Source organism: Citrobacter sp. wls716, from assembly GCF_005280975.1.
Taxonomy (GTDB): domain Bacteria; phylum Pseudomonadota; class Gammaproteobacteria; order Enterobacterales; family Enterobacteriaceae; genus Citrobacter; species Citrobacter youngae.
Genome location: NZ_SZWX01000031.1, coordinates 115001 through 230038 on the forward strand (window position 1 = coordinate 115001; position 115038 = coordinate 230038).

Here is a 115038-nt window from a genome sequence, read left to right on the forward strand (position 1 = left end):
TGGCCATTGAAGAAGGCGAGATATTTGTCATCATGGGATTATCCGGTTCGGGTAAATCCACAATGGTACGCCTTCTCAATCGCCTGATTGAACCCACCCGCGGGCAGGTATTGATTGACGGCGTAGACATCGCCCGGATATCCGATGCCGAGCTTCGCGAGGTGCGCAGAAAAAAGATTGCGATGGTGTTCCAGTCCTTTGCCCTGATGCCGCACATGACGGTGCTGGACAATACGGCATTCGGTATGGAATTAGCTGGTGTTGGTGCGGATGAACGTCGTGAAAAAGCGTTAGATGCGCTACGTCAGGTTGGTCTGGAGAATTATGCTCACGGCTACCCGGATGAACTTTCCGGGGGGATGCGCCAGCGTGTGGGCCTCGCCCGTGCATTAGCCATTAATCCTGACATCTTATTAATGGATGAGGCCTTCTCAGCCCTCGATCCCTTAATTCGTACCGAAATGCAGGATGAACTGGTAAAACTACAGGCGAAGCATCAGCGCACCGTGGTCTTTATTTCGCACGACCTCGACGAAGCCATGCGTATTGGCGACAGAATTGCCATTATGCAAAACGGTGAAGTGGTGCAGGTCGGCACGCCGGATGAAATCCTGAATAATCCGGCCAATGATTATGTACGCACCTTCTTCCGCGGCGTTGATATTAGCCAGGTCTTCAGTGCGAAAGATATTTCACGCCGTAGCCCCGAAGGTTTAATTCGTAAAACACCTGGGGTGGGTCCACGTTCGGCGCTGCAATTATTGCAGGACAAAGATCGTGAATATGGTTACGTGATCGAACGCGGTAATAAATTCGTTGGCGTTGTTTCAATCGACTCCTTAAAAACAGCGTTAAGTCAGGCGCAAGGTATTGAAGCGGCATTGATCGATGAGCCGTTAGCCGTAGATGCACAAACTCCTCTCAGCGAGTTACTTTCTCATGTCGGCCAGGCCCCGTGCGCGGTGCCGGTTGTTGATGAGGAACAGCAGTATGTGGGCGTCATTTCAAAACGCATGCTGTTACAGGCTTTAGATCGTGAGGGGGTAAACAATGGCTGATCAAACTAATCCGTGGGATACCACATCTGCGGCCGATAGCGCCGCGCAATCTGCTGATGCCTGGGGGACGCCCGCAGGCACGCCTACCGACGGTGGTAGCGCAGACTGGCTGACCAGCGCCCCCGCGCCGGCACCAGAGCATTTCAATATTATGGATCCGTTCCATAAAACGCTGATCCCGCTGGATAGCTGGGTCACCGAAGGGATTGATTGGGTGGTCACCCATTTCCGTCCGGTCTTCCAGGGCATTCGTGTCCCAGTGGATTACATTCTCAACGGCTTTCAACAACTGCTGTTGGGTATGCCTGCGCCGGTCGCCATCATCATTTTTGCGCTTATCGCGTGGCAAATTTCTGGCGTCGGAATGGGCGTCGCCACGCTGATTTCACTGATTGCTATCGGTGCTATCGGTGCCTGGTCGCAAGCCATGATCACCCTGGCGCTGGTACTGACCGCGCTGCTGTTCTGCGTGGTGATTGGCCTGCCAATGGGGATCTGGCTGGCGCGCAGCCCGCGTGCGGCGAAGATTGTTCGGCCACTGCTGGATGCGATGCAAACCACACCTGCGTTCGTCTATCTGGTGCCGATTGTCATGTTGTTCGGTATTGGTAACGTCCCGGGCGTAGTGGTGACGATTATCTTCGCCCTGCCGCCAATCGTACGTCTGACTATTCTGGGGATTAACCAGGTGCCAGCCGATCTGATTGAAGCCTCGCGCTCGTTTGGTGCCAGCCCGCGTCAGATGCTGTTTAAAGTGCAACTCCCGCTGGCAATGCCCACCATTATGGCCGGGGTTAACCAGACGCTGATGCTGGCGCTCTCAATGGTCGTCATCGCGTCGATGATTGCCGTGGGCGGGCTGGGTCAGATGGTTCTGCGCGGTATCGGTCGTCTGGATATGGGGCTTGCCACCGTCGGCGGAGTTGGGATTGTGATCCTCGCCATCATTCTGGATCGCCTGACGCAGGCCGTCGGTCGCGACTCACGTAGCCGTGGCAACCGCCGCTGGTACACCACCGGTCCTGTTGGGCTTATCACTCGCCCTTTCACGAAGTAATTCACCCGTTGCCCGGTAGCGCATTGCTTACCGGGCCGACAATTCATTAACTTGCGCAAAATCGTTCAAGTTGCATCGCGGCGGCAAACGAATGTATCCCCTGGAGCGTACAAGTAGTACGTGACTGGGGTGCATGAATGCAGCCAACAAAGAAGCGGCTTGAAGGATGAAGTGCAATAAGGAACAACGATGCGACAGAAAATCATTATTGCCACAGCGTTTGCCACCCTTGTCTCCACCAGCACTTTCGCTGCCGACCTGCCGGGCAAAGGCATCACTGTACAGCCAATCCAGAGCACCATCTCTGAAGAATCCTTCCAGACGCAGTTAGTCGCCCGTGCGCTGGAGAAACTGGGTTACACCGTTAACAAAACCAGCGAAGTTGACTACAACGTCGGCTATACCTCTATTGCCTCTGGCGATGCGACGTTTACCGCCGTGAACTGGCAGCCGCTGCATGATGATATGTACGCCGCAGCGGGCGGAGACAAAAAGTTTTATCGCGAGGGGGTATTTGTTACGGGTGCCGCACAGGGTTATCTGATCGATAAGAAAACCGCTGAGCAGTACAAAATCACCAATATTGCCCAGCTAAAAGATCCGAAGATCGCCAAAATCTTTGATACTAACGGCGATGGTAAAGCTGACATGATGGGCTGCTCACCGGGCTGGGGCTGCGAAGCGGTTATTAACCACCAGAACAAAGCCTTCGATCTGGAAAAAACAGTCGAGGTCAGCCACGGTAACTATGCGGCGATGATGGCCGATACCATTACCCGCTTTAAAGAAGGCAAACCGATCCTGTACTACACCTGGACACCATACTGGGTGAGCGACGTGATGAAACCGGGCAAAGATGTCGTCTGGCTGCAGGTGCCGTTCTCTTCCCTGCCTGGCGAACAGAAAGATATTGATACCAAGCTGCCAAACGGCGCCAACTACGGCTTCCCGGTGAACACGATGCATATCGTCGCCAATAAAGCCTGGGCGGAGAAAAACCCAGCTGCAGCGAAACTGTTTGCCATCATGAAGCTGCCGCTGGCGGATATCAACGCACAGAACGCAATGATGCATGATGGGAAAGCCTCAGAAGCTGACGTTCAGGGCCACGTTGACGGCTGGATCAAAGCCCACCAGCAGCAGTTCGACGGCTGGGTGAAAGAAGCGCTGGCTGCGCAGAAATAACCCCCCGTAGGCCTGATAGGCATAGCGCTATCAGGCCCGGTAACCACACCAATGCCGGATGGTGGCGTGATGCGCCTTATCCGGCCTACACGCCCCTCCCTCACCGCACAATCCATCACCCAACAAATCAGCAACATTTAATCACTTCCGTTATGATTGTTTTCTGCACCCCATTATTCAGTTGAAAACAATGACCAAACCCACTCACGGGCTTAGCCCGGCACTGATTGTTTTAATGTCTGTGGCGACCGGCCTCGCCGTTGCCAGTAACTATTACGCCCAACCGCTGCTCGACACCATTGCGAGAAACTTTTCGCTGTCGGCCAGTACTGCGGGCTTTATCGTCACTGCAGCCCAGCTTGGCTACGCTGCAGGGCTCCTGTTTCTGGTACCGCTTGGAGATATGTTTGAACGCCGGATGCTGATTGTCTCGATGACGTTGCTCGCCGCAGGCGGCATGCTGATTACTGCCAGCAGTCAGTCGCTGGGGATGCTGATCCTCGGTACTGCGCTAACCGGGTTGTTCTCAGTTGTGGCACAGATCCTGGTTCCGCTGGCGGCGACGCTCGCCACGCCAGACAAGCGCGGTAAGGTTGTCGGCACGATTATGAGCGGCCTGTTGCTGGGGATTTTGCTGGCGCGAACGGTTGCAGGATTGCTGGCGAATCTCGGCGGCTGGCGCACCGTGTTTTGGGTGGCCTCAGTATTGATGGCGTTGATGGCGATTGCCCTGTGGCGTGGTTTGCCAAAGATGAAATCAGAGACCCATCTTAACTACCCGCAGCTATTGGGCTCCGTGTTTAGCCTGTTTATCCACGATAAATTACTCCGCACCCGCGCGATGCTGGGCTGCCTGACCTTTGCCAACTTCAGTATCCTCTGGACATCGATGGCATTTTTACTCGCCGCACCGCCGTTTAACTATTCAGAGGGGATGATTGGTCTGTTCGGTCTGGCCGGGGCCGCCGGTGCGTTAGGCGCTCGTCCGGCGGGCGGTTTTGCCGATAAAGGTAAATCACACCTCACGACTACCGCAGGCCTGCTGCTACTGTTGCTCTCCTGGCTGGCTATCTGGTTCGGACATACTTCAGTGCCGATGCTGATTATCGGTATCCTGGTACTGGATCTGACCGTTCAGGGGGTACATATCACCAACCAGACCGTTATCTATCGCATTCACCCGGACGCACGTAATCGCCTGACTGCCGGGTACATGACCAGCTATTTCATTGGTGGTGCGGCAGGTTCGCTGATTTCAGCTTCAGCCTGGCAGCATGCCGGCTGGGCTGGCGTTTGTCTGGCAGGTGTGACTGTTGCCGTACTCAACCTGCTGGTCTGGTGGCGAGGTTTTCACCGCCAGGAAGCCGTAAATTAGGCGTATAACGTCTGTTTATCTTTGATTGGGCTCCTCAGGGTGTTAAGGAGCCCATCAGTCTGCTAAGGTTATAACGCATTGAGCCAGGTTATTTTAATTTCGGTAATGAAGCCTATAATCCTATGGAAAGCCCTGTTCCCCAGTCTGAATCCCGTTCTGCAACGTTAACTGAAGGATTCAAAGACAGCCTACCGATAGTTATCAGTTATATTCCGGTCGCATTTGCATTTGGTATGAATGCGACTCGCCTGGGCTTTACTCCCGTTGAAAGCGTTTTTTTCTCCTGCATCATTTACGCCGGCGCCAGCCAGTTTGTCATCACAACCATGCTCGCCGCAGGCAGCTCACTGTGGGTCGCGGCTCTGACCGTCATGGCGATGGATGTTCGCCACGTTTTGTACGGCCCTTCTCTGCGTAGCCGTATCGCCCGACAGCTAAGCAAACCTAAAAGCGCGCTATGGGCCTTTGGCCTCACCGACGAAGTCTTTGCCGCGGCAACGGCGAAGCTGGTGCGGGATAACCGGCGCTGGAGTGAAAACTGGATGATTGGCATCGCGCTATGCTCTTGGGCTTCCTGGGTGCTTGGCACGGTGATCGGCGCATTTTCCGGCACTGGCTTACTGAAGGGGTTCCCGGCGGTAGAAGCGGCGCTGGGGTTTATGCTCCCGGCACTGTTTATGAGTTTTCTGCTGGCCTCTTTCCAGCGTAAGCAAACGCTATGCGTCACGGCGGCATTAGCCGGTGCGCTGGCTGGCGTGACGCTGTTCTCTATCCCGGCGGCCATCCTGGCGGGCATAGCCTGTGGATGCCTGACCGCGCTCATTCAGTCGTTCTGGCAGGGAGGTCCTGATGAGTTATGAGGTTCTGCTGCTCGGCCTGCTGGTCGGCTGCGTCAATTACTGTTTTCGCTATTTACCACTGCGTCTGCGAATGGGGAATGTGCGCCCGACAAAACGCGGAGCCACTGGAATATTACTCGACACCATCGGTATTGCATCAATTTGCGCCCTGCTGGTGGTGTCTACTGCGCCAGAAGTGATGCACGACGCCCGTCGTTTTGTGCCTACGCTGGTGGGGTTTGTGGTACTGGGTGCAAGCTTCTATAAGACCCGCAGCATCATCATTCCGACCTTACTGAGTGCCCTGGGCTATGGATTAGCCTGGAAAATGTTGTTTGTCTTATAGATTAAAATAATCATTTTAAATAAATAATACATTTACTTTATTTGTCACTGTCGTTACTATATCGGCTGAAATTAATGAGGTTATACCCAAATGGATAGTTCGTTTACGCCCATTGAACAAATGCTAAAATTTCGCGCCAGCCGCTACGAAGAGTTCCCTTATCAGGAAGTGCTTCTGACTCGTCTTTGCATGCATATGCAGGGCAAGCTGCTGGAAAACCGCAATAAGATGCTGAAAGCTCAAGGGATTAACGAGACGTTGTTTATGGCGTTGATTACGCTGGAGTCTCAGGAAAACCACAGTATTCAGCCTTCTGAACTGAGTTGCGCACTTGGCTCGTCACGGACTAACGCCACCCGTATCGCGGATGAGTTAGAAAAGCGTGGCTGGATCGAGCGCCGCGAAAGCGATAACGATCGCCGCTGTCTGCATCTGCAATTGACCGAAAAAGGCCATGCTTTTTTGCAGGAGGTATTACCGCCTCAGCATAACTGCCTTCATCAGCTTTGGTCATCTCTCAGCACCACCGAAAAAGATCAACTTGAGCATATCACCCGTAAACTTCTGACCCGTCTTGATCAGATGGAGCAGGATGGCGCGGTGTTAGAAGCGCTGCGCTAACGCGCTGACTCGCTCAGAAATCCAGATTTATAAATGAAAAACCGACAGGCCAGCACGCATACTGCTGGCCTGTCTGATAAACAGGTCGGCTCAGCCGATGTGAAAAAAATAAGATCGTGGAGAACAACATGAGCGCAAATGCGGAGACTCAAACCCCGCAGCAACCGGTCAAGAAGAATGGCAAACGTAAAAGTATGCTACTCCTGCTGACCTTGCTCTTTATTATCATTGCCGTGGCATATGGGATTTATTGGTTTTTAGTACTGCGTCATATCGAAGAGACAGACGATGCGTACGTGGCAGGGAACCAGGTTCAAATTATGGCGCAGGTATCAGGCAGCGTGACGAAAGTCTGGGCTGATAACACTGACTTTGTAAAACAGGGCGATGTGCTGGTCACTCTCGACCAGACAGATGCCAAACAGGCATTTGAAAAAGCCAAAACTGCGCTGGCCTCCAGCGTGCGCCAGACGCACCAGTTGATGATCAACAGCAAGCAACTGCAGGCCAGCATTGAAGTGCAGAGAACTGCACTGGCCCAGGCACAAAGCGACTTTAATCGCCGTGTCCCGCTGGGTAATGCCAACCTGATTGGCCGCGAAGAACTGCAACATGCCCGCGATGCCGTCGCCAGCGCTCAGGCTCAGCTTGATGTCGCAATCCAACAATATAATGCGAACCAGGCAATGATTCTGGGTAGCAAGCTGGAAGATCAACCTGCTGTACAACAGGCTGCCACCGAAGTGCGTAATGCCTGGCTGGCACTGGAACGTACCAAAATTGTTAGCCCGATGACCGGCTATGTTTCCCGTCGTGCCGTGCAGCCTGGCGCGCAAATTAGCCCGACTACGCCACTGATGGCGGTTGTTCCGGCCACTAACCTGTGGGTGGATGCCAACTTCAAAGAAACACAGCTGGCGCACATGCGTATTGGCCAACCGGCGACCGTTATCAGTGATATTTACGGCGATGACGTGAAATACACCGGGAAAGTCGTCGGCCTGGATATGGGTACGGGCAGCGCGTTCTCCCTGCTGCCGGCGCAAAACGCGACCGGTAACTGGATCAAAGTCGTCCAGCGTTTGCCGGTACGTATCGAACTGGATGCGCAGCAGCTGGCACAACATCCACTGCGTATTGGTTTGTCAACACTGGTTACGGTAGATACCGCTAATCGTGACGGGCAGATCCTGGCAAGCCAGGTCCGCACCACGCCAGTATCAGAAAGTAATGCACGTGAAATCAACCTTGATCCGGTCAATAAGATGATCGAAGAGATCGTGCAGGCCAACGCGGGCTAATTTAAAGGTGCGTGTGATGCAACAGCAAAAACCGCTTGAAGGCGCGCAGCTCGTCATTATGACGATTGCGCTGTCCCTGGCGACATTCATGCAGGTGCTGGACTCCACCATTGCTAACGTGGCGATCCCCACTATCGCCGGGAACCTCGGCTCTTCGCTGAGCCAGGGAACCTGGGTGATCACCTCATTCGGGGTGGCGAACGCTATCTCAATTCCGATCACCGGCTGGCTGGCCAAACGCGTTGGCGAAGTCAGACTATTCATGTGGTCAACTATCGCCTTCGTCATTGCGTCGTGGGCATGCGGGATGTCCACCAGCCTGAACATGCTGATTTTCTTCCGCGTCATTCAGGGTATTGTCGCTGGTCCATTGATTCCGCTGTCACAAAGCCTGTTATTGAATAACTATCCACCCGCCAAGCGTTCCATCGCCCTCGCGCTATGGTCGATGACGGTGATTGTTGCCCCGATATGTGGTCCTATTCTGGGGGGCTATATCAGCGACAACTATCACTGGGGCTGGATATTTTTTATCAACGTGCCAATCGGTGCTGTAGTGGTATTAATGACGCTGCAAACTTTGCGAGGTCGGGAAACCAAAACCGAGCAGCGGCGTATCGACGCCATTGGTCTGGCTTTGCTGGTCATTGGTATCGGCAGTTTGCAGATTATGCTCGACCGCGGCAAAGAATTGGACTGGTTCGCCTCGCAGGAAATTATTATCCTGACGGTTGTCGCCGTGGTGGCAATCAGCTTCCTCATCGTCTGGGAGCTTACCGATGAGCACCCCATTGTCGATCTCTCGCTGTTTAAGTCGCGCAACTTTACCATCGGCTGTCTGTGTATCAGTCTGGCCTATATGCTCTACTTCGGCGCAATCGTCCTGTTACCGCAGTTATTGCAGGAGGTGTACGGATATACGGCAACCTGGGCAGGTCTGGCGTCTGCGCCGGTTGGGGTGATTCCGGTGATCCTGTCGCCGATTATCGGCCGTTTCGCACACAAGCTGGATATGCGTCGGCTGGTCACGTTCAGCTTCATCATGTATGCCGTCTGTTTCTACTGGCGTGCGTGGACATTCGAACCCGGTATGGATTTTGGCGCATCGGCCTGGCCGCAGTTTATTCAGGGGTTCGCGGTAGCCTGCTTCTTTATGCCACTGACCACCATCACGCTATCGGGGTTACCGCCTGAACGAATGGCGGCAGCATCGAGCCTGTCTAACTTTACGCGAACGCTGGCGGGTTCTATTGGCACATCGATCACCACAACGATGTGGACTAGCCGTGAGTCGCTGCACCATGCGCAACTGACGGAGTCAGTAAACCCTTATAATCCTAATGCGCAGGCCATGTATAACCAGCTGCAGGGATTAGGGATGACCAAAGAACAGGCATCCGGCTGGCTGGCGCAGCAAATCACCAACCAGGGGCTGATTATTTCTGCTAACGAAATCTTCTGGATGTCTGCAGGGATTTTCCTCGTGCTACTCGGCCTGGTATGGTTTGCCAAACCGCCATTCGGTGCAGGCAGCGGCGGCGGCGGCGCGCACTAATAGCGATTTGTCGGTACTGAGAATCAAAACCCAATATAGATATTGAATCTATATTGGGTTCAATTCATTGACTCATTCAATATAAATTAATGCTAAACCAGAGCAGTTTTTGATATTTTTCGTTGTCTCTTAGTAAGAGAATCGCCTTAGTGATAAACCAATCAATAAGGCGATGTCAATGGACAACATTAATGCTTTAGCACAAAAACATATAGATATACTGGTAAGCGCTGCAATGAGCCCAGACGATAAAACATTGCACAAAGAAGCAACTAAACTACATGGCGTAGTCGAGTGTCTGAAGTACATTTTTACTTTTGGAATTAAGGACTCAGGGGAGAAGCGTCTTAAGTCAGTCATCAATAGTCTCGCGAGCTCTTTGGCTTCAGAGGGTATGTCCCCGCGAAAAACACTGAACAGTATTATTGATAACCCCGATATTTCTATTAGATTCACTATTGATAAGTCAGAAAAATCGCTACAAGGTGAATATGAATTATGTATAAGTAAGGACACGGATGGAGCATACTCACTGAATATTAGTGAAGAAAACGTATCTGAACCATTAGAGTTACAATTAAGTGAAGCGCAGTTCATATCAGGGGCCAGATATCTTAGTACCATATATTTTCTGGATAAAAACAATCTATCAGAAGCCCAACAAAAATATATTGATACTGGATGTCTCGATCTATCAGGGGAAGATTTAAGCGAACTTGATATGAGCGATTTAGATTTGAGTAATGCTGACCTTTCCGAGGCAAATCTAAGTAGAACAAGTATAGCAACTGAACAACTACTTGATACTAGTTTAATACGTGACAATTTTAGCGAAGATAGTCAGCCTGAAGCAGCAGCAAGGTTGAATGAGATAATGTTGTTGGGAAAAAATATCTTCAGTAAAAATAATAAATTATTCGAATCCATTAAGAATATGGCTAAACCAGAGTGTCAACAATTGTTTAGTAAAACATTGATTGAAAAAAAAGATTCAGACATGATGGTTTCATATTCAATCGCAGGAAACATTATTGCTAATGAATCAATATTGCATTATACCATGCAGAAATTTTCAGAAGCAGGAATGGGTAACTTAAAGCAAGTTATCGACAAATTTTCAAAACTCTTTTTTGAACAACCTGCTGTATATAAAGATATCATTCCTGCCGAATCAAGCCTTAGGAAAATAACAACTCTAGATAAATGGAATGAAGCCGTACAATCCGGTTACTTTGATGCAGATAAAATGGCACTACTTTCGAGAGGACTCAGTACGACCACAGAGTACAAGGATTTCATCAAGGATCTAAAAAATGATCTGGAATCCTTTAACATCACTAGCCAAGAGAGTTATTGTAAAATACTGGACAAAGGTGAGATTATGATGGGGAAATATGACTATTGTACCAATGTCAGTGTAATAACCCCAGAAATCTTAGAAGACGTAGAAATCTTTGGACAATATACTTCTTTTTATAGAGAGTTTGGTAAATTAATTGATGTTATTTTTAATAAAATATAAAGGTAAAACTCAATAGCGCTTGCAACTACATTCTGACGATGTCATTTAAAGGTGCGATGGCCACGCGTATTGATAAAAAAAAGCCAGTTCATCTGAACTGGCTTTTTTTTATACCGGCTGGAGCCTATTATTTGTAGACCAGATGAGAAGCGTGAGCTTCACCATCCAGCATGACAACTAAATATGCAGTTCCTGCAGCTTGTCTTTTGGCAGCGCCAGCTCCTCATTGCTGTTAACGCGGACATCACGTTCCAGAATATGACGTGCAATGTCCTGCGCTTCGCTGAGGGAGTGCATCTGATACGTACCGCACTGGTAGACGTTCAGTTCCGGGATCTGATTCTGATCCTGCACTTTCAACACATCTGCCATTGCCGCTTTCCAGGCATCAGCTACGCGTTGTTCGTCCGGCGTTCCAATCAGGCTCATGTAGAAGCCTGTACGGCAACCCATTGGCGAAATATCGATAATCTCGACACCGTTGCCATTCAGGTGGTTACGCATAAAACCAGCAAACAGGTGTTCCAGCGTATGAATACCTTTCTCAGGCATCACTTCTTTGTTCGGAATGCAAAAACGCAGATCAAACACGGTGATTGCGTCGCCATGCGGGGTATTCATCGTTTTTGCAACCCGGACCGCGGGAGCTTCCATCCGGGTGTGATCGACAGTAAAACTATCTAACAACGGCATTTAGCCACCTCCGATAAATTTTTTTAAAATATTCTGAACTCTTTGTTCCGGGGCGAGTCTGAGTATATGAAAGACGCGCATTTGTTATCATCATCCCTGTTTTCAGAGATGAAATTTTGGCCACTCCCGAGTGGCCTTTTTCTTTTGTATCAGGCGTGCTTTTCCAGCCACACACCAAACGGCTCAGTATCTGCCGCTTCAATCTCCTGCTGACGACGCTTCGAAGCCTCGGTTTCAGCAATAAATTCAGCTTCCTGCAATATTTCCAACGGCTCTTCGCGCAACAGGTTACGGTACGCTTCACCCAACGCTTTACCCGTGCCACCGATACCAGTATCAATCATAGACCGCAGGATCCGCGCTGAGAATGTCAGCTCAGGATTATCAAAGCAGGCAACCAGTTCGTCACATACTTTTTGATATTCCTCTCCTCCGTGAATGCCGTCCAGCGTTTGTGCCACACGTTTCAGATCACGGAACAGATCTTTACCCACTTTAGGCAACGGGAACTGAGCCGTTTCACAACCAATACCTAACGTCAGGCCTGGCTTGCGCCCTTCCAGAATAACGCGATTCCAGTTAGTACGCGTACACAGCAGCTCGTCGCTACTCATTTCCGGGGCATCAGCCAGAACGCACCAAACCATGAACAAATCGAGGAAGCGCACCTGTTGTTCATCTACGCCGATTGGCGAGAAGGGGTTGATGTCGAGCGAACGCACTTCGATATACTCAATGCCGCCGCGTAGAAGCGCATCAGACGGCGTTTCACCGCTGCGAGTCACGCGTTTCGGACGAATTGGCGCATACAGTTCATTTTCGATCTGCAAAACGTTGCTGTTGATTTGCAGGCGCTTACCGTCTTTCTCCAGACCGATCGCCGCGTACTCCTCTGAAGGCGTTTTAATCGCGCGCTTCAATCCTGCCACATACTCATGCAAATCGTTAAACGTAATTCCGAGATTGCTTTGCGACTTATTGGTATAACCCAGGTCACTCAGACGCAGCGACGTGGCATAAGGCAGGTAATACATACCACTATCGGTTTTTTCAAACGGCAGCGTTGTCGGTTTTCCTTGCAGGAAGGAGGAACAAATGGCCGGAGAGGCGCCAAACAGATACGGGATCACCCAACCAAAACGGTAGTAGTTGCGAATCAGACGGAAATACCCTGCTGACACTTTTTCTTTAGCGTCTTCATCGCCATCTGTTACGCCACATTTCGCCTGCCAGAAAGCCATCGGCAGCGAGAAGTTGTAGTGTACGCCGGAGATAGTCTGCATCAACGCGCCGTAACGGTTTTTGAGGCCTTCACGGTAAAGGGTTTTCAGACGACCGATATTCGACGTACCGTACTGCGCCAGCTCGATATCCTGACCTTCGGCAATATAGCAAGGCATGCTCAACGGCCACATACGCTCATCGCCAAGATTCCTGGCAGTATAGCGATGCAGATCGCGCATGAACGTGAGCATTTTGTGAATGTCATCGCCCGGTGGAGTAATAAACTCCAGCAGTGTTTCGGCAAAGTCAGTGGTTATCCATTTATGCGTTAGCGCTGAGCCTAACACTTCAGGATGGCCTGTCGTTGCCAATGAACCATCAGCATTAACACGCAGCGTTTCGCGCTCGAGCCCGCGTTGAATCCCCTCTAACGCATGAGGATGTTTTTCCAGCCAGGCCAGCGCCTGTGATACGTCCGGGATCAAATTGACCTCCCGCCTGTCAAAATCGTTTTAATTAGCATAATGGTATTGGTCAACCTGCAGGTTATTCCACAACACAATTAGTGCCACCACATAATGCCTTGCGTCGTAACCGCCGCGACCACAACATAGCGCAGCGCTTTGCCAAGACATAAAAAAAAGAGAACTGGGCCCCACGAGATGCGCATCCATCCCGCTAACAAGCACAGTAAATCACCCACAACCGGCATCCAGCTTAATAATAGTGTGACAGCGCCATAGCGCCTCAGCCAGCCAGTGGCTTTTTCTTGCCAGCGCGATGTTTTACGCAACGGAAAGAAACGCCCAAGGATAACGTTAGTTAACCCTCCAAGGCTATTACCCATTGTTGCTGTTAAAACTAAGACCCAGGGATGACTCGCTCCAGAAACCAGTAAGGCAACTAAAACAACTTCAGAATTTCCAGGTAATAGCGTGGCGCTGAGAAAGCTGCTGGCAAACAGCGAGAGGAGCGACAGTCCATCACTCACAATAACCGGACATCCACGGCGTCCATTCCTGCGGCACGCGCCGCCTGAAGTCCAAAATCGGCATCTTCAAACACGACGCAACGCGCCGGTTCAACGCCCATACGTTCAGCACAGAGCAAAAACGTATCAGGAGCCGGTTTGTGGCGTTGTACGTGATCGGCCGCCACCACGGCATCAAAATAACGACGCAGCCCAAGGTGAGTAAGCAGCGCTTCTGCAATCGCGCTTTCACTCCCCGTTCCTACCGCCATAGGCCGACGACCATGCCAGGCTTTCACGACGTCAACCAACGGCAGAGGCCGGACGCTATCCAGCAACATGCTTCTCACCTTGTCGGTTTTTTCACGCGCTAAGGCATGGGGGTCGAGATCGGCATGATTCAATTCAATTACCGACTGGGCAATACGCCACGTTGGGGAGCCGTTGAGGGCGACCATGGCTTGTTCATCAAAACGCAGCCCATAATGTCCCAATACCTCATGCCACGCCTTACGGTGCGTTGGCTCAGTATCCAGGATGGTGCCATCCATATCAAAAATCAAACCCGCATAACGTTCGTACATCGTCTTCTCACAAGCCGAATGACCAGACGTTATTTTATCGTAATTGATTGATTTTGTCGCTGACAGCGAATGAAGGGGTGTTCAGAGAGTATGTGGAAATGATTCAGAGGGGGGAGATGGTGCATCCGGGAGGATTCGAACCTCCGACCGCTCGGTTCGTAGCCGAGTACTCTATCCAGCTGAGCTACGGATGCATCGGGAATTGCTGATTACTACTGATACTGCGAAGAAGATGGTGCATCCGGGAGGATTCGAACCTCCGACCGCTCGGTTCGTAGCCGAGTACTCTATCCAGCTGAGCTACGGATGCATCGGGAATTGCTGTTTACTACTGATACTGCGAAGAAGATGGTGCATCCGGGAGGATTCGAACCTCCGACCGCTCGGTTCGTAGCCGAGTACTCTATCCAGCTGAGCTACGGATGCATCGGGAATTGCTGTTTACTACTGATACTGCGAAGAAGATGGTGCATCCGGGAGGATTCGAACCTCCGACCGCTCGGTTCGTAGCCGAGTACTCTATCCAGCTGAGCTACGGATGCATCAGGAAAACTTACTTACTGCAGATTTGATATCGCTGCTAAAGTGATATCGATTTCCGTAACAACGCTAATGCGTTATTGCAGAGAAGATGGTGCATCCGGGAGGATTCGAACCTCCGACCGCTCGGTTCGTAGCCGAGTACTCTATCCAGCTGAGCTACGGATGCAAATGGCGGTGAGGCGGGGATTCGAACCCCGGATGCAGCTTTTGACCGCATACTCCCTTAGCAGGGGAGCGCCTTCAGCCTCTCGGCCACCTCACCAACACGCCTCTTGCGAGTGCTTCGAAGAACTTGTTTCTGCTCATCGTCGCTGCGTGGCGCACATATTACTTTCTGGGACTTATAAGTCAAACAATTTTTCCAGAGCTTTTATCGTTTGCACATTTCACGCGCAATTAGTCTGCAAAAACGGCAAAAAGAGTGTTTTATCAACAGATAAATTGGCAATTTCCTGAAGCAGTGAACAAACGGAAACTTCGTAGGGAAAGGCATTACGCCCAGTGGAATCGAAAAAATGGGGAGGACGAAGAAGAACAGAGAAGAAAAAGGGTAACTCGATCAGGTTGCGCCTCACCAGACAGGTGAGACGCGAAAACCTTAGTAACTGGACTGCTGGGATTTTTCAGCCTGGATACGCTGGTAGATCTCTTCCCGATGGACAGAAACTTCTTTCGGGGCGTTGACGCCAATGCGCACCTGGTTGCCCTTCACCCCTAAAACTGTCACGGTGACCTCATCGCCTATCATGAGGGTCTCACCAACTCGACGAGTCAGAATCAGCATTCTTTGCTCCTTGAAAGATTAAAAGAGTCGGGTCTCTCTGTATCCCGGCATTATCCATCATATAACGCCAAAAAGTAAGCGATGACAAACACCTAAGTGTAAGCAGTCACGGCATCACATTCTGTTAAACCTAAGTTTAGCCGATATACACAACTTCAACCTGACTTTATCGTTGTCGATAGCGTTGACGCAAACGCTGCGGATTGAAGTCCGCAGCGTCGGCTTACGCTTATAATTTTTACAGTTTTGCGCTAACCCAGCCTTTCACACTGGCTAACGCTGCCGGCAGAGCCGCAGCATCCGTACCACCGGCTTGCGCCATGTCCGGACGACCACCACCCTTGCCGCCTACCTGCTGAGCGACCATCCCAATCAGTTCCCCTGCTTTCACGCGGTCTGTCACATCCTTAGACACGCCCGCAATCAGAGAAACCTTACCTTCAGCAACTGTTGCCAGTACGACAACAGTAGAACCCAGCTGATTTTTCAGATCATCAACCATGGTACGCAGCATTTTCGGTTCAACGTCCGCAAGCTCGCTGACCAACAGCTTCACGCCATTGATATCAACGGCTTTGCTGGAAAGGTTCGCACTTTCCTGCGCTGCGGCCTGTTCCTTCAATTGCTGCAATTCTTTTTCGAGCTGACGCGTACGTTCCAGTACGGAACGAACTTTGTCACCGATATTCTGGCTATCGCCTTTCAGCAACTGCGCAATATCGCTTAAGCGATCGCTTTCAGCATGCACGGTATTAAGAGCGCCTTCACCGGTCACGGCTTCGATACGACGAACGCCCGCAGCAGTACCAGACTCGGAGATAATACGGAACAGACCGATATCGCCCGTACGGCTGGCGTGAGTACCACCACACAGTTCGGTAGAGAAATCACCCATACTCAGTACACGCACGTGGTCATCGTATTTCTCACCAAACAGCGCCATTGCACCTTTGGCTTTCGCCGCCTCAAGATCCATGATGTTCGTTTCAATCGGCAGGTTGCGACGAATTTGCGCATTCACCAGATCTTCAACGGCACGGATTTCAGCAGGCTTCATCGCTTCGGTATGAGAGAAGTCGAAGCGCAGAATTTTATCGTTAACCAGCGAACCTTTCTGTGCCACGTGCGTGCCCAGAACCTGGCGCAGCGCCGCGTGCATCAGATGCGTTGCGGAGTGGTTCAGGCGAATACGCGCACGACGCGCTTCATCCACATCTGCCTGTACGGCATCGCCAACTTTCAGAGAGCCCGCAGACAGTTTGCCGATGTGACCAATCGCCTGACCATATTTCTGCGTGTCGCTAACGGCAAACGCGAAGCCCGCACCTTTCAGTTCGCCTTTATCGCCAACCTGACCACCAGATTCCGCATAGAACGGTGTCTGGTCAAGAACGACAACGGCATCCTGACCTGCGTTAATGGCGTCTACCGCTTTACCATCAACAAACAGCGCGGTGACTTTGCCGTTCAGTTCCAGGTGCTCGTAGCCTTTAAATTCAGAAGCACCATCAACGCGAATCATCGCATTGTAGTCTGCGCCAAAGCCGCTGGCTTCACGTGCGCGACGGCGCTGTTCTTCCATTGCGGCTTCAAAGCCGGCTTCATCAACCTTAATGTTACGCTCGCGGCAAACGTCTGCCGTCAGGTCAACCGGGAAACCGTAGGTGTCATACAGACGGAATGCGGTTTCGCCGTCCAGCGTATCGCCGGACAGTTTTGCCAGTTCTTCATCCAGCAGCGCCAGGCCACGCTCCAGCGTACGCGCAAACTGCTCTTCTTCGGTTTTCAGAACCTGCTCAACCATAGACTGTTGACGCTTCAGCTCTTCGCCCGCGGAACCCATTACATCTACCAGCGGACCAACCAGCTTGTAGAAGAAGGTGTCCTTCGCGCCCAGCATGTTGCCATGACGAACTGCGCGACGAATGATACGGCGCAGCACATAGCCACGGTTTTCATTAGACGGAACAACGCCATCGGCAATCAGGAACGCACAGGAACGGATATGGTCGGCGATAACGCGCAGTGATTTATTGCTCAGATCGGTCGCGCCGGTGACTTTCGCCACGGACTCAATCAGTGAACGGAACAGGTCAATTTCATAGTTGGAGTTAACGTGTTGCAGCACGGCCGCAATACGCTCCAGACCCATACCGGTATCCACGGACGGTTTCGGCAGCGGTTCCATGGTGCCGTCAGCCTGACGGTTGAACTGCATAAAGACGATGTTCCAGATCTCAATGTAGCGATCGCCATCTTCTTCCGCGCTTCCCGGAGGGCCACCCCAAATATGGTCGCCGTGGTCGTAGAAAATTTCGGTGCACGGACCGCAAGGACCGGTATCACCCATCTGCCAGAAGTTGTCGGAAGCATAAGCCGCGCCTTTGTTATCACCGATACGGATGATACGTTCGCGCGGAATACCGACTTCTTTTTCCCAGATTTCATAGGCTTCATCGTCAGTTTCATAGACGGTGACCCACAGACGCTCTTTTGGCAGGGCAAACCAGTTTTCACCGGTCAACAGTTCCCATGCGTATTGAATGGCGTCGTGTTTGAAGTAATCGCCGAAGCTGAAGTTGCCCAGCATTTCGAAAAAGGTATGGTGACGTGCAGTGTAACCGACGTTTTCCAGGTCGTTGTGCTTACCGCCCGCACGTACGCAACGCTGCGAGGTGGTTGCGCGGGAATAATTACGCTTGTCGAGGCCAAGGAAAACATCCTTGAACTGGTTCATCCCGGCGTTGGTAAACAACAAAGTAGGGTCATTGTTCGGTACCAGGGAGCTGCTGGCAACTACCTGATGTCCTTTACTATGGAAAAAATCGAGAAACGCCTGACGGATCTCAGCGGTGCTCTTGCTCATAATTATCCTGAAGAAATCAAGCTAACGAAATGTCATTACCAGCATCGGCACGTAAACTGCGCCTCTGGCAATCGAAAAGTGGGAATAAGATAAGTTTTCTTTACTGGGAAGTAAAATCCCGTATGCGCTCAATCGTCAAAATTTCGCCATATTGCCTGAATATCTTCCATCAGATAGCCGCGATAGAGCAAAAAACGCTGGACCTTTACCTTATCTGAAAATTCCACAGGTAAAGGTTCACCGTACTTCCGGACGGCCTGCTCGCGCGCAAGCACTGCCCAGTCAATTTCACACTCGCGCATAGCACGCTCAATGGACTCACGCGCGATCCCTTTCTGATTTAATTCCTGACGCACGCGGGCAGGTCCGTAGCCCTTACGACTGCGGCTGGCGATAAACTGCTGAACGAAGCGGTCATCATCCAGATAGCGACTTTCAATACACCAGGCGATGACCTTGTCGTAATCCTCCGGCGTAGCATCAATGTCTTCCGGTCCATTTTTTCCCATCACCGGAGCGGCCAGCTTACGCCGCAGTTCCTGCTCACTGTGGTCGCGCATCGCAAGTATTCGCACGGCGCGGTCAAGAAGTCGGGAATAAGCGGAACGGCGGGAAGTTGCGTCTGTCATAGTGAGCCTTCAGAAATGGAAAAGGGCTGCATGATATGCAGCCCTTTACTATATACGATTCAAAACATGCGATTCAAAACAGGTTATCAGAAATCTTCGTTCGTTTCTTTTACGTCTTCACCGCTGTCATCAACAGAGAAATCAGGCGTTGAATCCTGGTTATTGAGCAGTAACTCACGTAATTTCTTCTCAATTTCTTTCGCAGTTGCCGGGTTTTCTTTCAGCCAGTTGGTCGCATTCGCTTTACCCTGACCGATTTTCTCACCGTTGTAGCTGTACCATGCACCGGCTTTTTCAATCAGCTTCTCTTTCACGCCCAGGTCAACCAGTTCGCCGTAGAAGTTGATACCTTCACCGTAAAGAATCTGGAATTCGGCCTGTTTAAACGGTGCTGCAATTTTATTTTTCACAACCTTAACGCGGGTTTCGCTGCCAACTACGTTGTCACCTTCTTTCACCGCACCAATACGACGGATATCCAGACGAACAGACGCATAGAATTTCAGGGCGTTACCACCGGTGGTGGTTTCCGGGTTACCGAACATAACGCCAATCTTCATACGGATCTGGTTGATGAAAATCAGCAGCGTGTTGGACTGCTTCAGGTTACCGGCCAGTTTACGCATTGCCTGGCTCATCATACGTGCCGCAAGGCCCATATGAGAGTCACCGATCTCACCTTCGATTTCAGCCTTCGGCGTCAATGCGGCAACGGAGTCGACCACGATAACGTCAACCGCGCCGGAACGCGCCAGCGCATCACAGATTTCCAGCGCTTGCTCACCGGTATCCGGCTGAGAACACAGCAGGTTATCGATATCAACGCCAAGCTTACGGGCATAAACAGGGTCCAGCGCGTGTTCCGCATCGATGAACGCACAGGTTTTACCTTCGCGCTGTGCGGCGGCAATAACCTGCAGTGTCAGCGTTGTTTTACCGGAGGATTCAGGCCCGTAGATTTCGACGATACGGCCCATTGGCAAACCGCCCGCGCCCAATGCGATATCCAGAGAAAGCGAACCGGTGGAGATGGTTTCCACGTCCATGGAACGGTCTTCACCGAGGCGCATGATGGAGCCTTTACCGAATTGCTTTTCGATCTGACCCAGCGCTGCCGCCAACGCTTTCTGTTTGTTTTCGTCGATAGCCATTAATTACTCCTGTCATGCCACTTTCGGGTTAAACCGCGAAACGTGATAGATAATGTTCTGTTGAGGCAATTATACTGTATGCTCATACAGTATCAAGTGTTTTGTAGAAATTGTTGCCACAGGGTTTGTAACGCGTAGACAGTCGCCTGTCGACGTACCGCATCGCGATCGCCGATAAAGCATTCCCGGCGGGTAATCCCCTCGCCGCTTGCGCTGGCAAAGGCAAACCATACCGTCCCCACGGGCTTGTCTTCACTACCGCCATCGGGTCCTGCGATACCGCTAATCGAGACGGCGAAGTCTGCACGGGCGGCTTTTAGCGCGCCAATCGCCATTTCAACGACCACCGGTTCACTCACCGCGCCATGCTGGGTCAGCGTCTCTTCGCGCACGCCAATCATCTGCGCTTTGGCTTCATTGCTGTAGGTCACAAACCCGCGTTCAAACCAGGCGGAGCTTCCGGCAATATCCGTAATCGCTTTGGCTACCCAGCCGCCGGTACAGGATTCCGCCGTCGTCACTGTTGCCCCGCGCGCTTTCAGCGCCAGGCCAACCTGCTCGCTTAACTGCATCAGTTCACTGTCGGTCATTTCAGCCTCTGTCAGTTAAAAAATATGCCGGACAAGATAGCACTTTCATAACCAATATGGGGATGGGGAGAACGTTTTACGAGGAGGATTCCAAAAATTGCTCCGTTGCACAAATAAGATCTGCCGGATGGGGATGTCAGGGCATCTTCTCCGGCCTACAAGAGATATCCTCCGGTAGGCCGGGGGAGCGATTACTGCACGCGCGCCAGCGCCACCGCCTGACCCAATTGCCACACGGCCATCGCGTAGTGGGTACTGTGGTTGTAGCGGGTGATGGTGTAGAAGTTCGGCAACCCATACCAGTACTGGTAGCCGGTACCGATATCCAGGCGCAGCAGGCTGGCCTGCTGATGATTCCCCAACGACTGCTGCGGCGTCAGGCCCGCGGCGGCAAGCTGAGAAATGCTGTACTGGGTTTTAAAGCCATTAGCCAGCCCAGGCGCCTGACCATTTGCCGGAACCGCGACCGTATCGCCTTTCACCCAGCCGTGACCTTTGAAATAGTTCGCCACGCTACCGATGGCATCAACCGGATCCCACAGGTTAATGTGCCCATCGCCATTGAAATCAACGGCATATTGTTTATAGGAAGACGGCATAAATTGGCCGTAGCCCATTGCCCCCGCGAAAGAACCTTTCAAATCGAGCGGATCGTCGCTTTCATCTCGCGCCATCAGCAGGAAGGTTTCCAGTTCACCAGAGAAGTATTCCGCACGACGAGGATAGTTAAACGACAGCGTCGCCAGCGCATCCAGAATCCGCGTTTTACCCATCACGCGGCCCCAGCGAGTTTCTACGCCAATAATACCAACGATAATTTCCGGCGGTACGCCGTATACCTGCCACGCGCGGTTCAGCGCATCTTCGTATTGATTCCAGAACGCCACGCCGTTTTGCACGTTATCCGGCGTGATGAACTGTTTACGATACCGCAGCCATGCGCCGTTAGGTCCGGCTGGCGGTTGCGTCGTCGGCGCCTGGCGGTCCATCAAACGCAATACCGAGTCCAGACGCTTGGCCTGCGACAGGATCTCCTGCAATTGCTGGCGGTCAAAGCCGTGCTTGTTCACCATTTTCTCGATGAACTGCTGTGCATTCGGATTATTGGCGAAGTCGCCGCTTGTTTGCATGACGTTGTGCTGCGGCTCAAGCAGGAAGCCGCCGGATGGCGTACCCGTAGTCGTTTGAGTCTCTGAAGGTTTGGGTTTGCTGCTACAGGCAGCAAGCAGTACGAAAAGGGGGAGTAACGCTACATAACGACGCTTGAACATGAGACATCCATTAAACAAATTCAGCCTGGGGGAAGTATGGTAAAGCATCCTCCGTCATACAAGGAAGCGGTAGTCGCTCTCCTTCACAGAATTTACATCCCCTTTCATCTCTGAGCCGCACATTTGCGAGCACTCACGCAATAACTTTCAAATTAAAATATTTTCCTTTCATTTTGAGATCAAAATAACACTTTTAAATCTTTCGATCTGATTAAAATTGGTTACCGTTTGGCAAGGTAACTAAAATCCCTACAGGAGAGAATAATGATCGACACCATCACACTCGGTGCGGAGTGGTTTATCGGGCTGTTCCAGAAAGGCGGAGAGGTCTTTACCGGCATGGTGACCGGTATTCTTCCACTGCTGATTAGCCTGCTGGTCATCATGAATGCGCTGATTAACTTTATTGGCCAGCAGCGTATTGAACGTTTTGCCCAGCGCTGCGCCGGAAACCCATTGTCCCGCTACCTGCTGCTGCCGTGCATCGGCACATTCGTTTTTTGTAACCCCATGACGCTGAGCCTGGGCCGTTTTATGCCAGAGAGATATAAGCCCAGCTATTACGCAGCAGCGTCCTATAGCTGCCACTCAATGAACGGCTTGTTCCCACACATTAACCCCGGAGAGTTGTTTGTCTATCTGGGGATTGCCAGCGGCTTGACGACGCTGGGCCTCCCGCTCGGCCCGCTCGCGGTGAGCTATTTGCTGGTCGGTCTGGTGACCAACTTCTTCCGTGGCTGGGTGACCGATTTCACCACCGCCATCTTTGAGAAAAAAATGGGCATTCAACTTGAGCAGAAAGTGCATCTGGCGGGAGCAACATCATGACGCGTATTCGTATTGAAAAAGGCACCGGTGGTTGGGGTGGTCCGCTTGAACTGGAAGCAACGCCCGGGAAGAAAATTGTCTATATCACTGCCGGAACGCGCCCGGCGATTGTCGACAAGCTGGCGAACCTGACCGGCTGGCAGGCCGTTGATGGCTTCAAAGAAGGTGAACCACCAGAGAATGAAATCGGTGTAGCGATCATCGACTGCGGCGGCACACTGCGCTGCGGGATCTATCCAAAACGTCGTATCCCGACGGTGAATATTCACGCGACCGGGAAATCCGGCCCTCTGGCACAATACATTATTGAAGATATCTATGTCTCTGGCGTGAAAGAAGAAAATATCACCGTTGTCGGTGAAGCATCCGCTACGCCAACGCCCGCAAGCAGCAGCATGGGACGCGATTACGACACCAGCAAGAAAATTACCGAGCAAAGTGATGGTCTGTTGGCAAAAGTGGGGATGGGCATGGGTTCAGCCGTTGCAGTGCTGTTCCAGTCTGGGCGCGACACCATCGATACCGTCCTGAAAACTATTTTGCCATTTATGGCGTTCGTCTCGGCACTGATCGGCATCATTATGGCTTCCGGTTTGGGTGACTGGATAGCCCATGGACTCGCACCGTTAGCCAGCCATCCGCTGGGGCTGGTGACCCTGGCGCTGATTTGTTCTTTCCCGCTGCTGTCGCCTTTCCTCGGCCCCGGTGCGGTTATCGCCCAGGTTATCGGCGTTTTGATCGGCGTACAGATTGGTTTGGGGAATATTCCCCCTCATCTGGCGCTACCTGCCCTGTTCGCCATTAACGCTCAGGCTGCATGCGACTTTATTCCTGTCGGGCTGTCGCTGGCCGAAGCGCGTCAGGACACGGTTCGCGTCGGCGTGCCATCCGTTCTGGTGAGTCGTTTTCTCACCGGCGCGCCTACCGTTCTCATCGCCTGGTTTGTTTCCGGCTTTATTTACCAATAAGAGGCACTCAAAAATGACCGTGATTTATCAGACCACCATCACCCGTATCGGCCAGAGCGCCCCGGATGCACTCAGCGACCAGATGTTGATTACCTTTCGTGAAGGCGCGCCAGCGGATATCGAGGAGTTTTGCTTCATTCATTGCCACGGCGAGCTGAACGGTTCGTTGCAAGCCGGGATCCAGTTTGAACTGGGCCAGCATCACTACCCGGTCACCGCCGTTGGCAGCGTAGCGGAACAAAATTTACGTGAACTGGGGCATATCACCCTGCGTTTTGACGGACTGAGCGAAGCGGAATTCCCCGGCACCGTACACGTTGCAGGCCCCGTACCGGACGGTATCGCGCCGGGCTGTATTTTGAAGTTTGTTGCTTAAGATTGAAGGAGATAAAGATGAATCAGGTTGCCGTTGTCATTGGTGGAGGCCAGACCCTTGGGGCATTCCTTTGCCGTGGGCTTGCGACAGAAGGATACCGCGTCGCGGTGGTGGATATTCAAAGCGATAAAGCCGCCAACGTGGCGCAAGAAATTAACGCCGAGTTTGGCGATGGCACCGCCTACGGTTTTGGCGCAGATGCCACCAGCGAGCAGAGCGTGCTGGCGCTGTCGCGCGGAGTGGACGAAATATTCGGTCGCGTCGATCTGCTGGTTTACAGCGCCGGTATCGCTAAAGCCGCATTTATTAGCGATTTTCAGCTTGGGGATTTCGACCGCTCGCTGCAGGTGAATCTGGTCGGCTACTTCCTCTGCGCACGTGAGTTCTCACGCCTGATGATCCGCGATGGCGTTCAGGGGCGCATTATCCAGATCAACTCCAAATCAGGGAAAGTGGGCAGTAAACACAACTCTGGCTATAGCGCGGCAAAATTTGGCGGCGTGGGCTTAACCCAGTCGCTGGCGCTGGATCTGGCGGAATACGGGATCACCGTGCATTCATTGATGCTCGGCAATCTGCTGAAATCACCGATGTTCCAGTCGTTACTACCGCAATATGCGACCAAGCTTGGCCTTAAGCCAGACGAAGTTGAGCAGTACTACATTGATAAGGTTCCGCTCAAACGCGGCTGCGATTATCAGGACGTGCTGAACATGCTGCTGTTTTACGCCAGTCCAAAAGCCTCTTACTGCACCGGGCAGTCCATCAACGTGACCGGCGGTCAGGTGATGTTTTAATGTTGAATTGCCGGATGGCGGCTACGCTTATCCGGCAAAATCAAAGGAGTACATTATGGTTTCCGCACTGATTACCGTCGCCGCTATCGCCTGGTGCCTGCAACTGGCGCTCGGTGGCTGGCAAATATCCCGCTTTAATCGGGCTTTCGATAAGCTCTGCCAACGGGGTCGGGTTGGCGTGGGGCGCTCCGGCGGACGTTTTAAACCCCGCGTGGTGATCGCCATTGCGTTAGATGAGCAGCAGCGGGTTACCGATACGTTATTTATGAAAGGTCTTACGGTATTCGCCAGACCCGGCAAAATTGCCACAATAATGGGCAAACATCTTGATGAATTACAGCCTGATGTGATCTTTCCCCATGATCCGCTATCGCAGAATGCACTATCATTAGCGCTTAAACTGAAACATGGGTAATTTCGTTGTGAATGCTAATAGCTTGCGAAATTATCATTTTGCAACCTATAGTCAGGGTAATCACGCCTATGAAACCTCGTCAGCGTCAGGCTGCCATACTGGAGCACCTGCAAAAGCAGGGAAAATGCTCGGTTGAAGAACTGGCCCACTACTTTGACACCACCGGCACGACCATTCGCAAAGACCTGGTCATTCTGGAAAATGCCGGCACCGTCATTCGTACCTATGGCGGCGTGGTATTAAATAAAGACGAATCCGACCCGCCAATCGATCACAAAACGCTAATCAACACGCATAAAAAAGAGCGGATTGCCGAAGCCGCCGTCCGTTTTATTCACGATGGCGACTCGATTATTCTGGATGCGGGCAGCACCGTACTGCAGATGGTGCCGATGCTCACGCGCTTTAGCAACATCACCGTTATGACCAACAGCCTGCACATTGTTAACGCCCTTTCGGAGCTGGACAACGAGCAAACCATCCTGATGCCCGGCGGGACCTTTCGCAAAAAATCTGCGTCATTTCACGGTCAGCTGGCAGAAAACGCCTTTGAGCAGTTCAGCTTTGATAAACTCTTCATGGGCACCGACGGCATTGACCTCAATGCCGGCGTGACCACTTTTAATGAGGTGTTTAGCGTCAGCAAAGCGATGTGCAATGCCGCTCGCGAAGTGATTCTGATGGCTGACTCGTCAAAATTTGGGCGCAAAAGCCCTAATGTTGTATGCAGTCTGGAAAGCGTCGACAAGCTGATTACCGATGCGGGTATCGACCCTGCATTTCGTCAGGCGCTGGAAGCAAAAGGGATTGAAGTGATCATAACCGGAGAAACCAATGAGTGATGCACTACTGAACGCGGGCCGTCAGACGTTAATGCTGGAACTACAGGAAGCCAGCCGTTTGCCTGAGCGACTGGGCGATGATTTTGTCCGCGCTGCCAATACTATCATCCACTGTGAAGGCAAAGTCATTGTCTCCGGTATTGGTAAATCAGGTCATATTGGCAAAAAAATTGCGGCGACCCTCGCCAGTACCGGCACGCCTGCCTTTTTTGTGCATCCGGCGGAAGCGCTGCACGGTGACTTAGGGATGATCGAAAGCCGTGATGTCATGCTGTTTATCTCCTACTCCGGCGGTGCGAAAGAGCTGGATCTCATCATTCCGCGCCTGGAAGACAAATCCGTCGCCCTGCTGGCAATGACCGGAAAACCGACCTCACCGTTGGGCCTGGCCGCCAAAGCCGTGCTGGATATTTCCGTTGAGCGCGAAGCCTGTCCGATGCGCCTGGCACCGACGTCCAGTACCGTAAATACGTTGATGATGGGCGACGCGCTGGCAATCGCCGTAATGCAGGCGCGCGGCTTTAACGAGGAAGATTTTGCCCGCTCGCACCCGGCAGGTGCGCTGGGTGCTCGTCTGTTAAATAAAGTGCATCATCTGATGCGCCGCGACGATGCCATCCCGCAGGTGACGCTTACCACCAGCGTCATGGACGCGATGCTGGAACTCAGCCGCACGGGTCTTGGCCTGGTCGCGGTCTGCGACGACCAGTCACTGGTGAAAGGGGTCTTTACCGACGGCGACCTGCGCCGCTGGCTGGTTGGCGGCGGAGCGCTCACCACTCAGGTTAGCGAAGCAATGACCCACAATGGCATTACGCTGCAGGCGCAGAGCCGTGCGATTGACGCCAAAGAGATCCTGATGAAGCGCAAAATCACTGCCGCACCGGTGGTAGATGAAAACGGTAAACTCACCGGTGCTATCAACCTGCAGGATTTCTATCAGGCCGGTATTATCTAATCCTTCAGCCCCAGACGCTTCGCCAGCCGGTGCAGGTTGGCGACGTCTGTTTCCAGCGCCCGCGCACTTGCCGCCCAACTATGGTTATTTTGCGCCAGTGCCCGGCGGATCATCTCCCGCTGGAACGACTCTGTTGCTTCACGCAGGTTGTGATGCTGTGGGATCTCCGCAACAACTTCCGCCGCCTGCGGAACCGGGCCTTCATCATGCAGGGCAAAATGCTGCGCCTCCAGTACCACTTCATCCCCTGCCCTGGTCGCCCTTGCCAGAACCACCGCCCGGTGAATGGCATGTTCCAGCTCGCGCACATTTCCAGGCCAACCATAATTCAGCAGATGGCTACGTGCGCCGGGACTTAACACCACGCGGGAAAGTCCCAGCCGCAGTCGGCATTGCTCGCAAAAATAGCCGGCCAGCAGCACCACGTCTTCACCGCGTTCACGAAGAGGCGGTACAGAAAGGGGAAAGACGCTCAGACGGTGGAACAAATCCGCACGGAAATTCCCGGCCAACACCTCTTCGCGTAAATCACGGTTCGTCGCCGCCAGTACGCGCACATCCACGCGCAAGCTGCGATCGTCACCCACGCGCTGAATATCGCCGTACTGCAATACGCGCAGCAGCTTAGCCTGTAGCGCCAGCGAGAGTTCACCTATCTCGTCGAGAAATAGCGTCCCATTGTCGGCCATTTCAAACTTACCGCTACGATTGCTGATAGCCCCGGTAAACGCGCCTTTTACGTGACCAAACAGTTCGCTTTCCGCTACGCTTTCCGGCAACGCCGCGCAGTTCAGATACACCAGTGGATTCACCGCACGCGGCGAACCTTCATGGATAGCTTTAGCCACCAGCTCCTTCCCGGTCCCTGTTTCGCCGCTAATCAGCACGTTGAGATCGGACCCCGCCACAATCTCAATCTCTTTTTTCAACTGCATCATATTGGGCGACAGGCCAATCATCTGGGTTTCCGTCACCTGCTCAAAGTTGGTTGACGAACCTGGCAGCATATTCTGGCTTTCCAGCTGTTCAATCAGCAACGCATTGCTCAATGCGCCAGCCGCCAGCGCGGCAATCAGCCTAAGCTCCTCATCGCTGAAAACATCGAACTGATCGGGCTCCATGCCATCCAGCGTTAACGCGCCAATCAAATTTTGACCGGCGAACAACGGCAGCCCAATACAGGCATGCACCTTCAGACTCTCCTGCCCCGGAATCAGACCATCATACGGGTCGGGCAAATCGCTGTCGGCAGGAAAACGTACCACGTCCCCGGCGCGGGCAATCGCCTCCAGACGCGGATGCCCTTCCAGCGTAAAGCGTCTGCCGAGAACATCCTGCGCCAGCCCATCGATCGCCAGCGGAATAAACTGTCGCGACTCGTAGCGCAGCAGTGCCGACGCGTCGCACTCCAGCACCTGACGCAAGGTGGTTATCAGGCGTTGAAAACGGTCCTGATGCCCAATACCGCTTTGTAATTCAATGGCGATGCCCGCCAGCACGTCTACGGAAAAGCTCATGGCTACCTCATTGTCATTTTGACAATTCATATTGTCATATTGACAATAAAACATATAGTCATTTTGACTACCACCTTATAGGTGGAAAAACAACTAATCCTTTAAAATCAAATAAATAAAAAGTTGGCACGCAACCTGCAATTAACAAAACATCTTTTTTGAAAAACGCTGAATTAATTGAGGTTGCTATGTCTATTCTGGTTAAAAATAACATTCATTGGGTTGGCCAACGTGACTGGGAAGTGCGTGATTTCCACGGAACTGAATACAAAACGCTGCGCGGCAGCAGCTACAACAGCTATCTCATCCGTGAAGAAAAAAATGTCCTGATTGATACAGTAGACCACAAGTTTAGCCGTGAATTCGTGCAGAACCTGCGCAGTGAAATTGACCTCGCGGATATCGACTACATCATCATTAACCACGCTGAAGAAGACCATGCCGGGGCGCTGACCGAGCTGATGTCCTGCATCCCGGACACGCCGATTTACTGCACCGCCAACGCCATTGACTCTATCAACGGGCACCACCATCACCCGGAATGGAACTTTAACGTAGTGAAAACCGGTGATTCGCTGGACATTGGTAACGGCAAGCAGCTGATCTTCGTTGAAACGCCGATGCTGCACTGGCCGGACAGTATGATGACCTACATGACCGGCGATGCGGTGCTGTTCAGTAACGACGCCTTCGGTCAGCACTACTGTGACGAACGCCTGTTTAACGACGAAGTTGACCAGACCGAGCTGTTCGAACAGTGCCAGCGCTACTATGCCAACATCCTGACGCCGTTCAGCCGTCTGGTGACGCCGAAAATTACTGAGATCCTCGGCTTCAACCTGCCGGTCGATATGATTGCCACTTCCCACGGCGTGGTATGGCGCGACAACCCAACACAAATCGTTGAGCTGTACCTGAAATGGGCGGCGGATTATCAGGAAGACCGCATCACCATTTTCTACGACACTATGTCCAACAACACCCGCATGATGGCGGACGCGATTGCCCAGGGCATCAACGAAGTTGACCCGAATGTAGCGGTGAAAATCTTTAACGTCGCCCGTAGCGACAAAAACGAAGTTCTGACCAACGTCTTCCGCTCTAAAGGCGTGCTGGTCGGGACTTCCACAATGAACAACGTGATGATGCCGAAAATCGCCGGTCTGGTGGAAGAGATGACCGGCCTGCGTTTTCGTAACAAGCGTGCCAGCGCCTTTGGTTCACACGGCTGGAGCGGCGGTGCGGTAGACCGTTTGTCCACGCGTTTGCAGGATGCGGGCTTTGAAATGTCCCTGAGCCTGAAGGCCAAATGGCGTCCTGACCTCGATGCGCTGGAACTGTGCCGCCAGCACGGCCGTGAAATCGCGCGTCAGTGGGCGCTGGCTCCATTGCCGGAAACAACCGTGAAAGCCGTCGCCCAGGAAGAAGCCTGTGCCTGTGCCGCTGCGGCTGCCGCCGATCTTGGTCCCAGCATGCAGTGCAGCGTGTGCCAGTGGATTTACGATCCAGCAAAAGGTGAACCGCTGCAGGACGTTGCACCGGGTACGCCGTGGAGCGACGTGCCGGATAACTTCCTGTGCCCGGAATGTTCATTAGGTAAAGACGTCTTTGACGTACTGGCAACGGAGGCAAAATGAGCCACGGAATTGTCATCATTGGTTCGGGCTTTGCCGCCCGCCAGTTAGTCAAAAATATCCGTAAACAGGATGCGGCTGTTCCGCTGACCCTGATTGCCGCGGACAGCATGGATGAGTACAACAAGCCCGATCTCAGCCACGTTATCAGTCAGTCACAGCGTGCAGACGACCTCACCCGCCAGTCGGCGGGGGAGTTTGCCGAACAGTTTAATTTGCGCCTGTTCCCACATACCTGGGTAACCGACATCAACGCCGATGCCCACGTAGTGAAAAGTCAGGACAAGCAGTGGCAGTACGAAAAACTGGTGCTGGCAACGGGGGCTTCAGCCTTTGTACCTCCGGTTAGCGGGCGTGAGTTAATGCTTACATTGAACAGCCAACAAGAGTACCGCGCCTGTGAAACGCAGCTGCGTGACGCCCGGCGGGTACTGATTGTTGGCGGTGGCCTGATTGGTAGCGAACTGGCGATGGATTTTTGTCGTGCCGGTAAAGCGGTGACGCTTATCGACAACGCCGCCAGCATTCTGGCCTCGCTGATGCCGCCGGAAGTCAGCAGTCGCTTACAGCATCGTCTGACCGATATGGGTGTCCATCTGCTGCTGAAATCACAGCTTCAGAGTCTGGAGAAAACCAGTACCGGTATTCGCGCCACGCTCGATCGTAGCCGCAACGTCGAAGTCGATGCGGTGATTGCCGCCACCGGCCTGCGCCCGGAAACCGCACTGGCGCGTCGCGCCGGATTGAACATCAATCGTGGCGTCTGCGTCGACAGCTACCTGCAGACCAGCCACCCGGACATTTATGCCCTCGGCGACTGTGCGGAAATTAACGGTCAGGTCCTGCCGTTCCTGCAGCCGATTCAGCTGAGCGCCATGTATCTGGCGAAAAACCTGCTCGGCGGCAATGCGCCATTGAAGCTGCCAGCGATGCTGGTAAAAGTCAAAACGCCGGAGTTGCCATTGCATCTGGCAGGGGAAACCCAGCGCCGCGATCTGAACTGGCATATTGCCGCCGAAGCGCAAGGGATGGTCGCCAGAGGGATGAACGACGAAGGTCAATTGTGTGCCTTCGTCGTCAGTGAAGACCGGATGAAAGAGGCCTTTGCGCTGCTGAAAACGCTGCCCGTGTAAGTCCAGAGTACCGTTGCTTGATTTATTAACCTCACGCACACGGATGTGCGTTGCCACTTGTCGGTATGCCCCGGCATGTTTTTCTTGCCCCGCCAGTCCCGTAATGCCAGTCAGTTAAGCATTATTGAGAACATGTAATTCCGGCTCAGGGTTCCGTTCACCTCAGCAATGTCATTTCTCTGAGGCCCGGAAACCCGTGAACGTGTAAGGGAGGCTCACCGCCGCCTCCCTTACATCCCAGGCTCCCGGCGGGAAAATCGTCGCTGCGCGATTCATTCGTCTTATGCCGTCTGCCTGTCGGGTCGGGGCCGAGCCTGCGTCCCTGCAGGCCATCCCCTCTGCCCGCATCCCTGCGGGCAGACCCGGTCAGCCGTCAACGCCTCATCGATTTTCAGCCGGACCAGGGTCATCGCTTCAACGCTCTGACTTCCAGCTCAATATGTTTTGCTGTTTAAACAAAAAACGCAGATGGTCAGGTGTGGGCTGGTCCGGCTAAAAATTGCCGACGTGTTTTCGTAAGGCCGGGAGAGCCAGCATGGATGCTGGCTCAGGGCGCGTTTTGCAGGGACGCTACCTCGCGCCCGACCCGGTAGCCTGAAGGAATAAGCGGAGGGAACCACGAAGTGGCAATTTTCCCGCCGGGAGCCGGGATTGTTAAGGGTACGGCGATAGTACCCTTAACACGTTCACGGGGACTATCATTTCAGATATGTGAAAAATTTAAGGTGAACGTAGCAATGCGACGGAGGCAACAGATTCATTACCTCCGGTTCGTTAACTGATAAGCATTACGCCAGTCTCGGGGCTTTTTTATTTTTGCGTCAACACCCGCGCCGCAGCAATCACGCCCTGCCCCAATGACAATCCGCCGTCGCCCGCCGGTAAACGCTGTGGGAACAGTAAGGTAAAATCACGCAGATAAAACGCCAGCCGGGATGACAATAAGCGGTTATGCATCACGCCGCCGCTGAAGACTAACGTTTTAATTCCGCGCGTTTCGGCCTGCTCACGCATCAGTGTGGCAAACCCACGCGCCAGCGCGTCGTGAAATGCCCACGCTCTTTCAGCAGGGGCGGTCTGCCAGGCCAGCCATTGCTGCCAAAAAGCCGCTAAGTCCAGATGATTGCCATTAAGCGGCACCGTAACAGGGTGATCAACGCCTGCACACTGCGATGCCAGCGCCTCCAGCGCGCAGGCAGCCTCACCTTCATAACTCAACGATTCCGGCGCACAATGCAACGCGGCGGCAACCGCATCAAACAAGCGCCCGCACGACGATGCCAGTGGGGCATTGATTCCCCGCTCGATGGCGCGCGCCAGTACGTTCCAGTTTTGCCGTTGCAACGCCGATGTTTCCGGGTAACCCTGCCAGTCAGGAACAAAACGCAGGCACTGCGCGAGCAAATTGCGCCATGGCTGTTTTGCCGCTAAATCGCCGCCCGCCAGCGCTACCGCCGGTAAGCCGCCAAGGCGTTCGCATTCACGGTAGTTGACCCGCAGACATTCGCCGCCCCACAGCTCGCCATTTTCCCCCATGCCGATGCCATCCAGCGTCAGGGCAATCACATCGCCGCCGTCGAGCGGCCAGCCGTGCTCGGCCAGGCATGCCGCAGCATGCGCATGATGATGCAGCACCGTTTCGGTTGGCAGATTCATCTCGCTGGCCCACTGGCTGGAAACATAGCCAGGGTGCGCATCATGCACGATACGCTGCGGCGTAAAGTCATAAATGTTCTGGATCAGACGTAACGCATCACGCCACTGCTGCTGAATGCCGTCATCACTGAGATCGCCTAAATGCTGGCTGATAACCGCCTGTTCGCCGCGCACCAGGCAGAAAGTATTTTTCAGATCCGCGCCTAAGCACAACATCGGCGGCACGTCACGAAACCCCGGCGGCAGCGCGACCGCATCCGGCACGTAACCCCGGGAACGACGCAGTATTTCCCCACTGTCACGCACCACGGAGTCATCCATGCGCTGCATAATTTCACGGTTATGCAGCAGAAAACCATCAGCAATCTCACTTAAATCTTCCAGCGCCTGCGCATTGGTAATAGCAGGTGGCCTGCCGCTAAGATTGCCGGAGGTCATCACCAGAGGACAATTCATCTCTTGTAAAAGTAAATGCTGCAACGGATTCGCTGGCAGCATAACGCCTACTTCCGTTAACCCTGGCGCAATGCCCTCGCTCAATGCAGCGACATAGCGTTTCTGCATCAGCACGATTGGCGCGGCAGGGGTAGTCAGCAAACGACGAGCAGGTTCGGGCAGTCCGTCATCACCTGGCAGCATTACCGCCAGCGGTTTCGCCGGACGGTGTTTACGCAACCTGAGCAGCGCAACGGCGTCATCATTTCGCGCATCGCACACCAGATGAAACCCACCAATGCCTTTAACCGCCACAATACCGCCTGCTTTCAGCCGCGATACCGCTGCCTGCAGCGCCTCTTCTTTCTCCGCCCGCTCATCCGTGCTGAACCACTCAAGATGAGGGCCGCACGCCGGACAGGCAACGGGCTGGGCATGGAAGCGACGATCATACGGGTCACGATACTCTTTGTCGCATTGCGCACAGAGTGGGAACGACGCCATCACGGTGAATGGGCGGTCATAGGGCATGGCGCGGATAATGGTAAAACGCGGACCACAGTGGGTGCAGTTGATAAAGGGGTATCGGTAGCGACGTTCGCCGGGGGTGTTCATTTCAACAAGGCATTCGGGACAGGTCGCGGCATCCGGAACTATTTGCGTATTCATCGTACCGCCAGCACTTTGACGAATCGAGAAATCGGCAGGCTGCTGCGTCCAGGCGAATGCTTCGCTCTCAACGCTGTCAATGCGCGCCAGCGGTGGGCAGTGTTGATGTAACTGCGCAATAAATTCCGCCGGATCTTCCTGTAAGCGCACAACCACACCGTCACCGTCGTTACACACATCGCCATGCAGTTGTAACCGCTGCGCCAGTTGCCAGACGTAGGGGCGAAATCCGACGCCCTGTACTTTGCCGCGAATACGCAGCTGTACGCCGGAGTGGTTGTTTATTGTCATGATGAATTCCCGCGGTATTGTATCCCTGAAATATCCATTTGCCGGATGGCGGTTTCGCCTTATCCGGCATGTATTTTACGCGGATTTTCAGATATCAGAACAGCAAAGATGCGGTGGAATCCAGCGCCGCGCGACGGCGTTTTTCCGCGCTCAGTTGCTCAAGCTTGTTGCGATCCACATAAATCAGCGCGTGAGTCGGGCAGACTTCCATACAGGCAGGACCGGCCTCACGGTGGTGGCACAGGTCGCACTTATTGGCTTCGGCTTTTTCTGCACGGACGTTCAGACCCGCGCCGCTGTTACGCACAACCGGACGCACGACCACTTCCATTGCGCCGTAAGGACAAGCCACAACGCAAGTTTTACAGCCAATGCAGCGTTCCTGCATTACGTGAACAAAACCTTTATCACGGCTGATCGCACCGTTCGGGCAGACGTTAGCGCACGGCGCGTCTTCACACTGGCGGCACAGCGTCGCCGTGGAGACATTAACGCCTTTGATGACGTGAATGCGGGGTAAAAAAGTTTCAGGGGTCAGCGATGCGCAGTCCTGGTTATCCTGATGGGATACCACGCAGGCCACTTCACAGGTACGGCAACCAATGCATTTATTGGCGTCTGCAATGATGAAACGGTTCATCAATTTCTCCAGCAATGACAGAATATCTGCCGAAGCATTCACAAATCGTGCCAGATTTTAATTTACTGTTATTAAAGGATTTTTATTATAATGAATACAAGGATGGCGTGTCATCGTCACTAGTGACGATGACAAATGACAGCCGTCAGCGCTAAGCGGGCGGCGCAACAGAGTCGCGCTGGATGAGTTCACCGGTGAAAGTCTTTGGCGGCGTAAACGCCCCGTCACCCAACATAAAGATCAGGCGCCCAATCGTTTCCTGAATCATTTCTGTTACCGGAATTTTTACGCTGGAAAGCGCCGGAATAGTGTATGGCGCGAGGGTGATATCATCGAAGCCAATCACCGACACCTGTAAAGGCACCCGCACACCATGGGCGTGTAACTGCTTCATCGCGCCGATCGCCATATCGTCATTGCTGGCCACCAGCGCGGTAAAATTGACCTTACGTGAAAGCAACGCATCAACGCCCGCAGCACCGCAGGCTGGCGTCCACTTTCCCTTAACAATCAAGTCATTATTAAGCGCAATACCATGATGTGCCAGCGCGTCTTTATAACCTGAAAGTCGCTCCACGCCGGTTGGAGAATCCATCGAGCCGGTAATAAAACCAATCTCTTTATGCCCGGCGGCAATGAGCTGAGTGACGGCGTTAAAGCTGGTCTGCTTTTGATCGCACCATACGCTGTGGCTGGTGTTTTTCCGCAGGCGTCGGTTAAGCACCATAATCGGCTGGCTGTGGGCATCGATGATATCGTCTATCTCATCCACGCTGAGAAAACGCGGATAAATCATAATCGCGTCACAGCGCAGGTCGAGCAGGTACTGGATCGCCTGACGCTCTTCCTCAGCGCTGTGCTTACCGTCAGCCAGTAACAGCTGGCGTCCTTTATCTTCCGCCATCCGCGCGGTATGAAACAGCAGCTCGCTGAAATAGACGCCGTGATAAAGGGTATTTGTTACCACCAGACCCAGCGTCTGCGTGGTTTTCGCCGCCAGACTGCGCGCCAGCAAGTTTGGGCGGTAACCACTCTCTTCAATGGCCTGAAACACGCGGTCTTTGGTCTCCTGGCTGACATAACCGTTTCCGGAAAGCACCCGGGAAACTGTCGCTTTCGACACGCCGGCACGCTTCGCCACCTCGAGCATCGTGGTCATATTACTCATCCCTATTCTCTCAATGTGACGCAGTGTACTGCACCGTTTCGCCGCTGTCCTTGCTGCTACATCGCAGACGCCAACATCCAGTGATAAACATCACAATTACAATAAATTATTAAAATTAAATCTTGCTCAATATAAATAAATTAAACATTCTTTTGTGGAACCGGTTTCCTATCTGCGTTTCATAACCCAGAAAAACGACCCAACGTAAACGGATAAAACATAACGTACCCTACTGATAAAACAGGATTAAATCCGATGTCCAAGAATTATGCAGCGCTGGCGCGCTCCGTTGTGACGGCTCTGGGAGGCGTTGACAACATCACAGCAGTGACCCACTGTATGACCCGTTTGCGTTTCGTTATCAAAGATGACTCGCAGGTCGACAGCGCGACGCTGAAGACGCTTTCTGGCGTACTTGGCGTGGTGCGTAGCGATAACCAGTGTCAGGTGATCATCGGCAATACCGTTTCGCAGGCGTATCGCGAAGTGGTCAGCCTGTTGCCTTTCAACATGCAGCCTGCTGAGCCGCAAACCAAACCCCGACTGACGCTGAAGCGGATTGGCGCGGGGCTCCTCGACGCGCTGATCGGCACCATGTCGCCGTTGATCCCGGCAATTATCGGCGGATCAATGCTCAAGCTGCTGGCAATGATCCTCGAAATGACCGGCGTGCTGGAGAAAGGATCATCCACGCTCACTATTCTGACCGTGATCGGCGACGGCGCATTTTTCTTCCTGCCGCTGATGGTCGCCGCGTCGGCCGCTATCAAATTCAAAACCAACATGTCGCTGGCAATCGCCATCGCAGGTGTACTGGTGCATCCCAGCTTTATCGACCTGATGGCGAAGGCTGCGCAGGGTGAGCACGTTGAGTTTGCCCTGATCCCGGTGACGGCGGTGAAATATACCTACACGGTGATCCCGGCGCTGGTGATGACCTGGTGCCTGTCATACATCGAACGTTGGGTCGATCGCATCACTCCGGCAGTCACCAAAAACTTCCTGAAACCAATGCTGATCGTGCTGATCGCCGCGCCGCTCGCCATCGTCATCATTGGCCCGATCGGCATCTGGATCGGTAGCGCAATTTCAGCGCTGGTGTATACCATTCACGGCTATCTCGGTTGGCTGTCAGTGGCCATTATGGGCGCATTGTGGCCGCTGCTGGTGATGACCGGTATGCATCGCGTTTTCACGCCAACCATTATTCAGACCATTGCCGAAACCGGAAAAGAAGGCATGGTGATGCCGTCGGAAATCGGCGCCAACTTGTCGTTAGGCGGTTCATCGCTGGCAGTGGCATGGAAAACCAAAAACCCGGAACTGCGTCAGACGGCGTTAGCGGCAGCCGCCCGAACCCGCGCTGTATGGCGTGGCGATCCGCCTGAAACGACCACTGATTGCGAGTCTTATCAGCGGTTTTATCTGCGGTGCCGTTGCCGGCATGGCCGGGCTGGCGAGTCACTCCATGGCGGCTCCAGGTCTGTTCACCAGCGTCCAGTTTTTCGATCCGGCCAACCCGATGACTATCGTCTGGGTGTTTGGCGTGATGGCGCTGGCGGTGGTGCTTTCCTTTGTATTAACACTGATTCTCGGCTTTGAAGATATTCCTGTCGAAGATGCCGCCGCGCAGGCCAGAAAAAATCAGGCCGCACAACCGGGCAATATCAATGGAGCCAGCATTTGACTGGTATGAACTGAGGTTAATTATGTCTGTTTTTCCGCAAGGATTTTTATGGGGCGGCGCACTGGCCGCCAACCAGTCTGAAGGGGCGTACCGGGAAGGTGGCAAAGGGCTGACGACCGTCGATATGATCCCTCACGGCACAAGTCGCATGCCCGTCAAACTGGGACAGGAAAAGCGCTTTACGTTGCGGGATGACGAATTTTATCCCAGCCATCAGGCGATCGACTTTTATCATCGCTATAAAGAAGATATCGCGCTGATGGCGGAAATGGGTTTTACGGTATTTCGTACTTCCATTGCCTGGAGCCGTCTCTACCCTAAGGGCGATGAGCTGACGCCGAATGAAGAGGGTATCGCATTTTACCGGGCGGTGTTTGTCGAGTGTAAAAAATACGGTATTGAGCCGCTGGTCACGCTGTGTCATTTCGATGTGCCAATGCATCTGGTCACCGAGTACGGTTCATGGCGTAGCCGTAAAATGGTGGAGTTCTTTACCCGCTACGCCCGGACTTGCTTTGAGGCCTTTGACGGACTGGTGAAGTACTGGCTGACGTTCAACGAAATCAACATTATGCTGCACAGCCCTTTTTCAGGTGCCGGACTGGTGTTTGAAGAAGGCGAAAATCAGGATCAGGTGAAATACCAGTCCGCCCACCACGAACTGATAGCCAGCGCCCTGGCGACGAAAATTGCCCATGAAGTTAATCCGCACAACCAGGTTGGCTGCATGCTGGCGGGCGGTAATTTTTATCCTTATTCCTGTAAACCAGAAGATGTGTGGACCGCGCTGGAAAAAGACCGCGAAAACCTGTTTTTCATTGATGTACAGGCGCGCGGGGCTTATCCCGCTTACTCCGCCCGCGTGTTTCGCGAAAAAGGCGTGGTGATTGAAAAAGCCCCGGAAGATGACGAGATTCTGAAAAACACCGTCGATTTCGTCTCGTTCAGCTATTACGCATCGCGCTGCGCCTCGGCGGAAATGAACACCGGCAATACCAGTGCCGCCAACGTGGTGAAATCGCTACGTAATCCGTATATTGCGGCCAGCGAATGGGGCTGGGGCATCGATCCGCTCGGTCTGCGCATTACCATGAATATGATGTATGACCGCTACCAGAAACCGCTATTTCTGGTGGAGAACGGGCTGGGGGCGAAGGATGAAATTGATGCTAACGGCGAGATCAATGACGACTATCGCATCAGCTATTTACGCGAACATATTCGCGCCATGGCAGACGCGATTGAAGATGGCGTGCCGCTGATGGGTTACACCACCTGGGGCTGTATTGACCTGGTTTCTGCCTCAACCGGTGAGATGAGCAAACGCTACGGTTTTGTGTATGTGGACCGCGATGATGCGGGCAACGGCACGCTGGCGCGCACCCGTAAGAAATCATTCTGGTGGTACAAAAAAGTAATCGCCAGCAACGGTGCCGATCTGGCATAACAGATCTGTCGGAGGGGGTTACAGCCTTCCGGCAGAATTACATATTTTCATTTCATTTATTACATTACAGATGTGGAATCGTCCTTCCAGTTTCAGGTTTGCCCTCATCCTTTTTTACTGGCATTTTATTCAGTAGTTTTTAATCCTGGCCGTTCACCACAAGGAAACGTGCATGTCTGATAAAAATGGCACAACAGCAGTGGCTATCACTAAACCCGTACGTCGATTGAAAGTTGGCTATGTCAGAAAACGCCATGAAGATCCCAAAACGGGTTACACGCGACGAATCAGTCGGCACGCCTCACTCACGCTGAACGGCGACTGGCTGGAACAAGCAGGGTTTCCTACCGGTACGGCAGTGAGTGTGCCAGTGATGCAGGGGAAATTAATTATAGAGCAGGCCATTGAGTAACGAGGAAGGCGGGAAACAGGCCGGATGTCACTCACATCCGGCACTGATACGGTTTACTCTTCTGGCGCTTCCAGCTCGGAGAATCCACCGTGTCCTTCCCAACCGGCTAATCGCTGATAGACGGTATCAACAGCATCTTTGATCGGTTGTGTCATCGGGTAGTAAAAACCGACAATATCCGGCTGAATGCCAAGGAAAATCACCTCGCCAACGTCATCTTTCAGCTGATCTATCAGGTAGTTCAGCGGCATGTTGTGGGTGGTCATCATGAACATCTCGGCAATGTCATCAGGATCGATAATACGGATTTCACCGGGGTTCAGCCCCATATCGGTGGCATCAACAATCAACAAACGTTGCGGACGCAGTTCACGGATGGCGACAATATCGTTCTCCGGCGCGCTACCGCCGTCGATGACAACCCAGTTGCCTTGAGGATTTGCAGCACACATTTCAGCCAGCAGCGGGCCCGCGCCGTCATCGCCCATCATGCTGTTACCCACACATAATAAAACGTCAGTCACGGTGTCTCCTCACCATCAGATAGATGGCGCTTTCCTGGTGTATGTCGTGCAGCATGCTAAGCATCAGCTTGCTCCACTCCTGCTGCTGCGGGGTCTGTACGGCACGCGCATCATCGAACGCGCGTGCCAGCATTTGCACATGGTTGAAATCGATAACGATCTCGCCGTATTTCGGCACACCTTCCATTTTCCGGCGGGCTTCGCTTCCCTCAGCAAGGGTAGCAATCCATGCCAGATAGTCATCCCATGGACAAGTTAACGCCGCTTCCAGGCAATCGATGATCCCAAGGTGGTGACCAATCGCCAGGCTGTAATAGACAACCTGCTGCGCCTCGGCGGGCGTCGCATCGTTCTCATCAATAAACTTACGGCTCAGTTGACTGAACACCACCGTTTCACTCATCGGATACGCGCCTCTTCGACAACATGGTTAAGATGCGTGACGATCTCGGTCAGACGCGGATCGTTTTCCGCCTCCAGCCAGCGCGCCACCTGATGCTCGCCCTGCCCTAACTGCGTCATATAGTCATCAGCAATCTGGCGACCATAGCGGTATCCCGCCAGACGGCGAGCCTCGCGATCCACCTTCACGCGCAGCGGCTGAACCATATCCGGATGCAGAATTTCAGCAGGTTGTTCGTCCAGTTCGCCCGGCGCACGTGCATGAATTTTCTGTTCCAACAGGCCTAGCGCCATCGCAAAACCATACAGCGTGGCTGCAGGCGTTGGCGGGCAGCCAGGGATATACACATCCACCGGTACGATTTTGTCGGTGCCGCCCCATACGCAGTATAAGTCGTGGAAAATACCGCCGCTGTTACCGCAAGCACCGTAAGAGATACAAATTTTCGGGTCTGGCGCAGACTGCCAGGCGCGCAGCGCCGGAGAGCGCATGGCACGGGTTACCGCGCCGGTAAACAGCAGGATATCCGCATGGCGCGGGGACGGTACCACTTTGATGCCAAAACGTTCGGCGTCAAACAGCGGAGAAAGCGTGGCGAAGATTTCGATTTCGCAACCGTTGCAGCCGCCGCAGTCCACACGGTAAACGTACGCTGAACGCTTGATGCTTTTTAGCAGCGACGCTTTCATGCTGGCAATGGATTCATCCACCGTCATCGGTACCGGAATACCGTTGGCGTCACGTGGGCCTAATAAATTGCTCATCAGCTGGCCTCTTTCATATGGCGAGTCAGTTCAATACGGTCAGACGGCACCAGGCATTTCTGGCGCTTACAGTCCGGGCAGGTCTCAAAGCTTTCACGGTGGTTTTCCGCGCGGCTATCACCGTTGTGCTTAAGCAGCGCAATGGCGTAATCAATCTCTTTTTGTACCGCAAACGGACGGTTACATACGCGGCAATTACACAGCGCAAAGCGGGACTGCTGCAGGAAATCCTCTTTCTTCCACACCGCCAGCTCATACTCCTGCGACAGCTTGATTGCCGCCGTCGGGCAAACTTCTTCGCAGCGGGCGCAGAAGATGCAGCGACCGAGATTGAACTGCCACGCCAGCTCATTGGTGGCCAGATCGGTTTCTACCGTCAACGCGTTCGACGGGCACGCATTCACACAGGCCGCGCAGCCAATACACTGCTGCGGATTATGTTCCGGTTTGCCACGGAAGTTTTTATCGACCGCAATCGGCTCCAGCGGATACGACGACGTCGGCGCCCCGGTTTTGATGACTTTTTTGATAAAGGTAAACATGGCGATTCCTTATTTCAGCGGCGAGTTTTTACGCTCGATGCTGTAGCGCTCAAGTTCTTTGTACGGCACGACTTTGCTCTTCTTCTTACGTACATCGACCACGGTCATACGGTCAGTACAGGAGTAGCAAGGATCGAGGCTACCGATAATCAGCGGCGCATCGGAAACGGTATTACCACGCAGCATGTAGCGCAGCGTCGGCCAGTTGGCGTAGGTTGCTGCACGGCAGCGCCAGCGATACAGTTTCTGGTTGTCGCCGGTCATGCTCCAGTGAATGTCATCTCCGCGCGGCGCTTCAGCAAAGCCCAGTGCGAAACGGTGAGGAATATAGGTAAAGCCTTCCACCATCAGCGGGCCGCCCGGCAGGTTATCCAGACCAAAGTCGATCATATTCAGTGCGGTGTAGACTTCATTTATACGAACTTTCAGACGAGAAATAACGTCGCAGCCCTGCTCGCTGTGAACTTCCATCGGCAACAGACCATAGCCGACAAACGGGTGATCGGCGCGGGTGTCGCGCGCGTGACCGCTGGCGCGAACCATCGGGCCGACGTTACTGAAGTCACGGGCAATTTCCGGATCCAGACGACCAATACCGACGGTACGCTGTTCCATGTTCGGCGTGCTGAGCAGCATATCGACCAGTTCCTGCACGTCACGACGCATCTGCTGCGCCAGTTGACGGGTCTGGATCATATCTTCTTTCAGCAGATCACGACGGATACCGCCGATCAGGTTCAGACCGTAAGTTTTACGTGCCCCGGTGAGGATCTCCGCCATCTTCATCGACGTTTCACGCACGCGGAAGAACTGCATAAAGCCGGAGTCAAAACCGGTGAAGTGACAGGCCAGGCCGAGGTTCAGCAGGTGCGAGTGCAGACGCTCAACTTCCAGTAGAATGGCACGGATCATCTGCGCACGTTCCGGCACCACAATGCCCATCGCATTCTCAACGGAGGTGGTATAGGCGGTGCTATGCGCAAAGCCGCAGATACCACACACGCGATCTGACAGGAACGTCACTTCGTTGTAACCCATACGGGTTTCCGCCAGTTTCTCCATGCCGCGGTGGACATAGAACAGACGGTAGTCGGCATCAATAATGTTCTCGCCGTCCACGAACAGGCGGAAGTGACCGGGTTCATCGGAGGTGACGTGCAACGGGCCAATCGGCACCACGTTATTTTTCTTGTCGCCCAGTTCGTTGATGAACTCGTAGGTTTCAGCATCGGTAGTCGGCGCCGGGCGCTGACGATAATCCATGCTGTCTTTACGCAGCGGATAGAGTTCGTCCGGCCAGTCATCGGGCAGTACCAGACGACGCTCATCCGGCAAACCAACCGGGATCAAACCGTACATATCGCGCACTTCGCGCTCGCCCCAGACCGCAGCCGGAACGCGCGGTGTGACGGACGGGAACTCCAGCTTATTGGCATCGACTTCAACGCGGACGGTTATCCAGCATTTGGTGCCCTGCTCCATCGACATCACATAATAAACAGCGTAATGGCCGCACAGCTGGCGTTCGTCGTTACCAAACAACACGGACAACCAGCCGCCCTGTTTGTAGTACAGGAACTCCACCACTTCCGGCAGGTAGTTCACCTTGACGGTGATCGTCAGCTGATCTTTGGTCTGCCAGGCTTCATCCAGCACCACACCCGGGAAGGCCTGGTGCAGCGCAGCGAGATAGTGTTGACCTAATTTTTCTTCAGACATGCTCAAACTCTCTTAAATCACGCCACCAGCAAGGAGACGAACGCTAAAAACGCAAACCCAAAACCGGCCCAGGTCACGCGTGAAGTGGCGCAAAAACGCAGACGCGCCATGCTGTTTTCGAACAGGGCGATGACCAGCACGCCGAGGACCAGTTTGACGACGGCAATCACCAGCGCCAGCAGCAGCCCCCCCGCGGTGAAGGTTTCCATCTGTCCCCACGGCAGGAACACACCAACGAACATTTGCAGAACGACCAGTTGCTTGAGGCTAATGCCCCATTTCAGCACGGCAAAACCGCTGCCGCTGTATTCAGTCAATGGACCTTCCTGCAGCTCTTGCTCTGCTTCTGCCAGATCGAACGGCAGTTTGCCCATTTCGATAAAGGTGGCGAAAGCACAGGCGCACAGCGCCAGAATCAGCGGGATGCTATACGCGGCAGGCCAGTGATAAACGGTATCGGCAATGTTGCTGATGTGGGTCGAACCGGCAACCTGCGCCGCCACCCACAGCCCCAGCAGCAGGATAGGTTCAACCAGCACGCCGAGCATCGCTTCACGGCTGGCACCAATGGCGGTAAACGGGCTACCAGTATCCAGTCCCGCGATAGAGAAGAAGAAACGGGCAATGGCGAACAGGTAAATTAAGGTGATCAGATCGCCCAGTTGTGGCAGCGGCGAGCCAACGGTCACTACCGGCAACGCAGTGGCGATAGTCAGCATCACGCCCACCATCACAAACGGCGTCAGGCGGAAAACCCAGCTGGAATCCGCAGGCGCAATGCTCTGACGACCCAGCAGTTTGATAATGTCGCGGTACTCCTGCAAAACGCCCGGACCGCGGCGATTGTGCAAACGCGCACGCGCCACGCGGGTAACACCGGACAGCAGCGGCGCAACGGCAAACAGCACCAGCGCCTGAATTAACGGATATAAAACACTCATTCTCAGGCTCCTCGTGAAACCACAATCACCACCAGTACCGCCAGCTCAATCAGCGCCAGGCGACGGAACAGCACCGGCGCAGCCGCATTCTGCCAGCCCGGAACCAGTGATACCGGATTCAGCCATTTACGCAGTTTGAGTACCGGGGCAAAGGCTTCTTTGACCGGCATGGCAAAACCGTGCGCGGTAATGACCATTGACTGCTCGTGATCGTAACCACAGACCCATGCCGCACCGCGTGAACGCGACGGCAGACGGTTGCCTTTAAAAATTGCCATGATGATGAACGGCAGCAGCGGACATGCGATCAGCAGCAGCGTGATCATTGGCTGAGAAACGGTGGTGTTCGCAGTTTCCAGCGGCAGCGGAACGGCAGAGGAGATCATCGGCAGCAGCCACGGCGCAGCCACGCCGCCAATCACGCAACAGATAGCCAGCGCAACGACGCTCACGCTCATCAGGATTGGCGCGCAGCAGGCGTTTTCAGCTTCCTTCGTGCGCGGTGCGCCAAGGAAAGTAACGCCATAGACTTTCGCCATACACATCACCGCCAGCGCGCCGGTAATCGCCAGTCCTACCGCCAGCAACGGTCCTAAAAAACGGCCGACAAACGCGCCACTGTTACCCAGCTTGAAGAAGGATTGGTAGATAACCCATTCGCCGGCAAAACCGTTCAGCGGCGGCAGCGCGGCCATCGCCATCAGGCCAACCAGCATCGCCAGAGAGATAACCGGCATACGTTTACCGATCCCGCCCAGTTTTTCGATATCACGATGACCGGTACGGAACCAGATGCTGCCTGCGCCCAGAAACAGAACGCTTTTGAACAGGCTGTGGTTTACCAGGTGGTACAGACCGCCGGTCAAACCCAGCGCAATCAGCGCCGGTTGATTCAGGGAAATCCCGGTCACGCCAGCGCCCAGCCCCAGCAGAATAATGCCGATGTTTTCCAGCGTGTGGTACGCCAGCAGACGCTGGATGTTGTGCTCCATCAGCGCATACAGACCGCCGACAAACGCGGTGATCATCCCCAGCACCAGCAGCGTAACGCCCCACCACAGCGGCGCGTTACCGCCCAGCAGCGACAGCGACAGAATACCCAGCAGACCCACCTTCATGACGACGGTAGAGAACAGTGCCGCAGCCGGTGCGCTGGCATTGGCGTGAGCCTGTGGCACCCAACCATGCAGAGGAATAATTCCGGCCAGCAGGCCAAAACCCGCCACGCCCAGCAGCCAGATGTCGGCGCCGAGCGGCAGCTCCTGGGTACGCAGATCAAGCAGACGCAGCTCCAGGGTGCCGTAGCGTTGCCACACCAGATAACACGCAAGCGCCAGCAGCAGCGTACCAATACGTCCCAGCGCAAACCACAGCTTGCCTTCTTTACTGCATCCAGTCAGGAACACGGCACACAGCGCCATGATTTCCGCCATCACCACCAGCGTACCGAGGTTGCTGGCAACCACCGCACATACCGCCGCGGCCATCAGCAGATTGACCAGCAGGCCGTTAGCTAAAACCAGCGGATGACGATGCCAGTCAATGTTGTACAGGCTGACAAACAGACCGCACAGACCCAACGTAATCAGCCAGATAGCGTTCAGCGGCGTCATTTGCAGACTGTGACCAATAAACGGCATCACGCCGCTGACCGCCAGCCCATTAATCAGTACGCTAAAACCCGCAGCCGCCGTATACAGGCTGCCCACCGCACCGCCAACCCCGGCAATCCAGCCACTCAACGATTTATGAAATGAAAACAGAAATGCCAGAACCGCCGCCGCTGTAAACCAGGCCACGCCGCTGTTAATTAGTGAAATTGCGCTCATTTTGCATCCCCACTCTGAGCCTGCTGAAACAAGGTGAGATCGCCGAAATCGGTGTTGAAAGTCAGCTCACGCTTACGTTTGCTGGCGCGGGCGATATCCATGTTGCTCACCAGGTGCAGGGCTTTGGTTGGGCACATGCGCACGCAGGCCGGACCTTGCTCGTCAAAACTGCACAGATCGCATTTCACCGCGATGGCACGAACGCCTGGAACCCAGTCCAACAGCGAACTCACGCGCGCAGGCGCTGGCGGAGCCGGAGGCGCTTTTGGCGTATTGGCGTTCGCCGGGATGTGCAGCGGACGGCTGCCGGAAAACTCAATCGCGCCGAACGGACAGGCAATCCCGCACAATTTGCAGCTGACGCACAGGCTTTCATTCAGCTGTACGGCGCCATCGACACGGTTAATCGCATTAACCGGGCAAACGGTGGCACAAGGCGCATCTTCACACTGGTGGCAAAGCTGCGGCGCGGATTCTTTTTCATTTAACATCACTTTCAGGCGCGGCATTGACTGCAGGCCATGCTGGCGATGTGTCTCTGAGCAGGCGGCCTCACAGGTGTGGCAGCCAATGCAAAGAGTGGAGTCAGCAATTACAAAACGATTCACCAGGCATTCCTCAGGTGATAGTCATTTTTGACGAAAACATGTCTGCAAAATGTCATTTCGACATTTTTCGACATGCCCATTCCCTAAAACATCGTGACGCAGTATGTAAACCGCATCATGACAAAGTGGACGGCCCCCGAGGCTTAAGCCGGGCTATGTCCCTCAACCAGCTGGCTTAAATTCACCGGCATATTGTTCTCAACCGCGGTGTACAAGCTGTCGTAGACGCTGGCGATTTTTTCGAGATAGTGCTCCAGCACCTGCTCGCGATCGCGGTTGCTGATACGCTCATCGACTTTACCGTCGAGGGTCAACTCTGCTTGTGCAATCAGTTGCTTATCATCACCGTCTTTCGTTTCGACGTAGTACTCGATGGTGTGGCTATTGAAGCCGTCCGCCAGCGTGACGTAGATAGTGAAGTGTTCAAAAAGGACAAAGCACAAATCCTTGTCCGGCGCGCAGCTCATCGCATGATGCAAACGCGCTTTTGACAGGGTGATCCCCTGAACCAGCGAGTTGCAGTAAATACGCCACTGGTCCTGTAGGCGACGATGCCGTTCAGCGATGTAATCGGCTTTTTCGCTTATTTCCCAAATAGTCATGTCAGGTTACCCGTTTAGCAGAGATGAACAGCCTTAAGCACATTTCATGCCAAAATTAAATTACTTAATTTTCATATAGATAAAAAATCAAAGGCGGGTGACGACATGTCATTTCGTCATCGTCGTCATTGTCACGAATGAAAAAATTCAACCTGGCATGCTTATTGCTTTTGATACGGCAACTTCACAGGAGGCGGTATGCACGAAATAACCCTCTGCCAACGGGCACTGGAATTGATTGAACAACAGGCCACGCAACACGGTGCTCAGCGAGTAACTGGGGTCTGGCTCAAAATTGGCGCATTTTCTTGCGTAGAAACCAGCGCTCTCTCCTTTTGTTTTGATCTGGTATGCCGCGGGACCCTTGCAGAAGGTTGTAAACTCCACCTCGAAGAACAAGAAGCCGAATGTTGGTGCGAATCTTGTCAGCAATACGTCACGTTACTGACGCAACGCGTGCGCCGATGTCCGCAATGCAACAGCGATATGCTGAGAATTGTGGCTGATGACGGCTTACAGATTCGACGTATTGAAATAGATCAGACTCCAGCGCCGGATGGCGACGCCTAAGCGTCTTATCCAGCCTACACAAAGAGCTCGTTTGTAGGCCGGATAAGGCAAAGCCGCCATCCGGCAACAGATATACCGCAAGTAAAAAGATCAGGAGTGAGCGATGTGTACGACATGTGGTTGCGCTGAAGGCAACCTATATATAGAGGGTGATGAACATAATCCCCACTCGGCGTTTCGCAGCGCGCCATTTGCCCCGGCGGCTCGTCCGGCGCTGAATATTACCGGTGTGAAAACCTCAAATTTCACACCGAGCCAGACTGAAGAAGGTGATTTGCACTACGGTCACGGTGAAGCAGGCACCCACGCGCCAGGCATGAGCCAGCGCCGCATGCTGGAAGTGGAAATTGACGTACTGGATAAAAACAACCGCCTGGCCGAGCGCAACCGTGCCCGCTTTGCGGCCCGTCAGCATCTGGTACTGAACCTTGTTTCAAGCCCGGGTTCCGGTAAAACCACGCTGCTGACCGAAACGCTAATGAAGCTCAAAGACAGCGTGCCATGTGCCGTCATTGAAGGCGACCAGCAAACGGTGAACGATGCTGCCCGTATTCGCGCCACCGGCACGCCCGCCATCCAGGTCAACACCGGTAAAGGTTGCCACCTCGACGCCCAAATGATTGCCGATGCCGCGCCGCGTTTGCCGCTTGACGATAACGGTATTTTGTTCATTGAAAACGTCGGCAACCTGGTGTGCCCGGCCAGTTTCGACCTCGGCGAACGTCATAAAGTCGCCGTGCTTTCCGTCACCGAAGGTGAAGACAAACCGCTGAAATATCCGCATATGTTTGCCGCCGCATCGCTGATGCTGCTCAACAAAGTGGATCTGCTGCCGTACCTCAATTTTGACGTAGATAAGTGCATCGCCAGCGCCCGGGAAGTGAATCCGGAAATTGAGATCATCCTGATTTCCGCCACCAGCGGCGAAGGGATGGATCAATGGCTGTCATGGCTGGAGAATCAGCGATGTGCATAGGTGTTCCGGGTCAAATCCGCACCATTGATGGCAACCAAGCTAAGGTCGACGTTTGCGGTATTCAGCGCGACGTCGACCTGACGCTGGTCGGTAGCTGTGATGAAAAGGGTGAGCCACGCCTGGGCCAGTGGGTACTGGTTCACGTCGGTTTCGCCATGAGCATCATTAATGAAGCAGAAGCGCGCGACACGCTCGACGCGCTACAAAACATGTTTGACGTTGAGCCGGATGTCGGCGCGTTGCTGTATGGCGAGGAAAAATAATGCGTTTTGTTGACGAATACCGCGCACCAGAACAGGTGATGCAGTTGATAGAGCACCTGTGTGAACGTGCTGCACTCCTCCCCTACACTGCTGAACGCCCGCTACGCATCATGGAAGTTTGTGGGGGTCATACCCACGCAATCTTCAAGTTCGGTCTCGACCAGTTACTGCCTGAAAACGTCGAGTTTATTCACGGTCCAGGCTGCCCGGTGTGCGTTCTGCCGATGGGCAGAATTGACAGCTGTGTCGAAATCGCCAGCCACCCGGAAGTGATTTTCTGCACCTTTGGCGACGCGATGCGCGTCCCGGGTAAACAAGGTTCTCTGCTACAAGCCAAAGCGCGCGGCGCGGATGTCCGTATCGTCTATTCCCCAATGGATGCGCTGAAGCTGGCCGAGGAAAACCCAACGCGCAAAGTGGTGTTCTTTGGCCTGGGTTTTGAAACCACCATGCCGACAACCGCCATCACTCTGCAGCAGGCCAAACAGCGCGATGTGCAGAACTTTTACTTTTTCTGCCAGCACATCACCTTGATCCCAACGCTGCGCAGCCTGCTGGAACAACCGGACAACGGCATTGATGCCTTTTTAGCGCCGGGTCACGTCAGCATGGTGATTGGCACTGACGCCTATAATTTTATTGCCTCAGATTTCCATCGTCCGTTAGTGGTCGCTGGCTTCGAACCGCTCGATCTCCTGCAGGGCGTGGTGATGTTGATTGAGCAGAAAATTGCCGCGCACAGCCAGGTAGAAAACCAGTATCGTCGCGTGGTACCGGATGCCGGTAACGCGTTAGCCCAACAGGCTATCGCCGACGTGTTCAGCGTGAATGGCGACAGCGAATGGCGCGGTCTGGGCGTCATTGAATCATCAGGCGTTCACCTGACGCCTGACTATCAGCGCTTTGACGCCGAAGCGCATTTCCAGCCAGCGCCGCAGCAGGTGTATGACGATCCGCGCGCGCGTTGCGGAGAGGTATTGACCGGCAGATGCAAACCGCATCAGTGCCCGCTATTTGGCAAAACCTGTAACCCGGAGACCGCATTTGGCGCCCTGATGGTCTCCTCCGAAGGCGCATGTGCCGCCTGGTATCAGTATCGTCAGCAGGAGTGTGAAGCATGAACAGCGTACAACTCGCCCACGGTAGCGGCGGCCAGGCTATGCAGCAGTTAATCAACAGTCTGTTTATGGAGGCATTTGCGAATCCGTGGCTGGCGGAACAGGAAGATCAGGCACGTCTGGAACTGGCGCAACTGGTCGCTGAAGGCGATCGTCTGGCGTTTTCAACCGACAGCTACGTTATCGACCCACTGTTCTTCCCCGGCGGCAACATTGGCAAGCTGGCAATCTGCGGTACGGCTAACGATGTCGCGGTCAGCGGCGCGATACCGCGCTACCTCTCCTGCGGTTTTATCCTCGAAGAGGGGCTGCCAATGGACACGCTGAAAACCGTCGTGAACAGCATGGCAGCAACCGCCCGTGAAGCGGGTATTGCTATCGTAACCGGCGATACCAAAGTTGTGCAGCGCGGCGCGGCGGACAAACTTTTTATCAACACCGCCGGAATGGGCGCGATCCCCGCCAACATTCACTGGGGCGCACAGACCCTGAGCGTGGGTGATGTGCTGCTGGTCAGCGGTACGCTTGGCGATCACGGCGCAACTATCCTTAACCTACGCGAACAATTGGGTCTGGATGGCGAACTGGTCAGCGACTGTGCGGTATTGACGCCGCTTATCCAGACGCTGCGTGATATTCCTGGCGTGAAGGCGCTGCGTGACGCGACCCGTGGCGGCGTGAATGCAGTAACGCATGAATTTGCCGCATCATGCGGGTTTGGCATTGAGCTGTCTGAAGCGGCCCTGCCCGTGAAACCCGCGGTGCGTGGCGTTTGCGAACTGCTGGGTCTGGATGCGCTCAATTTTGCTAACGAAGGTAAGCTGGTGATTGCCGTTGAACGTCAGGCTGCTGAAGCCGTGCTCGCCGCACTCCACGCCCATCCTTTAGGACGCGATGCCGCGCTGATTGGTGAAGTGGTAGAACGCAAAGGTGTGCGTCTGGCCGGACTGTACGGCGTGAAACGGACCCTCGATTTACCACACGCCGAACCTTTACCTCGTATATGTTAGCAGCCAGTTGGCAGCATACTGTAGGCCGGATAAGACGCATTTGCGTCGACATCCGGCATTAACGCTGCATTATCGCCTGATGGCGCTTTGCTTATCAGGCCTACGGATTGCGTGACCAGCGAGTTCGCGGTCAGATATCCGGCAATGATTTACGACTTATACCTATAATTCATTTACCGTTTTCGCACCGTTCTGCGGTGCTTTTCCTGGAAAAGCAATATGTCGTATACACCGATGAGTGACCTCGGACAGCAAGGCCTGTTCGATATTACTCGTACATTATTACAGCAGCCCGATCTCCCGTCTCTCAGCGAGGCGCTTTCGCAGCTGGTCAAGCGTTCAGCGCTGGCCGACTGCGCGGCTATTGTGTTATGGCAGGCACAAACGCAGCGTGCGCGTTATTTTGCGACGCGTGAAAATGGTAAACCCATCGATTATGAAGATGAAACGGTACTGGCCCATGGCCCGGTACGCCGTATTTTGTCTCGCCCCGATGCGCTGCACTGCAACTATCATGAGTTTACGGAAACCTGGCCACAGTTGGCTTCAGGTGGACTGTATTCTGAATTTGGCCACTACTGCCTGCTGCCGCTGGCGGCGGATGGACGCATCTTTGGCGGCTGTGAATTCATCCGCAACGAAGATCGTCCGTGGAGTGAAAAAGAGTACAACCGGCTGCAGACCTTTACCCAGATAGTCGGCGTCGTTGCGGAACAAATTCAGAGCAGAGTCAGCAACAACGTCGATTACGATTTGCTGTGTCGCGAACGTGACAACTTTCGTATCCTCGTCGCCATCACCAATGCGGTGCTCTCCCGCCTGGACATTGACGAGCTGGTCAGCGAAGTCGCCAAAGAGATCCATCACTACTTCGACATTGATGCCATCAGCATCGTGTTACGCAGCGATCGCAAAAACAAGCTCAGCATTTATTCCACCCACTATCTGGATGAACATCATCCGGCGCACGAACAAAGTGAAGTGGATGAAGCAGGTACGCTTTCTGAACGCGTTTTCAAAAGCAAAGAGATGCTGCTGATTAATCTGAGCGAACGCGATACGCTCGCCCCTTACGAACGGATGCTGTTCGAAACCTGGGGCAACCAGCTACAGACTCTGTGCCTGCTGCCGCTGATGTCCGGCAACACGATGCTTGGCGTGCTCAAACTGGCGCAGTGTGAAGAAAAAGTTTTCACCACCGCCAACCTGAAACTGTTGCGCCAGATTGCCGAACGCGTAGCCATTGCGGTAGATAACGCGCTTGCCTATCAGGAGATACATCGCCTGAAAGAACGTCTGGTCGATGAAAACCTGGCGCTGACCGAGCAACTGAACAATGTGGACAGTGAGTTCGGCGAAATTATCGGTCGCAGCGAAGCCATGTACAGCGTACTCAAACAGGTCGAAATGGTGGCGCAGAGCGACAGCACCGTATTGATTCTGGGTGAGACAGGTACGGGTAAAGAGCTGATCGCCAGAGCGATTCATAATCTGAGTGGGCGTAACGCCCGCCGGATGGTGAAGATGAACTGCGCGGCAATGCCTGCCGGATTACTGGAAAGCGACCTGTTTGGTCACGAACGCGGCGCGTTTACCGGGGCCAGCACACAGCGAATTGGGCGTTTTGAACTGGCGGATAAAAGCTCGCTGTTCCTCGATGAAGTAGGTGACATGCCGCTGGAGCTACAGCCTAAGCTGCTGCGCGTACTGCAAGAGCAGGAATTTGAACGCCTGGGCAGCAACAAGCTGATCCAAACCGACGTTCGGTTGATCGCCGCCACTAACCGCGATCTGAAAAAGATGGTTGCCGATCGGGAATTCCGTAACGATCTGTATTACCGGCTGAACGTTTTCCCAATCCATTTACCTCCGCTGCGCGAGCGCCCGGAAGATATCCCACTGCTGGTGAAAGCCTTTACCTTTAAAATTGCTCGCCGGATGGGACGCAATATCGACAGTATTCCTGCCGAAGCGCTTCGTACCTTGAGCAGCATGGAGTGGCCGGGTAACGTGCGCGAACTGGAAAACGTGGTGGAGCGCGCGGTTCTGCTTACCCGAGGCAACGTGCTACAGCTGTCCCTGCCGGATATTGCCGCGTTGACGCCGTCCGCACCGCCGGTAGCCACCGAAGTTGCGCAGGATGGCGAGGACGAATACCAGTTGATCATGCGCGTCCTGAAAGAGACCAACGGCGTGGTTGCCGGTCCTAAAGGTGCTGCGCAGCGATTGGGGCTAAAACGAACCACGTTGTTGTCGCGTATGAAGCGATTAGGTATTGATAAGGATGCGCTGGTTTAGCCATTGTGGCTATACTGGGTGATAACTCAACGAAAGGAGGCAGTATGGCGGTATCAGCACGTAATCAATTAACCGGTTCAGTCAGTGCAGTTGCCACTGGTGCAGTGAATGATGAAGTTGAACTGACGCTGGCTGGCGGCGCAAAACTGGTCGCGATTGTGACCCATAGCAGCCAGCAGGCACTGGGTCTGGCGAAAGGAAAAGAAGCCATTGCGCTGATTAAAGCGCCGTGGGTGACGCTGGCGACTGAAGACTGTGGCCTGAAATTCTCTGCCCGTAACCAATTTGCCGGTAGCGTTTCACAGGTAACCGAAGGCGCCGTTAACGCCACCGTACACATCAAAACTGATGCCGGTTTTGACATTGTCGCGGTCGTGACGAACGAAAGTCAGCAAGAGATGAAACTGAGCCAGGGAAGCCGGGTCATCGCGCTGATCAAAGCCTCGGCCATTCTTATTGCCACCAAAGCGTAACCGCCATCCGGTACCCGATAGTTAAATTGCCCGATGGCGCTACGCTTATCGGGCCTACGCGACAGGTGAGCCTGCGCTTGCTAGCCGGATAAGGCATCGCCGCCATCCGGCACAAAATAACCAGATTACTTCTTGCGCTGATATTTCTCAGGTAATTCCTGGACGGGACGCTTGTCATCAATCAGATGGCGAACGGTCAGAATCGGGTGACGCCAGAGCATTCTCGGCCCGGCCCAACGCATAATTTGCTTCATCTCTTCGCGTTTAGCAGGTTGATAGCAGTGTACCGGACACTGTTTGCAGGCCGGTTTTTCCTCGCCAAACACGCACTTGTCCAGGCGCTTTTGCGCATAAGCAAACAACGCATCGTAATGCCCCTGTTCATCTGAAGCTTCCGGACACTGGCTTTCGTACAGCGATATCATCTTTTGGATCGTCATTTTTTCACGAGCAATACGTTTGCCGGACATGATGCCTCCATAATTAAGTTGCATAAATAATACACCTTAAAAATACGCAGCACTATTACCTGAAGGTGATACATCCTTACCCTACGCAAATAAGAATTATTTTCATTTATTTATGCCATGTGCTATATAACATAGCAAAGGCTATATTCGATGATTAATTAACCACTTTGTTGTGAGGGATACTATGCCGCATCTGCCTCGTCTGAAGTCAGTTCTCCTTGCCAGCCTGTTGACGGCACTTACGCTGTCGCCTGCCTGGGCGAAAGAAAAGTTCAAGGTCATCACGACGTTTACGATCATTGCTGATATGGCAAGCAATGTGGCAGGCGATGCGGCAGACGTCAGTTCAATCACCAAACCCGGGGCAGAGATTCACGAATACCAGCCCACGCCAGGCGACATTAAGCGGGCGCAGGGCGCGCAGTTAATTCTCTCTAATGGTCTCAATCTGGAACTCTGGTTTACCCGCTTCTACCAACATCTGTCCGGCGTACCGGAAGTGATGGTCTCAAACGGCGTAAAACCGATGGGCATCAGCGAAGGGCCATACAATGGAAAACCCAATCCGCATGCCTGGATGTCAGCAGACAACGCACTGATTTACGTGGATAACATTCGCGATGCGTTAATGAAATATGACCCGGAAAACGCAGCGACCTACCAGAAGAATGCCGATCGCTATAAAGCAGAAATTCAGCAAACGCTCGCGCCGCTCCAGGCCGAACTTGCCAAAATTCCTGCCGATAAACGCTGGCTGGTCACTAGCGAAGGGGCGTTCTCCTATCTGGCGCGCGATAACGACCTGAAAGAACTGTACTTATGGCCGATCAACGCCGATCAACAAGGTACGCCGAAGCAGGTACGCAAGGTGATCGATACCTTACGTGCGCATCAGATCCCCACGGTATTTAGCGAAAGTACCGTGTCCGACAAACCCGCGCGTCAGGTAGCCCGGGAGTCTGGCGCACATTACGGCGGCGTGCTGTACGTCGATTCACTCAGCGCTGCCGACGGCCCGGTCCCGACCTATCTGGATCTACTGCGCGTCACCACACAAACCATTGTTAACGGCATCAATAACGGCCTTGGGAGTCAACCATGAGTCAATCTGCGATTACCGTGAATCAGGTTACGGTGACGTATCGCAACGGCCACACTGCACTGCGGGATGCCACGTTTCAGGTTCCGGGCGGCTCGATTGCCGCACTGGTTGGTGTCAACGGTTCCGGGAAATCAACACTGTTTAAGGCGTTGATGGGGTTTGTCCGGCTGGCACAGGGGGAAATCTCTATCCTGCAACAGCCGGTCAACAAGGCGCTAAAACAGAATCTGATTGCTTATGTGCCCCAGTCTGAAGAGGTGGACTGGTCATTTCCGGTACTGGTGGAAGATGTGGTCATGATGGGACGTTTTGGCCATATGGGCTGGCTGCGTCGGCCAAAGGCGCACGATCACGCCTGCGTGGATGCTGCACTGGCGCGGGTTGATATGCTGGAATATCGCCATCGCCAGATTGGTGAACTGTCCGGTGGGCAGAAAAAGCGTGTTTTTCTGGCAAGGGCAATCGCACAGGACGGACAGGTTATTTTACTGGATGAACCCTTCACCGGCGTGGATGTAAAAACCGAAGCCCGGATCATCGACCTGCTGCGCGAATTGCGTGATGAGGGCCGAACCATGCTGGTCTCCACCCATAACCTGGGCTCGGTCACCGAGTTTTGTGATTACACGGTAATGATTAAAGGCACCGTGCTGGCAAGCGGCCCAACTGACACCACCTTTACCACCGAGAACCTTGAACAGGCATTTAGCGGCGTTCTGCGTCACGTCGCATTGAGTGGGGGTGAGCAGCATGTGATTACCGATGATGAGCGCCCGTTTATTTCGCGCCGCGCGGCACGCGAGGGGGAATAGTCATGAACTGGCTGACAGAACCCTTTGGTTACCAGTACATGCTCAACGCCATGTGGGTTTCGGCGATGGTCGGCGGCCTGTGCGCGTTCCTCTCATGCTACCTGATGCTCAAAGGCTGGTCGCTTATTGGCGATGCGCTATCGCATTCCATCGTTCCCGGTGTTGCCGGGGCATATATGTTAGGGCTTCCCTTCGCGCTGGGGGCATTTCTTTCCGGGGGACTGGCTGCGGGCAGTATGCTGTTTCTTAATCAGCGTTCGCGCCTGAAGGAAGATGCGATTATCGGACTGATTTTTTCGTCTTTTTTCGGTATCGGGCTGTTTATGGTGTCGCTCAATCCGATGTCGGTGAACATCCAGACCATTATTCTCGGTAACGTGCTGGCGATTGCGCCGGAAGATATTTTGCAACTGGCGATCATCGGCGTCATCTCACTGACTATCCTGCTGCTGAAGTGGAAAGACCTGATGGTGGTCTTTTTCGATGAAAACCATGCACGCTCTATTGGTCTGAATCCGGGGCGTTTAAAACTGCTGTTTTTTACCCTGCTCTCCGTTTCCACCGTTGCTGCACTGCAAACCGTCGGCGCTTTTCTGGTGATTTGCCTGGTGGTCACACCCGGCGCCACAGCCTGGCTGTTGACCGATCGTTTTCCTCGTCTGCTGACGATCGCTGTGGCTATCGGTAGCCTGACCAGCTTTTCTGGCGCCTGGCTGAGCTACTGGCTGGACGGCGCAACCGGCGGAATTATCGTCGTACTGCAAACGCTGCTGTTCCTGCTGGCGTTTGTCTTCGCCCCCAAACACGGTCTGCTGGCGAATCGCCGCCGCGCCCGGCAGGTGAACAAGGAGTCCTCATGTTCTTAACCACATTACTGGAACCCTTTCAGTTCAGCTTTATGGTCAACGCGCTGACCATCTCCGTTATCGTCGCCGTCCCCTGCGCGCTGCTGTCGGTATTTTTGGTGTTGAAAGGTTGGGCGCTGATGGGGGATGCCATGAGCCATGCGGTCTTTCCGGGGATTGTACTGGCCTGGATTGCGGGTATTCCGCTGGCGATTGGCGCTTTTGTCGCCGGATTGTTCTGCGCGGTCGCCACCGGGTATCTTGACGATAATAGCCGTATCAAGCGCGATACCCTGATGGGGATCGTCTTTTCCGGTATGTTTGGCGCCGGACTGGTGCTGTATGTGTCAATCCAGTCTGAAATTCATCTGGACCATATTTTGTTCGGTGACATGCTGGGCGTTTCGCTGGGCGACATTGCGCAGACTGCGGTTATCGCTTTGGGGATAGCGCTTATCATCGGGCTTAAATGGAAAGATCTGCTACTGCATGCGTTCGATCCGCACCAGGCAAAGGTCAGCGGTCTTAACACCACACTGCTGCATTATGGTCTGCTGTGTATGATAGCCCTGACTATCGTCGCGACGCTAAAGTCGGTAGGTATTATTTTGTCGATCTCCTTGCTGATTGCCCCCGGTGCGATTGCGATTTTAATGACGCGCAGGTTCGCCCAGGCATTATTACTGGCTACCGCCATATCGGTTGCAACGTCATTTCTGGGTGTATACCTGTCATTTTTCATCGACAGTGCCCCCGCGCCGACCATAGTCGTTTTATTTTCCCTGCTGTTTGTCATCACCTTTATTTATTCAACGCTGCGCGATCGGCGTTTAGAGAATCAACTTCAGCTGCATGATGTATAAATAATGCTTCATGATATGTCAGCTAATGATGCTTATGCCTCTAAAACCTCGTTTCCGCATCCTGACGGGTATTATCGATATTCAATAAGATAAAAAAGAGCAACCACGAAATGAATGAGTAATTTGATACAAACTTCACCAGCCACACTTCAATGGTACATTGGGGTGTGGTGTAAATAGACCCGTTTTAGTTCCAGGCATTTTTTGAGATCCCGGCCAGATAATAGTGCTGTCGGTATTCCTCCGGTGTCATATTGTTCAGTGATTCATGCGGGCGTTCACAGTTATATTCAGATAACCATTTCTCCGTGATTTCCCGCACTTCATTCAGCATTCTGAACAGATAAAAATCGGGTATTTCTGTACGGTATGTTCGGTTAAAGCGCTCAATAAAAGCGTTCTGTGTCGGCTTACCCGGCTGGATAAACTCCAGTTTTACTGCATGTTTCTCTGTCCATTCAGCCAGTGCCAGTGAGATAAATTCCGGACCATTATCCATGCGTAACGTGACCGGATAGCCGCGATTTGCCGCGATCCTGTCGAGCACACGGACCACGCGCAGAGCTGGCTGATTCAGTTCGATTTCAATCGACAACGCCTCACGGTTAAAGTCATCAACGACATTGAACGTGCGAAAACGACGGCCACAGACCTGGGTATCAGGCATAAAGTCGATAGACCAGTTCTGGTTCAGACTCCGGCAGGCCTGACGGAGAAGCTTTAATTCGTGGAGTTTAAAACGTGCAGCAAACGAGAGAAGTTGTGGAAAGTTACCAATTTTAAACTGAACAAGTTTACCAGTCGGGGACTCGCGTAACGGTAGGAAAAAGACTTCATCCCGGTGGCACCACATGAGAGACGTAAACCACGATTTTCGCCCACGTCAGCTTCATCTTTGCCACCAGGCTTCATCATTTTTACCGCTTTAAACGAAAGTGGCTTTTCCTCTTGTTTTACTACCATAAAGACTCCGTTATCATGCACCTTATGCAGTCATGAATTCCTACTGTTAACTGTAGGATTTCATGATATTCGATGAGACAACGTGAAACCTAATGATAACCATAAAATTCACTAACTCATTAAAAATTAAGAAATATGGACATCACACTCCAATGAGTACAATAGAAAATCTAGACTCTCACACCCCCATGATGCAGCAGTATCTCAAGCTGAAGGCTCAGCACCCGGAGATCCTGCTGTTTTACCGCATGGGCGACTTTTACGAACTGTTTTATGACGACGCGAAACGTGCGTCGCAGCTGCTCGATATCTCGCTGACCAAACGTGGCGCATCGGCAGGCGAGCCCATCCCGATGGCGGGCATTCCCCACCATGCGGTGGAAAACTACCTCGCTAAGCTGGTCAATCAGGGGGAATCTGTCGCTATTTGCGAGCAGATTGGCGATCCAGCAACCAGCAAAGGGCCGGTTGAACGCAAAGTGGTACGCATCGTCACACCGGGCACCATCAGCGATGAAGCACTTTTACAGGAACGTCAGGACAACCTGCTGGCCGCCGTCTGGCAGGACAGTAAAGGCTTTGGCTACGCCACACTGGACATCAGCTCCGGGCGTTTTCGCGTCAGTGAACCCGCAGACCGTGAGACGATGGCTGCGGAACTACAGCGCACCAATCCTGCCGAATTGCTGTATGCCGAGGATTTCGCAGAAACGTCGCTGATCGAAGGCCGTCGCGGCCTGCGTCGTCGTCCGCTGTGGGAGTTTGAAATTGATACCGCCCGCCAGCAGTTAAACCTGCAGTTTGGCACACGGGATCTGATCGGCTTTGGTGTGGAAAACGCGCCGCGTGGATTATGCGCTGCCGGCTGCCTGCTGCAATATGTAAAAGATACCCAGCGCACCTCACTGCCACATATTCGCTCCATCACCATGGAACGCCAGCAGGACAGCATCATTATGGATGCCGCCACGCGCCGCAATCTGGAAATTACCCAGAACCTGGCCGGTGGCGTAGAAAACACGCTGGCATCGGTGCTCGATTGCACCGTGACGCCAATGGGTAGCCGTATGCTCAAACGCTGGCTGCATATGCCAGTCCGCGATACGCAGATACTGATCGAGCGCCAGCAGACCATCGGCGCGCTGCAGGATTCCACCAGCGAATTGCAACCCGTACTACGTCAGGTGGGCGATCTGGAACGTATTCTGGCACGTCTGGCACTGCGTACCGCGCGCCCACGCGATCTGGCGCGGATGCGTCACGCCTTCCAGCAATTACCGGAACTGCGCGCTCAACTGGAAAACGTAAACAGCGCTCCCGTACAGATGCTGCGCGAGAAAATGGGCGAGTTCACGGAACTGCGTGAACTGCTGGAGCGTGCCGTGGTTGATGCCCCGCCAGTGCTGGTACGCGACGGTGGCGTTATCGCACCGGGCTATAACGAAGAGCTGGACGAATGGCGAGCGCTGGCTGATGGCGCAACCGATTATCTGGACAGACTGGAGATCCGCGAGCGCGAGCGCACCGGCCTGGACACATTGAAAGTTGGATTTAACGCCGTCCACGGTTACTACATTCAGATCAGTCGTGGACAAAGTCATCTGGCACCGATTAACTACGTACGCCGTCAGACGCTGAAAAATGCCGAGCGCTACATTATTCCTGAGCTGAAAGAGTACGAAGACAAAGTTCTGACCTCAAAAGGCAAAGCGCTGGCACTGGAAAAACAGCTGTATGACGAGCTGTTCGACATGCTGTTGCCGCATCTGGCTGATTTACAGCAGAGCGCCAGCGCACTGGCAGAGCTTGACGTGCTGGTCAACCTGGCCGAACGCGCTTATACCCTGAACTACACCTGCCCGACATTCAGCGATAAGCCCGGTATCCGTATTGCAGAGGGTCGTCATCCGGTGGTGGAACAGGTGCTGAGTGAACCGTTTATCGCCAACCCACTTAACCTTTCCCCGCAGCGGCGGATGCTGATTATCACCGGGCCAAATATGGGCGGTAAAAGCACCTATATGCGCCAGACCGCGCTGATTGCGTTGCTGGCCTACATCGGTAGCTATGTGCCGGCACAAAAGGTAGAAATAGGTCCAATCGACCGTATCTTTACCCGTGTGGGCGCAGCGGATGACCTCGCATCCGGTCGTTCAACCTTCATGGTAGAAATGACCGAAACGGCCAATATTCTGCATAACGCCACTGAGAACAGCCTGGTGCTGATGGATGAGATTGGGCGCGGGACCTCAACCTATGACGGTTTATCTCTGGCCTGGGCTTGTGCTGAAAATCTGGCGAATAAAATCAAAGCACTCACGCTGTTTGCTACCCACTACTTCGAACTGACTCAGTTACCGGAAAAAATGGAAGGCGTAGCGAACGTACATCTGGATGCGTTAGAGCATGGCGATACCATCGCCTTTATGCACAGCGTACAGGATGGCGCGGCGAGTAAGAGCTATGGTCTGGCGGTCGCGGCACTGGCTGGCGTTCCGAAAGAGGTTATCAAACGCGCACGGCAAAAACTGCGCGAGCTGGAAAGCATCACGCCAAACGCCGCGGCAACGCAGGTTGATGGGACGCAGATGTCACTGCTCAGTGCACCGGAAGAGACATCACCTGCCGTTGAAGCACTGGAGAATATTGACCCGGATTCGCTGACGCCGCGCCAGGCGCTGGAGTGGATCTATCGGTTGAAGAGTCTGGTGTAATACTCGTGGTGCCGGATGACGGCTCCGTCTCATCCGGCCTACGGCCTGATTTGTAGGCCCGATAAGCACAGCGCCATCGGGCAAATTTACCGGGCGGGGCTTCGCCTCGCCTGCATTTTTGATTAGCGCTTATCTTCCGCCAACAGCGGGGGGATACTTGGCACCATCGGTGCTTCATCAATATCCTTCTGCGTCATGCGAAACGCCTGCGGGTAGTGCTCACGGCTGGTGCGACGTAGCGGTTCAGTATTACGCCAGGTGTACAGACAATGCTGGCACTGATATACCGTCCAGACGCCTTTTACCGGCGAATTCGCCATCACTTCAATATGTTCATCGGCACAACGTGGACAAATCATCTGCAACTCCTTATTTACGGTTAGCCAGCATGGCGGTCAGCTTTTCAGCCCAGGCTTTCGTTTCCGGTAAATCACATACCGGCTGGCTGTAGTGCCCACGGTTATCCGGCGCGACCGGTGTGGTGGCATCAATAATTAACTTGTCGGTAATCCCCGCCGGACTGGAACCCGGATCAAGCTCCAGCACCGACATATTCGGCAATTGCACCAGATCCCCCGCCGGGTTAACCTTCGACGACAGCGCCCACATCACCTGCGGTAAGTTGAACGGATCAACATCCTCATCAACCATAATCACCATTTTCACGTAACCCAGACCGTGCGGCGTGGTCATCGCCCGCAACCCTACCGCACGGGCAAAGCCGCCGTAACGTTTTTTGGTGGAGATAATCGCCAGCAAACCGTGGGTGTACATGGCGTTCACCGCCTGCACTTCCGGGAATTCTGCCTTCAACTGTTGATACAGCGGTACGCAGGTTGCTGGCCCCATCAGATAGTCGATTTCCGTCCACGGCATCCCGAGATACAGCGATTCAAAAATAGGTTTACTGCGATAAGAGACTTTATCAATGCGCACCACAGTCATGTTGCGCCCGCCAGAGTAGTGCCCGGTAAATTCACCAAATGGCCCTTCTATTTCACGCTTGCGGCTTTCAATGACCCCTTCGAGGATCACTTCTGAACCCCACGGTACGTCAAAACCGGTGAGCGGTGCGGTGGCGATCGGGTACGGGCTTTCTCGTAGCGCCCCCGCCATTTCGTATTCAGATTGATCGTACTTCAGCGGCGTTGCCCCCATCAGAGTGATGATCGGATCGTTGCCAAGGGTGATCGCAATCGGTAGATCCTCGCCGCGCTCTTCAGCCTTATGCAGGTGCAGCGCAATATCGTGCATCGGCACCGGTTGCAGGCCCAGCTTACGCTTGCCTTTTACTTCCATACGGTAAATACCGACGTTCTGCTTGCCGAAATTGTCGACATCCAGCGGATCGCGCGAAACCACGCAGGCTTTATCAAGGTAGAAACCACCGTCGCCATCGTTCAGACGAAACAGCGGCAGAATATCAAACAGGTTGATATCGTCACCGTCGACGCTGTTTTCCGCCCACGCCGGGTTGGCACGACGCTCCGGCGTAACCGGAAATTTATCCCAGCGGCGAATGAATTCATCGATCTGTTTTTTCACCGGCGTATTCGGTGGTAAACCCAGCGAGATTGCATGGTTCTGCCAGGAGCCGATAGTGTTCATTGCCACACGGGCATCGGTAAATCCACGAATGTTGTCAAACCACAGCGCAGGCGCCCCGTCGCCAATACGTCCGGTGGCATTGGCAGCCGCTGCTAAATCCGGTTCGGCGTTCACTTCTTCACTGATTTTCAGCAATTGTCCCTGGTCGTCCAGCGCCTGCAAAAAGCTACGCAAATCATCAAATGCCATTACTCATTCTCCTGTAAAAAATTCTGCGCCTGCCGTAACCCCTGCCAGCGACGGGCGTTTGGGTGTTCCAGACCAAACTGATCGAGAACGCGAGCGACAATGTGCTGCGTAATGTCATCGACCGTTTGCGGATGGTTATAAAACGCGGGCATCGGCGGAACCATTGCGGCGCCCATACGGGAAAGTGCGAGCATATTTTCCAGATGAATGGTGCTCAGCGGCATTTCACGCGGAACCAGCACCAGCTTGCGCCCTTCTTTCAGCACCACATCAGCGGCGCGCCCCACCAGGCCTTCCGCGTAGCCTGCGCGAATACCGGCCAGCGTTTTCATGCTGCAGGGGATAATGATCATGCCGTCGGTCCGAAACGAGCCAGAGGAAATACTCGCTGCCTGGTCCGCCGGATGGTGGCAATAGTCCGCCAGCGCAGACACATCGTTAACGCTGTACGGCGTTTCGAGCTCAATCGTCGTTTTAGCCCACTTCGATAACACCAGGTGCGTTTCCACTTCCGGCATTTGCCGCAGCGCTTGTAGTAGCGCCACACCAAGCGGCGCTCCCGTTGCCCCGGTCATTCCTACGATGAGTCTCATTCAACCTCTCAACATTGTTCGTGTACGAACATTTTGCATAACATACTCCCACAACCGACTCCGGGCAAGGACACCTGGCACAGATAGCTAAAGTCGCGCTTATTAAAAAATCACGCGTTACCCGCTATGATAGAGACCGATCGTTTGCCCGGAGTTCCCATGGAGTTACGAAATACCGCGTTTCACTTACTACGTCAGCTTTTTCAAAAGCATACGGCTCGCTGGCAGCATGCATTACCGGAACTGACCAAACCTCAGTACGCAGTGATGCGGGCCATCGCTGAACAGCCCGGCATTGAGCAGGTTACCCTGACCGAGGCTGCAGTCTGTACCAAGGCGACGCTTGCGGAAATGCTGAGCCGGATGGAAAAACGCAATCTGGTCAGGCGTGAGCACGACCCGGCGGATAAGCGTCGACGGTTTGTTTATTTGACCGCGCAAGGAGAAGCGTTACTGGCCAGCGCAACCCCGTTGGGAGATAGCGTGGATGATGAGTTTCTGGGCCGACTTAGCGGGGAAGAGCGCGAACAGTTTACGCAGTTGGTGCGTAAGATGATGAACTGATTTGCCGGATGGCGACGTAAACGTCTTATCCGGCCCACAAAGCCCTGCTCTCCGTAGAGCCTGATAAACGCAGTGCCATCAGGCAACAAACAAAGAAAAAGGCCAGCCTCACCGAGACTGGCCTTTCTTGATAGAACTTGTGCTTACTCGCGGAACAGCGCTTCGATATTCAGCCCCTGTGTCTGCAGGATTTCACGCAGACGACGCAGGCCTTCAACCTGAATCTGACGAACACGTTCACGGGTCAGGCCAATTTCACGGCCCACATCTTCCAGTGTCGCAGCTTCGTACCCCAGCAGACCAAAACGACGTGCCAGCACCTCACGCTGTTTGGCGTTCAGTTCGAACAGCCATTTGACGATGCTCTGTTTCATATCATCGTCTTGCGTGGTGTCTTCCGGACCGTTTTCCTTTTCGTCGGCCAGAATATCCAGCAACGCTTTTTCGGAATCGCCACCCAGCGGGGTGTCTACCGAAGTAATGCGCTCGTTGAGTCGGAGCATACGGCTGACGTCATCAACCGGTTTATCCAGTTGTTCCGCAATCTCTTCTGCGCTCGGTTCGTGGTCCAGTTTATGCGACAACTCACGCGCGGTACGCAGATAGACATTCAGCTCTTTTACAATGTGAATCGGCAGTCGGATCGTACGGGTTTGATTCATAATCGCCCGTTCGATCGTCTGGCGGATCCACCAGGTTGCGTATGTTGAGAAGCGGAACCCGCGCTCAGGGTCAAACTTCTCGACGGCACGGATAAGCCCCAGATTGCCCTCTTCAATCAGGTCCAGCAATGCCAGACCACGATTGCCATAACGACGAGCAATTTTCACCACCAGACGCAGGTTACTTTCAATCATGCGGCGGCGAGAAGCGACATCTCCACGCAGTGCGCGACGCGCAAAATAAACTTCTTCTTCGGCTGTTAACAGTGGCGAATAACCAATCTCACCAAGGTAAAGCTGAGTCGCGTCCAACACACGCTGTGTGGCCCCCTGCGATAACAGCTCTTCTTCAGCCAGGTCGTTATCACTGGGTTCCTCTTCACTCAAGGCTTTCTCATCAAAAGCCTCTACTCCGTTCTCATCAAATTCCGCATCTTCATTTAAATCATGAACTTTCAGCGTATTCTGACTCATAAGGTGGCTCCTACCCGTGATCCCTAACGGAACTAGCACGTGAAAGCCTGGTTCCGCCGAATTATCGCTGCGGTAAATAGCGCAGCGGGTTTACGGATTTCCCCTTGTAACGAATTTCAAAATGCAAGCGTGTAGAACTGGTTCCGGTGCTACCCATGGTAGCTATCTTCTGCCCCGCCTTGATTTCTTGTTGTTCCCGGACCAGCATTGTATCGTTATGGGCGTAGGCACTCAGGTAATCATCGTTGTGTTTGATGATAATAAGATTACCGTAACCACGCAGCGCATTACCGGCATACACGACGCGTCCATCTGCGGTCGCGACAATAGCCTGTCCTTTGCTGCCTGCAATGTCGATCCCTTTATTGCCACCTTCGGTAGCTGCGAAGTTTTCGATCACTTTGCCGTCAGTCGGCCAGCGCCAGGTAGAAATCGGCGAACTGGTAGAAGTTGAGCTTGCAGTCGATTCGGTTGCACTAACTGCCGGAGCCGTTACAGGCGCTGTGACGACGGTCCCAGCAGGCTTGTTGTTCGGCAACATTTTGTTAGCACTTTGTTCACCTGAATCCTCAGAATACGTAATTGTTGGTTTCGAAGCAACAGCAACGGTGGAATTTTGTGCAGGGTTGGTCACAACTCCTTGCTGTGCTGCATCCGCCTGGGTGATGGCATTACCACCGGTAATCGGTGCACCCGACGCGTTGCCCACTTGCAGAGTTTGTCCGACATTCAGGCCATACGGGGCCGGAACGTTATTGCGTTGTGCGAGGTCACGGAAATCGTTCCCGGTAATCCAGGCAATATAGAAAAGCGTATCGCCTTTCTTAACAGTATAGGTACTGCCACCCGTATAGCTACCTTTCGGAATATTCCCATACTGACGATTGTACACAATCCGCCCGTTTTCCATCTGGACAGGCTGTTCTGCAACCGGCTGAACCTGTGTTGGCTGAGTCGCCGGGCGTTGCACCGGTTGGATCTGTGGCGTTTGTTGTACTGTCGCCGTTGATCCCATTTTTGGTGGAGGCGTGATCAGCATGCCGGAGCTGGTGTTAGATGATGCATTGCCGCCAACAGAGCTGACCGGCGCTGGTGGATTCGAGGTGTTTGAACAACCTGCCAGCCATAACGAAACCAGTGACAATGCCGCCATGCGGCGAACGGTAAATTTGTGGCTTCCCGCGCTCATTTATCCCCCAGGAAAATTTGGTTAATACCCAGTGACGTAATCACCGTGCAAGGCATCGGACTGGACACTGGAAAACGTGACCACGATACGCTTACTAATTCCAGAATATCCAGGAAAACTCCAGGTATTCAGCAGCGTTAGCTACGCCAGCTCCCCTTTGACTAAGGGAACAAAGCGTACGGCCTCCACGGTGTCGATAATAAATTCGCCTCCCCGACGACGCACCCGTTTCAAAAACTGGTGCTCATCGCCCACGGGCAAGACGAGAATGCCGCCTTCATCCAACTGCATCATCAATGCCGTTGGGATCTCCGGCGGTGCTGCCGTCACAATGATAGCGTCAAACGGAGCTCGCGCCTGCCAGCCTTGCCATCCATCACCATGACGGGTCGAAACATTATGTAAATCAAGCTGTTTCAGGCGACGACGCGCCTGCCATTGCAAACCTTTAATGCGCTCAACAGAGCACACGTGATGCACCAGATGAGCCAGGATCGCCGTCTGGTAGCCAGAGCCGGTACCAATTTCCAGCACCCGAGACTGCGGTGTTAGCTCCAGCAGCTCGGTCATGCGAGCCACCATATAGGGCTGTGAGATGGTCTGCCCCTGGCCAATCGGCAGGGCGATATTATCCCAGGCCTTATGTTCAAACGCCTCATCAACGAACTTTTCACGCGGCACGGCGGCGAGCGCATCCAGGACATGCTCATCTCTGATGCCCTGCGCACGTAATTGTTCAAGAAGAGTGTGTACGCGTCTGCTTACCATTGCGTGTCGGCTCCCACGCTGTCTAACCAGTCAGAAACCACCTCATGCGCGCCATATGCGGTTAAATCGACATGCAGCGGCGTGATGGAAACATAACCTTCATCAACGGCAGCAAAATCCGTATCCGGACCGGCATCGCATTTTTCGCCCGGTGGTCCGATCCAGTACAGCGTATTGCCGCGGGGGTCCTGCTGTGGAATCACCTGATCCGCCGGATGGCGGCTGCCGCAGCGGGTAACGCGAATACCTTTGATCTGATCCAGCGGTAAATCCGGCACGTTGATATTCAGAATGCGACCGGTGCGCAGCGGTTCGCGGCTTAACGCGCGTAAAATTCGGCAGGTTACTGCGGCAGCAGTATCGTAGTGTTTATGCCCATCGAGTGAGACCGCCAGCGCAGGGAATCCCAGATGACGACCTTCCATCGCCGCCGCCACGGTACCGGAATAGATAACATCATCACCCAGATTAGGACCCGCGTTAATACCAGAAACGACAATGTCCGGACGCGGACGCATTAATGCGTTCACGCCCAGATAGACGCAGTCGGTGGGTGTCCCCATTTGTACAGCGATATCGCCATTATCATAGGTAAACGTGCGAAGTGAAGACTCCAGCGTCAGCGAGTTAGACGCGCCACTGCGGTTACGATCCGGGGCAACCACCTGTACGTCAGCAAACTCACGCAGCGCTTTCGCCAGCGTTTGTATACCGGGCGCGTGGACCCCATCATCGTTACTCAGCAATATACGCATAATCACCCATTGTGTTAATAAGTTCCCTTACAACACTGGTGGCGAAGCTACCTGCCGGTAGCCAGAAGCGCAACTCAACGGTTACGTCATCCCACCAGTTCCAGCTTAATTGTTGTGGATACAGCAACATAGCGCGACGCGACGCGTCGACTTTCTCGCGCAATAACAGAGACTGCAGCGCGGTTTCGTCAGCAATAGCGGCTTCTTCAAACGCCAGCGCATCGCGTTGAGTTCCCCACTCACCGCTGCCCGGCAATGCCGCTGTTATCATCAATTCTTTCTCATCGACGCGACGCTGTAATTCAGTTTGTTCTTCCTGTGTGGCGACAAACCAGCTTCCGCGTCCCGACAATTGTAGCGCATCGCCGTCAACAACTTGATTAAAGTCTGTTTTTTTCAGGCGTTCACTGACTATCTGATTAAACAACGCGCTACGGGCCGCCGACAACCAAAAACTGCGTTTATTGCGATCGCGCACCGGCGCATCGCTTTGCGCCCAGCGCAGCGCCCCTTGCAGGTTGCTGCCGCCGATACCAAAACGCTGAGCGCCGAAATAGTTCGGTACGCCGCGCTCGCTAATCGCCTGTAAACGCGCTTCAACATCATCACGCTCGCTCACTTCACGCAACACCAGCGTAAACGCGTTGCCTTTCAGCGCCCCTAAACGCAGCTTACGCTTGTGGCGCGCGTACTCCAGCACTTTACAGCCTTCAAGCTCAAATTTGCTTAAATCAGGCATCGCATTGCCCGGCACACGCGCACACAGCCACTGTTCCGTGACCGCATGCTTGTCTTTCTGGCCAGCAAAGCTCACTTCGCGGGCATGAATTTTCAGGAATTTCGCCAGCGCGTCAGCCACAAAACGGGTGTTACAACCGTTTTTCAGGATACGCACCAAAATGTGCTCGCCTTCGCCATCGGGTTCGAAGCCTAAATCTTCGACGACGACAAAGTCTTCCGGATTCGCTTTCAGAACGCCATGGCCTTGTGGTTTGCCATGGAGATACGTCAGATCTTCAAACGCAGTCATTTCGTTGCCTTAATGAGTAACGCCACCGCTTCACAGGCAATCCCTTCCCCACGCCCGGTAAAACCGAGTTTTTCCGTGGTGGTCGCTTTCACGTTAACATCATCCATATGGCAGCCGAGGTCTTCGGCAATAAACACACGCATTTGTGGAATGTGCGGCAGCATCTTCGGCGCCTGGGCAATAATCGTCACATCCACATTACCAAGCGTATAGCCTTTGGCCTGAATACGCCGCCAGGCTTCACGCAATAATTCACGACTATCTGCACCTTTAAAGGCCGGGTCGGTATCAGGGAAGAGTTTACCGATATCCCCCAGCGCAGCCGCGCCCAGCAGAGCATCGGTTAGCGCGTGTAACGCTACATCACCATCAGAATGCGCCAGCAAACCTTTTTCATACGGAATGCGCACACCACCAATGATAATTGGGCCAACGCCGCCAAAAGCGTGTACGTCGAAACCGTGTCCAATTCGCATTATGTCTTCTCCTGGTATACACAACATCCTGCAAGCTGCCTCGTTGCAGCGTGAAGGATGAGGTGTCTAGATAGTTCGGGTCAGATAAAATTCCGCCAGCGCCAGATCTTCCGGGCGAGTGACTTTAATGTTGTCAGCGCGTCCTTCGACCAGCAGCGGATGAAAGCCGCAATATTCCAGTGCCGAAGCCTCATCGGTAATGGTTGCGCCTTCGTTGAGCGCTCGCGTCAGGCAGTCGTGCAACAGCTCGCGTGGGAAAAACTGCGGCGTCAACGCGTGCCATAAATCGGTGCGTTCGACCGTATGAGCAATCTCGGTCTTACCAGGCTCGGCACGTTTCATTGTGTCGCGTACGGGAGCCGCCAGGATACCGCCGATACGGCTGGCTTCACTTATTGCCAGTAAGCGGGCTAAATCATCCTGGTGCAGGCACGGACGTGCGGCATCATGCACCAGTACCCACTGAGCCTCCCCTGCTGCTTGCAAACCGGCAAGGACAGAATCAGCACGCTCGTTGCCGCCATCCACTACGGTAATTTGCGGGTGCGCAGCAAGTGGAAGTTGGGCAAAGCGACTGTCGCCTGGGCTGATAGCGATGACGACTCGCGTCACCCGGGGATGAGCCAGCAGCGCATCCACCGAGTGTTCAAGAATGGTTTTATTGCCAATAGAGAGATACTGCTTAGGACACTCTGTTTGCATTCGGCGGCCAAACCCGGCAGCCGGCACCACGGCGCAAACGTCCAATAAAGTGGCTGCCATGTTAAATCCCTGGACGGTTTATCGATTGTTTTGCCCTGCAGTCTGAGCGCGTTTAGACGCGTCAGGCACCAGACGATAAAAGGTTTCGCCCGGCTTAGTCATACTGAGTTCGTTGCGCGCACGCTCCTCAATAGCCTCTTGTCCGCCATTGAGATCGTCAATTTCAGCAAAGAGCTGATCGTTACGCGCTTTAAGTTTCGCGTTTGTAGCTTGCTGCGCAGCAACATCATCGTTGACGCGACTATAGTCATGTATGCCGTTCTTACCGAACCACAGCGAATACTGCAGCCAGACTAATAAAGCCAGCAACAGCAGCGTTAGTTTACCCATCCTGCCCCCTGAAAAACGGCATTTACATCCCATAACTTCCGCAGACAACTTTACATCAACGGTCGGGAATGCCGCGACAACGCGGGCAAATGTACCACATTTGCCCGTTGTTACGTATACCCCGTGTAAGGAGAACATAATCTCATTGTTGGTTACGGTTTGAATTAGAGCTGCCGATATGCGGCACCACTCACCATGAAAAAAGGGAAGTGAACCTAGCCCAGCAGCCACAGGAACAATGCGCCAAACATCGACCCAACCACCAGCAGGGTAAACGTAACGCTTAGCAGCAGCCGTCCCTGCATAAGCGAATGCAGGGCAATACCCGCCACAATGGCGACGGGCAGCAACGCGAGGAAAAAGGGCCAGGTATAAATGAAAAAAAACAGTGTATTAGGGCCATACATCAGACACGGGAATCCCAGCGCCAACAACCACGCAATAAAACCGACCACGGCCCCCGGTAGTGACCAGGTGGTTTCGTCGTCGGCGGCGAAGGTATCTGACTCTGTAATAGTAATGTTATGGCTGTTACGCATATCTAATCCTGTGACCGTGACTGACCGGGCATGTGAGCTCGGGTGTCTCAGGATCTGATAATATCTTCCTGCCTCAGCAGGTCTAATAATTGGGGTACCAAATTTGTTACCAATTGTTCACCATCAAGATGAATTTCTGGCGATTCAGGCGCTTCGTATACCGAGTCAATGCCAGTAAAATTGCGCAACTCACCCGCCCGCGCTTTTTTATACAGCCCTTTTGGATCACGTGATTCACAGGTCGCCAGCGGTGTATCGACAAACACCTCTATAAAACGCCCTTCGCCAACCCGCTCACGAACCATTTTGCGCTCGGCGCGATGCGGTGAAATAAAGGCGGTCAACACCACAAGGCCCGCATCCACCATCAGGTTAGCCACCTCACCAACCCGACGAATATTCTCCTTACGATCGGCATCGCTAAATCCAAGATCGCTACACAGACCGTGGCGCACGTTATCGCCATCCAGCAGATAAGTGCTAACCCCCAGCTTGTGCAACGCTTCTTCCAGCGCTCCCGCTACCGTGGATTTACCCGAACCAGAGAGTCCGGTGAACCACAGCACAACACCACGATGCCCGTGGTGTTGCTCCCGCTGTTGCGGCGTAACAGGATGGGCATGCCAGACGACGTTTTCGTCATGCAGCGCCATTATTTTCCTCCCAGCAGATCGCGCGCACCCCAGTGTGGGAAATGGCGACGCACCAGCGCATTAAGCTCCAGCTCAAACGCGCTGAACTGGGATGTCGTGGCCTGCTCCTGGACGATCGGCTTGCGTACCAGTCCAGCCCCGACGGTAACATTAGTCAGACGGTCAATGATAATCAGGCCGCCCGTGACCGGATTATGCTGATAGGTATCCAGCACCAGCGGTTCATCAAAGGTCAGATTAACCAGGCCGATGCCGTTTAGCGGCAGCGCTTCAACGTCACGTTGGGTAAGGTTATTAATATCGACCTGATACTCCACGCTATCAACACGCGCACGCGTCTTCTTGCCCGCCACTTTGATGTCATAGCTCTGCCCTGGCGACAACGGTTGTTCCGCCATCCACACCACATCAACGGCAGCGCTTTGTACCGCCGGCAACGCTTCACCGGCATCAAGTAACAGGTCGCCACGGCTGATATCGATCTCATCTTTCAGCACAAGGGTGATCGCTTCCCCTGCATGCGCTTCCTGCAAGTCGCCATCGAAGGTCACGATCCGCGCTACGCTGGACTCAACGCCGGACGGTAGCACTTTGACGCGCTGTCCCACCTTCACACTACCGGAGGCCAGCGTTCCGGCATAACCACGAAAATCAAGATTTGGGCGGTTCACATACTGCACCGGGAATCGCATCGGCTGAGTATCGACAACGCGCTGGATTTCAACAGTTTCAAGCACTTCCAGCAGCGTCGGGCCGCTGTACCACGGCATGCTGAAACTTTGCGACGCCACGTTGTCACCTTCCAGTGCTGAAAGCGGTACAAAACGGATATCCAGGTTGCCCGGCAACTGCTCTGCAAAGGTCAGATAATCTTCACGAATCCGGTTAAATGTCTCTTCGCTAAAATCCACCAGATCCATTTTGTTGATCGCAACGATCAGATGTTTTATTCCCAACAGCGTGGAGATAAAGCTGTGACGACGCGTCTGATCCAGCACGCCTTTACGTGCATCGATCAGCAGGATCGCCAGATCGCAGGTCGACGCACCGGTTGCCATATTGCGGGTGTACTGCTCATGGCCGGGGGTATCCGCAATAATAAATTTACGCTTCTCGGTAGAGAAATAACGGTAAGCCACGTCGATGGTGATGCCCTGCTCACGCTCGGCCTGCAAGCCATCAACCAATAACGCCAAATCGAGCTTTTCGCCCTGGGTACCGTGACGTTTACTGTCATTGTGCAGCGATGAAAGCTGATCTTCGTAGATCTGTCGGGTATCATGCAACAAACGTCCAATCAGGGTACTTTTCCCGTCATCCACGCTACCGCAGGTTAAAAAGCGCAGCAGACTTTTGTGTTGCTGGGCAACCATCCAGGCTTCAACGCCGCCTTCATTAGCAATTTGTTGTGCAAGTGTCGTATTCATGGCGGCTCCTTAGAAATACCCCTGACGTTTCTTCAGCTCCATGGAGCCCGCCTGGTCGCGGTCAATCACGCGGCCCTGACGTTCACTGGTGGTTGAGACCAGCATCTCTTCGATAATTTCCGGCAGCGTCTGCGCGTCTGACTCCACCGCGCCAGTGAGCGGCCAGCAGCCGAGCGTGCGGAAACGCACCATGCGTTTTTTAATCACTTCACCGGGTTGCAGATCGATTCTGTCGTCATCAATCATCATCAACATGCCATCGCGCTCAAGCACCGGACGCTCTGCAGCAAGGTACAGCGGAACAATGTCGATGTTCTCCAGCCAGATGTACTGCCAGATATCCTGTTCCGTCCAGTTAGAGAGCGGGAATACGCGAATGCTTTCGCCTTTGTTAATCTGGCCGTTGTAGTTATGCCACAGCTCCGGACGCTGGTTTTTCGGGTCCCAGCGATGAAAACGATCGCGGAAGGAATAGATGCGCTCTTTCGCGCGCGATTTCTCTTCATCACGGCGCGCGCCACCGAATGCTGCGTCAAAACCGTATTTGTTCAGCGCCTGCTTCAACCCCTCGGTTTTCATAATGTCGGTATGCTTGGCGCTACCATGGACAAACGGGTTGATGCCCATCGCCACCCCTTCCGGGTTTTTATGCACCAGAAGTTCGCAGCCGTAGGCTTTTGCCGTACGGTCGCGAAATTCGTACATCTCGCTGAATTTCCAGCCGGTATCAACGTGTAGCAGAGGAAACGGCAGTGAACCAGGATAAAACGCTTTGCGCGCCAGATGCAGCATTACGCTGGAATCCTTGCCGATGGAATACATCATCACCGGATTCGAAAACTCGGCGGCCACCTCACGAATGATATGGATGCTCTCCGCTTCCAGTTGCCGCAGGTGGGTAAGTCGTTTTTGATCCATAACCGTTCCTATGTATTGCCGTTATTTTGCTAACGAAGTTCAGATAACCTGACTATAGGGAGGGCAAGAGAGCGAATGAAATTACGAATTGGAATGAGTAGTTCCTCAAAGGAATAACGATTTGGAAAAGCAAAGTTCAAAAAGTGCTTAAGCCGCCGGATTTCGGGCATTTAGGAGCAAATGAAATTGTTTTACCTCGATCACAGTTTCATACTAGCGGCTGAAAATTTCTGCTTGGTATTTAAGGACTCATTATGTTTTCCGCAACGCGCCACCTTATTGCTGCCATGGCGCTCGGCGCGTGTTTTATCCTTCCTGCACAGGCAACATCCTCCAGACCTGGAGATATCGCAAATACTCAGGCCCGATATATCGCAACATTCTTCCCTGGCCGCGTGACGGGCTCTCCGGCAGAAATGCTATCTGCTGATTATTTACGTCAGCAATTTCAGCAGATGGGCTATCGCAGTGATATTCGAACGTTTAATAGCCGTTATGTTTATACCGCCAAAGACAACCGTAAGAACTGGCATAACGTTACGGGCAGCACCGTCATTGCAGCGCATGAAGGCAAAGCGCCGCAGCAGATTATTATCATGGCGCACCTCGACACTTACGCCGCGCTGAGCGATGCCGATTCCGATGCTAATCTGGGCGGATTAACCTTACAGGGCATCGACGATAACGCCGCAGGTTTGGGTGTCATGCTGGAATTGGCTGAAAAACTTAAAAATGTGCCGACACAGTACGGCATTCGGTTTATCGCCACCAGCGGCGAGGAAGAAGGCAAACTCGGCGCAGAAAATATCCTCAAGCGCATGAGTGCGGCTGAGAAGAAAAATACGCTGCTGGTTATCAACCTCGATAACCTGATCGTCGGGGATAAGCTCTACTTCAATAGTGGGAAAAGAACCCCGGAAGCCGTACGAAAACTGACGCGCGACCGGGCGCTGGCAATTGCACACAGCCGCGGTATCGTCGCCAGTACCAACCCGGGCCTGAACAAAGACTATCCGAAAGGAACCGGATGTTGTAACGATGCCGAGGTCTTCGACAAAGCGGGAATCGCCGTGCTCTCGGTAGAAGCAACCAACTGGAACCTGGGTAAAAAAGACGGCTATCAGCAACGCGCTAAAACCGCCTCTTTCCCCGCAGGTAACAGCTGGCACGACGTGCGTCTGGACAACCAGCAGCATATTGATAAAGCGCTTCCAGGCCGGATTGAACATCGCAGCCGCGACGTCGTACGCATCATGCTGCCGCTGGTAAAAGAACTGGCGAAAGCAGGTAAATCCTGAAGAAGAAGCCCGGTAATATGTAAACGTTACCGGGCTTTTAGCCGTTACCCTTCGTGCAGCCCGCACTCTCTTTTCAGCCCAAAGAACCGCGTCTCTTCTTCCGCCATCCCCGGCTCCCATTTGCGGGTGGTATGGGTATCGCCGACTGACAGATAGCCTTGATCCCACAGTGGATGATACTTCAGACCGTGTTTTTGCAGATACTGGTATACCGTACGGTTGTCCCAGTCGATAATCGGCAGCACTTTAAATACGCCACGCTGAATAGCCAATACCGGTAAATGTGCACGGCTACCGGACTGTTCGCGGCGCAGACCCGCAAACCAGGTTTGTACATTCAGTTCTTTCAGCGCCCGGTTCATGGGTTCGACTTTGTTGATGTCATTGTATTTCTCAATGCCTTCGACGCCCTGTTCCCACAGCTTACCGTAGCGTGCCTCCTGCCAGGCGGCGCTCTCTTTCGCGCGATAAACCTGGAGATTCAGCTTGAGTTTGTCCGTTAACTCGTCAATAAACTGGTAGGTTTCCGGGAACAGATAACCGGTATCGGTCAGGATCACCGGGATATCCGGGCGAACCTGGTTCACCAGATGCAGGCTGACCGCCGCCTGAATACCGAAGCTTGATGACAGAACATATTCGCCGGGCAGGTTTTCCAGCGCCCACGCCACACGATCCTCAGCACTCAGTTTTTCCAGTTCGGCGTTGGTTTCTGCCAGCGCTAATACGCGTTCGACTTTTGGCAGTTCATTCAGCGCATTTAGATCGAGTTTGGACATAAGTTCCTCGCTGTATGCCTTGCCTGATGGCGCTGCGCTTATCAGGCCTACGCGGTTGGTAGGCCGGATAAGGCATTTATGCCGCCATCCGGCAATTCATGTTATTCCCAGAAATCACGCGCTGGATCGAGCACCGGGCGAATGATGCCCGCACGCACCGTAAAGTCGCCGAAGCCTTCACCCGCTTCACGCTCTTTCGCCCAGCGCCCAACCAGTTCGTCAACGGCGTCGAGAATTTCCGATTCCGTAATATTTTCGCGATACATACGCGGAATACGTGTTCCCATGCGGTTACCGCCCAGGTGCACGTTGTAGCGCCCCGGCGCTTTGCCCACCAGCCCCAGCTCGGCCAGCATTGCGCGGCCACAGCCGTTCGGGCATCCCGTCACACGCATCACGATATGCTCGTCAGGAATGCCGTGTTTTTCCAGAATCGCTTCCACTTTGTCGGTGAACGACGGCAGGAAACGCTCGGCTTCGGCCATCGCCAGCGGACAGGTCGGGAACGACACGCAGGCCATCGAGTTTTCACGCTGCGGTTTCACCGCATTCATCAGCCCATGATCGCGCGCCAGCTTCTCTACCTTCGCTTTCTGGCTTTCCGGTACACCGGCAATAATCAGGTTCTGGTTAGCAGTAATACGGAAATCGCCTTTGTGGATCTTCGCGATCTCCAGCAAGCCGGTTTTCAGCGGACGGCCCGGGTAATCCAGAATACGGCCATTTTCAATAAACAGCGTCAGATGCCAGTTATTGTCGATCCCTTTCACCCAACCAATCCTGTCGCCACGACCGGTGAACTCGTATGGGCGGATCGGCTCAAATTTGATCCCCGCACGACGCTCCACTTCCTCTTTGAACGTGTCGATACCAACGCGTTCAAGGGTGTATTTGGTTTTAGCGTTTTTACGGTCGGTACGGTTGCCCCAGTCACGCTGCGTCGTCACCACCGCTTCCGCCACCGCCAGCGTGTGTTCAAGCGGCAGATAGCCGAATTCACTTGCCGTACGGGCGTAGGTTTTCTTATTCCCGTGCTCGATGGACAGACCGCCGCCGACCAGCAGGTTGAAGCCCACCAGCTTGCCGTTTTCAGCAACAGCCACGAAGTTCATGTCGTTGGCGTGCAGATCGATATCGTTCTGCGGCGGGATGACGACTGTGGTTTTAAACTTACGCGGCAGATAGGTTGAACCGAGGATCGGCTCTTCGTCCGTGGTCGCGACTTTTTCCTGATCCAGCCAGATCTCCGCATAGGCACGGGTGCGCGGCAGCAGATGCTCGGAAATCTTTTTCGCCCACTCGTAGGCTTCGGCGTGCAGCTGCGATTCATACGGGTTGGAGGTGCACAGCACGTTACGGTTCATGTCGTTGGCGGTCGCCAGTGCGTCCAGCCCCACCGAATGCAGCATCTGATGCACCGGCTTCACGTTCTTCTTCAGAATGCCATGGAACTGAAAGGTCTGACGGTTGGTCAGACGAATACTGCCGTAAATGGTGTTATCAGCGGCAAATTTGTCGATGGCCTTCCACTGGGTTGGGGTGATCACCCCGCCCGGCAGACGACAGCGCAGCAGCATCGCGTGGCGCGGCTCCAGCTTCTGCTCAGCACGTTCGGCGCGAATATCGCGGTCGTCCTGCTGGTACATGCCGTGGAAACGGATCAGCAGGAAGTTATCGCCGTGGAAGCCGCCGGTCAGGCCGTCGTTCAGGTCTTCCGCGATGGTGCCGCGCAGGAAATTACTTTCACGCTTCATGCGCTCGGCGTCAGTCAGTTTGCCTTCGACCACTAAAGGCCCTGGGTATTTTTCGCTCATTAGTAGACATCTCGCTGATAACGGCGCTCAACGCGCAGCTCACTTAAAAATTCATCCGCCGCTTCGATGTCCATTGCACCGAATTCAGCAATCACTTCCAGCAATGCCTGCTCAACGTCTTTCGCCATGCGATTAGCGTCGCCGCAAACATAAATGTGGGCACCGTCATTGATCCAGCGCCACAGTTCCGCGCCCTGTTGGCGCAGTTTGTCTTGTACGTAGATTTTTTCTTTTTGATCGCGAGACCAGGCCAGGTCAATTCGGCTCAACACGCCCTCTTTGACGTAGCGCTGCCATTCCACCTGATACAGGAAATCCTCGGTGAAGTGCGGGTTGCCGAAGAACAACCAGTTTTTACCTTCTGCGCCATCGGCAGCACGCTGCTGCATAAAGGCACGGAACGGTGCGATACCGGTACCCGGGCCAATCATGATCACCGGCGTCTGCGGGTTCGCCGGCAGGCGGAAGTTGTCGTTATGTTCGATGAAGACGCGAACTTCGCCCTCTTCTTCCACACGATCGGCGAGGAAGCTGGAGGCACCACCGGCGCGGGCGCGGCCTTCAATGTCGTAACGCACGACGCCAACAGTCACGTGCACTTCACTTTCGACTTCCGCCTGGGAGGAAGCAATGGAGTACAGACGCGGGGTCAGCGGGCGCAGAAGATCAACTAACGCCTGAGCGTCCAGTTGTGCCGGGGAGAAACGCACCATATCGACGATTGGCGTGGTGTCGGCGTAATGCTGCAACTGCGTTTTATCGCCCACCAGCGGCAGCAGCGATTCACTGCGCGTCAGCGTGGCGTAATTTTCCACGATATTTGCGGTGTTGACCGTCAGCTCAAAGTGCCACTGTAAGGCTTCCGCCAGCGGCAGCGTTTTGTCATTGACCGTGACCGGTTCATCACCCTTCAGCCACAGCAGTTCTGCCAGCTCTTTGACCAACGCGGGATCGTTCTGATACCACACGCCCAGCGCGTCGCCCGGCTGGTAGCGCAGGCCGGAATCGCCGAGATCGATTTCGATATGGCGCACATCTTTTAGCGAGTCGCGACCGGTGATTTTCTGATTCACCGAGAGCGATGCCGGCAGCGGCGCTTCTTTGGTATACGGGCTGGTGTGTACTTCGTTTACAGCACCACTCGCAGCAACTTGCACAGACGGTGCAGCCGGCGCACGGGCTTTCAGAACCTCAACCAGACGCTCACGCCATTGCGCGGCAGCGGCCTGGTATTCGACATCAGCATCCACCCGATCCAGCAGCCGCTCGCCACCCAGTTCAGCCAGCCTGCTGTCGAAATCTTTCCCCGCCTTGCAGAAGAACTCATAGGAGGTATCGCCCAAACCAAACACGGCAAAAGCAGTGTTCTCAAGCTTCGGCGCTTTTTTCGAAAACAGGAATTTATGCAGCGCCACGGCTTCTTCCGCCGGTTCACCTTCCCCTTGCGTCGACGCCACCACGATCAGCAATTTTTCATTGGCGATTTGTTTGAATTTATAGTCGCCAGCGTTGATCAGAGTGACGTTGAGCTTCGCAGCGATCAGATCATCGCGCAGGGCTTCCGCCACACGACGCGCATTACCGGTTTGCGAGGCGGAGATAAGCGTAATACCGGGCATTTCAGCAGCTGGCGCAGGAGCCGCCGCATTGCTGCCAGGCTGCTGATTCAGCACGCCCCAGAAATAGCCAGAAACCCACGCGAGCTGTGCGGGAGTGAAGTCAGTCGTGGCTGCCTGAAGGCGTGCCAGTTGCTCCGGATTTAGCGGTAGCAAAGCGGAAGGTGGGGCCTGTGTCGTCATGCGTTGTCATGTTCCAGTAAGCAAAGCGGATTTCAGCAATAAAACCCAAACTGAAGATAAGGTTAACGGCGGGGATAGTAACAATTAAAGAAGGGATAGAAATAACAAATAACCAAATGGACTAACCTGTTTTAGTTATAGTCATTAACGACAAAAACGATTTAATAACCATATGATATATAAATAGTTATCAAACATTAACAGCGTAAATATGACGTTCTGATGCTTAGCGCCCTTTTAACTAATGATAAAAATTGTACTTTACGGTACCCTACGGCGGTTTTTCGCATTCTTGAGAGTAAAAAATGTCCACCACCTTGTTTAAAGATTTCACCTTCGAAGCCGCTCACCGCCTGCCGCATGTACCAGAAGGGCATAAATGTGGCCGCCTGCATGGTCACTCATTTATGGTGCGTCTTGAAATTACCGGTGAAGTCGATCCGCATACCGGTTGGATCATGGATTTTTCTGAGTTAAAAGCGGCGTTTAAGCCGACCTACGACAGACTCGATCACTACTATCTGAACGATATTCCGGGCCTCGAAAACCCAACCAGTGAAGTGCTGGCAAAATGGATTTGGGAGCAGGTTAAACCGGTGGTTCCACTGCTGAGCGCAGTAATGGTAAAAGAAACCTGCACAGCAGGCTGCGTGTATCGCGGCGAGTGATTGTAACGTCTGTGGCAACGGTCAATTTTCCTTAACTGACACTCTGTTAGGGTTATGTGCTCTGGATATCTGGAGCACAACATGTCAGACGATTTCGATATCATTATCATCGGTGCAGGGATAGCAGGCACCGCTTGTGCTTTACGTTGCGCACGCGCAGGGCTTTCAGTTCTGCTTCTTGAACGCGGCGAACTTCCCGGCAGTAAAAACCTTTCCGGTGGGCGTCTGTATACTCATGCGCTCGGCGAACTTCTCCCCCACTTCCAACACTCGGCCCCGCTGGAACGTAGAATTACCCAGGAAAATATCTCGCTATTAACGCGTGATAGCGCAACAACGTATTCCAGTTTGCAACCCGACGGTGACTCATGGAGTCTGCTGCGCGCCCGCTTCGACCCGTGGTTCGTCGCGCAGGCTGAAGCCGAAGGCGTGCAGTTGATTACCGGTGTGACGGTTGATGCGCTTCATCTTGAAGATGGCAGAGTGTGCGGCGTAATTGCCGATAGTGAGACGTTGCGCGCCCGCTATGTGGTGCTGGCTGAAGGAGCGAACAGCGTGCTGGCGGAACGCTATGGCTTCCTGCCGCGCCCCTCAACCACCTCGATGGCGTTAGGGATTAAAGAGACGCTGGCGCTGGATAAATCGTTACTTGAAGAACGTTTCCGCCTATCCAAAGACGAAGGCGCGGCAATGCTGTTCAGCGGCGATATTTGCGGTGAACTGCCCAGCGGGGCATTTCTCTATACCAATCAAGAGACGCTCTCTTTCGGTGTAGTTTGCCCGCTCTCATCAGTGGCGCAAAGCACTACCCTTGCGTCTGAGCTGCTGGAGCGACTCAAGATGCATCCCGCGCTGCATCCGCTGCTCAGAGGCAGCGAAACGCTGGAGTATGGCGCACATCTGGTTCCGGAAGGCGGCTTACACAGCCTGCCAGTACAATTCGCTGGAGAAGGCTGGCTGCTGGTCGGTGATGCACTACGCAGTTGTGTGAATACCGGTTTCTCCGTACGCGGCATGGATATGGCGCTGATCGGCGCTCAGGCAGCCGCGCAAACATTGATTAATGCCTGCCAGAAGCATGGGCCGCAAAACCTGTTCCCGGCCTACCATCAGGACGTCCAGCACAGCCTGCTGTGGGCAGTTTTGCAACGCTACAGGGATGTTCCTGCATTGCTGGAACGCCCCGGATGGTATCGCCAGTGGCCGGAACTGATGGAGTCTGTCTCCCGAGAGGTCTGGCATCAGGGCTACCGCCCGGTAGCCCCGCTGCGCCAGATAGTCTGGCGTCAGTTTCGTCGTCACGGCCTGCGCCATCTGGCAGGCGATATTATCAGGAGCTTACGATGTCTGTAACCCGCAACGCCTGGCGTCCCGCCGACATTTCACATATTGTACCGGCGACCAAAGTCGATTACGAAACGGCACAACGGCTGATCGCGTCCTGCCCTGCCGGGCTATTTTCCCTCGCGACGGAAGGTGAACTTAAGATCGACTTTCGCGGCTGCCTGGAGTGTGGTACCTGTCGACTGCTGTGTGATGAAACCACGCTGCAACAGTGGCGCTATCCCGCATCCGGGTTTGGCATCACATATCGATTTGGCTAATTTTCAAGGATATTCTATGCCCCTGTTACACCTGCTTCGCCAGAATCCGGTGATTGCCGCCGTGAAAGACAACGCCAGCCTGCAATTAGCCATCGATTCCGAATGCCAGTTCATCTCTGTTCTGTACGGTAATATCTGCACGATCAGCAATATCGTGAAGAAAATTAAAAATGCCGGTAAATACGCCTTTATCCACGTGGATCTGCTGGAGGGGGCGTCGAATAAAGAGGTTGTTATCCAGTTTCTGAAGCTGGTCACCGAGGCGGATGGCATTATCAGTACCAAAGCATCGATGTTGAAAGCGGCGCGGGCGGAGGGATTTTTCTGTATCCATCGCCTGTTTATCGTCGATTCAATCTCTTTTCACAACATTGATAAGCAGGTTGCACAGTCGAACCCGGACTGTATTGAGATCCTGCCAGGCTGTATGCCGAAAGTGCTGGGATGGGTGACAGAAAAAATACGCCAGCCGCTGATAGCTGGCGGGTTGGTCTGCGATGAAGAGGATGCGCATAATGCGATGAAGGCCGGTGTGGCGGCTCTTTCTACCACCAACACCGACGTCTGGACGTTAGCCAAAAAGCTGAATTAAGTTCCTGCGCTGGCTGCCAACGCTTCAAGTACCGGCAGCCAATCATCCACAATCCCGACGTCTGCCTGCGAAAAGACAGGCGCGCCAGCATCGCTGTTTATCGCCACCACAAACCGGCTCTGACGAACTCCGGCCATTAACGCCGCCGCACCGGAGGCTCCAGCAACAATGCAGACTTCCGGCGCAAGCAGATGGCCCGAGATACCAATCACGCGCTCAGCGTCAAAGCCACCATTCATCACCCGCGCACGGCTGTATCCCACTTCAGCGCCAAGCGCCTGACCCAGCGCGGTAATTTTATCGGCACTGACGTCACTTCTTCCCTGCCCGACCACCAGCACGCGCCCGGCCTGTAACAAAGGATGAGCAGTGACGCGCTCAATGCTTTCCACGCTCTCCAGCCAGTCTGGAGCAAGTGTAGGTACAATCCGGTATTCCGCCATCGCAGGCAGATCCTTTCCCGACGCGCTCAATTCGGGCTCGCGCGTCAGAGAAATACATAAGGGACTCGCGGTAACGTGCAATGTTGCCGTCAGCGCATTTCCCCAATGAGATTTGTTAACCAACCTCTGCTGCGCCTCCAGCGTCTGTACCTGGCAAAGACTGCCGCCATGCAGTCGCCAGGCCAGTCGCGTCGCAAGCTCATCCCCCAGTGGCCCGGCAGGAAAGATAAGGATATCGGCCGGCGTCAGCGACCACTGCGCCGCCAGCGCATCCAGCACCTGCTCTGCAACATCCGGCGGCGGCTCTAGGGTCCAGCGCTCCAGTTCCATGTTGGAAAGTCCGTTTTCTGCAACCCAGTTGGCGATTGCCGCACATTCGCCACTTTGCGTAATCAGCGCGATCTTCATGGCAGCATCCTCTGGCGCAAATAGTCGTTCCACAATAGCAGGGCTTTTTCCTGCGCCGTCGCACCGTCGATTATCATGGCGCAGCGCCGCTGCGTCGGTCGCGTCAGCTTCTGGCACTGAACGTTGGGGATTTCATCGCAGGACACGGGCTGGCGCACAATCTCCGCTTTTGCCGCGGCCAGACGCTGACGCATTCCCGGTACAGGAAGCGCCACTTCACCACATTGTCTGACTGCAATCACTGCCGGGAGCCGCACCCGGCAACGGCGGATACCGGATATCGTTCGCTGTTCGACGACAATGAAAGGCGGCTCAAGGGTAAAGCGTTCGACCTGGATGAAACAGGGCCAGTTAAGCATTTCCGCCAGCAAAAATGGTGTTTGCCCATTCTGCCCCTCGCTGCTCTGACAGCCGGTGACAATCAGTTCAGTACCGTGTCTGCCCTGCCAGTCGGCAATCTGTCGGGCAATGAATTCTGGCGCAAAGCGCAGATCCGCCGCTGTATCCAGCAACACCGACTGCTCAAAACCTAACGCGGCAAAATAACGCAGCCAGTGAAGTGCCCGCTCATCACCGATGCTTAATGCGATCAGGGTCATCTCACAGCCCACACCACGCTGGGCCAATAGCTGCGCGGCAGCAGCCTGTTCATCAGCACCGATGGCGCAGCGCAATAGAGAAACATCCGGCCCGCAGGTGCCCTGGGCGACCGTCTGCCAGTCTTTTTCCGCCAGCATGCTGGCATCGGGTTCGGGCTTAAACGCCAACAGAATGTTCATTTGTACCTCCTTGTCTTTGGTCGCCGCTTCCGGCCGCCACCAGCGGCAACGCTTTGGTCTCCGGTGCCCATAGCCAGGTCACCACGAAGCCGATCAGCAATACGCCAGCTAATAGCAGCAGCGTGACCGTCATCCCCCATTGCGCCAGAGTCCATGGCAGTAAACCGGTGCTGATTGCTGCGCCGAGTCGGCTCATAGCGGTGGCGAATCCCACCCCCAGCGAACGAATGTCGGTGGGAAAGCTTTCCGCCGGTAAAATCCCCACCAGATTACTAACCGCCGAAATCGTGGTGCTGAATAAGACAAAAAGCAGCAGCGTCCAGTGACTGCCAGGCGGTAAGCAGGCCATCACGATTAATGTCGCCGCCAGCAGCAAAAAGCTGCCGAGCAGAAAATGGCGATGGGCCAGCAGATGTGTTAATACCAGACCCAGCAGCGCGCCCACGATCAGCAGCGCATTCAGCAACAGGCTGGCAGTTAACGCGTCTTCAAGACCAATGGTTTCGGCAATCGTCGGTAGCCAGGTGTAGATAACGAACCAAGGGATAACCAGGCAAACAAAGAAGATGCTATTAAAAGCCGTGCGCCGCCAGTAGCGTGATGAGAACAGGGTTCTGATATGTTTATTCGTCTCTTTCGTTACCTCATCGCCCAGTTGTACGTGCATACCAAAACAGCGGTGCACCACGGCATGAGCTTCAGCGAACCGCCCCTGACGCATCAGCCAGCGCGGCGACTCTGGCGTTCCCCAGCGCAGCAGCGTAATCAATAGCGCAGGTAAAGCAGACGATGCCAGCAGCCAACGCCAGGCATCCGGGTTTTCGCTAATAAAATGATGGCCAGCAATACTTGCCAGTACGTAACCCACTGTCCATACCACGCTAAATGCACCGAGCAGAATCCCACGGTGTCGACGCGGTGAAAACTCGGCCAGCAGCGTGTGCCCCACAGAGTAATCTCCGCCCAGCCCTATCCCTATAAGGATCCGTAAGCCAATCAACTGCTCGGGCGTGGTGGCAAAAAACTGAAGAAATGAGGCGACGGTGATCAGTACAAAGCTGAAGTTGAAAATTTTTTGTCGACCATAGTGATCCGAAACCCATCCCAGAATCAGGCTGCCGATAAAAAGCCCTAACAGCGCCGCACCGCCGATCATGCCAGCCATAAAAGGCGTCAGATGCATAGCGGGAGTGAGCTGAATAATGGCGTAACCGATGACACCAAGGACATAGCCGTCAACAAGATGTGCGCCAAAAGTCAGCGCGGCAATACGGCAGTGAAAGCCGTTTAGCGGTAAATCATCCATTCGCACCGGTGAAGTGTTCATTTCTACCCCTTCATGGTCCGGTAAAATCACGGCTTCTCATTTGAGAAGCCGTATAAATAACTACTTCTCAATCGGGTAGATCGTGCCCGTATTCATAATTCCGTTCGGATCAAACTGCTTCTTCAGCCCTTCCAGCAACGCCCACGCGCTGCCATGTTCCAGCTTGCTCCAATGAACACGATGCTTGCCAATGCCGTGGTGATGCACCATAGAACCGCCGAGGCGAATCGTCTCCTCACAGATAATCTTGTTGAGCGGGTTATGGTACTTATCAATTTCCTCTTCCGGCTTACAGTCCACTACGTTGTAGTCATACACAAAGTACATGTTGGTACCATTGATATAACTGTGGGAGGAATGACCGCCCAGCATGGTGATATCATCCGCATGCGGGAACTCGGTACGAATACGATTGATTACGCTTTCATAGATCTCATGGATGCAGCTCCAACAGCCTGAAACCTCAGTAGTGAAGCCCATATTACCGGTTTTCAGGATCTGCACACGTTCGGCAGCCACTTTTTCCGGCCCCCAGTTCAGGTGATTAAACCAGTTTTCAATCAGCTTGCTGTCCACTCGTTGGCACTGCGGATAGCGCGCCACAACTTCCGCAATGCCTTCCCCGGTGGCTTTCGCCAGCCGCGGGTTGCCCTCAGCCATAAAGATCAGCACGCATTTGCCATCAGCAAAATGGGTGAAGTGCTGGGTGCCATCTTCCGCATCGTACAGGCGAGCGATCGACGGACGATATCCTTCCACCATCACTTCACGCAGAATCTCAAAGCCAACCTTCATATCGTCCAGAACGTAGCCGTAGTAGAGGTTGTTTTCCGGGGTAAACTTGAATATTTTCACTGTCACTTCAGTGATATAGCACAGTGCACCTTCGTTGCCGATAATGATGTGGCGAATGTCCGGGCCGGCTGCGCGGCGGGGGACGTTTTTGATGCGGGTGACGGTGCCGTCCGCCAGTACGGCCTCGAGGCCGACAACCATATCTTCAATTGCGCCGTAGAGCGTGGAAAATTGACCAATGCTGCGGGTTGCCACCAGGCCGCCCATCTGCGCCAGAGGTTTAGACTGCGGCGAATGCCCGGTGGTGTAGCCCTTAGCCCGCAGCGCATTTTCCAGCACTTCCAGCGGCACACCACACTGTGCGGTCGCTTGCATATTCTCGATATCAATATTCAGGATTTGGTTCATCCCGGCGCCGTCCAGCACCACGGAATTCTCAACCACGGTTTCCAGCCCCCCTTCCGTCGCAGAGGCACCGGTACGCGGAACGCCATTGATCCTATGCAGGTTCATAAAGGCCAGCACGTTAGAAACCTGGTCGGTCGAGCCTAACTTAACAACCGCAGCCGGTAGCGGCAGCGTAAAGACGCCATGGATATCAGCATATTTACGAAAGCGGTCAATACTGTTTTTCTTTAATACCGTTTCATCAGTAATTACGCGTTCGGGCCCAACAATTTCTTTTAACTGGTCAACGATCGCTTCACGGGATAAAGACATAGTCATTCCTTCTTGATAATTAACAGAATAATGAATAAAACAGAAACTATCGATAAGATTTAACGAACTAAATAACCACCGTCGACAACCAGTAAATGACCGTTAACATAATTAGATGCCTGACTGGCGAGGAATATCGCTGCCCCCATTAAATCCTGAGTATCTCCCCAACGATTCGCCGGGATATGATCCAATACCCGCTGGTTGGTTTCCGGGTTACTGCGGGTGGCCAGCGTAATATCTGTCGCATAATATCCCGGTGCGATACCGTTAACCTGAATATTATATTGTCCCAATTCATCGCAATATGCTTTGGTAAAACCAGCCAGTGCATGTTTGGTAGCCGAATAGGCAGGTGACCACTGACCGCCAAGATAAGAGAACAAAGAGCAAATATTAATAATTTTACCGCTGTTTTGCGGAATCATAATTTTTGCAGCTTCATAGCTTAGTTCAAAGGCCGCCGTCAGGTTAACATCAATCATCGGATCCCAGTCCGCACGGCCAAAGTCCAGCACCTTATTCAGCTTACAAATTCCGGCATTATTCACCAGAATATCGACGGTGCCAAAACGCTCGCAGCAGGCGGCGATAATCTTCTGCGGAGCACCTTTTTCAGTAATATCCACCTGCATAAACTCAACTTCAACACCTTGTTTCTCAATAAGTTCCTTCGTTTCGCCATTATCTTTTACAAAGCTTGGGATAAACAGATTCGCCCTCGCTTTCGCCAACGCCATCGCAAAAGCCTGACCGAGACCGCTGTTGCCGCCCGTGACGATCGCCGTTTTCCCTTTCAGGGAGAAAAAATTCATTGAGAATGCGTTGAGTGACTCGATTGACATAGTTAGCTCCAAATTCCTTTAGGCAAAAAAAAAGAAAGGCAACTTCCCCCGCAAGAGGGAAGTCACCTTTCTCATTATCTCTGGTAACTGGACTAAATTTTTAGCACAACCATAAATTATCTAACGTGATCAAAATCACAGATGCTCGTTAATTTTATCGTGATAGCCAAAAACAAGAATCGTGATTATTCTCACACTATAATCAATCCGTCCATGTTATTTCTAAGTGCAATTACTAGAGACCTGAGAAAAGTAATCCACCTGAAAGGGCGGTTTACTTTTCTCTTTTTTTTGTCTGTTAAACATGAGAATTCAATATGCATAACAATTCATATCGCCGTTGGATAACCCTCGCAATTATTAGTTTCAGCGGCGGTGTCAGTTTTGATCTGGCTTATTTACGTTATATATATCAAATTCCCATGGCAAAATTCATGGGATTTAGCAATACCGAAATCGGATTAATAATGAGTACCTTTGGTATTGCGGCTATTATTTTGTATGCGCCCAGCGGCGTTATTGCCGATAAATTTTCGCATCGCAAAATGATTACTTCAGCGATGATTATTACCGGATTGCTCGGTTTGCTGATGATGACGTATCCACCGCTGTGGGTCATGCTCTGTATTCAGGTTGCATTTGCCATCACTACCATCCTGATGCTGTGGTCGGTATCAATTAAAGCCGCTTCGCTGCTAGGGGATCACAGCGAACAAGGGAAAATCATGGGCTGGATGGAAGGCCTGCGCGGTGTTGGGGTCATGTCACTGGCCGTATTTACCATGTGGGTATTTTCTCGTTTCGCCCCCGACGACAGCAATAGCCTGAAAGCCGTGATCCTGATTTATAGCGTGGTCTACATCCTACTGGGAATTTTGTGTTGGTTCTTCGTCAGCGACGGTAACAGCCACAGCATCGCGGCGAAAGAAGAAAAGCACCCCTTCCAGCTTAGCGATATTCTCGCGGTGCTGCGCATCAGTACTACCTGGTATTGCAGCATGGTCATTTTTGGCGTCTTTACGATCTACGCCATCCTCAGCTACTCCACTAATTATCTGACCGAAATGTACGGAATGTCGCTGGTCGCGGCGAGCTATATGGGCATTGTCATCAACAAGATTTTCCGCGCCATTTGCGGGCCGTTGGGCGGCATTATTACCACCTATAGCAAGGTGAAATCGCCGACCCGCGTCATTCAGTTGCTGTCTATCGTTGGCGTGCTGGCGCTTATCGCGCTGCTGGCAACCAACTCGAACCCGCAGTCCGTCGCCATGGGTATCGGCCTGATTCTGTTACTGGGATTCACCTGTTACGCCTCGCGTGGACTCTACTGGGCCTGTCCCGGCGAAGCCAGAACGCCGTCTTACATCATGGGAACCACCGTGGGGATCTGTTCGGTGATCGGTTTTCTACCCGACGTGTTTGTTTATCCGATCGTAGGCCACTGGCAGGACACGCTCCCGGCGGCACAAGCCTATCGCAATATGTGGTTAATGGGGTTGGCGGCGCTATGCCTGGTCATCCTGTTCACTTTCTTATTGTTTCGCAAAATTCGCACCGCTAACACCGCACCGGAAAAGATGACATCACTGGCCGCTGAAACCACTGGCGAGTGATGATGACAATTTAAAGGAGAAATAATCATGTCAAAGAAATACATCATTGGAATCGATGGCGGGAGCCAAAGCACTAAAGTAGTGATGTACGATCTGCAGGGGAATGTGGTCTGTGAAGGAAAAGGCCTGTTACAGCAGATGTACACCCCGGATGCTGATACGGCAGAACATCCCGACGATGATTTATGGACCTCTTTATGCTTCGCCGGAAAAGATCTGATGAATCAATTTGCGGGCCATAAAGAAGATATTGTCGGCATCGGGCTGGGTTCTATCCGCTGTTGCCGCGCGCTACTCAAAGCTGACGGCACACCTGCGGAACCGTTAATCAGCTGGCAGGACGCCCGCGTCACCCGACCTTATGAGCATACCAATCCTGATGTGGCCTGGGTTACCTCATTTTCGGGCTACCTGTCGCACCGCTTAACCGGTGAGTTCAAAGACAATATCGCCAATTACTTTGGCCAGTGGCCGGTGGATTATAAAACCTGGTCGTGGAGCGACGATGATGAGGTGATGAAGAAGTTCAACATTCCCCGCCACATGCTATTCGATGTGCAGATGCCGGGGACAATCTTAGGCTATCTTACCGAACAGGCGGCTTTCGCTACCGGTTTCCCGGCGGGCTTACCCGTTGTCTGCACCACCAGCGATAAGCCGGTCGAAGCGCTCGGCGCAGGGTTGCTGGACGATGAAACGGCGGTGATTTCGTTAGGCACCTATATCGCCCTGATGATGAACGGTAAAGCGTTGCCTAAAGATCCCGTCGCATACTGGCCGATTATGTCTTCCATTCCTGAAACGTTGCTGTATGAAGGGTATGGCATTCGTAAGGGGATGTGGACGGTCAGTTGGCTGCGGGACATGCTGGGCGAATCCTTGATTCAGGATGCCAAAACACAGGGACTCTCACCGGAGGATCTGCTCAACAAAAAAGCCTCAGTTGTCCCTCCTGGCTGTAACGGCCTGATGACCGTGCTCGACTGGCTGACCAACCCATGGGAGCCATACAAACGCGGCATTATGATAGGCTTTGACTCCAGCATGGACTATGCGTGGATTTACCGCTCGATTCTGGAAAGCGTGGCGCTGACGTTAAAAAATAACTACGACAATATGTGCAATGAAATGAACCATTTCGCTAAGCACATCATCATTACCGGCGGTGGTTCAAACAGCGATCTGTTTATGCAAATCTTTGCCGATGTGTTCAACCTCCCGGCCAGGCGTAACGCCATTAACGGCTGCGCGAGCCTCGGAGCGGCGATCAATACCGCGGTAGGGTTGGGCCTGTATCCTTCCTACGAAGCGGCCATCGTAAATATGGTCCGGGTCAAAGATGTGTTTATGCCAGTTGAACAAAACGCCAAACGCTATGAGGCGTTAAATAAAGGAATCTTCAGGGATTTAACTCAGTATACCGATGTGATTTTGAAAAAGTCGTATGAGGTCACTCACGGTAATCTGGATAACGTTGACGCCATTCAAAGCTGGTCAAACGCGTAATAAGTATGCCGGGCGGATGAAATCCACCCGGCTTAATTGTCAGGCAATATTCAGATATTTGTGGGTTTGCATCGACAAACGCCAGTTACGCGCAATACAGGTATCAATACACAAACGCGTTGCATCTTCTTTCTGGCTGATTGGCTGCAGCGCAATAATGCGTGGTTTTTCGTCGCTCAACGTGGCCAACAGTTCGTCCAGCGCTTCAATATCGCGAACGCGACCAACCGGATGTTTGATTTCATTCGCGCGCTCCAGCGCCTGCGACAGCACATCATAACCGCCGCGCATATTTACCTTCGGCGATACGGTCACCCAGGTATTCGGCGTACAGCGCACTTCATGGGTGCCGCTGGTTTCAATCTGGCAGCTAAAGCCGTTCTTTTCCAGCAGGTCAGTCAGCGGCATCAGGTCATGAATGCAGGGCTCACCACCGGTTATCACCACATGACGGGCGGTATAGCCCTGACGCTGAATAACAGCCAGCAGATCTTCACTGCTCGCCGCACCCCATTTATCACTCTCTTTCGTCTTAGCCAGGATGCTGTACAGGGAGACTTCCCGATCCTCAAGCTTATCCCAGGTGTGTTTGGTATCGCACCAGGCACAGCCAACCGGGCATCCCTGTAAACGAATAAAAATGGCGGGGACGCCGGTAAAGTAACCCTCACCTTGCAGGGTCTGGAACATCTCGTTAATCGGGTACTGCATAGTCATCTCTGTTTAGGGTTAAGGACGCGTATTATTGCAGATTTGCACGCTCAGGTCTTGCCCCCGGCTGCGCTGTCCCCTGAGTTAAAAATCATGAAACATAATCTCGTGTTTGCACCTGCAATGATCGAATAGCTGTGATTTAATTTCATAGCTGTTCAGGCAGCGTTTTGATGTAACAAAATATTATTGATAATAACCTTATAAAAATAGTATAAATATTTTAAAAGTAAAATATTTCAAGCATGTACAAACGGATACATGAAATTATGAATTTATTAGCATCACGCATAGTCAAATTCGATCCGCGGTATCTTTTTATATTAGAATAGGCTTAAGAAACCTAAACTTACGCTAATTTTCCATTTAATCTCCGTTTAATTATCCGCGCCTAGAATCCAGTCAACCACCCCTAATGAGACTGCATTCATGAATACACTATTAATTACTGGCGCAACCGGTTTTTTGGGCGGAGCCGTTTTAGAAAACATTCTGAATCAGACAAATGGATTTAATCTGCTGCTTTTAGTTCGTGCCAGTAATGATGTATCTGCGCTGGAACGGATAAAGGAAAATCTGCGCAAATTCAATATTGCAGAAGAAAAATTGGCAACACTTAGCCCGCGGAATATCCTGTTGGGTGATTTAGTAGAACCTGAAGCGTTTCTTAACGACCCGCGTCTGGGCCAGGTTACTCATGTCATCAATTGCGCCGCCGTCGCCTCTTTTGGCAACAACCCGCTTATCTGGAAAGTCAATGTCGAAGGAACGCTGAAGTTCGCACGGAGAATGGCCTGTGTCGGCAGCCTGCAGCGTTTTCTTCACGTTGGTACAGCAATGTCATGCTCCCCAGACCCCGATTCACTGGTGGCCGAAAGTGCAGAGTTTCGCGAGCGTGCTGAGCATCTGGTTGAGTATACGCACTCTAAATCCACGATAGAACGTCTGATACAACAGGAATGCCCAACATTACCACTGGTTATCGCGCGGCCTTCGATCGTTGTTGGCCATACTCATCACGGCTGTAAACCCTCCAGCAGTATTTTCTGGGTATTCAGCATGGGCCTGATGCTACAAAAATTTATGTGTTCGATGGAAGACCGTATTGACGTGATCCCGGTTGATTATTGCGCCGATGCATTGCTGATGTTACTGAGCAGTCCACTTGCTCGCGGTGAAGTGGTGCACATCTCAGCAGGAGAAGAAAATAGCGTGAGGTTTGCAGATATTGATAACGCGATGGCATCTGCGCTGGAACAAGCTCCCGTCGGCAATAAATACGCACAGGTCAGCTATGAAACGCTGGTCCAAATGCGCCGTGAACTGAAGAATATTTTTGGCCCCTGCAACGAACGACTAATGCTGAAAGCCATGCGTCTTTACGGCGCGTTCGCAACGCTGAACGTGCGATTCAGCAATGATAAGCTGCTCAGCATTGGGATGCCGAAGCCGCCGCGTTTTACCGATTACATTGAGCGCTGTGTACAGACGACACGTGGGCTGACTATTCCACAGCAAATGGCAGTGGACTTTAAATAGGTTGCTATTGTGCAGGCAAAAAAATGCCAGCCCGAAGGCTGGCATTTTTAAATCAGAGAAAGAACAGGATTACGCCTGACCTTTGATCTCTTTACGACCGTTGTACGGAGCTTGTTCACCCAGAGCTTCTTCGATACGAATCAGCTGGTTGTACTTAGCAACGCGGTCAGAACGGCTCATAGAACCTGTTTTGATCTGGCCTGCAGCGGTACCAACAGCCAGGTCAGCGATGGTAGCGTCTTCAGTTTCGCCAGAACGGTGAGAGATGACAGCGGTGTAGCCAGCGTCTTTCGCCATTTTGATCGCAGCCAGAGTTTCGGTCAGAGAACCGATCTGGTTGAATTTGATCAGGATGGAGTTAACGATGCCTTTTTCGATGCCTTCTTTCAGGATCTTGGTGTTGGTTACGAACAGGTCGTCACCAACCAGCTGGATTTTGTCGCCCAGTACTTTAGTCTGGTATGCGAAACCGTCCCAGTCAGACTCGTCCAGACCATCTTCGATGGACACGATCGGGTACTGTTTGGTCAGTTCTTCCAGGAAATGAGTGAATTCTTCGGAGGTGAATGCTTTGTTGCCTTCGCCAGCCAGAACGTATTTACCGTCTTTGTAGAATTCAGACGCTGCACAGTCCATCGCCAGAGTGATGTCTTTGCCCAGCTCGTAGCCAGCTGCTTTAACCGCTTCAGCGATTACCGCCAGAGCTTCAGCGTTGGAACCCAGGTTCGGCGCATAGCCGCCTTCGTCACCCACTGCAGTGTTCATACCTTTGGCTTTCAGAACTTTAGCCAGGTTGTGGAACACTTCAGAACCCATACGTACAGCTTCTTTCAGGGTTTTAGCGCCAACAGGCTGAATCATGAATTCCTGGATGTCGACGTTGTTGTCAGCGTGCTCACCACCGTTGATGATGTTCATCATCGGAACCGGCATGGAGTATTTGCCCGGAGTGCCGTTCAGTTCAGCGATGTGTGCATACAGCGGCAGGCCTTTAGCAGCAGCAGCTGCTTTGGCGTTCGCCAGGGACACAGCCAGGATGGCGTTTGCACCGAAGTTGGATTTGTTTTCAGTACCGTCCAGATCGATCATGATCTTGTCGATGCCAGCCTGATCTTTAGCATCTTTACCCAGCAGAGCCTGAGCAATCGGGCCGTTAACAGCTGCAACAGCTTTCAGTACGCCTTTACCCATGAAGCGGGATTTGTCGCCATCGCGCAGTTCCAGTGCTTCGCGGGAACCAGTAGAAGCACCTGACGGAGCTGCTGCCATACCAACGAAACCACCTTCCAGGTGTACTTCGGCTTCAACAGTCGGGTTACCACGGGAGTCGATGATTTCACGACCGATGATTTTAACGATTTTGGACATTAGGTTTTCCTCAGTACAAGTTAAACTAAAACTCCAGACAAACAATGCACCCTGATGGGTGCATTGCCGTTCTAACTTTTTACTTCTTACTTCGCCTGACGCTTCTGATGTTCACTGGCGGCTTTCACAAAGCCGGCGAACAGCGGGTGCCCATCACGTGGCGTGGAAGTAAATTCCGGGTGGAACTGACAGGCCACGAACCACGGATGATTCGGTACCTCAATGATCTCGACCAACTGATCATCACCGGAACGGCCTGCAACACGCAGACCCGCAGCTTCAATCTGTTTCAACAGCATATTGTTGACTTCGTAGCGGTGGCGATGGCGTTCAACAATTGTCGGCGTACCGTACAGTTGACGAACCAGACTCTCATCGCTCAGCTGACACTGTTGCGCACCAAGACGCATTGTGCCGCCCAGATCGCTCTTCTCGGTACGGACTTCGACGTTGCCGTCTTCATCACGCCATTCAGTAATCAGGGCCACCACCGGGTACTTACAGTCTGGCACAAATTCTGTGGAGTTGGCGTTGTCCATTCCCACGACGTTACGAGCAAACTCAATCAACGCAACCTGCATACCCAGGCAAATACCCAGATAAGGAATATTGTTCTCACGCGCAAAGCGCGCTGTCGCGATTTTACCTTCAACACCACGGTAGCCGAAGCCGCCAGGGATCAGGATTGCATCAAGACCTTTCAGGATCTCAACGCCGCGCGTTTCGACATCTTGCGAATCAATCAGCTTGATGTTGACAGTGACACGATTCTTCAAGCCACCGTGCTTCAGCGCTTCGATAACTGACTTATAGGCATCCGGCAGTTCAATGTACTTGCCGACCATACCAATAGTCACTTCGCCTGCCGGATTCGCTTCTTCGTAGATAACCTGTTCCCATTCTGACAGATTCGCTTCCGGACAGTTCAAGCTGAATCGTTTACAAATATAATCGTCAAGGCCCTGAGATTTCAACAGGCCCGGAATTTTATAGATGGAATCGACATCTTTCAGAGAAATCACCGCTTTTTCCGGAACGTTACAGAACAATGCAATTTTTGCACGTTCATTAGCCGGAACTGCGCGATCGGAGCGGCAAATCAGGATATCTGGCTGAATACCGATAGAAAGCAGCTCTTTTACCGAGTGCTGAGTCGGTTTAGTTTTGACTTCACCTGCCGCCGCCATGTACGGAACCAGCGTCAGATGCATAAACAACGTGTGCTCACGGCCAATTTCTACGGCCATCTGGCGAATCGCTTCAAGGAACGGCAGAGATTCGATATCCCCAACGGTTCCGCCGATTTCAACCAGAACAACATCATGACCTTCGCCGCCTTCCAGAACGCGTTCTTTAATGGCATTCGTGATGTGCGGGATAACCTGAACGGTCGCGCCCAGGTAGTCGCCACGGCGTTCTTTACGCAGAACGTCGGAGTAGATACGACCGGTGGTGAAGTTGTTACGGCGGCTCATTTTCGTACGAATGAAACGCTCATAGTGACCCAGGTCCAGGTCGGTTTCAGCGCCGTCTTCGGTAACGAACACTTCCCCGTGTTGGATAGGGCTCATAGTACCTGGATCGACGTTGATGTACGGATCCAGTTTCATCATGGTTACATTGAGGCCACGGGCTTCAAGAATGGCTGCCAGGGAGGCTGCGGCAATGCCTTTTCCCAGAGAGGATACGACCCCGCCGGTCACAAAAATATAGTTCGTTGTCATGCTGGACCTGAGAAGTTAGGGTGAAACGATGGAATTACCAAGACGGGAAAGTAGTATACCCGAACATGACGAGCGCCACAAACTTTCATTATTCCTCCTCTTCACCAGGCTCACATTAACATCGGGAGTGAGAAAATAGCCCCTTTGGGGTAAATGTTTTTGACGTAAATCAAGCGCTTGTTATTTAAAAAATCACACAAATCGCCCTTGACCGACGAAATCCCTTAGAGATCAATTTCCTGTCGTTTTACCTGTTGCCAGACTTCTTCCATTGTTTCCAGATCAACACCTGTCATTTCCAGACCGCGGGCAGCCACAATTCGCTCAACCTCACGAAAACGGCGCTCGAATTTTTCATTCGCTTTCTGCAAAGCAGTCTCTGCTTTAGTGCCTAAATGACGGGCCATATTGACCGTGGCAAACAGCAGGTCGCCCATTTCCTCCTCCAGTTTAGCCTGGTCAACGACAGCCTGCTTCGCCTCGAACATGACTTCGTCAATCTCTTCGTAAACCTTGTCGACAACCGGCCCTAATGTTTTCCAGTCGAAGCCAACATTTGAGCAACGTTTCTGGATTTTCTGGGCGCGCATTAGTGCCGGTAAACTACGAGGAATATCGTCCAGCGCGGAATGTTGTGACTTCTCGGCACGTTCTTCTGTTTTGATTTGCTCCCAACGGGTTAGCACCTCGGTGCTGTTACTGGCAGAAACATCTGCGAAAACATGCGGGTGGCGGCGTTCAAGCTTATCGCTTATCGCAGCACAGATATCATCAAAGTTGAAGCGCCCTTCTTCCTGTGCCATCTGGGCGTAAAACACCACCTGGAACAACAGATCGCCTAATTCACCACGCAGATCGTCGAAGTCTTCGCGCGCAATGGCATCAAGTACTTCATAGGTTTCTTCGAGGGTGTAAGGGGCAATAGTGGCGAATGTCTGCTCTTTATCCCACGGACAACCGTTTTCCGGGTCGCGCAGGCGCTGCATAATACCGAGCAGTCGATCGATTTGGTTCATTGGAATATCCTGAAATTTCAATATAGTAGACCGGATATGGCGACAGCCAACATCCGGCGATATAGCAATGCCTGATGGCAACGCTGACGCGTTGCCATCAGGCCTGCAAGATCATCCGGCCTACAAAATAATTAATTACCGTGCAGACGGCGTGCGTCGATCACATCCGGCACCTGGTTCAGCTTGCCGAGCACACGTCCGAGCACCTGCAGGTTGTAGATTTCGATGGTCATATCAATGGTGGCCAACTGTTGTTTGGTATCACTCCGGCTGGCAACCCCCAGCACGTTCACCTTTTCGTTGGCAAGAATCGTCGTGATATCACGTAACAAGCCGCTGCGATCGTTAGCCTGGACGCGAACCACCAGCGAATACCCTGCCGAGTAGCTTTCGCCCCAAACCGCGTCAACAATTCGTTCCGGCGCATGCGAGCGCAGTTCATTCAGCTGTTCGCAATCCGCCCGGTGGACGGAAATACCGCGTCCCTGGGTGATAAACCCGACAATCTCATCGCCGGGAATCGGCTGGCAGCAGCGAGCGATGTGGTGCATCAGGTTACCCACCCCTTCAACCACCACGCGACCGTCGTCTTTTCGGCGACTCTGCGGCGCCTGCGTTTTCTGCTGAAGTTGTTTCAGCGCGGCGGCATCCTGTTCGGCAGCGCTTGGTTTATTAAACTGCGCCTGCAGGAAGTTCACCATCTGGTTGAGGCGGATGTCTCCTCCGCCAATCGCCGCCAGCAGCTCATCCAGCTCATTGAAGCTATAGCGCGGCAGCAGATGTTTTTCCGCTTCTTTCAGGCTAATACCTAAATGCGCCAGCTCATCATCGAGGATCTGGCGGCCCGCCAGGATGTTTTTGTCGCGATCCTGTTTACGGAACCAGGCGTGGATCTTCGAGCGCCCCCGGCTGGTCGTCACGTAGCCAAGGTTAGGATTTAGCCAGTCGCGGCTTGGGTTTGGCTGTTTCTGAGTGATGATTTCGATTTGATCGCCCATCTGCAGCTGATAGGTAAACGGTACGATGCGCCCGCCAATTTTCGCGCCAATGCAACGATGCCCCACATCACTGTGAATGTGATAAGCAAAATCGAGCGGCGTGGAGCCTGCAGGCAGATCCACAACATCCCCTTTTGGCGTAAAGACGTAAACTCTGTCATCAAAGACCTGGCTACGCACTTCATCCAGCATTTCACCGGAATCCGCCATCTCTTCCTGCCAGGCTATCAGTTTACGCAGCCACGCAATGCGGTCTTCATGACCAGAGCGCGCCGCGCCTGAAGCAGTACCTTCTTTGTACTTCCAGTGCGCGGCAACGCCCAGCTCAGCATCTTCGTGCATCTGTTTGGTACGGATCTGGATTTCAATGGTTTTACCGCCAGGCCCCAGCACAACCGTATGGATTGACTGGTAACCGTTAGGCTTTGGATTGGCAACGTAGTCATCGAACTCATCAGGCAGATGGCGATAGTGAGTATGCACAATCCCCAACGCGGCATAGCAATCCTGTAAACGCTCAGCCACGATACGCACCGCGCGCACATCGAACAGTTCGTCAAAAGCCAGCTGCTTTTTCTGCATTTTGCGCCAGATGCTGTAGATGTGTTTCGGACGCCCGTAAACTTCGGCTTTGACGCCTTCCGTTTTCATCTCTGAGCGCAAATGACCGACGAATTCATCAATGTAATGTTCCCTGTCGATACGACGTTCATGCAGCAGTTTGGCAATACGTTTGTATTCAGCCGGGTGCAGGTAACGGAAGCAGTAATCTTCCAGTTCCCATTTTAATTGCCCGATGCCTAATCGGTTAGCCAGCGGGGCGTAGATATTGGTGCACTCTTTTGCCGCCAGTACGCGTTCATCTTCCGGTGCGTCTTTCACTTCTCGCAAATGGGCAATACGTTCCGCCAGCTTGATGACCACGCAGCGGAAGTCATCGACCATTGCCAGCAGCATGCGACGAACGTTATCGACCTGCTCGGAAGAGACTGAATCGGTATGCGTGGCTTTAAGTTGGCGTATCGCCGCCATATCACGCACACCATGGATAAGGTTAACGATTGACGTGCCTACGCTCTCGCGCAGGATGTCTTCACTCACCACATTGGCATCCGCCAGAGGGAACAGCATCGCCGCTCGCAGCGTGTCGATGTCCATGCTCAGCATGGAGAGTATTTCCACCATTTCGACGCCACGCCACAGCAGCAGATCCGCATCCGGATGCCCCTGTGTCTGCTGCAGGCAATACGCCCAGGTTTCGGCTAAGCGTTCACACGACTGCTGGCTGGAGATCCCAAGACTCGCGATCCATTTCTTAGGATCAAACTCACCAGCTTTATTTATATGTGCACTTCTTACCGCAACCATCGTCCTCTCCTTAAGGGGCATGGCCTGTCGAAGTCGACAAGCCGTACCCATTGTCTTTCACGTTGCATTACAACCCGAAATCCAATGGGTATAAAATTCATTACAAACGCTCAAACAGGACCATCGATTCCAGATGTCCAGTGTGCGGGAACATATCGAGCATCGCCAGTCGCCGAACGGTATATCCTGCATTGAGTAACGCTTCGCTGTCACGAGCCAGCGTAGCAGGATTACAGGATACATAAACAACGCGGCCAGGGTTTAACTTTATAATATGTTGCATCACGCCGGCAGCCCCCGCACGCGCAGGATCGAGCAATACTTTATCAAATCCGTTCTTTGCCCATGGTTGTTTGGTGACATCTTCTTCAAGGTTTTCATGAAAGAATGTCACATTGTGTAGTCCGTTATTCCGCGCATTTTCCCGGCCTTTTTCCACCAGCGCAGGGACACCTTCAACACCCACAACGCTCGCTGCTCGTACGGCCAACGGCAACGTAAAATTCCCCATACCACAGAACAAATCGAGCACCCGGTTCTCTCGCTGCACATCCAGCCATTCCAGCGCACAGGAAACCATTTTTTGGTTTACCCCTTCATTGACCTGGATAAAATCACGCGGGCTGAAGGTTAAACGTAGTCCATTTGAATCATACCAGGGCGATTCTTCTGAATTTGATTCCAGTATCTCGCTTTGCGGAGCCAGAAACAAAGACAGTCCCTGAGAATGCGAAAAGCGTTCCAGTTTTTCTTTATCCGCGGCACTCAATGGTGCGGTGTGGCGCAAAATCATCAGAGTTCCACTTCCAGCCTGCACCAATTCGACATGCCCCAAGTGACGCAGCCCCTGCAGACTCTGCAGGCATGCCCGAATTTCAGGCAGCAACGCCTCAAGTTGGGGCACCAAAATAGGGCATTGCTTCACATCAATAATGTCGCTGGAGCCGGACTTGCGAAATCCCATCTGCAATTGCTGCTCCTTCGAGCGATAGTTCAGACTTAAACGCGCGCGGCGTCGATAGCCCCACGGGGTATCGGCGATAACTTCTGTCACCTCACATTTCATTAAACGCGATAACGCTGCACTTTTGCTACGCTGCTGCAACGAGATGCTGGCGTGCTGCTGTTGACAGCCACCACAGACCCCAAAATGTGGACAACGTGGCACTTCACGTTCCGAACTGTCGTTTAAACGACGTTTGACTTGCGCGCGGGCGAACTGTTTTTTATCTTCAGTTATCACCACTTCTGCGCTTTCCTGAGGCAGCAATTCCGGTATAAACAGGGCTTTCCCGTTATGACGAGCAACGCCCTGACCAAAAGAATCAAGGTCATTGACGGTAACGGTTATGATCTGACGCGTCGTCACGCGTCGTTTTGCAGAGTAGAATTGCGCCATCGACGAGATATTTCTCTATTTAACAGTGTGACCCTAATTGTCCCATAACGGAACTCCATGACCAACTACAGCCTGCGCGCACGCATGATGATTCTGATCCTGGCCCCGACCGTCCTGATAGGTTTGCTGCTCAGTATCTTTTTTGTTGTGCATCGCTATAACGACTTGCAGCGTCAACTGGAAGATGCTGGTGCCAGCATCATCGAGCCACTCGCGGTTTCCAGCGAATACGGCATGAACTTGCAAAACCGGGAATCCATCGGCCAGCTTATCAGCGTGTTGCATCGTCGCCATTCCGATATTGTGCGGGCAATTTCCGTCTATGACGAAAATAACCAACTGTTCGTCACCTCCAACTTTCATCTTGATCCGTCAGAGATGCAATTGGCTACCGGATCGCCGTTTCCGCGAAAGCTGAGCGTAACCCGGCACGGGGATATCATGATCCTGCGTACCCCTATTATATCGGAAAGCTATTCACCTGATGAATCTGCCGTTAGCGATGCCAAAAACACCAAAAATATGTTGGGGTATGTGGCGCTTGAGCTGGACCTCAAGTCCGTGCGATTACAGCAGTACAAAGAGATCTTTATCTCAAGCGTCATGATGCTGTTTTGTATTGGCATTGCGTTAATTTTCGGCTGGCGTCTGATGCGCGATGTGACCGGACCAATTCGTAACATGGTGAATACCGTTGACCGAATACGTAGAGGTCAGCTCGATAGCCGCGTGGAAGGTTTCATGTTGGGCGAACTGGATATGCTGAAGAATGGCATCAACTCGATGGCAATGTCTCTCGCCGCCTACCATGAAGAGATGCAGCACAATATCGATCAGGCGACTTCAGATCTGCGCGAAACGCTGGAGCAGATGGAAATCCAGAACGTTGAGTTGGATCTGGCGAAGAAACGCGCCCAGGAAGCTGCACGTATTAAATCAGAGTTCCTGGCGAACATGTCTCATGAGCTACGTACACCGCTAAACGGTGTCATTGGCTTTACACGCCTGACACTGAAAACAGAGCTCAACACCACCCAGCGCGATCACCTGAATACAATTGAGCGCTCTGCTAACAACCTGCTTGCTATCATCAATGATGTGCTCGACTTCTCTAAACTGGAAGCGGGTAAACTGATTCTGGAAAGCATACCGTTCCCGCTGCGCAGCACACTGGATGACGTCGTAACGCTGTTAGCGCACTCCTCCCATGACAAAGGGCTGGAGCTAACACTGAATATTAAAAATGACGTTCCGGACAATGTGATTGGCGATCCGCTGCGCCTGCAACAGGTCATTACCAACCTGGTCGGCAATGCCATCAAATTTACCGAGAGCGGCAATATCGACATTCTGGTTGAAAAACGCGCGCTCAGTAACACCAAAGTCCAGATTGAAGTTCAAATCCGCGATACCGGTATTGGCATCCCGGAACGCGATCAGTCACGTCTGTTCCAGGCTTTCCGTCAGGCTGATGCCAGCATTTCGCGCCGTCACGGCGGTACCGGACTTGGCCTTGTGATCACACAAAAACTGGTCAATGAAATGGGTGGGGATATCTCGTTCCATAGCCAACCCAATCGCGGTTCCACTTTCTGGTTCCATATCAGTCTTGATCTCAATCCTAATGTTATCAGCGATCGTTCAACCACCCGCTGTCTGGCCGGAAAACGACTGGCTTACGTTGAACCAAATGCTACCGCCGCGCAATGCACGTTAGATATCTTGAGTGAAACGCCGCTGGAGGTGATTTACAGTCCTTCATTCTCTGCATTACCGGCAGAACACTACGATATTCTGCTACTCGGTGTCCCCGTCACTTTCCACGAGCCGCTCACCATGCAGCATAAACGTCTGGCAAGCGCAGCCGCAATGACCGATTTCCTGTTGCTGGCGCTGCCTTGCCATGCGCAGATTAACGCTGAAAAATTAAAGCAAGGCGGCGCGGCGGCATGCCTGTTAAAACCGCTCACCTCAACCCGATTGCTGCCTGCGTTAACCGAATATTGCCACCTGAACCAGGGTGCAGAACGCCAGTTGTTAGATGAAAGCAAGATTGCGATGACCGTGATGGCGGTGGACGACAACCCGGCGAACCTGAAGCTTATCGGCGCATTACTTGAAGATAAGGTTCAGCACGTCGAGCTGTGCGACAGCGGACAGCAGGCGGTGGACAGAGCCAAGCAAATGCAGTTTGATCTGATCCTGATGGATATTCAGATGCCAGACATGGACGGTATTCGTGCCTGCGAACTGATCCATCAGCTTCCACACCAGCAGCAGACACCGGTTATTGCGGTAACAGCACATGCCATGGCAGGGCAAAAAGAGAAGTTACTCAGCGCCGGAATGAATGACTACCTGGCTAAGCCGATTGAAGAAGATAAATTGCACAGTTTGCTGTTGCGCTATAAGCCCGGTGCCGGCACATCTGCCCGGGCTATCGTGGCGCCCCCCCCCTGACCCCGTGGTCAACCCGAATACGACCCTCGACTGGCAACTGGCGTTGAGACAGGCTGCCGGTAAAAACGATCTGGCGCGGGATATGCTGCAAATGCTGATCGATTTCTTGCCTGAAGTCCGTAACAGAATTGAAGAGCAACTGGTGGGTGAAAACCCTGAAGGGTTGGTGGATTTGATTCATAAACTACACGGCAGCTGCGGTTACAGCGGGGTTCCCCGCATGAAAAACCTGTGCCAGCTTATTGAACAGCAGTTACGTAGCGGGACCAAAGAAGAAGATCTGGAACCAGAGTTTTTAGAGCTTCTTGATGAGATGGACAACGTCGGGCGAGAAGCGAAACGGATATTGGGGTGATATTCGCCGAATGCGGCGTAAACGCCTTATCCGGCCGACAGGTTTCGCTGTTTACCGTAGGCCCGATAGGCGTCGCGCCATCGGGCACATCGCCGGAGCGGCGTAAACGCCTTCTCCGACCTACAACTCAGCGTAATTGCTGACCTGCTTTAAGCGTTGCGGCCACGTTTCGTGCCGTCATTCGCACATTTTCACTCGCATTATCCAGCGCCTCATCCAGCGTGCAAACGGTATAAATCACGCTAAAAACAGCATCAATTCCATGCTCATGCACCACGCCAACATCTGGCGTCAGGCTGCCTGCAATACCAATGACAGGCTTATTATATCGCTTTGCAACGTTCGCTACGCCTACCGGGACTTTGCCATGGATCGTCTGACTGTCAATACGCCCTTCCCCGGTCACAACTAGATCTGCATCCGCAACGCAGTCGTCAAGGTGTAACGCATCCGTCACGATCTCGATACCACGGCGTAGCTGCGCGCCGCAAAACGCATACAGTGCAGCCCCCATGCCTCCGGCAGCGCCTCCACCGGCCAGATCCAGCACGTTAACGTCCAGATCGCGGGCAATCAGTTGTGCATAGTGCGTCAGCGCATTATCCAGACGGGTGATCATCTCTGGCGTTGCCCCTTTTTGTGGACCAAATACTGCAGAAGCGCCCTCTTTACCGGTCAGCGGATTCGTGACATCACAGGCCACTTCGATACGACAGGTGGCAAGGCGCTTATCTAACGCTGAAATATCGATCCTGGTGAGCGCTTCCAGACCGATCCCGCCTTGTGCAATCTGGTTATTCTGTGCATCCAGCAATTTGGCGCCCAGTGCCTGCACCATACCGGCACCACCATCATTGGTCGCACTACCGCCAATCCCGATGATGATGTGTTCTACACCCGCATCCAGCGCATGGCGAATCAACTCTCCGGTCCCCCATGAGGTGGTTTTCAGCGGGTCGCGTAACCCTGCCGGAACTCGCTCTAACCCACTGGCGGCCGCCATCTCGATAAACGCTGAGCGCTCATCTCCTGATACCCCATAAAATGCCTGTACCTTACTTCCCAGGGGCCCCGTAACATCAACATGCACAAGGTGGCCCGCCGTAGCGGCAACCATCGCCTCGACCGTTCCTTCACCACCATCAGCGACCGGTATCTTTACGTAATCCGCATCAGGCCAGATCTCACGAAAACCCTGCTCAATGGCAGTTGCCACCTCAAGCGCACTCAAACTCTCTTTATAAGAATCCGGTGCAATTACTATTTTCATAAGCCGTCCTTACGCATGTTGATTCTGTTAATCATACACCTGGAGATGTGCCGGTTCCTGTCAGAACCGGCATAACACTTAGCGCACCATGCATGGGCGTTTATTATCGAAGGTCCAGTTCGGGATCAGGTACTGCATTCCCATCGCGTCATCACGCGCTCCCAAGCCATGTTGCTGGTACAGTTCGTGCGCTTTCATCACCTGGTCCATATCCAGTTCTACACCCAGACCCGGCTTCGCTGGTACGTGTACCATGCCGCCTTTAATGTCGAACGGTTCTTTGGTCAGGCGTTGGTTACCTTCCTGCCAGATCCAGTGGGTATCAATGGCCGTAATTTTACCCGGCGCAGCCGCCGCCACATGAGTGAACATCGCCAGCGAAATATCAAAGTGGTTGTTAGAGTGTGAACCCCAGGTGAGGCCAAACTCATGGCACATTTGCGCTACGCGAACAGACCCCTGCATGGTCCAGAAATGCGGGTCAGCCAGCGGAATATCCACAGACTGCAACGACAGCGTGTGCCCCATCTGACGCCAGTCGGTAGCAATCATATTGGTCGCCGTCGGCAGGCCAGTAGCGCGGCGGAATTCCGCCATCACTTCACGCCCAGAGAACCCCTGCTCCGCGCCACATGGATCTTCAGCATAAGCCAGCGATCCTTTCAGATACTTACCGATCTTGATCGCTTCATTCAACGACCAGGCGCCGTTGGGATCGAGCGTTACGCGGGCCTGCGGGAAACGCTTCGCCAACGCGACGATAGATTCCGCTTCCTCTTCCCCTGCCAGCACGCCACCTTTCAGTTTAAAGTCGTTAAAGCCATATTTCTCATACGCGGCTTCAGCCAGGCGCACAACCGCATCCGGGGTCATGGCCTCTTCATGGCGCAGACGATACCAGTCGCACTTCTCATCCGGCTGACTCTGATACGGCAGCGGCGTCGCTTTACGGTTGCCGACGAAGAACAGATACCCCAACATTTCCACTTCGCTACGCTGCTGGCCATCGCCCAGCAAGGAAGCCACATTCACCCCCAGGTGCTGGCCGAGCAGATCCAACATGGCAGCTTCGATCCCAGTAACCACATGAATAGTGGTACGTAAATCAAAGGTCTGCAAACCGCGACCGCCCGCATCACGATCGGCAAAAGTATTGCGTACCGTATTCAGTACGTTTTTGTATTCACCTAACGTTTTGCCCACCACCAGCGGAATCGCATCTTCCAGCGTTTTACGGATTTTTTCTCCGCCGGGAATTTCACCCACCCCAGTATGACCAGAATTATCCTTGATAATCACAATATTACGCGTGAAGAACGGGGCATGTGCGCCGCTCAGGTTCATCAACATGCTGTCGTGGCCCGCAACCGGAATAACCTGCATAGAGGTAACCAGTGGGGTAGAAAATTGTGCGCTCATAATTAAGTCCTTATTCAAAATTAGTGGCGGCCGAAAACGGGACGTTTACGGTCAAAAGTCCATCCGGGGATCAGATACTGCATTGGGCCTGCGTCATTACGCGCGCCGCCGGGCAGCGCCTTATAGGCTTCATGCGCTTTCTGCACCTGATCCCAGTCCAGTTCCACGCCCAGACCGGGCGCATCGGGTACCGCAATTTTTCCGTTTTTAATCTCCAGCGGATTTTTGGTCAGGCGGCAATCACCCTCCTGCCAGATCCAGTGGGTATCAATAGCCGTTGGATTACCCGGTGCAGCCGCACCGACGTGGGTGAACATCGCCAGCGAAATATCAAAGTGGTTATTAGAATGGCATCCCCAGGTCAGGCCCCAGTCATCGCACAACTGCGCCACGCGTACCGCGCCGGAAAGCGTCCAGAAGTGCGGATCGGCCAGCGGAATATCGACTGCATTCAGCATTACCGCGTGGCCCATTTCGCGCCAGTTGGTAGCAATCATGTTGGTCGCCACCGGCAAACCAGTCGCGCGGCGGAACTCGGCCATCACTTCGCGCCCGGAAAAGCCCTGTTCAGCGCCGCACGGATCTTCGGCATAGGTCAGCACATCATTCAGGCCTTTGCACAGGGAGATGGCTTCATCCAGCAGCCAGGCACCGTTTGGATCGACGGTAATACGCGCATCCGGGAAACATTTTTTAAGCGCACGGACGGTTTCAATTTCTTGCTCACCCGGCAGCACACCGCCCTTCAGTTTGAAATCTTTAAAGCCATAACGATCCTGTGACGCCTGCGCCAGACGCACCACCGCGTCGCTGGTCATCGCTTGCTGGTGACGTAATTGATACCACTCATGTTTACCCGGCGTACTTTCCAGATACGGCAAATCGGTTTTGCAGCGATCACCTACATAGAACAGATACCCGAGCACGGTCACTGCATCACGCTGCTTACCCGGACCTAACAGCTCGCAGACCGGTACATTCAGCGCTTTGCCCAGCAGATCCAGCAGCGCGGCCTCCAGCGCCGCCACCGCATTGACGCGCAGCTCAAATGTCCAGGCACCTTTGCCGAAAGTATCAAAGTCGGCAGCCTGATTGCCTTTATGTACCTGCTGGACCACCTTATTCAGGCGGGCCACTTCCTGACCCAATACCATCGGGATAGCGTCAACCAGAGTCTGATAAATCACTTCACCACCCGGCGCTTCGCCGACGCCAGTATTACCGGCGTTATCGGTAAGAACCACAATATTGCGGGTGAAATATGCGTTGTGCGCACCGCCAATATTGAGCAGCATGCTGTCATGCCCGGCCACCGGGATGACCTTCATATCGGTAATAACGGGGCTTGATTGTGTTGTCATCATCATTGTCCTGCGACAGGTTTAAGTTCGATACGTTTAATATCACCGACCAGCACCAGATAGCTCACCACAGCAATCAGCGCATGCACCCCAACGTAAATCAAGGCACCATTAAACGACCCCGTCGTGCCCACAATGTAGCCAATAGCAATCGGTGTCACGATGCCGGAGATATTACCGAACATGTTGAACAGACCGCCGCTCAGGCCGCTAATCTCTTTGGGGGCCGTGTCTGCCATTACCGCCCAGCCCAGTGCACCAATACCTTTACCGAAGAAAGCCAGCGCCATAAAGCCGATAATCATCCACTCAACGTTGACGTAGTTACAGAACACCATCACCATTGACAGCAACATACCCAACACGATTGGCGTTTTGCGGGCGATATTCAGCGAACCGGTGCGACGCATCAGCCAGTCGGAAATAATGCCGCCGAGCACGCCGCCTGCGAATCCGCAAATAGCCGGGACCGACGCGACAAATCCCGCTTTCAGAATCGACATACCGCGCGCCTGTACCAGATAGACCGGGAACCAGGTGATAAAGAAGTAGGTCAGCGCGTTAATACAGTACTGACCGATGTAGATACCGATCATCATGCGGGAACCCAACAACTGTTTGATTTGTCCCCATTTCACGCTGAACGGAACTTTAGCTTTAGCGGCTGCCTGATCCATGTTGATCAGTGCGCCACCTTCGGCAATGTAGTCCAGCTCTTTTTGGTTTACACCCGGGTGCTGGTTTGGTTCATGAATCACCTTCAGCCAGACAAAGCTGATGATGATCCCGAGTCCGCCCATAAAGAAGAATACGTGTGACCAGCCTACTTCGTGGGTCAGCCAGCCCATGATTGGCGCGAAGATAACGGTGGCAAAGTACTGCGCAGAGTTAAAGATTGCGACCGCCGTGCCCCTCTCCTGTGCCGGGAACCATGCCGCAACTATGCGACTGTTGCCGGGGAAGGATGGCGCTTCAGCTAACCCCACAAGGAAGCGCAGGGTAAACAACGCAACGATAATGCCGAAGCCGCTAAAGATATCGACGAAGCCCTGCAGCAGGGTAAACATGGACCAGATAAAGATGGACCAGAAATAAACACGCTTTGAACCAAAACGGTCAAGCAACCAGCCGCCGGGGATCTGGCCGATAACATAGGCCCATGAAAAAGCGGAAAATACATACCCCATCCCAACGGCATCAAGGCCAATGTCTTTGGCCATCTCAGAGCCGGCAATGGATAAGGTGGCGCGGTCGCCGTAGTTGAAGGATGTGACGATAAACAACATCACCACTATCCAGTAGCGAGCGTTAGTGCGTTTTTCCGCGCTGCTCGCCGCCTGACTTAATGAACTCATTGTTGCACTCCTGAATCGTGGCTTTCGCCAGTTCATTCTGTACAGCACCTGTAGGGTGATCAGAATGAGAGGTTAGTGTGTGGCAGTTTTGGCACAGCTCAGGGCCGTTTTATTCTGACTCGCTGCCTTTTCGGGAACTGACGGGAAAAGTATATGAAGGAGTGCCTCTTACCCTCACCGTGCAAAAACACAACATTGCGAGAGGTGAATGAGGTTGTTTATGGCATAAGCCTAAGGGAATGGAAGATGCTTCACGAAATTGGCGTTTGAGGGGGATTTATTGCCGGGTAATGGCGACGCCTTACCCGGCTTATGATTCGAACTGTGCGGATGGTTGGGTAATATTCTATTTGAGGAGCGTTGCCCAGTGTTCTACCCAGGGGTTGGATTCGCTTTCCGGTTCCGGATGTTCACCGGCATCAATCAGCAGCATCTCACCTACACGCTGGGCGCTCTGTTCCTGCAAAAGCGCATCAAACTGCTTACCACCGCCGCAGAAATTGGCATATGAACTGTCACCGAGTGCAATAATGCCGTAGTGAACGTCGGGCTGATAACCCAGTTGGTCTTTAATTCCCTGAAACAGCGGCACGATGCTGTCCGGCAGATCGCCTTGTCCCGTCGTTGACGTTACGACCAGGATGTACTTGTCTTTGTACTTTTCCCAGTCAGCCAGTTCCGGATCTTCATAAACCGTAGCTTTATGCCCCTGATTTGCGAGGATAGCTTCGGCCTCTTCGGCAACCAGCAGCGCGTTTCCGTACATCGTGCCGACAAAAATTCCAATTTCCGCCATAACCGTAATCTCCTGGGACTTAAGAATCTATCTGCTTATCCTGACCTGACAGCCCGCTGAACTCAACCCTTTCATTCTCAGGGAGAAGTCCACGCCAGCCAAACTGTGATAGCGCCTGCATCCAGACGTCATCCAGCCCGGCGCGAATAACCAGCGGTTCGCCGGTGAAAGGATGAGTCAGCGCAAGCTGGCTGGCATGCAGCATTAATCGCTGACAACCGAAATGCTCCGCGGCGCTGCGGTTTTGTCGCAAATCACCGTGCTTGCTGTCGCCAATAATCGGATGACGCAAATGCGCCAGGTGACGTCTGAGCTGGTGTTTTCGACCGGTTTTAGGATCCAGCTCCACCAGCCCGTAACGGGTGGTCGGATAACGTCCGGTCGCCACCGGCATTTCAACCGTCGCCAGGCCGCGATAATGGGTTACCGCAGGCTGTGGGCCTTTGTCGTCACGGGCAAATTTATCGGCAATCTTGTCCAGCTCTTCCACCAAAGGATAATCCAGCACGGCATCATCCATCAGCCAGCCACGCACAATCGCATGATAGCGTTTTTGGATTTGATGCTGCTCAAACTGCTGTGCCAGCCGTCGTCCGGCCTCGCTGGACAGCCCCATCAACAGCACACCGGATGTCGGTCTGTCGAGTCGGTGGGCGGTAAAAACGTGCTGACCAATCTGGTCGCGCACCGTTTGCATTACCACCACTTTCTCATCGCGGTCGAGCCAACTGCGATGAACCAGCCAGCCCGAAGGTTTGTTGACTGCAACCAGCCATTGGTCCTGATAGAGAATCTCCAGCATCAGGCGTTATCACTGGTAAATAGCGCATCCAGATCCTGCAATGCAATCAGGATCACATCGCGCTGTGGATGATCGGCTGCCAGCGCCATTTCATAATATGGCGCAATAGCGAACGCTTCTGGAAGTGGCTGCGCATTATCAAGCAGCGCATGCATGCGGGGAATCAACACCCACTGCAGCCATTCAACCGGCTCCATGGTATCCATACAAAAAGGCTGCGTGCTGGAAAACAGATGCGCTTCTGGCTCATCCATCCGCCAGTGATTATGTTCACGCAGCAGTGCTTCAAGCGCATGCAACTGCTCGCGCACACGGTCATGAGTCGTCATGAAATTAACCTCAATGATGAAAAATCTGGCGCGAAGAATAGCACCAGTAGAAAGGAAATAAAAAAAAGGGAGCACTGTAAAAACAGTGCTCCCGGTTCGTTTCGCAGCATTCCAGCTACTTTTAGTGCTCCCTGCTCATCCGTGACAACTTTTCCTGTGGTCTTGCGACCGCGTTCATCCTGAACTTTTGCATCCTGCTCACATCACCCCGATGTGAAAACTTCATCCTGAAGTGTCCTGGCCATCCTGACCCGCCGAACATCCTGAACGGCTCTCGTTCTCCATCCTGGAGGTGTCCTTTAACGCTTCCCGCGTTTTCCTCTTTGCTTCATCCTGAAACCTGTCCTTGCAGCACCGTCCTGGTGTGTCCTGCCGAAGTGTCATCATCCTGATGTTCACTTCGTTGTGCGACTCCTTGTCGACAGAGATAGAATCGCCTGTTTCGCATTGTCTTACAAGACACTTACAGACATACCCTAATGATTATTTTCATATGAAAGTTATCAATAAAACATTAACCAATTGAATTATAAATAGTTAACATTATATCGGTCGATGAAGTCTTTACTGATCACCTGGCAATCTCCTACAGGGTTTGTAAGAGATCTCTCACACGCCCTAGGGCAAACTGGATTACAGAACAGGCTTAAGTTGAGTAAGAAATTCCGCAAGCGAGGCCGCCAGAACCGTCCGTTTACGGGTTCCCAGCGTTTCCTTGCAGACTTCCCCAGACAAGTTGCACACTGAAATAACATCAAGTTCATTATCCAGTGTGGCAATAAAAAGCGTAGGAGAGAGCTTAAGGCGTTTTTGCGTAACCAGGTGGCCGATCAGGTTTTCCTGTACGCGCCTGAAGTCATCTTCAGACCAGGTTTGCAGCAGAGTAAGTTTCTCATCCGCAAATTGTGCGTGCATGTCCCCGGCAAACTGGGTGGTATAAAACGCATGAACAGCGGGTTGTACCACAATATCAAAGGCGCGTTCAACCGCGTTTACATTCGGCTCGCCCACAAAAGGCTGCGGTTGCCAGTACACCGCATCGTTCGTGGAGGAGATGATGCACGGAGACGGTACGCCATACAGCTCTTCACTCAGCGGCCAGCTGCCGTTTTTTTCATGCCATGCATCGCAATAACGCGTCGTAAAGGCTGCCAACGCCTGTGCTGTCAATTCGTCCACTGATTTCTCTCTTCACAAAAGCCAGGATACACTTGTCGCATAGTGTATCTGGTTTATGACGGTGAAACATGTCCTCTTATGAAAATCATCAGGCGCTTGACGGCCTGACTCTCGGAAAATCAACGGATTACCGGGATATTTACGACGCCAGCCTGCTGCAGGGTGTTCCGCGCAGCCTGAACCGCGACCCGCTGGATTTAAAGGCCGATAATCTGCCTTTTCACGGCGCCGATATCTGGACGCTGTATGAACTGTCATGGCTGAATGCCAACGGCTTACCGCAGGTTGCGGTCGGCCATGTGGAGCTGGATTACACCAGCGTTAATCTGATTGAATCAAAAAGTTTTAAGCTGTATCTGAACAGTTTTAATCAGACGCGTTTTGACTCATGGGAACACGTCCGTCAGACGCTGGAACACGATCTACGCGCCTGCGCGCAAGGTGATGTCAGCGTAGCGCTCTATCGTCTTGACGAACAGGAAGGGCAGCCGATAGCCCACTTCAATGGCACCTGTATCGACAATCAGGATATCGTCATCGATAACTACCAGTTCAGCACCGAGTATCTGGAAAATGCCGTAAGCGGTGAAAAAGCGGTGGAAGAGACGCTGGTCAGCCATCTGCTAAAATCCAACTGCCTGATCACCCACCAGCCTGACTGGGGTTCCATACAAATTCAGTATCGCGGTCGCAAAATCGACAGGGAAAAGTTGCTGCGCTATCTGGTCTCCTTCCGCCACCACAATGAATTTCACGAGCAGTGTGTGGAACGCATTTTCAATGACCTGCTGCGTTTCTGTCAGCCGGAGAAACTGAGCGTATACGCACGCTACACGCGACGCGGCGGCCTCGATATCAACCCATGGCGCACCAACACAGATTTCACCCCCGCAACAGGCAGACTGGTGCGTCAGTAATCTTTTTTCTCAATTTTGCGTGTCGGATTCCGCGCGCAAGGTTGTGAAAGGTCATAAGCCAGGGCTATTGTAATCAGTAGAGGATGATATCTCTCGTCCCGTAAGGAGTTTACTTGATTACACATATTAGCCCGCTTGGCTCAATGGACATGTTGTCGCAGCTGGAAGTCGATATGCTTAAACGCACGGCCAGCAGCGACCTGTATCAACTGTTTCGTAACTGTTCGCTTGCCGTTCTGAACTCCGGCAGTTTGACAGACAACAGCAAAGAGCTGCTGTCTCGTTTTGAAAGTTTC

The 115038-nt window shown here is 53.2% G+C and carries 105 protein-coding genes, 6 tRNA genes and 4 pseudogenes (2 of these 115 only partly in view); 46 read left to right on the forward strand and 69 right to left on the reverse strand.

What is annotated here, in order from left to right:
* From proV to FDX24_RS23700, 10 genes are all read left to right on the forward strand, one after another.
* Positions 1 to 1058 carry the 3' portion of a glycine betaine/L-proline ABC transporter ATP-binding protein ProV gene (gene proV / locus FDX24_RS10625; RefSeq protein WP_003037282.1) on the forward strand. The gene continues 145 nt to the left of window position 1, outside the view, so only the last 1058 of its 1203 coding nucleotides appear in the window; its start codon lies beyond the left edge, outside the window; it ends in the stop codon at positions 1056 to 1058.
* On the forward strand, positions 1051 to 2115 hold the full coding sequence (proW, locus tag FDX24_RS10630) for a glycine betaine/L-proline ABC transporter permease ProW (RefSeq protein ID WP_137364284.1): 1065 nt from the start codon (positions 1051 to 1053) through the stop codon (positions 2113 to 2115). The genes proV and proW overlap by 8 nt, the downstream gene beginning before the upstream one ends.
* Positions 2116 to 2304: 189 nt before the next feature.
* Positions 2305 to 3300, forward strand: a complete 996-nt coding sequence (proX, locus tag FDX24_RS10635; RefSeq protein WP_115601593.1) for a glycine betaine/L-proline ABC transporter substrate-binding protein ProX — start codon at positions 2305 to 2307, stop codon at positions 3298 to 3300.
* Between the two features lie 190 nt (positions 3301 to 3490).
* Entirely contained in the window at positions 3491 to 4675 is a 1185-nt protein-coding gene (locus tag FDX24_RS10640) for an MFS transporter (RefSeq protein WP_115601592.1), read from the forward strand.
* A gap of 122 nt (positions 4676 to 4797) precedes the next feature.
* Positions 4798 to 5535, forward strand: a complete 738-nt coding sequence (locus FDX24_RS10645; RefSeq protein WP_101742935.1) for an AzlC family ABC transporter permease — start codon at positions 4798 to 4800, stop codon at positions 5533 to 5535.
* A complete protein-coding gene (ygaH, locus tag FDX24_RS10650) occupies positions 5525 to 5860 on the forward strand; it encodes an L-valine transporter subunit YgaH (RefSeq protein WP_005122930.1) in 336 nt (111 codons plus the stop codon). Before FDX24_RS10645 ends, ygaH begins: the two co-directional genes overlap by 11 nt.
* Positions 5861 to 5950: 90 nt before the next feature.
* Complete coding sequence (gene mprA / locus FDX24_RS10655; protein WP_005122929.1) at positions 5951 to 6481, forward strand: transcriptional repressor MprA; 531 nt, start codon at positions 5951 to 5953, stop codon at positions 6479 to 6481.
* 128 nt (positions 6482 to 6609) lie between these two features.
* A complete protein-coding gene (gene emrA, locus FDX24_RS10660) occupies positions 6610 to 7782 on the forward strand; it encodes a multidrug efflux MFS transporter periplasmic adaptor subunit EmrA (protein WP_048213008.1) in 1173 nt (390 codons plus the stop codon).
* 16 nt (positions 7783 to 7798) lie between these two features.
* Entirely contained in the window at positions 7799 to 9337 is a 1539-nt protein-coding gene (gene emrB, locus FDX24_RS10665; RefSeq protein ID WP_061068443.1) for a multidrug efflux MFS transporter permease subunit EmrB, read from the forward strand.
* A 178-nt stretch (positions 9338 to 9515) separates the two neighbouring features.
* Positions 9516 to 10859: a pentapeptide repeat-containing protein gene (locus tag FDX24_RS23700; protein WP_252362817.1), complete on the forward strand. Its 1344-nt coding sequence runs from the start codon at positions 9516 to 9518 to the stop codon at positions 10857 to 10859.
* A 177-nt stretch (positions 10860 to 11036) separates the two neighbouring features.
* Here the strand turns inward: FDX24_RS23700 and luxS are convergent, their stop codons facing one another.
* From luxS to mltB, 16 genes are all read right to left on the reverse strand, one after another.
* Entirely contained in the window at positions 11037 to 11552 is a 516-nt protein-coding gene (gene luxS / locus FDX24_RS10675; RefSeq protein WP_005130532.1) for an S-ribosylhomocysteine lyase, read from the reverse strand.
* A gap of 149 nt (positions 11553 to 11701) precedes the next feature.
* The gene (gene gshA / locus FDX24_RS10685; protein ID WP_137364285.1) at positions 11702 to 13261 is read right to left on the reverse strand and encodes a glutamate--cysteine ligase; all 1560 of its coding nucleotides are present in this window, start codon (positions 13259 to 13261) and stop codon (positions 11702 to 11704) included.
* Positions 13262 to 13338: 77 nt separating this feature from the next.
* Positions 13339 to 13767 (reverse strand): YqaA family protein, encoded by a 429-nt coding sequence (locus FDX24_RS10690; RefSeq protein WP_042313100.1) that lies wholly within the window; start codon positions 13765 to 13767, stop codon positions 13339 to 13341.
* Positions 13764 to 14330 (reverse strand): fructose-1-phosphate/6-phosphogluconate phosphatase, encoded by a 567-nt coding sequence (gene yqaB, locus FDX24_RS10695; RefSeq protein WP_061068447.1) that lies wholly within the window; start codon positions 14328 to 14330, stop codon positions 13764 to 13766. Before yqaB ends, FDX24_RS10690 begins: the two co-directional genes overlap by 4 nt.
* A 117-nt stretch (positions 14331 to 14447) precedes the next feature.
* A tRNA-Arg gene (locus FDX24_RS10700) sits at positions 14448 to 14524 on the reverse strand.
* 39 nt (positions 14525 to 14563) lie between these two features.
* Positions 14564 to 14640, reverse strand: a tRNA-Arg gene (locus FDX24_RS10705).
* 39 nt (positions 14641 to 14679) lie between these two features.
* Positions 14680 to 14756, reverse strand: a tRNA-Arg gene (locus FDX24_RS10710).
* 39 nt (positions 14757 to 14795) lie between these two features.
* Positions 14796 to 14872: transfer RNA gene (locus FDX24_RS10715), tRNA-Arg, on the reverse strand.
* A 90-nt stretch (positions 14873 to 14962) separates the two neighbouring features.
* Positions 14963 to 15039, reverse strand: a tRNA-Arg gene (locus FDX24_RS10720).
* A 3-nt stretch (positions 15040 to 15042) separates the two neighbouring features.
* Positions 15043 to 15135, reverse strand: a tRNA-Ser gene (locus FDX24_RS10725).
* 336 nt (positions 15136 to 15471) lie between these two features.
* A complete protein-coding gene (gene csrA, locus FDX24_RS10730; RefSeq protein WP_000906486.1) occupies positions 15472 to 15657 on the reverse strand; it encodes a carbon storage regulator CsrA in 186 nt (61 codons plus the stop codon).
* A 238-nt stretch (positions 15658 to 15895) separates the two neighbouring features.
* Positions 15896 to 18523, reverse strand: a complete 2628-nt coding sequence (gene alaS, locus FDX24_RS10735) for an alanine--tRNA ligase (protein ID WP_048213013.1) — start codon at positions 18521 to 18523, stop codon at positions 15896 to 15898.
* A 128-nt stretch (positions 18524 to 18651) separates the two neighbouring features.
* Positions 18652 to 19152, reverse strand: a complete 501-nt coding sequence (recX, locus tag FDX24_RS10740; RefSeq protein ID WP_116361109.1) for a recombination regulator RecX — start codon at positions 19150 to 19152, stop codon at positions 18652 to 18654.
* An 86-nt stretch (positions 19153 to 19238) separates the two neighbouring features.
* Positions 19239 to 20303 (reverse strand): recombinase RecA, encoded by a 1065-nt coding sequence (gene recA / locus FDX24_RS10745; protein ID WP_003037330.1) that lies wholly within the window; start codon positions 20301 to 20303, stop codon positions 19239 to 19241.
* Between the two features lie 92 nt (positions 20304 to 20395).
* Complete coding sequence (pncC, locus tag FDX24_RS10750) at positions 20396 to 20893, reverse strand: nicotinamide-nucleotide amidase (protein WP_115601590.1); 498 nt, start codon at positions 20891 to 20893, stop codon at positions 20396 to 20398.
* A gap of 191 nt (positions 20894 to 21084) precedes the next feature.
* Complete coding sequence (mltB, locus tag FDX24_RS10755; RefSeq protein WP_048213016.1) at positions 21085 to 22164, reverse strand: lytic murein transglycosylase B; 1080 nt, start codon at positions 22162 to 22164, stop codon at positions 21085 to 21087.
* 264 nt (positions 22165 to 22428) lie between these two features.
* Between mltB and srlA the strand changes: the two genes are divergently transcribed.
* The 7 genes from srlA (at position 22429) to gutQ (ending at position 27348) form a co-directional block, all read left to right on the forward strand.
* Positions 22429 to 22992, forward strand: coding sequence for a PTS glucitol/sorbitol transporter subunit IIC (srlA, locus tag FDX24_RS10760; RefSeq protein ID WP_048213017.1), 564 nt, complete (start codon positions 22429 to 22431; stop codon positions 22990 to 22992).
* Positions 22989 to 23960, forward strand: coding sequence for a PTS glucitol/sorbitol transporter subunit IIB (locus FDX24_RS10765; RefSeq protein WP_137364286.1), 972 nt, complete (start codon positions 22989 to 22991; stop codon positions 23958 to 23960). Before srlA ends, FDX24_RS10765 begins: the two co-directional genes overlap by 4 nt.
* Before the next feature lie 13 nt (positions 23961 to 23973).
* A complete protein-coding gene (gene srlB, locus FDX24_RS10770) occupies positions 23974 to 24336 on the forward strand; it encodes a PTS glucitol/sorbitol transporter subunit IIA (protein ID WP_048213019.1) in 363 nt (120 codons plus the stop codon).
* Positions 24337 to 24353: 17 nt separating this feature from the next.
* On the forward strand, positions 24354 to 25133 hold the full coding sequence (srlD, locus tag FDX24_RS10775) for a sorbitol-6-phosphate dehydrogenase (protein WP_005130555.1): 780 nt from the start codon (positions 24354 to 24356) through the stop codon (positions 25131 to 25133).
* 55 nt (positions 25134 to 25188) lie between these two features.
* Positions 25189 to 25548, forward strand: coding sequence for a transcriptional regulator GutM (gene gutM, locus FDX24_RS10780; RefSeq protein ID WP_048213020.1), 360 nt, complete (start codon positions 25189 to 25191; stop codon positions 25546 to 25548).
* Between the two features lie 68 nt (positions 25549 to 25616).
* A complete protein-coding gene (locus FDX24_RS10785; RefSeq protein WP_048213021.1) occupies positions 25617 to 26390 on the forward strand; it encodes a DNA-binding transcriptional repressor in 774 nt (257 codons plus the stop codon).
* Complete coding sequence (gutQ, locus tag FDX24_RS10790) at positions 26383 to 27348, forward strand: arabinose-5-phosphate isomerase GutQ (RefSeq protein WP_137364287.1); 966 nt, start codon at positions 26383 to 26385, stop codon at positions 27346 to 27348. The genes FDX24_RS10785 and gutQ overlap by 8 nt, the downstream gene beginning before the upstream one ends.
* Here the strand turns inward: gutQ and norR are convergent.
* Positions 27345 to 28865, reverse strand: a complete 1521-nt coding sequence (norR, locus tag FDX24_RS10795) for a nitric oxide reductase transcriptional regulator NorR (RefSeq protein ID WP_137364288.1) — start codon at positions 28863 to 28865, stop codon at positions 27345 to 27347. The genes gutQ and norR overlap by 4 nt on opposite strands.
* 188 nt (positions 28866 to 29053) lie before the next feature.
* Between norR and norV the strand changes: the two genes are divergently transcribed.
* Positions 29054 to 30502: an anaerobic nitric oxide reductase flavorubredoxin gene (norV, locus tag FDX24_RS10800; RefSeq protein WP_048213024.1), complete on the forward strand. Its 1449-nt coding sequence runs from the start codon at positions 29054 to 29056 to the stop codon at positions 30500 to 30502.
* Positions 30499 to 31632 (forward strand): NADH:flavorubredoxin reductase NorW, encoded by a 1134-nt coding sequence (gene norW / locus FDX24_RS10805; protein ID WP_137364289.1) that lies wholly within the window; start codon positions 30499 to 30501, stop codon positions 31630 to 31632. The genes norV and norW overlap by 4 nt, the downstream gene beginning before the upstream one ends.
* An 810-nt stretch (positions 31633 to 32442) precedes the next feature.
* On the opposite strand, the gene hypF is transcribed toward norW, so the two are convergent.
* The 3 genes from hypF to FDX24_RS10830 all read right to left on the reverse strand — a co-directional run bounded on the left by hypF (position 32443) and on the right by FDX24_RS10830 (position 36482).
* Entirely contained in the window at positions 32443 to 34683 is a 2241-nt protein-coding gene (hypF, locus tag FDX24_RS10820; RefSeq protein WP_137364291.1) for a carbamoyltransferase HypF, read from the reverse strand.
* A gap of 94 nt (positions 34684 to 34777) precedes the next feature.
* The gene (gene hydN, locus FDX24_RS10825) at positions 34778 to 35323 is read right to left on the reverse strand and encodes an electron transport protein HydN (protein ID WP_003037366.1); all 546 of its coding nucleotides are present in this window, start codon (positions 35321 to 35323) and stop codon (positions 34778 to 34780) included.
* Positions 35324 to 35474: 151 nt separating this feature from the next.
* Complete coding sequence (locus tag FDX24_RS10830) at positions 35475 to 36482, reverse strand: LacI family DNA-binding transcriptional regulator (protein WP_137364292.1); 1008 nt, start codon at positions 36480 to 36482, stop codon at positions 35475 to 35477.
* 264 nt (positions 36483 to 36746) lie between these two features.
* On the opposite strand from FDX24_RS10830, the pseudogene ascF reads away from it, so the two are divergent.
* The 3 genes and pseudogenes from ascF to FDX24_RS10845 all read left to right on the forward strand — a co-directional run bounded on the left by ascF (position 36747) and on the right by FDX24_RS10845 (position 40037).
* Positions 36747 to 38178 (forward strand): annotated as a pseudogene (ascF, locus tag FDX24_RS10835) (PTS cellobiose/arbutin/salicin transporter subunit IIBC).
* A 22-nt stretch (positions 38179 to 38200) separates the two neighbouring features.
* Complete coding sequence (locus tag FDX24_RS10840) at positions 38201 to 39625, forward strand: 6-phospho-beta-glucosidase (protein WP_137364293.1); 1425 nt, start codon at positions 38201 to 38203, stop codon at positions 39623 to 39625.
* Between the two features lie 172 nt (positions 39626 to 39797).
* Positions 39798 to 40037, forward strand: a complete 240-nt coding sequence (locus tag FDX24_RS10845; protein ID WP_137364294.1) for a SymE family type I addiction module toxin — start codon at positions 39798 to 39800, stop codon at positions 40035 to 40037.
* 53 nt (positions 40038 to 40090) lie between these two features.
* Here FDX24_RS10845 and hycI read toward each other — a convergent pair whose 3' ends face one another.
* From hycI to hycA, 9 genes are all read right to left on the reverse strand, one after another.
* Entirely contained in the window at positions 40091 to 40561 is a 471-nt protein-coding gene (hycI, locus tag FDX24_RS10850; protein WP_115601581.1) for a hydrogenase maturation peptidase HycI, read from the reverse strand.
* Positions 40554 to 40964, reverse strand: coding sequence for a formate hydrogenlyase maturation HycH family protein (locus FDX24_RS10855; protein ID WP_005130585.1), 411 nt, complete (start codon positions 40962 to 40964; stop codon positions 40554 to 40556). Before FDX24_RS10855 ends, hycI begins: the two co-directional genes overlap by 8 nt.
* Positions 40961 to 41728, reverse strand: coding sequence for a formate hydrogenlyase subunit HycG (gene hycG, locus FDX24_RS10860; protein WP_003037388.1), 768 nt, complete (start codon positions 41726 to 41728; stop codon positions 40961 to 40963). The genes FDX24_RS10855 and hycG overlap by 4 nt, the downstream gene beginning before the upstream one ends.
* Positions 41728 to 42270, reverse strand: coding sequence for a formate hydrogenlyase subunit HycF (hycF, locus tag FDX24_RS10865; protein WP_003037391.1), 543 nt, complete (start codon positions 42268 to 42270; stop codon positions 41728 to 41730). The genes hycG and hycF overlap by 1 nt, the downstream gene beginning before the upstream one ends.
* A 9-nt stretch (positions 42271 to 42279) precedes the next feature.
* Positions 42280 to 43989, reverse strand: a complete 1710-nt coding sequence (gene hycE, locus FDX24_RS10870; protein ID WP_005130590.1) for a formate hydrogenlyase subunit HycE — start codon at positions 43987 to 43989, stop codon at positions 42280 to 42282.
* A 17-nt stretch (positions 43990 to 44006) separates the two neighbouring features.
* On the reverse strand, positions 44007 to 44930 hold the full coding sequence (locus FDX24_RS10875) for a respiratory chain complex I subunit 1 family protein (RefSeq protein ID WP_005130594.1): 924 nt from the start codon (positions 44928 to 44930) through the stop codon (positions 44007 to 44009).
* 2 nt (positions 44931 to 44932) lie between these two features.
* Positions 44933 to 46759 (reverse strand): formate hydrogenlyase subunit 3, encoded by a 1827-nt coding sequence (gene hycC, locus FDX24_RS10880; RefSeq protein ID WP_137364295.1) that lies wholly within the window; start codon positions 46757 to 46759, stop codon positions 44933 to 44935.
* The gene (gene hycB / locus FDX24_RS10885) at positions 46756 to 47367 is read right to left on the reverse strand and encodes a formate hydrogenlyase subunit HycB (RefSeq protein WP_003825909.1); all 612 of its coding nucleotides are present in this window, start codon (positions 47365 to 47367) and stop codon (positions 46756 to 46758) included. The genes hycC and hycB overlap by 4 nt, the downstream gene beginning before the upstream one ends.
* Before the next feature lie 143 nt (positions 47368 to 47510).
* Positions 47511 to 47969 (reverse strand): formate hydrogenlyase regulator HycA, encoded by a 459-nt coding sequence (gene hycA, locus FDX24_RS10890; protein ID WP_137364296.1) that lies wholly within the window; start codon positions 47967 to 47969, stop codon positions 47511 to 47513.
* Positions 47970 to 48167: 198 nt separating this feature from the next.
* On the opposite strand from hycA, the gene hypA reads away from it, so the two are divergent.
* The 7 genes from hypA (at position 48168) to FDX24_RS10925 (ending at position 54677) form a co-directional block, all read left to right on the forward strand.
* Complete coding sequence (gene hypA, locus FDX24_RS10895; protein ID WP_003037406.1) at positions 48168 to 48539, forward strand: hydrogenase maturation nickel metallochaperone HypA; 372 nt, start codon at positions 48168 to 48170, stop codon at positions 48537 to 48539.
* 103 nt (positions 48540 to 48642) lie between these two features.
* Positions 48643 to 49515, forward strand: a complete 873-nt coding sequence (gene hypB, locus FDX24_RS10900) for a hydrogenase nickel incorporation protein HypB (protein ID WP_115601574.1) — start codon at positions 48643 to 48645, stop codon at positions 49513 to 49515.
* Positions 49506 to 49778, forward strand: coding sequence for a hydrogenase 3 maturation protein HypC (gene hypC, locus FDX24_RS10905; RefSeq protein ID WP_061068460.1), 273 nt, complete (start codon positions 49506 to 49508; stop codon positions 49776 to 49778). Before hypB ends, hypC begins: the two co-directional genes overlap by 10 nt.
* Positions 49778 to 50899 (forward strand): hydrogenase formation protein HypD, encoded by a 1122-nt coding sequence (gene hypD, locus FDX24_RS10910; RefSeq protein ID WP_048213035.1) that lies wholly within the window; start codon positions 49778 to 49780, stop codon positions 50897 to 50899. Before hypC ends, hypD begins: the two co-directional genes overlap by 1 nt.
* Entirely contained in the window at positions 50896 to 51906 is a 1011-nt protein-coding gene (hypE, locus tag FDX24_RS10915; protein WP_061068461.1) for a hydrogenase maturation carbamoyl dehydratase HypE, read from the forward strand. Before hypD ends, hypE begins: the two co-directional genes overlap by 4 nt.
* 219 nt (positions 51907 to 52125) lie before the next feature.
* Positions 52126 to 54204: a formate hydrogenlyase transcriptional activator FlhA gene (gene flhA / locus FDX24_RS10920; protein ID WP_061068462.1), complete on the forward strand. Its 2079-nt coding sequence runs from the start codon at positions 52126 to 52128 to the stop codon at positions 54202 to 54204.
* A 44-nt stretch (positions 54205 to 54248) separates the two neighbouring features.
* Entirely contained in the window at positions 54249 to 54677 is a 429-nt protein-coding gene (locus tag FDX24_RS10925) for a molybdopterin-binding protein (RefSeq protein ID WP_137346143.1), read from the forward strand.
* Positions 54678 to 54802: 125 nt separating this feature from the next.
* Here the strand turns inward: FDX24_RS10925 and FDX24_RS10930 are convergent, their stop codons facing one another.
* Positions 54803 to 55147, reverse strand: coding sequence for a nitrous oxide-stimulated promoter family protein (locus FDX24_RS10930; protein WP_137364297.1), 345 nt, complete (start codon positions 55145 to 55147; stop codon positions 54803 to 54805).
* A gap of 184 nt (positions 55148 to 55331) precedes the next feature.
* Between FDX24_RS10930 and FDX24_RS10935 the strand changes: the two genes are divergently transcribed.
* Genes FDX24_RS10935 through sitD form a run of 4 tightly spaced genes read left to right on the forward strand, consistent with a single transcriptional unit; the run spans position 55332 to position 58769 of the window.
* The gene (locus FDX24_RS10935; RefSeq protein WP_048213038.1) at positions 55332 to 56249 is read left to right on the forward strand and encodes a metal ABC transporter substrate-binding protein; all 918 of its coding nucleotides are present in this window, start codon (positions 55332 to 55334) and stop codon (positions 56247 to 56249) included.
* Positions 56246 to 57061 (forward strand): iron/manganese ABC transporter ATP-binding protein SitB, encoded by an 816-nt coding sequence (gene sitB, locus FDX24_RS10940; protein ID WP_048213039.1) that lies wholly within the window; start codon positions 56246 to 56248, stop codon positions 57059 to 57061. The genes FDX24_RS10935 and sitB overlap by 4 nt, the downstream gene beginning before the upstream one ends.
* Before the next feature lie 2 nt (positions 57062 to 57063).
* A complete protein-coding gene (gene sitC, locus FDX24_RS10945; protein ID WP_115642970.1) occupies positions 57064 to 57927 on the forward strand; it encodes an iron/manganese ABC transporter permease subunit SitC in 864 nt (287 codons plus the stop codon).
* Complete coding sequence (sitD, locus tag FDX24_RS10950; RefSeq protein WP_137364298.1) at positions 57918 to 58769, forward strand: iron/manganese ABC transporter permease subunit SitD; 852 nt, start codon at positions 57918 to 57920, stop codon at positions 58767 to 58769. The genes sitC and sitD overlap by 10 nt, the downstream gene beginning before the upstream one ends.
* 187 nt (positions 58770 to 58956) lie before the next feature.
* On the opposite strand, the pseudogene FDX24_RS10955 reads toward sitD, so the two are convergent.
* Both FDX24_RS10955 and FDX24_RS23705 read right to left on the reverse strand, forming a co-directional pair.
* Positions 58957 to 59466, reverse strand: a pseudogene (locus FDX24_RS10955) (transposase); the annotation flags it as partial.
* A gap of 23 nt (positions 59467 to 59489) precedes the next feature.
* Entirely contained in the window at positions 59490 to 59732 is a 243-nt protein-coding gene (locus FDX24_RS23705) for a DUF4102 domain-containing protein (RefSeq protein ID WP_371414771.1), read from the reverse strand.
* Between the two features lie 152 nt (positions 59733 to 59884).
* Here FDX24_RS23705 and mutS point away from each other — a divergent pair, with 152 nt between their 5' ends.
* The gene (gene mutS, locus FDX24_RS10965) at positions 59885 to 62446 is read left to right on the forward strand and encodes a DNA mismatch repair protein MutS (protein ID WP_061068470.1); all 2562 of its coding nucleotides are present in this window, start codon (positions 59885 to 59887) and stop codon (positions 62444 to 62446) included.
* A 122-nt stretch (positions 62447 to 62568) separates the two neighbouring features.
* Here mutS and FDX24_RS10970 read toward each other — a convergent pair whose 3' ends face one another.
* The 3 genes from FDX24_RS10970 to FDX24_RS10980 are packed head-to-tail and all read right to left on the reverse strand — an operon-like array spanning position 62569 to position 64836.
* Positions 62569 to 62805: a non-oxidative hydroxyarylic acid decarboxylases subunit D gene (locus tag FDX24_RS10970; RefSeq protein ID WP_061068471.1), complete on the reverse strand. Its 237-nt coding sequence runs from the start codon at positions 62803 to 62805 to the stop codon at positions 62569 to 62571.
* Positions 62806 to 62815: 10 nt separating this feature from the next.
* Positions 62816 to 64243 (reverse strand): non-oxidative hydroxyarylic acid decarboxylases subunit C, encoded by a 1428-nt coding sequence (locus FDX24_RS10975; protein WP_061068472.1) that lies wholly within the window; start codon positions 64241 to 64243, stop codon positions 62816 to 62818.
* Positions 64243 to 64836, reverse strand: coding sequence for a non-oxidative hydroxyarylic acid decarboxylases subunit B (locus tag FDX24_RS10980; protein ID WP_061068473.1), 594 nt, complete (start codon positions 64834 to 64836; stop codon positions 64243 to 64245). Before FDX24_RS10980 ends, FDX24_RS10975 begins: the two co-directional genes overlap by 1 nt.
* Before the next feature lie 159 nt (positions 64837 to 64995).
* Here FDX24_RS10980 and FDX24_RS10985 point away from each other — a divergent pair, with 159 nt between their 5' ends.
* On the forward strand, positions 64996 to 65400 hold the full coding sequence (locus FDX24_RS10985; RefSeq protein WP_048213054.1) for a MarR family winged helix-turn-helix transcriptional regulator: 405 nt from the start codon (positions 64996 to 64998) through the stop codon (positions 65398 to 65400).
* A 143-nt stretch (positions 65401 to 65543) separates the two neighbouring features.
* On the opposite strand, the gene rpoS is transcribed toward FDX24_RS10985, so the two are convergent.
* The 12 genes from rpoS to cysD form a co-directional block, all read right to left on the reverse strand.
* A complete protein-coding gene (rpoS, locus tag FDX24_RS10990) occupies positions 65544 to 66536 on the reverse strand; it encodes an RNA polymerase sigma factor RpoS (protein WP_000081498.1) in 993 nt (330 codons plus the stop codon).
* Between the two features lie 61 nt (positions 66537 to 66597).
* Positions 66598 to 67680, reverse strand: coding sequence for a murein hydrolase activator NlpD (gene nlpD / locus FDX24_RS10995; RefSeq protein ID WP_306308092.1), 1083 nt, complete (start codon positions 67678 to 67680; stop codon positions 66598 to 66600).
* A 186-nt stretch (positions 67681 to 67866) separates the two neighbouring features.
* On the reverse strand, positions 67867 to 68493 hold the full coding sequence (locus FDX24_RS11000) for a protein-L-isoaspartate(D-aspartate) O-methyltransferase (RefSeq protein WP_061068474.1): 627 nt from the start codon (positions 68491 to 68493) through the stop codon (positions 67867 to 67869).
* Positions 68487 to 69248: a 5'/3'-nucleotidase SurE gene (surE, locus tag FDX24_RS11005; protein ID WP_003825728.1), complete on the reverse strand. Its 762-nt coding sequence runs from the start codon at positions 69246 to 69248 to the stop codon at positions 68487 to 68489. Before surE ends, FDX24_RS11000 begins: the two co-directional genes overlap by 7 nt.
* A complete protein-coding gene (gene truD, locus FDX24_RS11010; protein ID WP_101741642.1) occupies positions 69229 to 70278 on the reverse strand; it encodes a tRNA pseudouridine(13) synthase TruD in 1050 nt (349 codons plus the stop codon). Before truD ends, surE begins: the two co-directional genes overlap by 20 nt.
* Positions 70275 to 70754, reverse strand: coding sequence for a 2-C-methyl-D-erythritol 2,4-cyclodiphosphate synthase (gene ispF / locus FDX24_RS11015; protein WP_003034167.1), 480 nt, complete (start codon positions 70752 to 70754; stop codon positions 70275 to 70277). Before ispF ends, truD begins: the two co-directional genes overlap by 4 nt.
* 66 nt (positions 70755 to 70820) lie before the next feature.
* Entirely contained in the window at positions 70821 to 71516 is a 696-nt protein-coding gene (gene ispD / locus FDX24_RS11020; RefSeq protein WP_048213058.1) for a 2-C-methyl-D-erythritol 4-phosphate cytidylyltransferase, read from the reverse strand.
* An 18-nt stretch (positions 71517 to 71534) separates the two neighbouring features.
* Positions 71535 to 71846, reverse strand: coding sequence for a cell division protein FtsB (gene ftsB, locus FDX24_RS11025; protein ID WP_003034163.1), 312 nt, complete (start codon positions 71844 to 71846; stop codon positions 71535 to 71537).
* Positions 71847 to 72061: 215 nt separating this feature from the next.
* A complete protein-coding gene (locus FDX24_RS11030) occupies positions 72062 to 72385 on the reverse strand; it encodes a DUF3561 family protein (RefSeq protein ID WP_048213060.1) in 324 nt (107 codons plus the stop codon).
* 47 nt (positions 72386 to 72432) lie between these two features.
* Complete coding sequence (gene cysC / locus FDX24_RS11035; protein ID WP_048213061.1) at positions 72433 to 73038, reverse strand: adenylyl-sulfate kinase; 606 nt, start codon at positions 73036 to 73038, stop codon at positions 72433 to 72435.
* Positions 73038 to 74465: a sulfate adenylyltransferase subunit CysN gene (gene cysN / locus FDX24_RS11040; RefSeq protein WP_115642965.1), complete on the reverse strand. Its 1428-nt coding sequence runs from the start codon at positions 74463 to 74465 to the stop codon at positions 73038 to 73040. The genes cysC and cysN overlap by 1 nt, the downstream gene beginning before the upstream one ends.
* A 9-nt stretch (positions 74466 to 74474) precedes the next feature.
* Positions 74475 to 75383 (reverse strand): sulfate adenylyltransferase subunit CysD, encoded by a 909-nt coding sequence (cysD, locus tag FDX24_RS11045; protein ID WP_005130891.1) that lies wholly within the window; start codon positions 75381 to 75383, stop codon positions 74475 to 74477.
* Positions 75384 to 75637: 254 nt separating this feature from the next.
* Between cysD and FDX24_RS11050 the strand changes: the two genes are divergently transcribed.
* Positions 75638 to 76681, forward strand: a complete 1044-nt coding sequence (locus tag FDX24_RS11050) for an aminopeptidase (protein ID WP_061068477.1) — start codon at positions 75638 to 75640, stop codon at positions 76679 to 76681.
* Positions 76682 to 76725: 44 nt separating this feature from the next.
* Here the strand turns inward: FDX24_RS11050 and cysH are convergent, their stop codons facing one another.
* The 3 genes from cysH to cysJ form a co-directional block, all read right to left on the reverse strand.
* The gene (gene cysH, locus FDX24_RS11055; RefSeq protein WP_137364299.1) at positions 76726 to 77460 is read right to left on the reverse strand and encodes a phosphoadenosine phosphosulfate reductase; all 735 of its coding nucleotides are present in this window, start codon (positions 77458 to 77460) and stop codon (positions 76726 to 76728) included.
* Between the two features lie 101 nt (positions 77461 to 77561).
* Entirely contained in the window at positions 77562 to 79274 is a 1713-nt protein-coding gene (gene cysI, locus FDX24_RS11065; RefSeq protein WP_137364300.1) for an assimilatory sulfite reductase (NADPH) hemoprotein subunit, read from the reverse strand.
* Positions 79274 to 81073, reverse strand: a complete 1800-nt coding sequence (gene cysJ, locus FDX24_RS11070; protein ID WP_137364301.1) for an NADPH-dependent assimilatory sulfite reductase flavoprotein subunit — start codon at positions 81071 to 81073, stop codon at positions 79274 to 79276. The genes cysI and cysJ overlap by 1 nt, the downstream gene beginning before the upstream one ends.
* A 305-nt stretch (positions 81074 to 81378) precedes the next feature.
* On the opposite strand from cysJ, the gene queD reads away from it, so the two are divergent.
* From queD to FDX24_RS11090, 4 genes are all read left to right on the forward strand, one after another.
* The gene (queD, locus tag FDX24_RS11075) at positions 81379 to 81741 is read left to right on the forward strand and encodes a 6-carboxytetrahydropterin synthase QueD (protein WP_048213068.1); all 363 of its coding nucleotides are present in this window, start codon (positions 81379 to 81381) and stop codon (positions 81739 to 81741) included.
* 81 nt (positions 81742 to 81822) lie between these two features.
* Entirely contained in the window at positions 81823 to 83094 is a 1272-nt protein-coding gene (locus tag FDX24_RS11080; RefSeq protein WP_137364302.1) for an FAD-dependent oxidoreductase, read from the forward strand.
* A complete protein-coding gene (locus FDX24_RS11085) occupies positions 83085 to 83345 on the forward strand; it encodes a ferredoxin family protein (protein WP_121584986.1) in 261 nt (86 codons plus the stop codon). The genes FDX24_RS11080 and FDX24_RS11085 overlap by 10 nt, the downstream gene beginning before the upstream one ends.
* A gap of 16 nt (positions 83346 to 83361) precedes the next feature.
* Positions 83362 to 83937: a glycerol-3-phosphate responsive antiterminator gene (locus FDX24_RS11090; protein WP_137364303.1), complete on the forward strand. Its 576-nt coding sequence runs from the start codon at positions 83362 to 83364 to the stop codon at positions 83935 to 83937.
* Here the strand turns inward: FDX24_RS11090 and FDX24_RS11095 are convergent.
* The 5 genes and pseudogenes from FDX24_RS11095 to FDX24_RS11115 all read right to left on the reverse strand — a co-directional run bounded on the left by FDX24_RS11095 (position 83934) and on the right by FDX24_RS11115 (position 89254).
* Entirely contained in the window at positions 83934 to 84788 is an 855-nt protein-coding gene (locus tag FDX24_RS11095; RefSeq protein ID WP_137364304.1) for an electron transfer flavoprotein subunit alpha/FixB family protein, read from the reverse strand. The two genes, FDX24_RS11090 and FDX24_RS11095, sit on opposite strands and share 4 nt — an antisense overlap.
* Positions 84785 to 85567 carry an electron transfer flavoprotein subunit beta/FixA family protein gene (locus FDX24_RS11100; RefSeq protein WP_121584988.1) on the reverse strand — a complete coding sequence of 261 codons (783 nt, stop codon included), beginning with the start codon at positions 85565 to 85567 and terminating at the stop codon, positions 84785 to 84787. Before FDX24_RS11100 ends, FDX24_RS11095 begins: the two co-directional genes overlap by 4 nt.
* A pseudogene (locus FDX24_RS11105) lies at positions 85545 to 86965 on the reverse strand (MFS transporter). The gene FDX24_RS11100 and the pseudogene FDX24_RS11105 overlap by 23 nt, the downstream one beginning before the upstream one ends.
* The gene (locus FDX24_RS11110; RefSeq protein WP_137364305.1) at positions 86955 to 88409 is read right to left on the reverse strand and encodes an FAD-binding oxidoreductase; all 1455 of its coding nucleotides are present in this window, start codon (positions 88407 to 88409) and stop codon (positions 86955 to 86957) included. Before FDX24_RS11110 ends, FDX24_RS11105 begins: the two are co-directional and overlap by 11 nt.
* 59 nt (positions 88410 to 88468) lie before the next feature.
* Positions 88469 to 89254 (reverse strand): SDR family oxidoreductase, encoded by a 786-nt coding sequence (locus tag FDX24_RS11115; RefSeq protein ID WP_137364306.1) that lies wholly within the window; start codon positions 89252 to 89254, stop codon positions 88469 to 88471.
* A gap of 317 nt (positions 89255 to 89571) precedes the next feature.
* On the opposite strand from FDX24_RS11115, the gene FDX24_RS11120 reads away from it, so the two are divergent.
* Both FDX24_RS11120 and FDX24_RS11125 read left to right on the forward strand, forming a co-directional pair.
* Positions 89572 to 90870, forward strand: a complete 1299-nt coding sequence (locus FDX24_RS11120; protein ID WP_121584991.1) for a nitrate/nitrite transporter — start codon at positions 89572 to 89574, stop codon at positions 90868 to 90870.
* 27 nt (positions 90871 to 90897) lie between these two features.
* A complete protein-coding gene (locus FDX24_RS11125; RefSeq protein ID WP_137364307.1) occupies positions 90898 to 92376 on the forward strand; it encodes an FGGY-family carbohydrate kinase in 1479 nt (492 codons plus the stop codon).
* Between the two features lie 39 nt (positions 92377 to 92415).
* Here FDX24_RS11125 and queE read toward each other — a convergent pair whose 3' ends face one another.
* Positions 92416 to 93087: a 7-carboxy-7-deazaguanine synthase QueE gene (gene queE, locus FDX24_RS11130; RefSeq protein ID WP_048213069.1), complete on the reverse strand. Its 672-nt coding sequence runs from the start codon at positions 93085 to 93087 to the stop codon at positions 92416 to 92418.
* A 429-nt stretch (positions 93088 to 93516) separates the two neighbouring features.
* Here queE and FDX24_RS11135 point away from each other — a divergent pair, with 429 nt between their 5' ends.
* A complete protein-coding gene (locus FDX24_RS11135; RefSeq protein ID WP_137364308.1) occupies positions 93517 to 94626 on the forward strand; it encodes an SDR family oxidoreductase in 1110 nt (369 codons plus the stop codon).
* A gap of 69 nt (positions 94627 to 94695) precedes the next feature.
* Here FDX24_RS11135 and eno read toward each other — a convergent pair whose 3' ends face one another.
* The 5 genes from eno to rlmD form a co-directional block, all read right to left on the reverse strand.
* On the reverse strand, positions 94696 to 95994 hold the full coding sequence (eno, locus tag FDX24_RS11140) for a phosphopyruvate hydratase (protein ID WP_003034129.1): 1299 nt from the start codon (positions 95992 to 95994) through the stop codon (positions 94696 to 94698).
* Between the two features lie 86 nt (positions 95995 to 96080).
* A complete protein-coding gene (pyrG, locus tag FDX24_RS11145) occupies positions 96081 to 97718 on the reverse strand; it encodes a glutamine hydrolyzing CTP synthase (protein WP_005130912.1) in 1638 nt (545 codons plus the stop codon).
* Between the two features lie 224 nt (positions 97719 to 97942).
* The gene (mazG, locus tag FDX24_RS11150; protein ID WP_048213071.1) at positions 97943 to 98734 is read right to left on the reverse strand and encodes a nucleoside triphosphate pyrophosphohydrolase; all 792 of its coding nucleotides are present in this window, start codon (positions 98732 to 98734) and stop codon (positions 97943 to 97945) included.
* A gap of 131 nt (positions 98735 to 98865) precedes the next feature.
* Positions 98866 to 101100 carry a GTP diphosphokinase gene (gene relA / locus FDX24_RS11155; RefSeq protein ID WP_048213072.1) on the reverse strand — a complete coding sequence of 745 codons (2235 nt, stop codon included), beginning with the start codon at positions 101098 to 101100 and terminating at the stop codon, positions 98866 to 98868.
* A gap of 100 nt (positions 101101 to 101200) precedes the next feature.
* Positions 101201 to 102499, reverse strand: coding sequence for a 23S rRNA (uracil(1939)-C(5))-methyltransferase RlmD (gene rlmD, locus FDX24_RS11160; protein WP_137364309.1), 1299 nt, complete (start codon positions 102497 to 102499; stop codon positions 101201 to 101203).
* 57 nt (positions 102500 to 102556) lie between these two features.
* Here rlmD and barA point away from each other — a divergent pair.
* Positions 102557 to 105314, forward strand: a pseudogene (gene barA, locus FDX24_RS11165) (two-component sensor histidine kinase BarA).
* A 127-nt stretch (positions 105315 to 105441) separates the two neighbouring features.
* Here the strand turns inward: barA and FDX24_RS11170 are convergent.
* From FDX24_RS11170 to syd, 8 genes are all read right to left on the reverse strand, one after another.
* Positions 105442 to 106584 (reverse strand): glycerate kinase, encoded by a 1143-nt coding sequence (locus FDX24_RS11170; protein WP_121584993.1) that lies wholly within the window; start codon positions 106582 to 106584, stop codon positions 105442 to 105444.
* A gap of 78 nt (positions 106585 to 106662) precedes the next feature.
* Complete coding sequence (gudD, locus tag FDX24_RS11175; RefSeq protein ID WP_137364310.1) at positions 106663 to 108003, reverse strand: glucarate dehydratase; 1341 nt, start codon at positions 108001 to 108003, stop codon at positions 106663 to 106665.
* Positions 108004 to 108023: 20 nt separating this feature from the next.
* Entirely contained in the window at positions 108024 to 109364 is a 1341-nt protein-coding gene (locus FDX24_RS11180; protein WP_137364311.1) for an enolase C-terminal domain-like protein, read from the reverse strand.
* A 2-nt stretch (positions 109365 to 109366) separates the two neighbouring features.
* Complete coding sequence (gene gudP, locus FDX24_RS11185; protein ID WP_061068486.1) at positions 109367 to 110719, reverse strand: galactarate/glucarate/glycerate transporter GudP; 1353 nt, start codon at positions 110717 to 110719, stop codon at positions 109367 to 109369.
* A gap of 346 nt (positions 110720 to 111065) precedes the next feature.
* Entirely contained in the window at positions 111066 to 111515 is a 450-nt protein-coding gene (locus tag FDX24_RS11190; RefSeq protein WP_005130932.1) for a flavodoxin, read from the reverse strand.
* Positions 111516 to 111534: 19 nt separating this feature from the next.
* Positions 111535 to 112317: a tRNA pseudouridine(65) synthase TruC gene (truC, locus tag FDX24_RS11195; RefSeq protein WP_061068487.1), complete on the reverse strand. Its 783-nt coding sequence runs from the start codon at positions 112315 to 112317 to the stop codon at positions 111535 to 111537.
* The gene (locus tag FDX24_RS11200) at positions 112317 to 112646 is read right to left on the reverse strand and encodes a YqcC family protein (protein ID WP_048213080.1); all 330 of its coding nucleotides are present in this window, start codon (positions 112644 to 112646) and stop codon (positions 112317 to 112319) included. The genes truC and FDX24_RS11200 overlap by 1 nt, the downstream gene beginning before the upstream one ends.
* A 633-nt stretch (positions 112647 to 113279) precedes the next feature.
* A complete protein-coding gene (gene syd, locus FDX24_RS11205; RefSeq protein ID WP_048213081.1) occupies positions 113280 to 113825 on the reverse strand; it encodes a SecY-interacting protein in 546 nt (181 codons plus the stop codon).
* Positions 113826 to 113893: 68 nt separating this feature from the next.
* On the opposite strand from syd, the gene queF reads away from it, so the two are divergent.
* Together queF and ppnN are read left to right on the forward strand one after the other, a co-directional pair.
* On the forward strand, positions 113894 to 114742 hold the full coding sequence (gene queF / locus FDX24_RS11210; protein ID WP_137364312.1) for an NADPH-dependent 7-cyano-7-deazaguanine reductase QueF: 849 nt from the start codon (positions 113894 to 113896) through the stop codon (positions 114740 to 114742).
* A gap of 113 nt (positions 114743 to 114855) precedes the next feature.
* On the forward strand, positions 114856 to 115038 hold the 5' end (the start) of the coding sequence (ppnN, locus tag FDX24_RS11215; RefSeq protein ID WP_137364313.1) for a nucleotide 5'-monophosphate nucleosidase PpnN. 1182 nt of this gene lie beyond the right edge of the window; the window shows 183 of its 1365 coding nt (coding positions 1-183); the start codon lies at positions 114856 to 114858; its stop codon lies beyond the right edge, outside the window.

What these genes read in the sequence shown, in the direction of transcription:
- cysN (WP_115642965.1), bottom strand. Translation starts at nt 74,465, where the DNA reads ATGAATACGACACTTGCACAACAAATTGCTAATGAAGGCGGCGTTGAA.
- srlD (WP_005130555.1), top strand. Translation starts at nt 24,354, where the DNA reads ATGAATCAGGTTGCCGTTGTCATTGGTGGAGGCCAGACCCTTGGGGCA.
- FDX24_RS11090 (WP_137364303.1), top strand. Translation starts at nt 83,362, where the DNA reads ATGCCCCTGTTACACCTGCTTCGCCAGAATCCGGTGATTGCCGCCGTG.
- ftsB (WP_003034163.1), bottom strand. Translation starts at nt 71,846, where the DNA reads ATGGGTAAACTAACGCTGCTGTTGCTGGCTTTATTAGTCTGGCTGCAG.
- norV (WP_048213024.1), top strand. Translation starts at nt 29,054, where the DNA reads ATGTCTATTCTGGTTAAAAATAACATTCATTGGGTTGGCCAACGTGAC.
- sitD (WP_137364298.1), top strand. Translation starts at nt 57,918, where the DNA reads ATGTTCTTAACCACATTACTGGAACCCTTTCAGTTCAGCTTTATGGTC.
- csrA (WP_000906486.1), bottom strand. Translation starts at nt 15,657, where the DNA reads ATGCTGATTCTGACTCGTCGAGTTGGTGAGACCCTCATGATAGGCGAT.
- hypA (WP_003037406.1), top strand. Translation starts at nt 48,168, where the DNA reads ATGCACGAAATAACCCTCTGCCAACGGGCACTGGAATTGATTGAACAA.
- FDX24_RS11120 (WP_121584991.1), top strand. Translation starts at nt 89,572, where the DNA reads ATGCATAACAATTCATATCGCCGTTGGATAACCCTCGCAATTATTAGT.
- mutS (WP_061068470.1), top strand. Translation starts at nt 59,885, where the DNA reads ATGAGTACAATAGAAAATCTAGACTCTCACACCCCCATGATGCAGCAG.
- FDX24_RS10875 (WP_005130594.1), bottom strand. Translation starts at nt 44,930, where the DNA reads ATGAGTGTTTTATATCCGTTAATTCAGGCGCTGGTGCTGTTTGCCGTT.
- cysC (WP_048213061.1), bottom strand. Translation starts at nt 73,038, where the DNA reads ATGGCGCTGCATGACGAAAACGTCGTCTGGCATGCCCATCCTGTTACG.
- gutM (WP_048213020.1), top strand. Translation starts at nt 25,189, where the DNA reads ATGGTTTCCGCACTGATTACCGTCGCCGCTATCGCCTGGTGCCTGCAA.
- queE (WP_048213069.1), bottom strand. Translation starts at nt 93,087, where the DNA reads ATGCAGTACCCGATTAACGAGATGTTCCAGACCCTGCAAGGTGAGGGT.
- hycC (WP_137364295.1), bottom strand. Translation starts at nt 46,759, where the DNA reads ATGAGCGCAATTTCACTAATTAACAGCGGCGTGGCCTGGTTTACAGCG.
- FDX24_RS11125 (WP_137364307.1), top strand. Translation starts at nt 90,898, where the DNA reads ATGTCAAAGAAATACATCATTGGAATCGATGGCGGGAGCCAAAGCACT.
- norR (WP_137364288.1), bottom strand. Translation starts at nt 28,865, where the DNA reads ATGAGCTTTTCCGTAGACGTGCTGGCGGGCATCGCCATTGAATTACAA.
- FDX24_RS10970 (WP_061068471.1), bottom strand. Translation starts at nt 62,805, where the DNA reads ATGATTTGTCCACGTTGTGCCGATGAACATATTGAAGTGATGGCGAAT.
- mltB (WP_048213016.1), bottom strand. Translation starts at nt 22,164, where the DNA reads ATGTTCAAGCGTCGTTATGTAGCGTTACTCCCCCTTTTCGTACTGCTT.
- alaS (WP_048213013.1), bottom strand. Translation starts at nt 18,523, where the DNA reads ATGAGCAAGAGCACCGCTGAGATCCGTCAGGCGTTTCTCGATTTTTTC.
- FDX24_RS10645 (WP_101742935.1), top strand. Translation starts at nt 4,798, where the DNA reads ATGGAAAGCCCTGTTCCCCAGTCTGAATCCCGTTCTGCAACGTTAACT.
- truD (WP_101741642.1), bottom strand. Translation starts at nt 70,278, where the DNA reads ATGACTGCGTTTGAAGATCTGACGTATCTCCATGGCAAACCACAAGGC.
- FDX24_RS11135 (WP_137364308.1), top strand. Translation starts at nt 93,517, where the DNA reads ATGAATACACTATTAATTACTGGCGCAACCGGTTTTTTGGGCGGAGCC.
- FDX24_RS10935 (WP_048213038.1), top strand. Translation starts at nt 55,332, where the DNA reads ATGCCGCATCTGCCTCGTCTGAAGTCAGTTCTCCTTGCCAGCCTGTTG.
- FDX24_RS10785 (WP_048213021.1), top strand. Translation starts at nt 25,617, where the DNA reads ATGAAACCTCGTCAGCGTCAGGCTGCCATACTGGAGCACCTGCAAAAG.
- FDX24_RS11030 (WP_048213060.1), bottom strand. Translation starts at nt 72,385, where the DNA reads ATGCGTAACAGCCATAACATTACTATTACAGAGTCAGATACCTTCGCC.
- hydN (WP_003037366.1), bottom strand. Translation starts at nt 35,323, where the DNA reads ATGAACCGTTTCATCATTGCAGACGCCAATAAATGCATTGGTTGCCGT.
- FDX24_RS11200 (WP_048213080.1), bottom strand. Translation starts at nt 112,646, where the DNA reads ATGACGACTCATGACCGTGTGCGCGAGCAGTTGCATGCGCTTGAAGCA.
- surE (WP_003825728.1), bottom strand. Translation starts at nt 69,248, where the DNA reads ATGCGTATATTGCTGAGTAACGATGATGGGGTCCACGCGCCCGGTATA.
- FDX24_RS11190 (WP_005130932.1), bottom strand. Translation starts at nt 111,515, where the DNA reads ATGGCGGAAATTGGAATTTTTGTCGGCACGATGTACGGAAACGCGCTG.
- queD (WP_048213068.1), top strand. Translation starts at nt 81,379, where the DNA reads ATGTCCACCACCTTGTTTAAAGATTTCACCTTCGAAGCCGCTCACCGC.
- FDX24_RS10975 (WP_061068472.1), bottom strand. Translation starts at nt 64,243, where the DNA reads ATGGCATTTGATGATTTGCGTAGCTTTTTGCAGGCGCTGGACGACCAG.
- FDX24_RS11095 (WP_137364304.1), bottom strand. Translation starts at nt 84,788, where the DNA reads ATGAAGATCGCGCTGATTACGCAAAGTGGCGAATGTGCGGCAATCGCC.
- srlA (WP_048213017.1), top strand. Translation starts at nt 22,429, where the DNA reads ATGATCGACACCATCACACTCGGTGCGGAGTGGTTTATCGGGCTGTTC.
- queF (WP_137364312.1), top strand. Translation starts at nt 113,894, where the DNA reads ATGTCCTCTTATGAAAATCATCAGGCGCTTGACGGCCTGACTCTCGGA.
- hycF (WP_003037391.1), bottom strand. Translation starts at nt 42,270, where the DNA reads ATGTTTACCTTTATCAAAAAAGTCATCAAAACCGGGGCGCCGACGTCG.
- emrB (WP_061068443.1), top strand. Translation starts at nt 7,799, where the DNA reads ATGCAACAGCAAAAACCGCTTGAAGGCGCGCAGCTCGTCATTATGACG.
- FDX24_RS10930 (WP_137364297.1), bottom strand. Translation starts at nt 55,147, where the DNA reads ATGTCCGGCAAACGTATTGCTCGTGAAAAAATGACGATCCAAAAGATG.
- FDX24_RS10840 (WP_137364293.1), top strand. Translation starts at nt 38,201, where the DNA reads ATGTCTGTTTTTCCGCAAGGATTTTTATGGGGCGGCGCACTGGCCGCC.
- FDX24_RS11050 (WP_061068477.1), top strand. Translation starts at nt 75,638, where the DNA reads ATGTTTTCCGCAACGCGCCACCTTATTGCTGCCATGGCGCTCGGCGCG.
- hycA (WP_137364296.1), bottom strand. Translation starts at nt 47,969, where the DNA reads ATGACTATTTGGGAAATAAGCGAAAAAGCCGATTACATCGCTGAACGG.
- sitC (WP_115642970.1), top strand. Translation starts at nt 57,064, where the DNA reads ATGAACTGGCTGACAGAACCCTTTGGTTACCAGTACATGCTCAACGCC.
- FDX24_RS11115 (WP_137364306.1), bottom strand. Translation starts at nt 89,254, where the DNA reads ATGTCAATCGAGTCACTCAACGCATTCTCAATGAATTTTTTCTCCCTG.
- hypB (WP_115601574.1), top strand. Translation starts at nt 48,643, where the DNA reads ATGTGTACGACATGTGGTTGCGCTGAAGGCAACCTATATATAGAGGGT.
- FDX24_RS10855 (WP_005130585.1), bottom strand. Translation starts at nt 40,964, where the DNA reads ATGAGTGAAACGGTGGTGTTCAGTCAACTGAGCCGTAAGTTTATTGAT.
- FDX24_RS23705 (WP_371414771.1), bottom strand. Translation starts at nt 59,732, where the DNA reads ATGGTAGTAAAACAAGAGGAAAAGCCACTTTCGTTTAAAGCGGTAAAA.
- pncC (WP_115601590.1), bottom strand. Translation starts at nt 20,893, where the DNA reads ATGACCGACAGTGAACTGATGCAGTTAAGCGAGCAGGTTGGCCTGGCG.
- hycE (WP_005130590.1), bottom strand. Translation starts at nt 43,989, where the DNA reads ATGTCTGAAGAAAAATTAGGTCAACACTATCTCGCTGCGCTGCACCAG.
- yqaB (WP_061068447.1), bottom strand. Translation starts at nt 14,330, where the DNA reads ATGTACGAACGTTATGCGGGTTTGATTTTTGATATGGATGGCACCATC.
- recX (WP_116361109.1), bottom strand. Translation starts at nt 19,152, where the DNA reads ATGACAGACGCAACTTCCCGCCGTTCCGCTTATTCCCGACTTCTTGAC.
- FDX24_RS11100 (WP_121584988.1), bottom strand. Translation starts at nt 85,567, where the DNA reads ATGAACATTCTGTTGGCGTTTAAGCCCGAACCCGATGCCAGCATGCTG.
- relA (WP_048213072.1), bottom strand. Translation starts at nt 101,100, where the DNA reads ATGGTTGCGGTAAGAAGTGCACATATAAATAAAGCTGGTGAGTTTGAT.
- cysJ (WP_137364301.1), bottom strand. Translation starts at nt 81,073, where the DNA reads ATGACGACACAGGCCCCACCTTCCGCTTTGCTACCGCTAAATCCGGAG.
- hypE (WP_061068461.1), top strand. Translation starts at nt 50,896, where the DNA reads ATGAACAGCGTACAACTCGCCCACGGTAGCGGCGGCCAGGCTATGCAG.
- pyrG (WP_005130912.1), bottom strand. Translation starts at nt 97,718, where the DNA reads ATGACAACGAACTATATTTTTGTGACCGGCGGGGTCGTATCCTCTCTG.
- FDX24_RS10985 (WP_048213054.1), top strand. Translation starts at nt 64,996, where the DNA reads ATGGAGTTACGAAATACCGCGTTTCACTTACTACGTCAGCTTTTTCAA.
- emrA (WP_048213008.1), top strand. Translation starts at nt 6,610, where the DNA reads ATGAGCGCAAATGCGGAGACTCAAACCCCGCAGCAACCGGTCAAGAAG.
- FDX24_RS11170 (WP_121584993.1), bottom strand. Translation starts at nt 106,584, where the DNA reads ATGAAAATAGTAATTGCACCGGATTCTTATAAAGAGAGTTTGAGTGCG.
- eno (WP_003034129.1), bottom strand. Translation starts at nt 95,994, where the DNA reads ATGTCCAAAATCGTTAAAATCATCGGTCGTGAAATCATCGACTCCCGT.
- FDX24_RS23700 (WP_252362817.1), top strand. Translation starts at nt 9,516, where the DNA reads ATGGACAACATTAATGCTTTAGCACAAAAACATATAGATATACTGGTA.
- cysD (WP_005130891.1), bottom strand. Translation starts at nt 75,383, where the DNA reads ATGGATCAAAAACGACTTACCCACCTGCGGCAACTGGAAGCGGAGAGC.
- FDX24_RS10980 (WP_061068473.1), bottom strand. Translation starts at nt 64,836, where the DNA reads ATGAGACTCATCGTAGGAATGACCGGGGCAACGGGAGCGCCGCTTGGT.
- FDX24_RS11000 (WP_061068474.1), bottom strand. Translation starts at nt 68,493, where the DNA reads ATGGTAAGCAGACGCGTACACACTCTTCTTGAACAATTACGTGCGCAG.
- ispF (WP_003034167.1), bottom strand. Translation starts at nt 70,754, where the DNA reads ATGCGAATTGGACACGGTTTCGACGTACACGCTTTTGGCGGCGTTGGC.
- flhA (WP_061068462.1), top strand. Translation starts at nt 52,126, where the DNA reads ATGTCGTATACACCGATGAGTGACCTCGGACAGCAAGGCCTGTTCGAT.
- FDX24_RS11085 (WP_121584986.1), top strand. Translation starts at nt 83,085, where the DNA reads ATGTCTGTAACCCGCAACGCCTGGCGTCCCGCCGACATTTCACATATT.
- srlB (WP_048213019.1), top strand. Translation starts at nt 23,974, where the DNA reads ATGACCGTGATTTATCAGACCACCATCACCCGTATCGGCCAGAGCGCC.
- recA (WP_003037330.1), bottom strand. Translation starts at nt 20,303, where the DNA reads ATGGCTATCGACGAAAACAAACAGAAAGCGTTGGCGGCAGCGCTGGGT.
- FDX24_RS11080 (WP_137364302.1), top strand. Translation starts at nt 81,823, where the DNA reads ATGTCAGACGATTTCGATATCATTATCATCGGTGCAGGGATAGCAGGC.
- luxS (WP_005130532.1), bottom strand. Translation starts at nt 11,552, where the DNA reads ATGCCGTTGTTAGATAGTTTTACTGTCGATCACACCCGGATGGAAGCT.
- FDX24_RS10845 (WP_137364294.1), top strand. Translation starts at nt 39,798, where the DNA reads ATGTCTGATAAAAATGGCACAACAGCAGTGGCTATCACTAAACCCGTA.
- FDX24_RS11110 (WP_137364305.1), bottom strand. Translation starts at nt 88,409, where the DNA reads ATGTCTTTATCCCGTGAAGCGATCGTTGACCAGTTAAAAGAAATTGTT.
- hypF (WP_137364291.1), bottom strand. Translation starts at nt 34,683, where the DNA reads ATGACAATAAACAACCACTCCGGCGTACAGCTGCGTATTCGCGGCAAA.
- FDX24_RS10830 (WP_137364292.1), bottom strand. Translation starts at nt 36,482, where the DNA reads ATGACCACGATGCTCGAGGTGGCGAAGCGTGCCGGCGTGTCGAAAGCG.
- gutQ (WP_137364287.1), top strand. Translation starts at nt 26,383, where the DNA reads ATGAGTGATGCACTACTGAACGCGGGCCGTCAGACGTTAATGCTGGAA.
- hypD (WP_048213035.1), top strand. Translation starts at nt 49,778, where the DNA reads ATGCGTTTTGTTGACGAATACCGCGCACCAGAACAGGTGATGCAGTTG.
- sitB (WP_048213039.1), top strand. Translation starts at nt 56,246, where the DNA reads ATGAGTCAATCTGCGATTACCGTGAATCAGGTTACGGTGACGTATCGC.
- hycG (WP_003037388.1), bottom strand. Translation starts at nt 41,728, where the DNA reads ATGAGCAATTTATTAGGCCCACGTGACGCCAACGGTATTCCGGTACCG.
- rpoS (WP_000081498.1), bottom strand. Translation starts at nt 66,536, where the DNA reads ATGAGTCAGAATACGCTGAAAGTTCATGATTTAAATGAAGATGCGGAA.
- ispD (WP_048213058.1), bottom strand. Translation starts at nt 71,516, where the DNA reads ATGGCAGCCACTTTATTGGACGTTTGCGCCGTGGTGCCGGCTGCCGGG.
- FDX24_RS10765 (WP_137364286.1), top strand. Translation starts at nt 22,989, where the DNA reads ATGACGCGTATTCGTATTGAAAAAGGCACCGGTGGTTGGGGTGGTCCG.
- rlmD (WP_137364309.1), bottom strand. Translation starts at nt 102,499, where the DNA reads ATGGCGCAATTCTACTCTGCAAAACGACGCGTGACGACGCGTCAGATC.
- proX (WP_115601593.1), top strand. Translation starts at nt 2,305, where the DNA reads ATGCGACAGAAAATCATTATTGCCACAGCGTTTGCCACCCTTGTCTCC.
- truC (WP_061068487.1), bottom strand. Translation starts at nt 112,317, where the DNA reads ATGCTGGAGATTCTCTATCAGGACCAATGGCTGGTTGCAGTCAACAAA.
- gudD (WP_137364310.1), bottom strand. Translation starts at nt 108,003, where the DNA reads ATGAGCGCACAATTTTCTACCCCACTGGTTACCTCTATGCAGGTTATT.
- proW (WP_137364284.1), top strand. Translation starts at nt 1,051, where the DNA reads ATGGCTGATCAAACTAATCCGTGGGATACCACATCTGCGGCCGATAGC.
- cysI (WP_137364300.1), bottom strand. Translation starts at nt 79,274, where the DNA reads ATGAGCGAAAAATACCCAGGGCCTTTAGTGGTCGAAGGCAAACTGACT.
- FDX24_RS11180 (WP_137364311.1), bottom strand. Translation starts at nt 109,364, where the DNA reads ATGACAACACAATCAAGCCCCGTTATTACCGATATGAAGGTCATCCCG.
- FDX24_RS10925 (WP_137346143.1), top strand. Translation starts at nt 54,249, where the DNA reads ATGGCGGTATCAGCACGTAATCAATTAACCGGTTCAGTCAGTGCAGTT.
- cysH (WP_137364299.1), bottom strand. Translation starts at nt 77,460, where the DNA reads ATGTCCAAACTCGATCTAAATGCGCTGAATGAACTGCCAAAAGTCGAA.
- ygaH (WP_005122930.1), top strand. Translation starts at nt 5,525, where the DNA reads ATGAGTTATGAGGTTCTGCTGCTCGGCCTGCTGGTCGGCTGCGTCAAT.
- mprA (WP_005122929.1), top strand. Translation starts at nt 5,951, where the DNA reads ATGGATAGTTCGTTTACGCCCATTGAACAAATGCTAAAATTTCGCGCC.
- hypC (WP_061068460.1), top strand. Translation starts at nt 49,506, where the DNA reads ATGTGCATAGGTGTTCCGGGTCAAATCCGCACCATTGATGGCAACCAA.
- gudP (WP_061068486.1), bottom strand. Translation starts at nt 110,719, where the DNA reads ATGAGTTCATTAAGTCAGGCGGCGAGCAGCGCGGAAAAACGCACTAAC.
- FDX24_RS10640 (WP_115601592.1), top strand. Translation starts at nt 3,491, where the DNA reads ATGACCAAACCCACTCACGGGCTTAGCCCGGCACTGATTGTTTTAATG.
- mazG (WP_048213071.1), bottom strand. Translation starts at nt 98,734, where the DNA reads ATGAACCAAATCGATCGACTGCTCGGTATTATGCAGCGCCTGCGCGAC.
- norW (WP_137364289.1), top strand. Translation starts at nt 30,499, where the DNA reads ATGAGCCACGGAATTGTCATCATTGGTTCGGGCTTTGCCGCCCGCCAG.